We start from the raw sequence: 114,169 nt of genomic DNA on the forward strand, positions 1-114,169 counted from the left end.
TACGTTTGCTAAAGCCGAGTATTCTGCGGCGGATTTAATTCGAAAGATGCCGGAGTTGAAATGGGTTTCGCAAAATGAAGCGATAACCGTTATGCAGGAAAACAAACAGTTTTATATTTCTCTAGACGGACAAACCTGGTCTAACTACCCGGATTAATTATGCAGCCCGATTTCACGGAGCGTGAGCTTTGAAGATAGATACAAACAGGCTCAAAGCAGAATGGGTATTGTTTCTTTGTGCTCTGGGCTTCCTCAGCAGAATTCCCGTTCCTTTTGATACACATTTTTCGCAGCAAAAGCTGAACGATTCAGCGGTGTATTTTCCTGCGGTTGGATTGTTGATCGCTTTATTGTCCGGCCTGATTTTGCTCCTCAGTCAGGTGTTATTCGGGAGTCTGTTGGTATCGGTATTGTTGTCGATGCTCACTTCTCTGTTATTGACGGGGGCCTTTCATGAGGACGGTCTGGCAGATTGCGCAGATGGCTTTGGCGGCGGCTATGAGCCTGAAAGCGTGTTGCATATTATGAAGGACTCCCGGTTGGGAACCTTTGGCGCTGCCGCTCTGGTATCGGTGTTGGCGATAAAAGCAGCAAGTCTGGCAAGCCTTGGCAGCCCATGGGGCATTGTGTTGGCCCTTTGCTGGGGCCACGTGCTAAGCCGGGGTGTTGCCATCTCTGTTCAACTTGAACTTGGCTATGTTCGAGAGGATGGTAAGGCAAAGCCACTTGCGCAAGGTCTGTCGATAAAGGCTTTTTATTACTCCTTGCTTCCAATGGCTCCTCTGGTCGTTATAGGCATGTTCTCCGCGCTACTTAGTGGCTTCGGGGTCATTTTTCTGATTCTGTCCCTTATTGGGTTTAGAGGCTTTTGGATTTGGTACCTGCGCCGTCGTATAGGAGGGTACACTGGAGATACATTGGGTGCCGCGCAGCAAATATCAGAACTGCTGGTTTATCTCAGTTTTCTGGTATGAATTTCGGTTTTTGAATTAGCTAAATTGCTTCAGCAAGCGTTCAGCTTAAGCATGTTTATATAAGCACTACTTAAAACCTGGATAGCAGGGAGAAGAACAATGGATAAGAGTTTTTTAGTGGGGTTGTTGATTGGTGGTGCCACGCTGGGCAGTGCGGCGGGGATCGCTGCATATAAAAGTGGTGGTGAGTTTGAAGTGAGCCAGCAACCACTTATTGCTGAGGTTATTTCTGCCACACCGATTAAAGAAAGCTATACGGTTTCGCATCAGGAATGTTGGGATGAAGTGGTTGAGGTGCCTGTCGAGCAGCCACAAAACCCAGGTTATCAGGATGAAAATAAAGTGACTGGCACTGCGATTGGCGCGATTCTGGGCGGTATTATTGGTAATCAAGTCGGTGGTGGTTCAGGCAAGAAGCTTGCAACTATTGCTGGTGCAGTGGCGGGTGGTTATGCGGGCCGCAAAGTGCAGGAAGGTATGCAGCAGCCAGATGCCAACGCCATGCCTGAGAGCAAGGTTGAGCAGCGTTGCAAAACGGCTAATGAACAAAAAGAGCGTATTACCGGTTATCAAGTGAGTTATAAAATTGGTGAGGAAACCGGTGAAGTGGTGATGAAAGAAAAGCCGGGTGAAACGCTGCCGGTTGTAAATGGCAAAGTCGTTACCGAAACTCAGCCGCCCCAAGCTTAAGAAAAGCCCTGATTAATTTCTACGGTCGTTAAATTAATCGAGAGCTTTTTAAATCAAAAGTTTTCGAACTTTCGCCATAAAACGGTGGGCTATAAACGCCCGCCGTTTTTCTTTTGTGCCTGAGCAAAAAGTGCCGCCATGGTTCCACCAGCGGAGCCGCTGTTTCCTTTCTGTGAGCCATGATTGTTTCGTGAGGAATTCCCGCGATTGGCTCCAGCGCTGCGGCGAGGGCGGTCGCTTTGGGCGGTTTTCTCCGCTTGATAGTCGCTGGCCTGATCGCCCATACGCATAGACAGGGCAATGCGCTGTCGTTGAATATCCACATCCATCACTTTCACCTTCACAATATCTCCGGCTTTTACGACGGTGTGAGGGTCTTTGACGAAGGTGTCTGACAGCGCGGAGATATGCACCAGCCCGTCCTGGTGAACACCGATATCCACAAAGGCGCCAAAATTGGTGACATTAGTAACTGTGCCTTCCAGCACCATGTCGGCTTCAAGGTCGGATACTTTCTCGATACCTTCTTTGAACTCAGCGGTTTTAAAGTCTGGGCGCGGGTCGCGGCCGGGTTTGTCGAGCTCGCGAATAATGTCGGTGACAGTGGGTACACCAAAGCGCTCATCGGCAAAGTCGCCGGGTTTGAGGGCTTTCAAATATTGGCTGTCGCCGAGCAACTGGGTCACCTGACGGCCGCTATTTGCCACAATTTTTTCAACCACAGAATAAGATTCTGGGTGAACGGCGGAGCTATCAAGTGGATTCTCTCCGCCCATAATGCGGAGGAAGCCTGCGGCCTGTTCAAAGGTTTTGGCGCCAAAACGGCTGATTTCCAATAATTGTTCGCGGCTTTTGAAGGCGCCGTTCTGGTTGCGGAATTCCACAATATTTCCAGACAGGGTTTGGTTAAGTCCTGAAACCCGGGACAGCAGCGCTGGCGACGCGGTATTCACATCGACGCCAACCGCGTTTACACAGTCCTCGACCACGGCTTCCAAACTCTTGGACAGCATGGTTTGTGAAACGTCGTGTTGGTACTGGCCGACGCCGATGGATTTGGGGTCAATCTTCACCAGCTCAGCCAGTGGGTCTTGCAGGCGGCGGCCAATTGAGATGGCTCCGCGAATGGTCACATCAAGATCGGGGAATTCGCGGGCAGCATATTCCGAGGCGGAATAAATCGACGCGCCGGATTCATTGACGATGACGCTGGTACAGCCGAGCTCTGGTTTGCTTTTCAGCAGTGCTTTAACAAAACGTTCTGTTTCACGGCTGGCGGTGCCATTGCCGATGGCGATCAGCTTAACGTCGTGTTGCTGAATTAAATTGAGCAGAATCTTGGCGGACTCAGCGATTTGATTCTGAGGTGGATTTGGGAAGATCGCGCAGTGATCTACCACCTTGCCAGTTGCATCCAAAACAGCAACTTTTACACCGGTACGTAAACCGGGGTCGAGGCCGATGGTGGCTTTTTGGCCTGCTGGGGCCGCGAGAAGCAGATCTTTCAGGTTGCGGGCAAATACATCTATAGCGGCTTTATCCGCCAGTTCGCGTAACTGTCCAAGCAGGTCGGTTTCCAAGTGGGTATAAAGTTTGATGCGCCAGGTCCAACGCACGACTTCTTTTAGCCAGCTGTCAGCCGGACGGCCATGATCTTCGATTTCCCAATGCTTGCCGACCATAATTTCACAGGGAGAGGTGGCGCCGTCTTCTTCGCCGCTCTTGATGCTAAGACCGAGAATACCCTCGTTACGGCCACGGAACATGGCCAACGCACGGTGAGAGGGTGTGGTTTTTAAGGGCTCACAGTGCTCGAAATAATCGCGAAATTTTGCGCCTTCGTTTTCCTTGCCACTCATTACCATGCTGCTGAGGGTGCCGTTGTCCCACAGGTAGGTACGCAACCGCGCCAGCAGGTCAGCATCCTCACTGAAGCGTTCCATCAAAATGTACTTTGCGCCATCCAGTGCAGCTTTAGCGTCAGTGATTGAATGCTCGGCATTCAGATATTTTTCGGCTTCGCTGTTTGGGTCGAGGTCTGGGTTTGCTAACAAGGCGTCGGCCAGTGGTTCCAGTCCAGCTTCGATTGCGATCATGCCCTTGGTGCGGCGCTTGGGTTTATAGGGAAGATAGAGGTCTTCCAGTCGATTTTTAGTGTCGGCAGCGAGGATGTCTCTTTCCAGTTCTGGGGTCAGTTTGTCCTGCTCACGGATGCTGTTCAGAATGGTTTCGCGGCGCTCTTCCATTTCTCGGAGATAGGTTAACCGGGATTCGAGTTCGCGCATTTGGGTATCGTCCAGGCCACCAGTAACTTCTTTCCGGTAGCGGGAGATAAAGGGGACGGTGGCACCTTCGTCGAGCAGGGAGATGGCAGCGTTAACTTGGTTATCTTTGACGCCCAGTTCCTGGGCAATACGACTGGAAATTGAACTCATTGCGCTTGGGTATTCCTAATGCTTCTTTATTCGAGCGAAGCATTATGCAAAAAGATCAGGCCGTGCGGGAGCCTTGACAGACAGGTTTATTCAGACTTTGTGAGTGCTTCAAACAATGCCCGGCTTTCTTCGTAGAAATAGCGGAAATCTTCAGCGAGATAGGGGGCGACCAGCGACATTAACTGGAACACGCCCTGGTGAATCAAAACTTCGTTACTGGCTTCCTGCTGGCGAAGCTGATTGTAGTTTAGCCAGAAGGTTAAATTCAGAGCGACGTTGTCACAGAGGTGCTCAACTCCACCTTCCGAAATTTCAAGAATTTCAGCTTCAATTAATTGGTCGGCAATGGCACGAGCGGCATCGCGCTTCAGCTCCAACAATTTCAGGAAGCGTTTTTTGATGTCTGGATAGCGCTGCAGAATGTCATTGAGGTTGTGATAAAAGTAGCGGTGGTTAAACACCTGTTCAAACACAATATAAAGATAAAACCAGCTGTCTTGAGGATTCAGTACCTTATCAAGCGGTGCTTCAAGAATCTCGGTGAACTCAAGCTCGAAGCCTTTGTACAGCTCGGTAATAATTTGTTCTTTGCCGTGGAAGTGGTAGTAAAGATTGCCGGGGCTGATGTCCAGCTCATTGGCAATATCCACCGTGGTGACATTGGGCTCGCCTTCACTGTTAAACAGGTTGAGGCTGGTCAGCAAAATTTTATCGCGGGTTTTCATCCCTGTCGGTTCCCAATTATCACGGCTTTTTTTGTAGTGGGACTTGGAGTGTAGCGCATTCTTTCGTAAGCGCGGGATTTTGCATCCCTAAAAAACAAAAACGGGCTGTAAAAACAGCCCGTTTAATTAATGCTTTGCTAAAGAAGCTTATTCAGCCGCTTTTTTTGCTGGCGCTTTTTTTGCTGCGGTTTTCTTTACAGCAGTTTTCTTTACCGGTGCTTTTTTAGCAGCTGGAGCAGCGGCAGGCTTGCCGGCTTTGCTCAGCGCATCAACTTTCTTGCTCAGTGCGTCCAGTTTCTTTTCTAAACGACCCAGATCTTCAGCGCTGGCAGTGTGGCCAAAACCGAGGCTGGCACGCATTTTAGAAATGCGCTCTTCGATAGAAGTGCTGGTGCCGAGGTTGCTCACTTCACCCAGTTTTTCGCGGGCTTGTGACTCGAGGTTGCTGCCTTTGCTTACCAGTTCTTGGAACAGGCGGGGAGTTTCTTTGCTGGCTTTTTCGTAGCGCTCTTGAGCTTCGTCATAAGCGCGGCCGTAGGCACCGAGGCCGGCCAGCCAAATGTTTTTGGCCAGATCGCCAGCTTGGCTGGTGACGTCTTTAATGCTTTTTTTATCTTTGCTCATGGTGTTCTCCACAGGGCAAATCCGCCTATCCAGTGCCGATTTATGCAAACAGGATAGAGCAGCGAATTTAAAAAAAGCACGGTGACTTTTGGTACACCGTGCAAAGCATAGGTGTTTAAATCAGCCGGGGCAAAAACACCTTCCGGTATTTAAAGACCTGGGTGGTAAACGATTACGCAGCAGCTTCAGTTTCTTTGCGAGCGATCTTGGCTTTAACTTTTTCCAGACCGGCTTCCAGCTCTTCGCGCAGTTGCTTCAGGCTACCTTCGATGCCTTCGCTTTTGATGCTTTCCAGCTTGCTTTTCACTTCGTCGCGAGACTCTTTCAGTTTGGCAACGATGTCAGCTTTGCTGCTTTCGATTTTGGCTTTGCCTTCTTCCAGCTTGGCTTTGGCATCGCTTTCTACTTTCTCGCCACGAGTTACCAAGCCTTTGAAGATTTCTTCGCGCTTGGTGTAAGTGTCTTTTACTTTGCCTTCAGCTTCTTTGTATTTAGCTTCAGCAGTTTTAACCAATTCTTCGGCTTGCTCGAAAGCGTTACCGGCCAGACCCAGTTGTGCCAGGTAGAAATCTTTGGCCATGTTGCCCGCTTTTTCAAAAGTCGCTTTGATCTCGCTCATCACATCATCCTCATGTTGAGATTTTTGGTGTCCGGTGTTGGTTACCAATCTGAAAGCGAAGATACGGACAAAAATTAGAAATCACATACTAAAACTGAAAAATTGTGCATTACTGGTGCGGAAGGCCGGTGTTCGAGGTGAGAGATTTTGGGGCAGAAATAAAAAAGGCGGCCGAAGCCGCCTTGGAAATTGGAAAACTGCTTACGAGCGTGGGCCCGCTGCAGTAATGTTCTCAGAAACTTCAAATTTTTTGATGTTGTCTTGGAACAGGCGCGCCAGTTTAGCGGCTTCCTGGTCGTAGGCTTCATCGTTGCCCCAAGCTTTACGTGGGTTGATGTATTTTTCGTCAACGCCGGGAATGGCTTTGGGGATAGTCAGGTTCAGAATATCCAGCTCTTCAGTTTCAGTGCCGATCAAAGCGCCGCTTTGCGCTGCCGCAACAACCGCACGGGTTACTGGGATCGGGAAGCGTGAACCAGTACCACCAGCGGCGCCTGAGCCGCCAGTCCAGCCGGTGTTGATCAGGTATACCTGAGAGTCGAAATCTTCAATGCGCTTCATCAGCAGCTCGGCGTATTCGCCAGCAGGACGTGGCATGAATGGCGCGCCGAAACAGGTTGAGAAGGTGGGGTGAATACCCGCTTCTGCACCCAGCTCGGTTGAGCCTACGCGGGCAGTGTAACCACTCAGGAAGTGGAACGCGGCCGCTTCTTTGCTCAGGATGGAGATTGGTGGAATAACACCAGATACGTCACAGGTTAAGAAGATAACGGTCTTGGGTTCGCCAGCGGCGTTTTCAATCACGCGTTTCTCAACGTTTTCCAGTGGGTAGCAGCAGCGACCGTTTTCAGTCAGGCTGGTGTCGTCGTAATCAGCAGTGCGGCTTTGTTGATCGATTACCACGTTTTCAACGATGGCGCCAAAGCGAATCGCGTCCCAAATGATGGGTTCGTTTTTCTGGCTCAGGTTGATGGTCTTGGCGTAGCAGCCACCTTCGATATTGAATACAGAGCCTTTTGCCCAGCCGTGCTCGTCGTCACCAATCAGGTAGCAAGCAGGGTCGGCAGACAGGGTAGTTTTACCGGTGCCAGACAGACCGAAGAACAGAGTGGTTTGACCGTTTTCGTCAACGTTGGCCGAGCAGTGCATTGGCATCACGTCTTTCTCTGGCAACAGGAAGTTCTGCACAGAGAACATGGCTTTTTTCATTTCGCCGGCATAGCGCATACCCGCCAGCAGCACTTTGCGCTGAGCAAAGTTGATGATGACGCAGCCGTCAGAGTTGGTGCCGTCGCGCTCTGGATCACAGACGAAGCCTGCTACGTTCAGAATGGTCCACTCTTCTTTCGCTTTAGGGTTGTACTTGCTTGGGCGTACAAACATATTGCGGCCAAACAGACCTTGCCATGCGGTTTGAGTGTTCACAACAACGGGGATGTAGTGATCTTCGTGTGCGCCAACGTGCAGCTGCGATACAAAGCGGTCGTGCTCGGCCAGATAGTCTTCAACACGGGCCCACAGGGCATCGAATTTGTCCGCGTCGAACGGACGGTTAACGCCGCCCCAATCGATGGCATCGGCAGTTGAAGGCTCTTGCACTACATAGCGGTCAGCCGGTGAGCGGCCAGTGCGCTTGCCGGTGGTTACAACCAGGGCGCCGGTGTCTGCCAGTTGGCCTTCGCCGCGAGCCAGTGATTGCTCGATGAACTGAGCGGGGTTTAGGTTGGTGTATGTGGTGGTCTCAGCACTCATTGATATGTCCTGTCCGAAGTTCGAAAAAATGTCCCTGGAAAGCCCGATTTAGCCGGATGGAAGGAGGGATTCCTTCAGGCGGCTGCTGAAAATGGGGCGCCATTATTACAAAAAATACGGGTTTGCGCTAACCTTTCATTCGCTTTAGTTTTCACAGGCGTTGAAAGGTAAGTGGTTACTAATGTCTAGTGTGATTTTCTGGGCCGCATCCGGCGATCAGTGCTTGCACGTCAATTCCTGAAAAATAATAGCGGCGATGGCAGATTTCGCAGTGGCTTTCTATTTCACCTTGCTCTTCAAGGATGCTAGCCAACTCCGCTTTGCCCAGAGAAACCAGCGCTTTTTCTATGCGCTCTTGGCTGCAGCTACATTGAAAACGCACAGATTCGCCGGGGAATAAGCGTAGTGGTTCCTCGTGATAGAGCCGATACAGCATATCTCCAGCATCGAGTTCTAGCATTTCTTGCGGGCTGGCGGTGTTGGCCAAGGTGACCAAATGCTCCCAGTCATCGGCTTGTTGTTGTGCGCCGGGGAGTTGCTGTAAAAACAGGCCGGCGGCTTTGCCGTTATCGGCGTGCAGCCAAATACGGGTGGCGAGCTGCTCGCTTTGTTCAAAATATTTTTCCAGGCAGGCCGCGAGACTATTGCCCTCAAGGCTGACAATACCCTGATAGCGAACGCCTTTAACCGGGTCGATGGTGATGGCGAGCTGGGCATTGCCCAAGAGTTGATGAAAGTCTTCACTCATCGCCTGATTGGCATCGCGGGCAATGGCGCGGATTTCGCGCTTGGAATTGGCCTCGGCCATAATCAATGGGATTTCACCGTCGCCACGAACTTGAAGTATTAGGCTGCCTTCAAATTTTAGGGTGGCGCTAAGCAGGCCAGCGGCAACCAGAAATTCGCCCAGTAATTTGGCCACACCCGGTGGGTAGTGGTGATTGGCGAGAATTTGCTGGTAGCTTTGTTCGAGCTGCAGGTGTTCGCCGCGAATTTCGCAGTGGTCAAAAATAAAACGGTGCAGGGTGTCGCTCATTGAAATGCCGGGCTCTGAATTTGGAGCGGGGCATTATAGCAAGAGGATGGCTACTGCTGCTGTTCGCGGAAGCGGTGAATTTGTCGGCGTTGCTTTTTATTAGGACGCTCGCCATACAAAATATTTGAGGCGGGCCCCAGTGCTTTGCGCTCTGCTTTTAGGCGTTCACGCTCTTTAATGCTGTCTTCGGTTTCCCGATACAATAATTGCGCCTCTGGTGCGCCCCGCCGTTGGTCTGAAAGAGCGAGCACTTCGACTTCGCGTGTTTCCCGCTCCGTTCGCACATTTAACATGGCGCCGACCTCGACTTCTTTGCTGACTTTGCAGCGCTGGCCGTTGTACTGCACCTTGCCACCCTCTATTGCCTGCTTGGCAATGCTGCGGGTTTTGTAAAAACGGGCGGCCCATAGCCACTTATCGAGGCGTACTTTGTGTGTGTCAGACATGGTTATTGGCTTTTCGCCGGGATCGGCAGTAATTCATCAAAATGCAGAATAGCGGGATAGGGTAATTGTTCGCGCGCCTGCTGGCGGCTGTCCGGTTGGCGGATGGTAATCAAATGACGGATGCCAAATGCCCGCGCGGCATCTAATACCTGAATATTGTCGTCCACTAATAGCGTGCGCTCCGGATCGAAGTGCCAGCGTGATTGCAGGGCTTGCCAGAAATTGGGGTCTTCCTTGGGCATGGCGAGCTCGTGGGAGGTCACAATACGTTCCAGCCAATTGTTCAGGTCAAATTTTTCCAGCTTGATGTCGAGTCCGGCTTGATGGGCATTGGTGACCAGCCAGCTTTCACAGTGACTACCGCGCAGGGCTTCTAGAAACCGAAGGCTGCTTGGTAGTGGATTAATCAGGTGGGCGACTTCCCGCTTGAGCACAGGAATATCAAGCTGCAACTCTCTAGACCAATAGTCTAGGCAGTACCAGTTTAGGGAGCCCTTTTGGGCCATGATTTTGTCGAGCAGGTGGCGGGTTACGGCTTCCAGTTCGCCACCGTGTATTTCGGAATAGCGCTTGGGGAGGTGCTGGGTCCAGAAATAATTGTCGTAGTGGAGATCGAGAATGGTGCCGTCCATATCCAGCAAGACGGTGTCGATGTCATGCCAGTTAAGCATGACACCGTACCCTGCCGGATACGGCGGTCTTAACTGGCGAGGCGTGTGCGAAGAGATCCAAGGCCCACGGCGTCTTTAATTTCAATGACTTCAGCATAGTTCACATTCAGCCACCACTCAGAACGACGCAGACCGGTAGAGGTAATTTGCTGACCCGCACGGTGCGCTTGGTTGAAGATGGAGCTGTTTTGAGTTTCTGTCTGTGCCATTGCTCTAGTCTCTCTAGTTCGGCCCTTGGTGCTTTTAAAGCTAAAAGCAGAAGGGGCAATAATTTCGAATCTGGAGCTCACTATAGCGATGGCGCTCAGGTGAAAGTATACGGAAATCTGCTTATCGGGGAAAACCACTAAATGCCAGAGTGGCTGGGGGCTTGCGAGGAGTTGGGGGAAGAGTTGGCTAATATAGCGCAGATATAAAAAAGCCCGGTATAAAACCGGGCTGAAGAGCTGTGTTAGGTTTAGGCCATGCGGAAGGCGCGTACACCCGCGAGGAAGTTGGCCTTGTCGGTAGGAATCTGGCGATAGGCCAGTGCCAAGCGACCGACGGTGGAAATCAGGTTGTCCAAATCAATGTTTTTGCCGTAGCGCTGATTGTATTGGGTCAGGGGCTTGTGCAGCACCTTGCGCCATTCGTTATCAGACTCTTCGGTGTCCATATACGGATTGGCTTCTTGCTGGTTGCCGCCGGTGACCAGATCATTGCCCTGTTGCGGGGTGTGATAGGTTGCGGTGAACCAAATACACTCCTCGAGCAGACGCGGGAAGTCGTCTTGGTATTGCTGCACTTCTTCCGCCAATCGACGGAACATGCGGGTACGCTCAATTTTCATCAGCGTGGCAATAATATCGGGTTTGCCAGCAAAGTAGCGGTAAACGGTACGACGGGTTACATTGGCAACGTTGGCAATATCTTCAATTGTGGTTGCCTTAATACCCTTGGTGGTAAAGCAGTGCACAGCCGCTTGCAGCAGCATTTTTTTGCCGGTATCTAGGTCGTCAACACGGGCGCCACTGCCCCAGCGCTTATTGGTTTTCATCATTCTCACCATCTCTAAGCATTTCTTTGTCACTATGCTATCACGCTGTAACCTTGCTGGAATGTGAAATATCGCGGAAATGGGTAAGGGATTGTACCTATGTTTGGTCAATTTCAGGCCCATTTTATGTTCAGGGCAGAAATCTGATGTGTGTCATAGTGTGGCGATCAAATTTTTGTGACGGGACGGGTTGACAAGTTTTGTGTATCAAATAACCTAATGGAATATACATATATAAAAATAATTTTATGTAGTTGCGGCTATTTAGTGTGAATCCTTTAGGATTCGCCCCCTTGCAGTCCCTGCTCGGTTTAGTTGCGACATCTATAAGGAGTCATCGGCAATGCGCCCCGATAAAGCCCTACCCTTGGCACTGATCCTGCCTCTTGTCTCTGTTGCGCCTGTGCTTGAAGCGCAAGAAGAAAAAGCCACCCGCAAACGCGGTCTGACAATAGAAGAGGTCATGGTTACCGCCCAAAAACGGGAAGAGGGTGCAGATCACATACCGCTGGCGATCTCCACGTATCAAGGTGAGGACTTGCAGGCGCTCGGGGTGACAGACACCCGTGATCTGGGCAAATTAGTGCCCGGTTTTTCCTACGCCGACGGCGGCTTTAATACACCTATTTATACCCTGCGGGGGGTGGGCTTTAACGAAAACAGCCAAACCGCCAGCTCCACCGTGGGTGTTTATGTCAATGAGTTCAACCTGCCCTTTCCTATTATGAGCAAGGGCTCGAATCTCGACATTGAACGCGTTGAAGTGTTGAAAGGCCCGCAAGGCACCCTGTATGGCCGCAATACCACCGGCGGCGCTATCAACTACATTACTAAGCGGCCCACGGCTGAGTTCAGCTATGGCTTAGATCTTTCCTACAGCAGCTACGATACCCTGGAGTTTGAGGGCTTTGTCAGCGGCGGTTTGACAGATACTTTGAGCGGTCGCTTGGCGTATACCCGAATCGAATCCGGTGAGGGCTGGCAGAAAAGCAATACTCGCCATCCAGACAGCCCTAATTACAATGGCAAAACTGGCCGTGATTTGGGTGCGCCCTATGGCCGCTATGGTTACGACGAGTTAGGTCAGATTGAGAAAGACGCGTTTCGCGGAACCCTGGAGTGGGAAGCCAGCAAAAATATCCTGCTGACTTGGCATGTAGATGGCTGGAGCGACAAATCTGAACCGCAGGCCCTGCAAGTCACCGATATTGAATCGCAAAACGTTATTTTGGGTGCCGCTGCTCTACATCCAAACGTTGCCAATTATCCCACCGTGGATAAAAACACCGACGATAATACCCTCGCAGATTGGCCTAATAATGGCTTGAATTTTCGTCTGAACGACAGCTTTTACTCCACCGGCGTACGCTTGGAGTGGGGGCTGACCGAAGATGTGGATATGTTCCTGCTGGCCTCGATGGGTGAGTTTGAGGCGGATGGGAGTTTTATTCCCCAGTCGGGCGTAGATACCGAAAATACCGAGCGCAATACCTTTGCGACTACCGACTTCTATAACATCGAGCTGCGCTTTGCCGGCTCGGCCAGCTCGGACCTGTTCTGGCAGTTTGGTCTGAGTTATAGCGAAGATGACGTTCACGAGTTCCAGCGTCTGCACCACGAAAACGTCAGTATTATTTTCCCGGTGGGTCTGCCCTCTGGCTTCCCCATTCTCTCGGTGTTGCCGATCGACATCATTCCCCCCGATGGCATGGCCGGCTTGGATAACCGCTCCGGTTTTGGCGGCGACCAGCTTTCTGAAACGGCGGCGGTCTTTGGTCACGTGGAATGGAATATTGTTGACGAACTCAAACTGACGGTTGGTGCACGCTACACCGACGAGGTGCGTGACTTTAACGGCTGTTCTCAAGACGTGAACGTAGAGGACGAGCCCGGTGCAGATCAGGAGCGTCCTGGCGCGACCAATGAAGGTATCGGTCTGAACAATGCGTTTAGCGCGATCAGTGCCCTGCAATCTCCGCTGGCAGGTTATGCGCCGGGAACGGCAGAGCGTGGCGGCTGCTTTACACTGAATTCTGAAACCCGTCAGCCCGGTCGTTACTACGGCCAGTTGAAGGAAGACAATATTTCTGGCCGCGTGGCTTTGGATTGGCAGTTTGATGAAGATGCCATGGTGTATTTGTCGCTGAGTCGCGGCTATAAGTCGGGTAGCTTCCCGCTGATTAATATTTCCGACTCTTCACAGTTCGAGCCAGCCACTCAGGAGCGTCTCGATGCTATTGAGATCGGCGCCAAGCTGAAGCTGATGGACACCATGCAGCTAAATGCGGCGGTGTTTGATTACGACTATAAAGACAAGCAGTTGCGCACCAATTTTGCCGATCCGATTTTTGGCGCGCTGCCGATTCTTCGCAATGCACCAAAATCCAAAGTAGTGGGTGCCGAGTTGGATTTGAAATGGAATCCGCTAAACGGTTTGTTCCTCGCGTTCTCGGCCTCTTATCTCGATACCGAAGTGATTGAGTTTGTCAGCGGCGACAGCGACGGCAACGAGTTCGATTTTGCGGGCAAGCCCTTTAACTACAGTCCAGAGCTGGAATACGTTTTCATCGTTGACTACGTCATGCCGGTATTCGATGACTACGAATTGTCATTTGGCGCGGACTACAGCTATCGCGCTGAAACCAACTCCTCATTAGAGCAGGATCAGCGTTTCTACATTGCTGATTATGGGCTGGTGAATGCCCGCATCGGTTTTGCTCCTGCAGAAGGCCCTTGGAGTGTCAGCCTGTGGAGTCGCAACCTGACCGATGAGTATTACTACAATAATGTCACTAATCAGCTAGACACTATTGGGCGCTATACCGGTATGCCGGTAACTTACGGCTTGAGTTTTTCCTGGCGGCCCCAGTAATTGCTCCTCAAAAACCAAGATTGTTCCTCAAAAGCTTAGATTGCTCCTCAAAAATCTAGTTAGAAAACCGCAGTCTGCTGCGGTTTTTTTGTTTTGGGCGCGCCACTTTGCTGAAAATGACAATCTCGACTATTTTGTGGTCAATGAGTCGTGTCTTCACTTAGGGCACAATGGCCCATGAAAATTTCTTGCTGTAAAAATAAGATGGAGTAGGAAGAGCAATGCAAAAAAATAATTATGCATTACAGGGAATTGCAGCCGCAGCTCTAGCTGCAAGTAGTAGCGCATTTACCCCTAACGCATTAGCCGCCCCGGTATTGGAAGAGGTTGTTGTGACCGCCCAATTGCGGGAGCAAAGTCTGCAAGATGTTCCGGTTTCGGTCAGCGCCATTGGCGGTGAAAAAATGATGGAATCCGGGCTTTCAAAAATTGAAGACCTGAGTGCCTATGTACCCAACTTCACCATGTCGGAATCCGGCATCGGCACCGATATTTTTATTCGCGGTATCGGCTCGGGTGAGAATCAGGGTTTTGAACAATCGGTGGGTATGTATGTCGATGGCATTTCTTACAGCCGTGCCCAGCTAGCGCGGGCGCCGTTCCTCGATTTAGCGCGGGTTGAAGTTCTGCGCGGCCCACAAAATATTCTGCTGGGTAAAAACAGCGTGGCCGGGGCGATCAGTATTTCAACCGCAGACCCCACCGACCAGTTTGAAGGTTCTACCCAAGTGACCTATGAACCCGATGTGGGTGAGCGCATTGTCGACTTGGTGCTCAGCGGTCCAATGACCGATAGCATGGGCTACCGCTTTGCAGTGCGGGCGCGTCAGCAAGATGGCCATATTTACAACCTCGTACTAGACCGCGATGAGGCAGAACGTGAAGAGTTGACCCTGCGCGGAAAGCTCAAGTGGGATATCCGCGATGATCTGAGCGCCAGCTTTAAAGTGGAGCTGGGCAGCTTTGACGTAGACGGCCGCGCTTCAGAAATTATTACCAACTACCCCTCAACCTCGACGGTGCCGTTTTTTGCAGGTCGCACCTATGGCGAGATCATGTACGACACTCAATTTCCGGGTGCGGGTGGCGCCGGTCTAGGTGCACTGGCGGGCTTGCTGCCACAGCAAGTGCTGGATGTGCTGCAAGTGCAGGGCACTGGCGACATCATCAATATTCAGGGTGATCCGGGTGTGCTGAACAATGTCGCTGACCGTAAGCGCCACTCCAACGGTGACTACAGCTATAACGACACCCAGAATTTCACCGCTAAAGTGGACTGGTATTACGGCGATCACCTGTTCACCTCGATCACCGGTATCATGGCCTATCAGTATGAAGAGGACTGCGACTGCGACTTCACTGGCGCGCCGCTTTTCCAAGTGTTGTTTGATGAAGAGTACAAACAATTCAGCCAAGAATTCCGCTGGATTTCGCCCGCAGGTGAAAAAGTGGAATACATTGCCGGTGCGTATTTCCACAAAAGCGCGCTGGATTTCTACGATACCATCTATCTGCCTTCAGACATTATTCCCCAGTTGGTTAACGCGGCTGACCTGACCGAGGGTGGTGCGCGCGGTGATAATGACCCAGCGGCAGGCTCCAGTTCGGCATTCGAAGTGCTGGGTATCGGCGATGCGGGTAATGCGCTGCGCGGTATTCGCACTCCTCGTTACTTCACCAGTGATTCACTGATTGCCTCGGGTTTTATGCAGGCTACTTGGAACTTGGATGAGTACTGGCGTTTGACCTTGGGTGGCCGTTACACCTGGGAGAACAAAGAAGGCAGCCGGAAAATGGACTTTGCCTTTGAAGATGGCACCATCCAGCCGCTTGGCGAAGTGGACACCGCCGCTGCGGTTAGCTTTGCTGCCGAGCGTCACAGCCTTAAAGGTGAGCGTCAGGAATCGCAGTTCGCTCCGTTGCTGAATATTCAGTGGGATGTTAGCGGCGATATGATGGCGTATTTCTCTGCCAGCCGCGGTTTTAAGTCGGGCGGTTTTGATGCGCGCTCAAATGCCTCGCCCAGCGCTGACCCCACACCGATTAATCCCAACGCACCTACCGGCACCAATCAGCGGGTGTTGATCGGTAGCTTTGAATACGAAGAAGAGCAGGCCACCACCTATGAAATAGGTACCAAAATGACGCTGCTTGAAGGCGCTGCAGAATTAAACGTGGCGTTGTTCCGCACCGAATTTGAAGACCTGCAGGTGAGTATCTTCGACGGCACCTTGGGATTTAATGTCGGCAATGCGGCCAGCGCACTTTCTCAGGGTTTGGAGTTGGACGGCCGGATGGCGCTAACCGAAAACTTGGTGCTCTCAGGCGGCTTGGCCTTTTTGGATTTTGAGTTTGGCGAGCACCTGTTTGGTACTTGTAAGCAGGATGAAGCGCCAACCAATCCCAATGGCGTGAACTGTGATTACTCCGGTAAAACCAACCAGTATGTTGCGGATTACTCCGGTAACCTGTTGCTGGCTTACGAGCGTCCAATTACCAAATCGTTGATGCTGCGCGCCAATCTGGACGCGGTATTTACCGATGAGTACTACACCTCGCAGAACTTGGATGATCGGGTGAAGCAAGATGCCTATATTCAGTACAACGGCCGTTTGGCGGTGTCCTCGCTAGATGGCGACTGGGAGCTGGCACTGTTGGGTAAAAACCTGACCGATGAACTCATTATCATCTACTCTGCCGATGCGCCTACTGGCAAAACCATTACCGGGGCAACGGCTCACCACGCCTTTATCAACGCTCCGCGTACCTTTGCTCTGCAAGCTAGCTATCGCTGGTAAGGCTCTGCGATTATGCGCCCGCTGGTCGGGCGCTTAGCCAAACCTTATTGCAGAGATGCGGGTTATTCCTTGGCCGGATACGGCTTTTGCGTATAGTTTGCAGCGGCAAAAAAAACTACTTTAACTCCCGTAAGCGGCAACTAGCCGAGCAGCGATTAGGGGACGAAAAATGGTAGGCGATGCGCAACTGATTCTGGGTGTAGTAGCAGTAAGTGCAGGTATGATTTTGGCCGCTACCGGAATTGTGCTGTTTTCAGTGCAAAACCAAGTGAACTTGAACCCGGTTTGTCTTAGCCGCAAAGCGGAAGCCAGCAAGTAGTTTCGAGTTTTTATTAACTGCCTAGCACCGCAATACAATTTGGGACGGCTGTACGCGCTATTAATCAGCGCGGCACCATTGAAAGGGCTCCATGGGAGCCCTTTTTTTATGCCGGGATTTTAATCCCTATTAAAACTGGCTAATGTCTCGCACCGCGCCTTTGTCGGCGCTGGTCGCCATTTTGGCGTAGGCCTTCAGAGCGGTAGAAACCTTACGGGGCCGTGATTTAGCGGGTTGCCAGCCTGCAGCGCCTTTGGCATCCATCGCCTTGCGGCGACGATTCAGCTCGCTGTCTTCCAGCAACACATTAATGGTACGGCAGGGAATGTCGATGCGAATAATATCGCCCTGTTCGATCAATGCAATCGCGCCACCAGAGGCCGCTTCTGGCGAAACGTGACCAATGGAAAGGCCCGAGGTACCGCCAGAGAAACGGCCGTCGGTCAGCAAGGCGCAGGCTTTACCCAGACCTTTAGACTTAATGTAACTGGTGGGGTACAGCATTTCCTGCATACCGGGGCCGCCGCGCGGACCTTCGTAGCGAACAATCACCACATCACCGGCTTTAACGCGGTCGTTAAGAATATCGTCTACCGCGTCTTCCTGGCTTTCACAAATATGCGCTGGGCCTTCAAACACCAAAATGCTGTCATCCACGCCGGAAGTTTTCACTACACAGCCATCTTCGGCGATATTGCCAAACAGTACCGCTAAACCGCCTTCTTTGGAGAAGGCGTGCTCAAGGCTGCGAATACAGCCGCCTTCGCGGTCGTCATCCAGTGATGGCCAGCGGGTGTCTTGGCTAAAGGCTTCTTGGGTTGGAATACCCGCCGGGCCTGCGCTGTAAAAGGTTTTTACCGCATCGTATTCGGTCAGGGTGATATCCCACTGCTCAATTGCAGCCGCCATGGTGCTGGCGTGTACGGTAGGTACGTCGGTGTTCAACAAGCCGGCGCGATCCAGCTCGCCGAGAATACTCATAATACCGCCAGCGCGGTGTACATCTTCCATGTGATACAGCGGCGTGTTCGGCGCCACTTTGCAAAGTTGCGGTACTTTGCGCGACAGGGCATCAATGTCTTTCATGCCGAAGTCCAGCTCCGCTTCTTGAGCGGCGGCCAGCAGGTGAAGAATCGTGTTGGTTGAGCCGCCCATGGCGATATCCAGCGCCATGGCATTTTCAAAGGCCTGATAGCTGGCAATATTGCGTGGCAGAACGGTGGCGTCGTCTTGTTCGTAATACTGGCGAGTCAGTTCAACAATGCGGCGACCCGCTTCAAGAAACAGTTTTTTGCGGTCGGCGTGGGTGGCCAGCAATGAGCCGTTGCCGGGCAGGGATAAGCCCAGTGCTTCGGTCAAGCAGTTCATGGAGTTGGCGGTAAACATGCCGGAACATGAGCCGCAGGTTGGGCAGGCAGAGCGCTCGTATTCGGCAACTTTTTCGTCGCTGGCGCTGCTGTCTACCGCAATAACCATGGCGTCAACCAAGTCCAGCTTGTGCTCAGACAATTTGGTTTTGCCGGCTTCCATAGGGCCACCGGAAACAAAAATCACCGGAATATTCAGGCGCATTGCGGCCATTAACATTCCCGGCGTGATTTTGTCGCAGTTGGAAATACAGACCATGGCATCGGCGCAGTGGGCGTTTACCATGTATTCCACCGAGTCGGCGATAATGTCGCGGCTTGGCAGGCTGTAGAGCATACCGTCGTGGCCCATGGCGATACCGTCATCTACGGCAATGGTGTTGAATTCTTTGGCTACACCGCCAGCGGCTTCAATTTCCCGTGCAACTAATTGGCCTAAATCTTTTAGGTGAACGTGGCCGGGTACGAATTGAGTAAAGGAGTTCACCACCGCAATAATCGGTTTTTCAAAGTCGCCGTCTTTCATGCCTGTGGCGCGCCACAGTGCGCGGGCGCCAGCCATATTGCGGCCAGCGGTGGACGTTTTAGAGCGGTATTGGGGCATGGTGGCCTCTTCCTGCGAAGTTATTTTGAAAAGCTGGGCATTTTAGCAGGTTTGACGCTTCTGGGGAGACAGGTAAAGATAGGATAGCGGCGGCAAGTGGATTTACTCTGGCCGCGAAAGCCATAAGTAACGTGTACGAAGGAGCATAATGAACGACCTGCAGGCAATGATTATTCCCTGGCTGATTAGCTGGATTCCCAGTTTATTTGTGTTGGTACTGCTGTGGCTGGCTTGGGTTTTTACCCGCAAGGTCTTTGATGTTCAAAAAGAGCACGGCGCCGATACTCGCTACCGTGAGCAGGGTACACGCCTGCTGTTTCGGCTTGCCGGTTTGGTGCTGTTGGTGGCTACGCTGCCGATCAGCAATGAACTGCGCGGGCAATTATTTTCCCTTATCGGTTTGCTGGCATCGGCGGCCATTGCGCTCTCCTCTACTTCGCTGATGGGGAATTTAATGGCTGGCTTTATGTTGCGCACGGTCAATAGCTTTAAGGCGGGGGATTACATTGAGTTTCGGGGCGAGTTGGGTCGGGTTTCCCAGCGCGGCTTATTACATGTGGAAATTCAAAATGAAACCAGTGAATTGGTTACCGTGCCAAATTTGCTGTTGGTGCAGGAGCCCTACAACGTAGTGCGCTCCTCGGGCACGGTGGTGTCGGCCGATGTTTCGCTGGGTTATGACGTTGACCGGCGTGATATTGAAGCCGCGCTATTAAAGGCCATTGAAGATACCGAGTTGGAAAATGGCTTTGTCCAAATTCGTGAGCTGGGTGATTTCTCGGTCACCTATCGCGCCAGTGGTTTGTTAAAAGAGGCGGGCTTATTGCTCAGTACCCGCTCTAAGCTGCGCGGCCGTATGTTGGATGCGCTGCATAATGCTGGTATCGAAATTGTGTCGCCCAATTTCATGAATCAACGGGTATTAAACAGCGAGAATAAAATTATTCCGGTACGCCGTCGCCATCGTCCAGAAAAAGACAAGGCCGGTCAGGCCGAGGAAATTCTGTTCAGCAAAGCGGAGTTGGGCAGTGTTATTGAAAAGTTACAGGGCAAAATTAAATCCCTGAAAGATGATCTGGCCAATGAAGAGTACGGCGAAAAAGATCGCGAGGCGGTGAAGGAAGAATTATCGGCGGTAACCGCCGAGCTGGAGATCGCCCGCGAAGCCGTAAAGGCGGCGGAGAGTCAGGATAAGGCCAGCGAGGCTGAGGAAAAATCCTAAAACAGCTCGATCGGATCAACGTCAATTGACCAGCGCAAATCGCTGGATTTTTTGATCCGGTCGCCAGCTTGTGTTGCCAGCGAAAGCAGTTGATGCAGTTTGGCGCGATTCGGGGTTTGTAAAATCAGGCTGCAGCGAAAGCGCCCGGCGCGCCGGGTCATCGGTGCGGGCAGCGGCCCCATCATTTGAATGCCTTTGGCGTGGGGGCGCAGCGCCGAGGCCAGTTGTTGCAGAAATTCCTCCGCCCGCTGCAGCCGCACGGCATCACTTCTTAATACGGCGCAATAGCTGGCAGGCGGTTGCTGTAAGCGTTGGCGCTCGGCCAGTTGTTGCTGGGCAAAGCGCCGGTAATCCTGTTTTAGCAGGGTTTGCAGAGCCGGGTGCTCCGGGCAGTGGGTTTGAATCAATACCCGCCCTGCCAATTCCGCGCGACCTGCGCGTCCGGCCACTTGCACCAGTAATTGCGCGGAGCGTTCAACCACGCGAAAGTCTGCGCTGAACAAGCCCGCATCCATATCGACAATGCCGACTAAGGTGACATTGGGGAAGTGGTGGCCCTTGGCCAGCATTTGGGTGCCGATAATAATGCCGGCGCCGCCGCGACGAATTTCTTCCACCCGATTTTCCACGTCGCCTTGGCGGTTCATGGTGTCGCGGTCGATGCGATAAACCGGGGTGTTGGGGAATTGCTGTTGCAGCAACATTTCTAGTCTTTCGGTGCCGGGGCCTTCAAACAGCCAGTGATCATCGCCGCAATCGGGGCACTGGTAAGGCATGGCGGCGGTGGCGTCGCAGTGGTGGCATTTTAAGGTCTGGCGGCGATAGTGCACGGTTAGCCGCGCATCGCAATTGCCGCATTGGGCGATCCAGCCGCAGCCGTGGCATTGCAGGGTGGGGGCAAAGCCTCGGCGGTTAAGAAAGATCAGTGCTTGCTGTCCCTTCGCTACGGTTTGGCCAATATTTTCCAGCAGTGGGGTTGAGAGACCTTCGTGCAGATTTTGACGGCGGATATCCAATAGCTGAATTGCCGGTGGCTTGGCATCGCCAGCCCGTTGGCGTAATTGCAGCAAGGCATAGCGACCGCGTTCGACATTAAACAGGCTGTCTAGACTTGGGGTTGCGCTACCCAGTACGACCGGGCAGTGATTATCGGCGGCGCGTTTTACCGCAATATCTCTCGCCGAATAACGCCAGCCATCTTGCTGCTTGTAAGAGGGGTCGTGCTCTTCATCGACAATAATAAGCCCGAGCTTGGGTAGATCGGCCAAAATCGCGGATCGGGTGCCGAGCAGAATCGGGGTGTCGCCTTGGCGCACCGCCAGCCAATTTTTGAGTCGCTCATTATCGCTCATGCCGGAATGCAGGCTGGCAACTTGAGCGGGAAAACGGCGCTCAAAGCGCTCCAGTGTTTGCGGGGTTAGGCCGATTTCTGGCACCAAGACCAGCGCTTGTTTGCCTTGCTGAAGGGCGGCGTGAATTAAACGTAAATAGACCTCGGTTTTGCCGCTGCCGGTAATCCCTTCCAATAAAAAGCGGGAGAATTGGCCGAGCTTGGCGGTGACAGCATCAACAACATGAGACTGTTCAGCGTTCAACGTCGGCGGTGTTTCAGCGGTATTGGTTATACCCACACTCGCAACGGCCTCGACCAGATCGCGTTTAATCAATTCATTTAATAGCGGGCGCTTAAAACCCAATTCCGTCAACTGCTCTCGGTTGAGGCGGTGCTGGGGAGCCTGCACAAAAGCGTCTAGCAAGGCCAATTGCTGCTTGGCTCGGTTGGCGGGCGCTTCTTTACTCTGCCAGTCAGCGCAGAGTTGCCAGCAATCATCAGGGCTGGGCCGGGCCTCGGCGGGGCCGGGCTTGCGCAAATTCACCGGCAACATTTGCTGAAGGCAATCGCCTATCGGATGGTGGTAGTACTGAGCGGCCCATTGTCCCAGCGCTAGTTGCTGGGCGCTGAGGCTGGGCGTCTCGGCATCCAATAATTCAATAATGGGTTTGAGTTTCTGGTGCTCGGATTGAGTTTTTAGCGCGATGATCACCGCAACCAGCCGGCGATTGCCAAAAGGAACGAGCACCCGCTGGCCCGGTTGCGGGGCGTGGGTTTCTTTGCCGGTCAGTAAATAATCAAAGCTGCGCCGCAGTGGGCAGGGCACGGCAACTTCGATAATGGCTGGCTTGGAAACGGCTTGGAACATGCTGGTGGCGCAGAAAATACAAAAGCGGCAGTGTAGCGGAAATCGACCAAAGAAGGACAAGCCCGAACCCTCAAACCGGGTAATTGCAGCAAATGCCTGATGGTGCTTGCTTCTGCGGCCAATTCTGCTAAGATTCGCGGCCTGTTTTTCCGGCGGTTTTTTGATCAATTCAAAAGTGAGCCGGAGCTCAGCCCAGCACGGTGCTCGGCAAGGGATCGAGTGGCGGTGCATCCAGAGGCCCAATGAGGAATTTTTTGAAATGAAAGCTGATATCCATCCAAAATATGAGCAGATCAATGTGACCTGCAGCTGCGGCGAGAGCTTCCAAACTCGTTCGACCCTGGCTGAAGACCTGCACGTTGACGTATGTTCTGCTTGCCACCCTTTCTACACCGGTAAGCAAAAAATGCTGGACACTGGTGGCCGCGTTGACCGCTTCCGCAAGCGTTTCGGTAGCCGGGGCAGCGTTAAGGCTTAATCGCAGGCAGCACAATGTGCAGCCTTTGGCGATCTTTAAAAGTGCCCGGTCAGTTTCGATCGGGCATTTTTGTTTTCAGGTTTTTATTTCCTGCAGTTTGGCTAATCAGTGTTGGGGTGCCGGTATTTGCCCAATGCCCGCCGCCCACCGCCGGTTTGCCATCGGCGCAGCTACTGTCGGTAATTGATGGCGATACCCTGCTGTTAAGGGATCGGCGCAAAATTCGTCTGCTGGATATCAATACCCCAGAGTTGGGTCGCGATGGTCGTTCTGATGAGCGCTGGGCGCAGGCCGCTAAACAGGCGGTTGCAGACTTTCTGGGCAAAGAAAATCGGCTGATTCTCGATATATACGGCAAAGACCGCTACAACCGTCATCTTGCTGAGGTATACCGAGAAGATGGGCAGATGCTTTCTGAGCATCTGTTGCAAGCTGGCTTGGGGTGGCGCATTCTAGTACCTCCTCTCCCCCACAGCCGTGGGAGCAGCGATAAACTCTGTCTCTATCAGGCGGAGGAGCAGGCCCGGCGCCAAAAGCGTGGGCTGTGGTCGCACACTATCTTAAACAGTAAGGTAGCCACCAGCGCCAATCAGGGATTTACACTGATGCGCGGACGCGTTGAACAGGTGGCAACAAGCCAACATTCAACGTGGATTGATCTGGAAGGTGATGTGGTATTGCACATCAGCCACCGGGATTTGCACTGGTTTTCAGCGCAGGATGTGAGCCAATGGCGAGGTCAGACCGTAGAAGTGCGGGGCTGGCTCAGAAGCCGTAAGCCACCGCGTTCGGGACTGGCCAGTTTGCGAATGGATTTACGACACCCGGCAATGATTGAGTTGTTAGGTAAGCAGTTAGATAAGTAACGGCAACAATGATTGGTAAGTCAGGACAAGACAACTCGGCATGGGCCGGGTAAGAATTGTTGTTGTAGTAATAGGAATTGATGCCGCCGAATGCGGCTAAAAATAGAGAGCGTAACAATGGCTAAGGATATTAAACAGGCGGCGCTGGATTACCATGCCAAGCCCACGGCGGGAAAAATTGCCATTAGCCTGACTAAGCCGGCAGAAACACAGTACGACTTGTCATTGGCCTATAGCCCCGGTGTGGCTGAGCCAGTGCGCGAGATCGCCAAAAACCCGCAAGACGCTTACAAGTACACCAGCAAAGGTAATCTGGTTGCGGTAATCTCTAACGGTACAGCTATTCTGGGATTGGGTGATCTGGGCGCAGCAGCAAGCAAGCCGGTAATGGAAGGCAAGGCACTGCTATTTAAGCGTTTTGCCAATGTAGATTCGGTCGATATCGAAGTTAACACCAAAGATCAGCAGCAATTTATCGACACCGTCCGTCTTATTTCTGGCACATTTGGCGGTATCAATCTGGAAGATATTGCCGCGCCAGATTGTTTTGAAATTGAAAAGGCGCTGATTGAGCAGTGTGATATTCCCGTGTTTCACGACGACCAGCATGGCACAGCCATTGTGACTGCTGCGGGCATGATCAACGCGTTGGAAATCCAAAACAAAAAACTGGAAGAAGCGCGCATTGTTTGTCTCGGTGCCGGCTCGGCGGCGATTGCCTGTATGCGCTTGTTGATCAGCTTGGGTGCGAAGCACGAGAACCTGTTTATGATCGACCGCCGTGGCGTCATTTACGATGGCCGCGAAGGTGTAAACAGCTACAAGGCAGAGTTTGCCAATAACACCGGCCCGAAAACCCTAGCAGAAGCCATGCAAGACGCCGATGTCTTTGTTGGTCTGTCAGGCGCGAATTTGCTGAGCGAAACGGCGCTGGCTTCTATGGCAGATCGTCCGATTGTGTTTGCCTGCTCCAACCCTGATCCAGAAATTGAACCTGAGCTGGCCCATTCAGTGCGCAGCGATTTGATTATGGCTACCGGTCGTTCTGACTACCCTAATCAGGTAAATAATGTTTTGGGTTTCCCCTTTATTTTCCGAGGTGCTTTGGACGTGCGCGCCAAAGTAATTAACGAGGAAATGAAGATTGCCGCTGTTTACGCTTTGTGCGAACTGGCCAAGGAGCCGGTGCCGGCAGAAGTTGTTGAAGCTTGCGGCGAGGGTGAGTTGAGCTTTGGCCCAACTTATATTATTCCCAAACCGGTCGATCGCCGCTTGCTGGGCGTGGTTTCTGCCGCAGTGGCCAAAGCTGCAGTAGACACAGGTGTGGCGCAATTGCCCTACCCAGAGCATTACCCGCTGAAATAATCTCTCCCTCCCTCGGCTCTTGTCGGGGGAGACATTTCTTTCTTCAGTTCTTCACTATCTCTACATCCGTATCTGATAAGCTCAGTAGTGCGTTTACGCCCTATCTAAACCTTTATCTTTTTGATGGAGAGACTTATGCGGCTTTTGATCAGAACAAATCTGCTGCAAACCCTGAAGTCATTGGGGCTTGGCTTGTGCCTAATTTTTACCGCCGCTTCCTGTGCTATGGCGGAGCGCTTGCCGGATGGAATCATAAAGCTGGCGGATATTTCCTACGGCACAGATAAGCGCCAGGCGATTGATGTCTATCGGCCTAAAAATGCGAGTAATGCCCCCATTATTGTGATGGTGCACGGCGGCGCTTGGCGAATCGGCGATAAAGACAATCGCACGGTGGTGAACAATAAACTTGCTCGCTGGGGTAGTCGGGACTTTGTTTTTATCTCGGTGAACTACCGTCTATTACCAGATGCCGACCCCTTAATGCAGGCTGGGGATGTGGCGATGGCCTTGGCTTATATTCAGAGCCATGCGGCGCAATGGGGTGGCGACCCAAGTAAGCTGGTCTTAATGGGACATTCGGCAGGGGCGCACCTAGTGTCACTACTGGCAGTGTCTCCAGATCGAGTAATGCAGCGCGGTGGCCATAATTGGCTGGCAACAATCTCTCTTGATACGGCGGCCTTTGATATTGTGAAGGTCATGGAAAATCCTCACCCCCGTTTTTATGATCGGGCCTTCGGGAGTGATCCCAGCTATTGGCGAAGCGCTTCGCCACTTCATCAACTGAAAGATAATTCTCAGATCAATCAATTGCGTCCTATGATGATTGTCTGCTCTACCGAACGCGAAGATAAGCCCTGTGATGGTGCCGAAGTTTTTGCCAGCGAATTGCAAAATCGCAGTGTGATGAATACGGTTTTACCACTTGCCATGTCTCACAGAGAAATCAATGCCGACCTTGGGAAAAATGAGGCTTACACTAAAAGTGTCGAGGATTTTATGGCTCAATTGGACAAAACTATTTCAAAACTTCTTCAATAACATTCAATACAAATAACGACGGCCAAAACTTTATGCTTTCACTTCGAAACCTCAAGCCAGACGACTACCCCGCTATTAAACGAATCATGGATGAAGTTTATCCGGGGAAGTTAGGTGGCAGTTGGCCCAAGAAAAATTATCTGGCCATGCTGAAAGTCTTTCCTGAAGGGCAAATTTGTATTGATGACAGCGGCGAGGCGGTGGCGGCTGCGTTCTCGGTAGTGGTGGATTACGAGCAGTTTGGTGATGACCACACCTACGACCAAATTACTGGTAATGCTTACCTCACCACCCACGATCCCAATGGCGATGTGCTTTACGGTGTTGATATTTTTGTCGATCCCAGTCACCGCAATTTGCGGCTGGGGCGGCGCTTGTACGAAGCCCGTAAGGAGCTGTGCCAGAATCTGAATTTACGCGCGATTATTGCGGGCGGTCGCATTCCTAATTACGCCGAACACGCCAGCGAGCTCACGCCGCAAAAATATATCGCCTCGGTAAAGCGCAAGGAAATTTTTGACCCCATTCTCAGCTTTCAGCTGGCAAATGACTTTGAAGTAAAACGGGTATTAAAAGCCTATTTACCCGAAGATGAAGAGTCCCACGGTTACGCGACCCTGTTGGAATGGACTAATCTTTATTACGAGCCCAAAGCGCCTAAATTATTTGGTGCGAAAAAAACCACCGCGCGCATTGGCTGTGTGCAGTGGCAAATGCGCGCTTTTCACAGCGTGGATGAAGTGCTTTCGCAGGTGGAATATTTTATTGATGCCTTGGCCGATTACCGCTGCGATGTCGCCTTGTTTCCTGAGTTTTTTAACGCGCCGTTAATGGGGCTGGAAACCCATATCACCACGGTGGATTCGGTGCGTTATCTGGCCAGTTATACCGACCATATTCGCGATGAAATTTCCCGCCTTGCGGTGGCCTACAATATCAATGTGGTGGCCGGGTCGATGCCGCTAATTGAAAACGACAAGCTCTACAACGTGGCCTACCTCTGCCGCCGCGATGGTACCATTGAAGAACAATACAAATTGCACCCCACACCCCATGAGAAGCGCGACTGGATTATGGAGGGTGGTCAGAAGCTGTAATTGTTTGATACCGATTTCGGCAAAGTCGGTGTACTGATTTGCTACGACGTGGAATTCCCCGAGCTGGCGCGCTTGCTCAGCGAAAAGGAAATGCAGATTTTGCTAGTACCGTTCTGGACTGACACCAAGAATGGCTATTTGCGAGTGCGGCGCTGCGCCCAAGCCCGTGCGATTGAAAACGAATGCTATGTCGCCATCGCCGGCAATATCGGCAACCTGCCGCAGGTCGATAGCGTAGATATTCAGTACGGCCAGACGGCGGTATTTTCGCCCTCAGACTTTGCGTTTCCCCACGATGCGATTATGGCGGAAACGACGCCGAATACCGAAATGACGCTGATTGTGGATGTTGATTTGGCGAAATTGCAGGAATTGCAGAATGAAGGGTCGGTGAGAAATTATCTGGATCGTCGCCGGGATTTGTACAAAATCGTTTGGACCGGCGACGACGAGTAGCGAGCTTATTTAGATCAGTGCCATAACGCCGTTTATGGCCATCCACAACACGCAGATAACGCTGAGCAAGAACAGGGTAAAGCGCAGCATTACCACATTGCTGGTGCACTGAACCAAGCTGTGTGCAATACGCAGACCGACATAGGCCCAAGCCAGTGTCAGGTTCAAACCGCTGCCCATGCCAAGCAGGGCGAGGCTCAGGGCGGTGGCGTAAAACACGGTGGGGTGTTCCATCAGGTGATTGTAGTTATCTGCCTTCCACTGAATTTTCTTTTCCATTTTGGCACCCAGCTCTGAGGTGCGCTGCCCTTCATTGGGATCCATTTTCAGCTTAGACATCGCGGGCAGGCGGGTGCCGGCCATCCACATTAGAATCAGGTGGCTCCACACCACCAGCACCAACACCGGTAATAAAATTTCATGGGCGTGAGTCATAGTTTTTCCCCTAGGGTTTCGTTATTTTGGAGTTCTGTTATCTGGGTTTTTGCACCCCAATGCAAGCAAATTAATAAAAGGGCACGAGCCATGACGCGTAAAAATATTTTGATTACCGGTGCCAGCTCTGGCTTGGGTGAGGGCATGGCGTGGCGATTTGCCGCCAAGGGCTGCAATCTGGCCTTGTGTGCGCGGCGGCTGGATGCGTTGGAAAAACTAAAAGTCGATATTGAGCGCGCCCATCCGCAAGTTAAGGTGGCGATCAAATCGCTGGATGTCTGCGACTACGATCAAATCTCTCCCGCGTTTCACGATCTGAAAGAGCAGCTGGGCGGTCTTGATCGGGTTATTGTGAATGCCGGAATGGGCAAGGGTGCCTCTCTGGGCACCGGGTATTTTCATGCCAATCGCAAAACCGCTGAAACCAATTATGTGGCAGCGATCGCCCAGTGCGAGGCGGCCTTGGAAATTTTTCGGGCGCAAAATCACGGTCACTTGGTAACCATTTCGTCTATGAGCGCGGTGCGTGGTATGCCCGGTTCGTTCTCGGTTTACGCCTCATCTAAGGCGGCATTGCGAAATTTGAGCGAGGGCATAGCGGCGGATTTATACGGCACGCCCATCAAGGTGAGCTGTATTTTGCCGGGCTTTATCCTCACGCCGATCAACGCGGATATGAAGCGGGCGCCGCTGCGGGTAAGTTTAGAAAAGGGCTGTAATTCACTGGTAAAAGCGATTGAGCGCGAGCCCAAGGAAGCCTGTATTCCGGGCTGGCCTTGGGTGGTGGTAAATATGGTGATGAAAATCGTGCCGCTGAAAGTACTGTCGAAAATGTCGGGCTAGATTTACTGCCCGCTTGCCGGCTCGTTGGGGCTCTCATTTAAGCCAAGGCGAGCCGCTCGCTTATTCCACAACTTGCGGGCGAGCTGCTGCATATCCACGCTGGCATCGGTTTCGTCGACAATTTCTAAACCCAGCAGTGTTTCAATCAAATCTTCAATGGTGATAATCCCCAGCACCGCACCGTATTCATTGACCACCATCACCATTTGCTCACGGGAATCCACCATCCAGCGCAGTAGTCCGTCTGCGGTATGGGTTTCGGCAATGGCGGGTAATTCGCGGCCCAGTTCACTGAGCGGGCGATTCGGGGTATTTAGCGCGGCTTTTAGCAGCTCGTCTTTGCGCACAAACAGGTGAAAGTTATCGCTGTGCGAGCTGAATAAGGGGATACGAGAAAAGCGCAAATTGGGATATTTGCCAAGGGCTTCGCTGGCGGTTAGCTCGCCATTGATGGCAAACACCACCGGGCGCGGGGTCATCACATCGCGGGCAACCAGACTGCGAAACGCCATCATGCTGCTCACTTGCGCCGCTTCTTCTAAGCTGAACACCCCTTCGCGGGCGGCCAATTCGGCCAGCGCGCTGAATTCCTCACGGCTGACCGAGTGATGGTGGGCTTTACTGGCCATCATCCGGGTTAGCAGTTCCGCCAGCTTTGCCAGCGGAAACATGCTAATGAGCACTACCCGTAAAATTTGCGCGCAGGCCGGGGCCAGTTGTCGCCAATAGCGGGCGCCCAAGGTTTTGGGAATGATTTCTGAAATCACCAGAATCAGCAGGGTTAATACCGCTGAAATCACCCCGAAATAGGCTTCGCCAAATACCTTGGTGGCCTGCGCGCCTGCGCCTGCTGCACCCACGGTATGGGCAATGGTATTGAGGCTGAGAATGGCAGCCAAGGGTTTGTCGATATCGGTTTTATAGCGCGACCACAACGCCCCGCCTCGGTTGCCTTGCTGGTTCTCAGCGGCAATATATGAGGGCGTAATACTGAGTAGCACCGCCTCCAATACCGAGCATAAAAAGGAAAAGCCGAGGGCGAGACTGATATAAATAATTAATGAAAGCATGGGCCTATTATCTGGGTTTGGCGAAGCGCGGCAAGGTATACGGCAGACTTTTTCCAATGGATGTGACGGGAATTTGGATTGCCGATATGTGAAACACCGTGTATCATTATTTGGGTCCGCTTCTGGCGCGCCAGAAGTCTTCAACTCATGAATAACAATAGTGGAGTGAGAACATGTCTGAGAATGCAGCGCCGGAAGGCACTTGGAACATCACCGTAAAAGGCCCTACTGGCAAAGAAGTGACCGTGCTGGAATTACAGCGCGATGGCGATACTCTAACCGGCACCCAAACGGGTCGCGGCGTATCAACCCCAATTGAAAACGGTAAAGTGGAAGGCAATACCGTTTCTTGGACTCAGCAAGTGACCAAGCCAATGAAGCTGAATGTCACGTTTATTGGTGAGATCACCGGTAATGATATTGCGGGTAAAGTGAAGGTCGGCATGATGTCGCACAAATTCAGCGGCTCTAAAGATCTGGGTTAAACCAATCTAGAGAGCGAGCAGAAAAAAGGGGCCATTTGGCCCCTTTGTCATTTCTACAGCGCGCTTATTTCAGCTTCTTGTATTTCACGCGTTGCGGTTCGGCATTCTTGCCTTTGCGGCTGACAAAGTCCTCGTGGTACTCGGTGTAATTGCCTTCAAAGAACACCACATCACTGTCGCCTTCGTAGGCCAGAATATGCGTGGCAATCCGGTCCAGGAACCAGCGATCGTGCGAAATCACCATGGCGCAGCCGGGGAAATTAAGCAGGGCTTCTTCCAGAGCGCGCAGGGTTTCAACGTCCAGATCGTTTGACGGTTCGTCCAGCAGCAAAACGTTGCCGCCTTCTTTCAGGGTGCAGGCCAATTGCAGACGGCCCCGCTCCCCCCCGGACAGTTCGCCAACCCGCTTCTGCTGGTCGCTGCCTTTAAAGTTGAAGCGGCCAATATACGCGCGGGAGGGAATTTCATAGCCGCCGATCTGCAGAATATCGCGGCCATCGGAAACGGCTTCCCACACAGTTTGGCTGTCGTCCAGCGCATCACGCATCTGCTCAACCGACACCAGCTTAACCGTTTCACCAAGCTCAATGCTGCCTGAATCGGGTTGCTCCTTGCCGCTGAGCATCCGGAACAGGGTCGATTTACCGGCACCGTTACCGCCGATAATTCCAACAATCGCGCCCTTGGGAATCGAGAAGCTGAGATTGCTGATCAGCGCGCGGTCGCCATAACCCTTGCTGACATTATTCACCTCAATCACCTTGTCGCCCAGACGAGGTCCCGGTGGAATATAAATTTCATTAGTTTCGCTGCGGGTCTGGAATTCCTGCGACTGCATTTCTTCAAAGCGAGCCAGACGCGCCTTGCTTTTGCTCTGGCGGCCCTTGGCATTGCTGCGCACCCACTCCAGTTCCGAGGCAATGGCTTTCTTGCGCGAGGCTTCGGTTTTGGCTTCCTGCTCCAGGCGCTTCTCCTTGGCTTCCAGCCAGTCAGAATAATTGCCCTCATAGGGAATCCCGCGACCCCGGTCCAGTTCCAGAATCCAGCCTGCGGCATTGTCGAGGAAATAGCGGTCGTGGGTAATCGCCACTACCGTGCCGGGGAAGTCACACAAGAAGCGTTCCAGCCACGCCACCGATTCTGCATCCAAGTGGTTGGTGGGTTCGTCCAGCAACAACATATCCGGGGCCGACATCAGCAAACGACACAGCGCGACCCGGCGGCGCTCACCGCCAGACAGCTTGGTCACATCCGCATCCCAGGGCGGCAGGCGCAGCGCGTCGGCGGCCACTTCCAGCTTGTGATCCAGATTGTGGGCATCGGTGGCCTGAATAATGTTTTCCAACTCACCCTGGCGTTTGGCCAGCGCATCAAAATCGGCATCCGGTTCCGCGTAGGCGGCATAAATCTGATCTAGCTCGATCAGGGCGCTTTTCGCTTCGGCCACGCCATCTTCCACATTGCCGCGCACATCTTTGCTGGGATCAAGTTCCGGCTCCTGCGATAAATAGCCAATCTTGATGCCGGGCTGGGGGCGCGCCTCGCCGGAAAACTCGGTGTCCACGCCCGCCATAATCCGCAGCAAGGTTGATTTACCCGCACCGTTCAAACCCAGCACACCAATCTTGGCGCCGGGGAAGAACGACAACGAGATATCGTGGAGAATTTCGCGCTTGGGCGGCACAACTTTGCCAACGCGATTCATGGTGTAAACAAACTGGGCCATGGGAACTCCTGAAAAGAACAAATCGGCAGCGATTATACCGGGGAAGCGCCCGGTACTAAATGGCGGCGCGAGCGGCAACCCCGGTTATTTGCGGATTCCCAGCAAGGTACTCAGCGGGCTTGTTACCCCCTGCGCGCCCTGTTTCAAAACATGCGTATAAATTTCCGTGGTTTTCACATCCGTATGGCCGAGCTGCTGCTGCACCGTGCGTATATCCGCACCGGCTTGCAGCAAGTGAGTGGCAAAGGAATGCCGCAGCGTATGACAGCTGACCTGTTTTCGAATATCGGCCTGACGAGCTGCCGTTTTAACCAGTTTGTTCACATTACTCTCGTCATAATGATGCCGCCGCAACAACCCCGTGGCCGGCTCAATACTCAATCGAGAGGCGGGGAACAGATACTGCCAATTTAGCGACTTCGCTTCGCCGGGGAATTTTCTGGCCAGAGCATCGGGCATCCACACACCGCTGTAACCCGGCGCGAGCAAATCCTCCTGCAGCAACACATTCACCTGCTCAATCTGAGGCTTAAGCCTAACCGTTAACTCGGGTGCCAGCGTCACAATACGGTGCTTCATGCCCTTGCCCTGAAACACCCTCAACTGCTGAAAATCAAAATCGACATCCTTAACCCGTAAACGCACTAACTCAATGCGGCGCAGGCCAGAGCCATAAAGCATCGCAGCCATTAAATAATGCATACCATGTAAATGTGCGAGCAGCGCAGCGACCTCCTCGCGTGTTAATACCACCGGAAGCTTGGCTTGGCGCAGCGACTTTTTAAAATGAGCAAGTGGGGCCAGCTCTTGCGCAAGATACTTGGTTTTCATAAAAACCAGTGCATTCAACGCAATCGCCTGCGTGCTGGGCGATACCTGCCGCTCAACCGCAAGAAAAGTTAAAAAGCGCTCAATGTCATTGGAGCCTAAATTCTTCGGATGTTGCTTGTGACAAAAGAGTATGAAATATTTGACCCAATAAAGATAAGAACTGATGGTTCGCTTGCTGTAATTACGCACCAACATAAAGCGTTCCATATCTGAGAGAAACGGAGATCTCGTCATGCCTACTTCCTCATCCATGAAGTCGTACACATCAGTGTAGATTAGCTGCCAGAATTAAAAAGGTATTTTACCCGTTAAGTAAAACGAAACATTCGCGCTAATAAATTAACAATTAAAAAACAGGAAGTTATATGGTTACAGGAATAACCCACCCCACAAAAACAAGCCACCCGCGAAATAATATTATGAGGCCGAAGGCCTCATTAACGTGCTGTTAGGTGGCCGTAATGGAGCAGTATTTAATATGGTTTGGGATGTTATTCGCTGGCCACCTTATGCTTGAACGATTGGCAATCGACATATTTCGCTACTACATCGCAGAAAAGATCGAAATGCCAGCATGGTCTCATGAAGTGTCAGAATATATGTTCAATGAAGATAATCTTCAGAACGAAAATCGTTTTACTCGGGTGATGTGTGGCTTCTGTATTTTCACTCGAAAAAAGTACATATCTGCATTTTTACTTTTACATTGGTTGTCTCGCGTATTTGTATTAGGAGTTATAGCCTATGCTCTTCAGAAGCTGCATAAATAGCCACCTAACAAAGCCAGGCAAGCCGACCCACTTTTCACTGCGCTTCGCTCCGTTGCAAGTGGTCGGCTGCTGGCGGCGTTAAGTTTGCGCGCTGAGAAACCATGATTACCTTGAATCGCAGGCACAATAGAGAGAATAAGCAAACCGGACGACAAGTGGGCTTTCTTATATTCCTGGTTGCGTTAATGCCGCTTACAATTGCTCGGCTGAATGGGCCAGCTTGGGGCCTTCTATTGTATTTCGGGGCAAACGTACTACTTTTCATCCCGGCTATTTCTCGCGCGTACAATGGAAGATTGGCTACTCGCATATTGCAGATCATCCTAAGCGTGCTCAGCTATGGTGCTGCCACGTTTTTCTTTCTTGCTTCTGGTTCGAGCATTGACTTGGAGCTTCCACTTATACTGATAGCTGCAGTACACATATCGCTACTCACAGCCGAGTATTCCTGGAGCACAGGGTTTGGTTATAGTGAATATGATCTGGACACGAACAGCCATCCTATTAACACGTTTATTCGGCGCCTTTTCGGCAAAGAATAAACTTAACAAGAAAAGGCAAGGCGACGCCAAAAAGCGGCGCGCCTGCTTTTGGCGTTATGAGCTGAGAGCGCCATGAGAAATTTACTGGTTTTATGTCTGGTAGCGTTTTCAACGGCGGCACAGTCACTGGATATGAATTACTCCGAGGTAGTACGAATACCAATGGAATCTGCGAGTGAATTCGGTATCTCTTTAACGCAACAACGGTCTGTTGGCTTCAATCGGTTCAACTTGGTTGTTGGCGAGTCGTTTCCGTGCAGCGTTGAGAGTATATCGGTCAGTACTTTTGATGACCGTGGGTCAGTAATCTTAAGCCTTCAGTTTCCTAGTGTCGCTCCGGTTCAGTTTGATGTTCGAGATGCTTCAATCTCGAACAGCCGGATAGATTTTAATTGCCAAGTAGTAGATAAGTATGCAACCCCGTCATATTCAATGGAGCTTCAGCGCAATGGCTCATAACAAGCACAAGCAGTCGCTCTCTGCGGTCGCTGGGACGCCCAAAACGCTGCGCTTATTTGTGCGCCCCTGTTGTGGGCGTTAGATTGCTATGCGAATACTGAGAACACTTACATTATCTTTGCTCGTAAACCATGCCGTGGCCGAAAGTAAATGCCCTCATGATCAAGGCATTTATTGTCCGGATATTGAGGCGCCTCGTGTAACTGAGCTCAAAGAGGGTACGGTGCAAATCAAGTACACAGTTCTTCCAAGTGGTTCCGTCAGCGACATCGAAGTATTAGAGTCAACCGGAGATCCGAGGTGGGTTCAGGCGGTAACTGGCACTGTTCACCTCTGGAAGTACAAGAAATCTCAAAAAGAATACAAGCAGGAGTTTAAATTTAGTGCAGTCTTGGGGCCGTAGATCGCAATCTAACAAGGCGGTGTTGTCGCCTTCGGCTGGGACTGCCATTCCGCTGTCGCTCCATGCCAGCCCCAAACCGCGGCGTTATGCCTAGGAGAGGAAATGGAAGTTACGTCATTATCTGAAAACCTACTTTTTACGACGGTGCGAATAGATACGGTTTCCTCGGCTGGCGCAAAGGGATCTGGTACAGGGTTTCTCTTTTCTCACAAGTTCAATGAGAATGACTATCCATTTATCGTCACTAATAAACATGTGGTTCAAGGTGCTGATAAAGGAGGAATCACTTTCGTAAAAGGAAATGGGGAGCGGCCAAAGCTTGGGGATGCTTTCAGAGTTGACTTCGATAATTTCGAATCTCATTGGATTGGGCATCCTGACCAGCATATTGATATCGCCGTTATTCCACTAGTGCCAATTGTTGAATTCATAAACAAGCAAGGAACGGAAGTTTTCTATCGCACAGTCGCCACAGAAAATATTCCCAATGAAGAACAGCAAAAGGAATTGGATGCGTTCGAAGAAATTGTGTTTATTGGTTATCCAAATGGCATATGGGATAGTAAAAATTTCCTTCCGATTATGCGGAAAGGAACTACGGCCACACCAATCTATATTGATTACGAAAATGAAAAGAAATTCTTGATTGATGCCTCTGTTTTTGGTGGGTCGAGTGGCAGTCCGGTATTTATTTATCAATCTGGAACGTATGCCACGAAGGGAGGTCCTGCCAGAGTTGGAACTAAATTTTACTTTGTTGGCGTCGTAGCAGCAGTTTATTTCAAGACAGATGCACACGATATCGTGAGCTTGCCAATACCGACTACTATGAAAAACTATGTCATAGATAAGGAAATGATAGATTTAGGTATTGTGTTTAAGGCCGAAACCGTTGTTGGTGCAATCGAGCATGCCATCAAGAAGTTGGGGGCATAACAAACGGCTGCACCGGACAAATTTCCGCTGTCACCTTTTTTGCGCTTCGCAGCAAAAAAGCCGCCATCAAAAATTTGCTCGGTGAGCCGGGCGTTATGTGAGTTTTGAGAGCCATGCCTAATATCGGATTTCTAGTTGGAGAGGCATTTAGGAAGTCTAGTGAAGTTCGATGCCCCCGATGCGGGCTGAAATTTCACACAGACAACGAAGAATGTCCTCATTGTTCTGAGCTGAGTGATTTAGAGGCCAAAGAGTTTGGGGAAAGATATCAATCATCAGTGTCGGCTGAATCGGCGAAACTAGGGAAAGTGTTTTTTGTGTTGTTTGTTGCTTTGGCAGGAGTTTTTGCATGTCTAATGTACTTCACATAACAAGGCCAGGCAGTGCGACCCATTTTTCGTTGCGCTTCGCTCCACTACAAATGGCCGCATGCTGGCGGCGTTATCTACTATGAGTAGGTATCTGGTTTCTTTCGCTTTGATGGTAATTTCAGTGGTATCACATGCCGAGCTGGTAGATTGTGTGCACTGCCAAGGCGTGTTCGAAACAGACATCGAAGGGGCAAAGGAGTTTGGGATAATCGTGAAGGTAGAATCCCTGAATTCGCCACCAATATCACGAGTTGAAATTTCCGAGCACAACCGTTTCCAATGTAGCGTTGGAAATATTGATTTCTCCGTAGGCGAGGCAAATCCAGAGTTGGGGCCGGATATAGTTGCTAGCTATGAATCTATCTCTGGTTTTCGAGGGGCTACGATTAAGAATCGCCATATCACAGGAGCACGAATTGATTTGGTAATGGACTGGTCTGGAACAGCACTTGCAAATCATTGGAGCAAAGATGCGCGTGAAACAATCTTATCTATATTTCTCAATCCACGCAGATAACAAGGCCAGGCAAGCCGACCCAATTTCACTGCGCTTTGCTCCGTTCCAATTGGCCGGTTGCTGGCGACGTTAGTGATTAAGATGTCGCAAATGTATTACAGGCTGTATCAGGCGTTCAGGGCAATATTGACTTTGATGATCTGTTTGTTCCTGCTGCGTTCAGCAGGTGTTGCAAATTGGTCACAGTGGTCAAATCAACTGTTAGAGATTGGAGTGATGCTTTTATTCTTTGGGGCATCAATCGTGTTTGGGTTTCTTTCTGGTAAGGCATTTAGCTACCACGTCGCGTGTGTGCCAGAGGGAGAGCCTGAATCGTTTCAGCGTTCGTTTGCCGCAGCAACTGGTGCTTTCGTTGTAATAGTTGCCATTGGGGTTGTTGTGTATGCGTTGTTCAATCACTAACAAGGGCGCGCAGTTAGCCGCTGAAAAGCGCGGCGGGACAGCCAAAACTCCGCACTTTTTTGTGCAATCGCTCCGCCCATTGTTGCACAAAAACGCGCTCCATTTTGTCTGCCCCTGGCGCCGGCGTTAAGTTTGCGCGCTGAGAAACCATGATTACCTTGAATCGCAGGCACAATAGAGAGAATAAGCAAACCGGACGACAAGTGGGCTTTCTTATATTCCTGGTTGCGTTAATGCCGCTTACAATTGCTCGGCTGAATGGGCCAGCTTGGGGCCTTCTATTGTATTTCGGGGCAAACGTACTACTTTTCATCCCGGCTATTTCTCGCGCGTACAATGGAAGATTGGCTACTCGCATATTGCAGATCATCCTAAGCGTGCTCAGCTATGGTGCTGCCACGTTTTTCTTTCTTGCTTCTGGTTCGAGCATTGACTTGGAGCTTCCACTTATACTGATAGCTGCAGTACACATATCGCTACTCACAGCCGAGTATTCCTGGAGCACAGGGTTTGGTTATAGTGAATATGATCTGGACACGAACAGCCATCCTATTAACACGTTTATTCGGCGCCTTTTCGGCAAAGAATAAACTTAACAAGAAAAGGCAAGGCGACGCCAAAAAGCGGCGCGCCTGCTTTTGGCGTTAAATGGTCCGGCGGATAGCTGAGTAAATTCTATGGCGCTCTCAATCGAAAAAAAGTTTGAATGGGCGATAAAGGGGATATTGGGGTGCATTGGTATTCTCTTGTTAGTAAGTTCAACAAACACTCGATATTGGGAAATCGCGCTAGGCATATATTTTTATTCGCTAGGAGTGAGGGGCTTTGCCGAAGCAGTTTTAGGCTATCACACATTTTTTCGCGGAGTGGTGGCAACTGAAGGGTCAGACAAGAATCGTCTGACTATAATATGCGGGAATACCTTGGGCCTAGCCATAGGCGGCATGATGATGCATCAACCAGTTTTATGATTTATTACTTGGTAAGTTCATTTAACAAACACGCGCAGTTAGCCGCTGAAAAGCGCGGCCGGACAGCCAAAACGCTGCCCTTTTTTGTCTGCCCCTGGCGTGGGCGTTAAGTTTAAAAACAAACTAAGGAGCAACAATGAAAGTATTAAAATTAGGATTTTTTCTCTTCTCACTAAGCATTTCGCAATTTGCAGTTTCGGATGCAGATTCAGAAAGAGAGGCGGAGATACTATTAACGTCCATGGGGATGGAAGAAGCCATGACTCAAACAATGTCTCAAATGGTTGATTTCCAATTACAGCAAAACCCCACGTTAGCGCCGTTTAAGTCAGTAATTATAAAATTTTTTGCCAAGCATATGAGTTGGGCTAGCCTAAAGTCAGAATTTGTAAAAATTTACTCTGAGGCATTCTCTGCAAAAGAGCTTCGTGAAATTAATGAATTTTATGCAACTGAAACAGGAAGAAAGACCATCCAATTAATGCCTTCATTGTCTGCACAAGGCGGTCAAATTGGAGCTGATCGAGTACAAGAAAATATTGGTGAATTGCAGGCAATGATAAAAGCAGAGTCAGAGCGGCTTCAAAAACTCAGTGTTCAATAAACTTAACAAGGCCATCAAAAAGCGCTCCACTTCGTTACGCTGGACCTCCTTACACTGCGCTCCAGTCGGCCCTTTATGTCGGCGTTATGCGGCCAAACGACTAACCATAAGGTATGAATAGAAGTTCATGAGAATAAAAAAGCCATTATCTAGACTGTTTGGAAATAAGGTTGTCAGGTTAACTACTGATTTAGTAATCCTTGCGGCATCTGGATACTTAATGCTTAAGAAAGCATTGGGGTTTTCAATATCTGGATGGCTTCTATCAAATGCATTTCACCAGCCGTTGGTTACAGCTTATGTGTACTTCTCTGCGGGACTCTTAATTGCAGCTATTTTATCGAAGGTGGCAATTTTTTACTTAGACTATTTTCCTGCAAATAACCACTATTCAGTGGAACCTGACGAAATATCTGACTGTCTTTATCGTATGAATACGGAGATTTGCAGTCACTTAGATAAATGTTCTAGCGGAGAAATTGCAGATATTAAAGTGCTTCACGAGCAGCATGGATACAAATTAAACTTGGCGCTAATTATAGGTTCTTTAGCGGAGCACATAAGAAAATCAATAACTAGTATAAAAATTAAAAACAAAGATTTGTTTATATCGATATATTCCCACGATCCAGCTAACGGAAACTTAGATTATGTCCTGCACTATGACCCGAAAAGAGACTTGATCGAGAGCAAGGTTATCGATCTTGGCTCAGATAAGTTCGAAAAATATGAAAGTGTAAAGTGCATGAAATCAACGAACGAAACAGCATATGTTCTTAATGGAAAAGCGAATTATGCAAAAGGCGGCTCTAAACGCCATAAATCTATACAGCACTATTTAGGCTGCAAACTTTCATCGGGAAATAGAATTTATGGTTTTCTCAACATAGAGTTCCACAATAACTCTCTGTTTTCTGATGAGTCAGAAATGCAAGATTTCATGGAAGAACATATATATCCATTTAAACTGTTGCTGGAATATCAATTTTTAAAGAAAGAGTTTTTTGCAAGTCTGAAAGATTTTGAATACAACTGGAGGGCAGCATGAGAGATTCTTCATTTAGCAGAAATTCTAAGCTCTTTAATGATGTTGAGTCGGTAAAGAGGACTATCCGCAATGAAATTCATGACAAATGCCGGAATATATCGCAAAGCCCATCCGTAAGTAGTAGCGAGCGGCAAGATCCTCGCATAACAAGGCAAGGCAGGCCGACACGGTAAAGCTGCGCGGCTGCTTGCGGCGTTAGGGCTGATCGTAGTGTCCACCAATAGCGAAGATATAAATGGATTTCTCATCGAAACGATATATAAAACGGTCTTTCTGCGAGATTCGTTTTGACCAAAGGCCGGAGAGATTGTGCTTTAGTGGTTCAGGCTTGCCTAGACCGGATGAAGGATCATCAGACAGCAGCATTTCCTTGAGTAATTTACAGAGTGCCTTGTGCAGCCGCTTGTCCTTTTCTCGCATGCTTTCATACGCTTCCCAGGTATTGCCCTCAAATACCAGCGATCTCATTCATCTGCTCTTCAGTCGGTTTGTAGCCTTGCCCGCGGGTGTGGGTCGCAAGGGAATCGGCAATTTGTTGCATGAGGTTCTTACTCTGGAGTACGTGCAGGGTTTCCTGCTCTCGCTCCCAGTCGTCGGCGCTCATTACAACAAAAGCCTCACCAGCTCGCCGAGTCACTTTGAGCGGTTCATGCCGGCTAACTACTTGTTCCACAACGCTTTTAAGGTTATCTCTAAATTTGTTTACGCTGATTGTGTCCATAAGGCCACCTTTGTGTACGGAAATGCCGTACAACTATATGCCAAAAGCCCTAACAAGGCCAAGTACAGCGACAGCTTTTTCGTTGCGCCTTCGGCTCTACTACAAAGCTGCGCGTTTTGGCGGCGTTAGGTGTATCTCAGGCCTCGACTAGGCCGAGATGTTTTACGAAAGGTTTAAAGTCTTTATCTGAAAAAAGAAGAGGGAGTTTCTGCTCTATGCAAAATGTCGCGATAATTACATCTGCAGTCTTGCGGATGGTGATTCCTTTTTTACGGAGCGCACGATAATTTTCAGCACATTTTTCAGGCATCCCTTCGCCGAACAACTCAAGCCTGCCCAGGGTCATCAACGTCTGCTTGGTCAGTCGATATTCGCTGTCATTCCGGATGCCTTGAAGGATTTCCAGAAAAATCAAATCGCCCATAGCAACAGTGCCGGCGACAATTCCGGCATCCAAACTATCCGTATGCCGGCTTTGCACTCCATTAAGGTAGTCAATCCAGACGCTGGTATCGACCAGGATCACTTACCGCCTCGCATCTCATCTAGGTCACCTTCCCATTTTACTCGGCCGCGCAGCTTGCGAATTTCCTGTTGCTGGCTTCGTAAAACAAGTAGCTTAAGTCCTTGTTCTACTACTTCTTTTTTAGTGCTGTACCCGGATGCCTTGAGGGCTGCTTCCATCAAGTTGTCGTCTATAACTATATTGGTTCTCATAAATCACCTAGTCGTGTGTATATGTAACCTTTTTATACACACTCTAGCATGGGGGAAAAAACATAACAATCCGCAGCAATCGCTCCCGTTGGTCGCTGGGACAGCCAAAACGCTACGCTTATTTGGCCGCCCTTGTGTGGGGCGTTATGGGTTTTAGAGGTGTTGCTCCACATCCATGCTGTTGTGGAGAATGCGGATCACAACAATCTTGGATTCAGTGCCAGCCCGGTAAAAAATGATATGACTACCTTGGCTAAACTTTTTGTACCCAGGCTTTATGTCTTCTGCATCGCGGCCAATATCCGGCTGTCGGGCAAGGAGTCTGAAAGCATCGTCAAGTTGCTTGAGGTATTTGTCGCGCTGACGTATTCCCCACTTTTCCGTGGAAAAGCGGCCAATTTCAATTATGTCTTTTCGGGCGGCAGAGGTGAGCAAGAATGGAGGCATTAGTGGGCTTCGTTATCCAGTTCTGCAATAACACTTTCAAGCGAATACTCTGCTATCCCGCTTTGCTCGCCTTCATCCAAGAGGCGTCGCAATCTTTCAAGTTTGCTCTCCGTCTCTTCAAGCAAGCGCAAGCCTGCTCGTACCACTTCGCTCGCGGATCCATAGCGGCCATTTTGAAGCTGGGCAGCAATGAACTCGTCAAAGTGGGGGCCAAGGGTAATACTGGTATTTCTGGCCATGGGGTGTCTCCTGTACCAAATATTGGTATATTTTGCCAAAGCACCCATAACAAGGCAAGGCAGGTCGAGGCGGTAAAACTGCGTGTCTGCTTGCGGCGTTATACGTAAAGAGATAGAACTGAACTATGGCGAATAATTGGAATATTCCGGCAGAACTCGAAAAGGAAGTCCGAGAAAGAGACAAAGTTTGTGTCTATTGCCGCAAAGAATTCCTGGAGCCCTTAGAAGTTACCCAAAAGGCTTTGGCTGGTCACTTGGGTGTTTCAGTACAGCGCATTAATGAAATTGTGCGAGGTAAACGCGGAATTACACCTGACACTGCTTGGCTACTTTCAGAATTGTTAAATACTACCCCTGAATTTTGGCTCAACCTACAGTCCGCGCATGACCTTTCCGCACACCGCCCTGAGTATCATGTTCAGCCTCTTATCGCACTGGGCGCATAACAAAAACTGGCAGTCGGACAGCCAAAGCACCGCGCCATTTTGTCTTCTGCTGCGGTAGGCGTCGGGTATGCCGGTATCGAACGGGTTGCCGGCTTCAGCATCATTCATAGTAAGTGAAATCATGCCTCCAATATTAATATCAATATCTCTGCTTGTTTGTAGCAATGTGTTTATGACGTTTGCTTGGTACGCGCATCTAAAGGAGCTGAATAATAAGCCCTGGATTATTGCCGCATTGGTCAGTTGGGGAATTGCGCTACTGGAGTACCTGTTTCAAGTGCCTGCCAACCGCATAGGATACACGGCACTCACTATTGGCCAGCTTAAAATTATGCAAGAGGTGATTGCCTTATCCGTGTTTGTGCCATTTTCGGTCATGTATCTCAAAGAACCGCTGAAGCTGGATTATTTGTGGGCGGGTCTTTGCCTAGTGGGTGCCGTCTTTTTTATGTTTAGAAGCAAGTTTGCCTAAGCCAATTGGTTTGTTTTTGTAGACGAAATTGAAGCTGGTGCTCAAGAAGGTATGCAGGGCTTCCCGCTGGTGATTATACCGGGGTAACGCGATATAAAATCATCGTCGTGGGTGTGAAAGCCGATACAGTGAGCAAGAGATATGATTCGTAGAATTTTGCAGTGGCTGGGAATAAGAAAAGAATTCGGCTGGTATCAGCCGGAAGATCCTACGCCAAGAGAGCAGTGCCCTTGCTGTGACTATATTTCGCTAGCGGAGAGAAATCGCTATCTGATTTGTCCCATTTGTTTCTGGGAGGATGAGGGCCAAGATTTGCACGCGCCGGATGAATATTCCGGGCCTAATCACATGAGCTTGCGAGAAGGGCGGGAGAATTTTTTAGCGTTTGGCGCTTGCTCGCGGGATATGCTTGAGCATGTTTTGCTGCCGGAAGATCGCGGAGATTATCGCTATATAAAACGCAGCTTAGACTCGCAATGTGAAGATGAAAAAAATCGGTAAATAGCGTAGTCTTGCGCCTATGGTTTGCTGGAAAAAGTAAACCAAAGACGCTTAGGAATAGCGTCTATTCTTTGCTGTGCTGTTCGCGATGAAAGGGAATTTTGAGAGGCGCACTGTTCTTGTTTTCTTTCTCCCCGCCGCTCGGCAAAAAATGATCTTCACTCGCCGCAGTGTTCTATTGCCTTTTTAAAACGCCAAGGATTGGCGAGCTGAAATACACTTAATCTACAAGGAATGTATATGAAAAATTATAGTGCAGAATTTATTGGCACATTTTGGTTGGTTCTCGGCGGTTGTGGTAGCGCCGTGCTGGCGGCGGCATTTCCGGAGCTTGGCATTGGGCTGCTGGGTGTGTCGCTGGCATTTGGTTTAACGGTGCTGACCATGGCCTTTGCTATTGGCCATATTTCTGGTTGCCACCTGAATCCCTCCGTGTCTATTGGGCTTTGTGTTGGCGGGCGTTTTCCGGCAAAGGAATTGCTGCCGTATATTATTGCCCAGGTTCTGGGCGGTATTGCCGCAGCAGGTGTTTTGTATCTGATTGCCAGTGGCAAGGCGGGCTTTGAGCTTTCCGCCGGTTTTGCTTCAAATGGTTATGGTGAGCATTCGCCCGGTGCTTATAGTTTACAGGCGGCGTTGATAACAGAAATTGTGATGACGATGATGTTTTTGTTCGTCATTCTGGGGGCCACTGATAAGCGCGCACCGCAGGGTTTGGCTCCTATTGCGATTGGCCTATGTTTGACCCTGATTCATTTGATTTCGATTCCGGTCACCAATACCTCGGTGAATCCCGCTCGCAGCACGGCTGTGGCATTGTTTGTTGGCGATTGGGCTGTTGCGCAGCTTTGGCTGTTTTGGGTAGCGCCAATTGTCGGCGGTATACTGGGCGCCGTGGTCTATCGCGTTATTGGCAGCGAGAAAGCCGCTTAAGCGAAACAACGTACTGAGCAAAAGGGCTGGTGATATGACGGTTTTGCCGGAGCACTGTCGAGTCGACATCACTAGCCCTTTCTTTCGCTGTGAAATGGATAAAGAAATATTTTTACAGAGACTGGCAGATTTGCCTGATTGCATGAGAGTAAGCGAGTGTGCCGGTATTTTTCAGCTGCAATTTTCTCGGCCCATCAATGCGGAAATTGAGTCTTTATTGCAGAATATTTGTGATTATTGGGCGACAGTCTGGATCGTTCATGTAAGTTGATTCTGAATTTTATACGAGAAAATTTGAACAATGACCCCCGGTATTAACGCCGCTAAAAAAGCAAAAATATCCTACAACGTTCACCAATATGAGCATGATGCGGCACACAGTTCTTACGGTTTGGAAGCCGCTGAGAAAATGAATGTGGCACCCGAGCGGGTATTTAAAACTCTGGTGGTGAATTTGGATGGCAAGGGTATGGCCGTGGGTGTGGTGCCAGTGTCGTCCATGTTGAATATGAAGGCGATTGCCAAGGCAGCTGGTGTGAAAAAAGCCGCCATGGCAGAGGCCGCTGAGGTTGAAAAATCCACCGGCTATGTTCTTGGTGGGGTTAGTCCACTTGGCCAAAAAAAACGTTTACCAACGGTGATAGATGCTTCCGCAAAAAACTTTGAGACGATTTTTGTAAGCGCCGGTCGGCGCGGCTTGGAGATAGAATTAAGTCCGCAAGACTTGGCCGCATTAACGGCAGCCAGTTTTTCCGATATTGCCAGCCAGTCGTAAATAGATTTACAGGCTTGCGAGTAATTGTTTTATTTCAGCCACGCTTTGATTGGCTCCAGCATCAGATAGCAAGATGGTGTAGTGGTTGCTGTCTTCAATATCGGTCATTGAAAATCCCTGAATCTGCTTTCCCGCTTTAATAAGGCTTTTTAATGGGTAAAGCGGTTTATCATTTTGCAGCCCGCGTTCGGCCCGTAAAAATCGTACCGGCCCTTTAAGTTTTTTTAGCGACTGCGGAATTACGTTTTCAAAAAGCTGGGTTTTCACATCTTCTAGTAACGCGGCTTTATTGGTTGAAGGGCGGAAACCTTGATCGGTTGGGTAGAGGTCGTAGTCGAGGTAGGCTTCTACATAGTGTGACCAATGATCTTTCAGTGCGGCTTGGTCGCGCCAAAAATCACGATAAATTTCTTTGCTGGCAAAGTGCATGTCGAGCCGATCGAGTGCCGGGCCAAGGACCTTGCGCACGATTTTTTCTATCAGCCATTCACCAATTAAGGGAATTCGATGAATCGGCAGGCTGGGCATAATAGGCAGGCCGCCATCTACCATTAAAATACTGCGGCAACGCTCGGGAAACTCCGCGCCCATCACGGCGGCCACAAAGCCGCCCATAGAATGGCCAAGCACAATATCCGCTTGTGCTACGCCGAAGTGATCCAGCGCCGCGATCATATCCTGCGCATGGCGCAACATTCCCCAAGGGCCGCTGATATTGCGACTATTTCCTCGGCCGCGAAGGTCTGGCGCAATTAATTGGTATTCGGTGCCAAGCGCATCGGCCAGCGCAAGAAACTCACGGTGGGAGGCGGTAATACCGTGGATGGCTAAAATAACCGGCCCAGCTCTGCCCCATTTCGCCACGGCAAGTTCGCCGCCGGGAACCTTGATAGACGTTAATTGATACTCGTTATTCGGTTGCTTCATTGAGTTAATCCAAGTGATTATTTTGTGCGCACATCAATCAAGGCGCTGCGGCGAATTTTGCCGGCTTCATTTCTAGGTAAGGCAGCGACGAATTCAAAGCTGCGCGGCACTTTGTAACGCACCAACTGTTGTTCACAGAGTTGGCCAATAATCTCTGCACTTAGCTGTTCATCGTCGGTTTCAATAACGGCATGAACACGTCGGCCCAAATCTTCGTCTGGGAGTCCAATCACCGCGACATCTTTTACCGCTGGGTGAGAGGAAATCACCGATTCCACTTCAGCCGGGTAGATATTCGCGCCGCCGCTAATGATGAGGTCGGTACGGCGGTCGGCAAGATACAAATAGCCTTCATCATCGACTCGACCGAGATCGCCGACACTTCGAAAACCGTCGCCGTATTCGCTCAGCGGCTTAGCACCGAGATATTGATACTGGGGGCTGCCATCGCCAAAGCGGGTATAAATTTCGCCAACTTCGCCGGTAGGGCAGGGCTGGCCATCTTCGCCAATAATAACAATGTCGGTCATAAAGCCTCGGCCAACACTGCCGCGATGCGTCAGCCAGTCGGTGCCGGAAATTGTGGTGATGCCGGTAATTTCGGTCGCTGCCAACAACTCCCACACGCGCTCATTACCAATGGCATCCATCCAGCCGAGCTTTGCCCAATCCGGGCAGGGAGCGGCGAGATGCCAAAGGCAGCGAATGCTACTCAAGTTGCGCTGTTCAAAACCTTCGCTTCGCAACATGCGCTGCATCATGGTCGGCACCATATTCAAAATGGTGGGTTGGTATTGCTCAATAAAATCGAGCGCTTGTTCCGCATTAAAACGTTCATTCAGGGCGATGGCCGCCCCTTGAAACAGCGAAATTTGTGAAAAGAAAAAGGCCTGATTGTGATACAGCGGGCCGGGGGAATACACCAGATCGCCGGGCCGGTAATCCAGCACACTGGCAAGAGGGTGGCCCTGCCAGGGAAACTGAAACGCGCCGGGTGAAACAATAAGTTTGGGTTTGCCGGTTGAGCCGCCAGAGGCAATGGCCTTGGTGGGTTGTGGAACGGCGTCTTCAAGTGCCGTACTCGGGTAATTTTCTAAATCGGCCATTTGCTTGCAGCTGATGCCGTCGAGTTCTTCGGCATCGCTGATAATCACCGCCGGAGCGGCGAGTTCTATCAGCGCGTCACGTTCATTTTGTGGCAGCCGATCATTGACTGGCGTAGGGCAAGCGCCGAGCTTAAATGCGGCGAGGGTGGCGACAATATGCTCGGCGCAATTGGGCAGGTTAATTGCGACTTTATCCGCTTTATTAACGCCTTGTTCTTTGAGCAAATGGGCGAGTTTATTGGACCAGTCATCCAGTGTTTTTCGACTGTATTGCTCAATCGTTTTATCTTGCTTGATCAGATAAAGCGCAATGCTGTTGGGTTCTTGTCTGGCAAATTCAGCCAGCGCTGCGCCGGGTGTCCAGAGATTATTTTGGCTAGTGGACATATCAGAAATCCTTTTTGAATTGCAGATAGGCCAGTCGTGGCTGACGTTGACTGCCGACGATGACGCCTTCAAATACATCGCCGTAGCGGATGTGGGTGGGGGTGTTGTCTAAGTTTTCTACCACCAATCTCAGCGACCATTCGCGTTCAATATCACGCAGGCCAATATCGGCTTTATAGCGTTCAAAAGCAGCTTGGCGTTTGGCTTCATCCAAATCCACGTCGAGCAATTGATCGTCTTCAAACTCCATTAATACCCCGGCGGTGAGTGCGAGCCCGCCAAGAAATTCCAGCGGCTTATTCACCCGCAGCGCAAGCGAGCCAGAGTATTTGGGCGCAAAAGGAAATGACTTGCCGGACTGGTTACAGCGCGGATTATCTGGGTCGCCATCATCGGGGTCGGTTTGGCCGACCGGGCACTCGCCATCTAAAAATTTCACAAATTCGGTGTCGAGTAATCCCAGGCTGGCGTTTACGGTCAGCCAGCTATTGGCCAGCCATAAAAAGTCAGCTTCCAAGCCTTGGGAGTAGGCCTCTTCGGCATTCACAACGCGGGAGGTTCCGAGGCCAATCGTGCCCGGTGGGTTTTCGCGGATCAGCACTTGAAAGTCTTCGGCGGATTGGCGAAACAGCGAAATATTCAGGTTTGCGGTGTTGTCGAATAACCAGATTTTAAAGTCGAGGCCGATGTTTTTGGCAATCTCTTCATCGAATACCAAGTCGTCGGATTCAAAGCCGATATCGTTAGTGCCCTCGCGGAAGGCAAAGGCGTTAAAGCCACCGCCTTTAAAACCGCGTTCGGCATGGAGGAAGATCGACAGTGCATCATTGGGCTGCCAGTTCAGCGAGATTTTAGGTTGGAGATTGCTTTCCTCGCGTTCGCGGTGGGCGGTAAATTCCTGTGCGCCGACTAAGCTCAGTACGGCATTTGGCGGTGGCGTAGTGAAGTGTACATTCCAATCGCCTTCTTTTTTCTCTTGGGTGTAACGCGCGCCCAACTCAATGCCCCAGGTTTCGGTGAACTGCCATTTGGCGTGACCGTAAAGCGATTGCGCGGTAGCGGTCTGCTCAAAAAACTGGTTCATTTGCTCGCTGCCCTCACCAATGCCGTTGAGTGGTAGAGCGCCGAGCAGTGCATCGATGAGTGGATTGGAGGGCACGCCATTGGCATCCAATGCGGCGGCTTGCAGCAAGTCGATGAACGGGCCGCTGTTCAGTCGGAAATTAAATTCGCTGTCTAGAATTTGGCGCTTGCTCCATGTTGCGCCAAACAATACATCGGAGCTGCCCTGCTTACCTAAGCCAAAAAAGCCCTCGTAAGTGGGAGCGGTAAAGCGCAGCTCGCCGTAGCTCATTGGCGAGTGATCACCGCCAGAACCGTTTAATGCCTCTGCGGGCGTAAAGTCGGTATCCAGTGATAGCTCCTGATCCATAATGGCGTGAGCGGCGATAAAGGTGGCAGACCAATCCGCAAGCGGGATTTCCCAGAGCAGGCGATAGCGGTCGATGGTGATGTCGCGGTAATCGGGCAAATCAATTGAGGTCACCCAGTTGCCGGGAGTCACATCTGCTTTAGGGTCATAGCGGCGCAGAGCGGCGGTAAAATTTGGGCCTGCAGAAACGGTCTCCAGTGCGGCGCCGCCGTCATACAGCTCAAAGTGCTCAATGCCCAGCTCCAATCGGGTGCCGATAATATCTTCAAATTCAAAGGTCGCTCTCAGGCCGGAACGCTCTCGAGATTTGAGCCGAGGGTCTGCTTCTGGATTCACCTCGGCGGTGGTGTTTTTAATAAAGCCGTCGCGCTCGTCATACAAGCCGGCAATTCGAAAATTGAAACCGGAAACAATCGGGCCGCCAAACGCGGCTTCTAAGCGATGTCGATCCAGCTCGCCGTTTTCCAGAGTTAAGCTACCTTCGTATTCGGTGGTGGGCTTGTTGGAAATAACGTGAATCAAGCCAGCGGTGGTGTTTTTGCCAAAGCTGGTGCCCTGTGGGCCGCGCAAAACTTCCATGCGCTGAATATCAAACAGCGCGGCAAGAAAGTAGGGAATGCGGGTGTGCGGAATGCCATCAATGGCCATGCCTACCGGCGGCTCAAAACTTTTATTGTTGTTATTAAAAGTGAAGCCGCGCACCCGAGGTGCGGCAAAAAAACCAGCCGCATCAATCGAGGCGTTAGGTACCAATTGCAACGCTTCGGTTATATCGGTAACGCCCTGTTCTTTTAGAAAGTCGCCGGTGAGGGCGGTCATCGAAATAGGTACATCGTGCACCGACTGCTCCCGCTTTTGCGCGGTCACAATCACCTCTTCCAATACCCGTTTACCCGATGCAGCTGGCGTTTGGGCTTCGGCGTCAAAGCTCAATGCCAAGCCGCCGATCAATAAGGTTTTAGAGGTCAGATTTATTATTTTTTTCATGGTGAGTCACTCTTATTATTTTGCGCCCAAAATTCGCAGGGCGTATTCCACATAACTGTCGGCAATGGTTTCTGGTGACAGCCCCAACTCAGGGCTGTACCAATTCGCCACCCGAATACCCATCCCGCCCAATACCGCAGAGGCTAGCCACTCGTGCGGAACAGAGAACACGCCCTGCGTAACACCGTTGCTAATGATGCCGCTCAGCAGTGCTTCCGATTGTTTGCGAATTGCCATAATTTGCGGCGTGAGCTGGGCAGAAAGCGAATGCAGCTCGGTATTTACCACCGTGGCCAGCATCGGATAGCTGGAGTGCATTTCCACATGGCCACGCATAAACGCGCTGATTTGTGAGATGGGATCTTTGTCGGCACCGTTGATGGCGGCCTGCAATGTCGCCAAGTGATTTTCATGGCCGATGCGCAGCAGATCGAACAGCATCTCTTCTTTAGACGCGTAATGGGAGTAAATGGAGGCGGGCTTCATGCCGAGATTGCTGGCGATATCGCGCATTGAAGCACCGGCAAATCCCCGCTCGGCAAATAGCCGGAGCGCTTCGCTTAATACCGCGAGTTTGGCAGGGCTTTGCTCGGTATCGGGGGGCAGATTGACATCGGTCGCGGCAAGGCGCCGTTGGATCGGTTGAGACACAGGGGAATCTCCGTGGATTTTTTATTCGTTATTGCAGAGCAAAATAGCTAACTAACGATCGTTAGTCAATGGCCGTAAAGATAGTAAGTCTGCGTTGCTTTGACTTAGAGCATCGCGATGCTAGTGCCTTGAGATAGCTGCGCTGGTACCTCGAGTTAGCTGTGCTAGACTCGCGCGGCATATATTCAGCCAGCTAATTACCCGGACGTTTGCTTTCAAGGAGTGAATGATGAGTTTTCCTATCTCCCACTATTCCAGTGGCCGCGACAATAATTTCAATTTGTTGCGGTTTATTGCCGCCACCTTGGTCTTGGTTAGCCACAGCTTTCCCTTGGCGGGTGGCGAGGGCACGGCTGAGCCTTTGGCCAGTTTGGTGGGTATGACACTGGGTGGTTTATCGGTAGATATTTTCTTTGTCAGCAGCGGTTTTTTAGTCGCGGGCAGTTTCTTGTCTCAGCAGAGCGTTAAGTCTTTTGCATGGGCCCGTGTTTTGCGCATCTATCCAGCACTTTTTATTGCCATGCTTTTTTGTGTTTTTGCCGTCGGTTTGGTGTTTACCGATTTGAGTGCCGGTGAATATTTGGCGAATAAGCAGATCTATAAATTCCTTATCGAAAATAGCTTGTTGGTCGGAGGGATTGAATATGATCTACCGGGGGTGTTTCTCAACAATCCTTATCCTGTGGCGGTAAACGGCTCGCTTTGGACGCTGCCGGTTGAAGTGAAAATGTATATCTTCTTGGCGCTAATCTTTTCTGCTGTATTTTTTTTAGAGCGCCGGTTCTCACTAGGCATTTTAAAAGTCGCGTTGCCCATTATTGTTGCTATCTCATTTGCCATTGATGTGTTAGCCCACTTTGAATTTGCCGACATTGATGGCAACCGCTTATTCACCTTGTTTTTCTTTGGATCCGCACTTTATGTTTGGCGTGATCGAGTAGTGCTGTCATTCCCAATTTTTATCGTGGCTGTTTTGGCGGTGGTGTTGAGTGGGAATAGCCAGAGCCTGTTCATGGTTTTTTATACTTTGCTATTGCCCTATATCGTTTTATTTCTGGCGTATGTGCCGGGTGGAATAGTTCGCCGCTTTAATGAATTGGGTGACTATTCTTACGGCGTGTATATTTATGCCTTTCCTGTCCAGCAATCTGTTGCGGCCGCTTTCCCCAGTATTTCAATTTTGGGAATGACGCTGATTTCCTTCGTGTTCACATTGATACTTGCGGTTTTGTCTTGGCGCTTTATTGAAAAGCGGGCACTGAAGCTGAAAACCAAACGGGCAGCGCCTGAGTTAAGGGCGAGTCGTGCCGTTCAAGCTTAGGCGGGCTGTTGCTCCTGCAATTGCAGGATGGGCTGAGCTGTACTTGGCGCGATAGGGTGGTAAGCCAAAACAAATCTGCGACGGAGACAATAAAAAATGCAGCTTGGTTTTAGCACAATGAATACCATGGCCGACCCCGATCCCCGCGACCTGGCTAGAATGGTTGAGCAGGCGGGTTTTGAATCGCTGTGGATGGGTGAGCACAGCCATATCCCGCGCTGCCGCACAACGGCCTATCCCGGTGGTGGCGAATTACCGGAGCCGTACAAGAAAATGCGCGATCCCTATATCGCGCTAATGGCGGCGGCAACGGCAACTACTACGCTCAAGTTGGGAACCGGTATTTCCCTGCTGATGGAGCGGGAAATTATTTCTCAGGCAAAAACCATTTCCACGCTGGACCAGTTATGCGGTGGCCGTCTTTTGCTTGGCGTGGGTGTGGGTTGGAATAAGGAAGAATTCGAGAACAGCAACACCGCCATTCCCTGGAATAAGCGTTATCGAGGGTTGGAAGAAGTGGTGTCGGCCACGCGCCGTATGTTTTCAGATGAGGCACCGGAATTCCACGGTGAGTTTATCGATTTCGACCCGATCTGGTTTGAGCCAAAGCCAATACAGGCCGGTGGGCCGCCGGTGTTGATGGGGGCGATGGGACCAAAGGGAATAGAACATGCGGCCCGTTGGGCAGATGGCTGGATGCCGGCGGATATTGCGCTGTTAAATATCGAAGAAGATATTGCGCGGTTTAAAGCGCAGGTAGCGAGTTTTGGCCGCGATCCGGAACAAGTTGATATTACGGTGGTGGCAATGAGCGAAATTAATCGCGACTTGCTGCTAAGATACCGCGACGCTGGCGTCGGCCGAACTATCATTGGTGTGGGTGTAGATAATTGGGATCGCCCCGAGGTGATTGAGCCTTTGATTGAGCTTGGCGCCAGCATGATTGATGAATTGAAATAAAAGGATAACAAGATGCAAATCGCAAAATTGCTGACTCTGCTGTTTTATGTCGTGGCTGTGGTGGCTTGGCAAACGTCATTATTTGGTGATGCTTCGCCGTATATTTATTACACGGCGCTGGCCTTTCCCGCTTTCCATATTTTGGAAATCCCCGTGGCCTACAAATACCTTGATCGTCACCCCGGTGGCATGGCGCAAAGTATTCTGCTGACCGTGGTGTTTGGCGTGGGTCACTGGCTGCCGCTAAAAAAAGAAGCTGATCGCGCTCTGGCATAAGCCTGTGGCGAGGGGGCAATCGCGTCGCTCTCGCCAGTTTTGCTCCCTCCCTTCCGGTAATCCGCCTTCAAGGCAAAAATCATCCCGCCCGGCGGGCATTTATTGTACAATGCGCGCCTTTTCTAGCCTGTAGAGCCTTGCGGGAGCAGCCCATGTTTAACAAAGAAATGACTATTGCCGGTTTCGACGACGAAATCTGGTCTGCCATTCAAGAAGAGGAAACGCGTCAGGAAGAGCATATCGAACTGATCGCCTCTGAAAACTACACCAGCCCACGCGTTATGCAAGCTCAGGGCACGGTACTGACCAACAAGTATGCCGAAGGTTATCCCGGCAAGCGTTACTACGGCGGCTGCGAATACGTAGATAAAGCGGAAGAGCTGGCCATTGAGCGCGCAAAAGCCCTGTTCGGCGCTGATTACGCTAACGTGCAGCCACACTCAGGTTCGCAAGCTAACGCAGCGGTTTACCAAGCGCTGGTTCTGCCCGGTGAAACTGTACTGGGTATGAGTTTGGATGCTGGTGGTCACTTGACCCACGGTGCCAAGCCCAACTTTTCAGGCAAAACCTACAATGCCGTTCAGTATGGTTTGAACACCGCAACTGGCGAAATTGATTACGAGCAAGTTGAAGCGCTGGCCCTTGAGCACAAGCCTAAAATGATTGTGGCGGGTTTTTCTGCCTACTCCGGTATTGTTGATTGGCAGCGTTTCCGCGATATCGCAGACAAAGTGGGCGCTTACTTAATGGTAGACATGGCCCACGTTGCGGGTCTGATTGCCGCGGGCGTATACCCTAACCCGGTACCGGTAGCAGACGTGGTTACCACCACTACCCACAAAACCCTGCGTGGCCCTCGCGGCGGTTTGATTTTGGCTAAAGCCAATGAAGAGATCGAAAAGAAACTGAACTCCGCGGTATTCCCCGGCGGTCAGGGTGGCCCGTTGATGCACGTGATTGCGGCCAAGGCAGTAAGCTTTAAAGAAGCGCAAAGCCCAGAATTCGTGACCTATCAGAAGCAAGTTGTTGCCAATGCGCAGGCCATGGCAAAAACCTTTATCGAGCGCGGCATTAACATTGTTTCTGGTGGTACTCACAATCACCTGATGCTGGTTGATCTGATCAACAAGCCTTACACCGGTAAAGATGCAGACGCGGCTCTCGGCGCAGCCAACATCACCGTAAATAAAAACGCGGTGCCAAACGATCCTCGCTCACCCTTTATTACCAGTGGTTTGCGCGTGGGTACCCCGGCGGTAACCACCCGTGGTTTTAAAGAAGCCGAGTGTGTCGAGCTGGCTGGCTGGATGTGCGACGTGCTGGAAGCGCTGGAAGCGGGTGATGCTTCTGCCAAGATTGAAGAAGTGAAAGCCAAGGTGCTGGAGATCTGTAAACGCTTCCCCGTTTACGCCTAAGCACGTCTTTTCTGTTGCGCAGAAATTCTTCTGTGTAACAGCCTGATCGATCACAGCCGCTTAGCCGGTTGTGATCATCCCCTCCCTCCTCCCTCCAAAAAAATGTTCATACTCCTTGCCCAATAGAGTGCATAATTCATCCGATCGGATTATTTTTGGTGCTAAAAATAATTCTTAATTTCGCAACTCCCTGCGCAAAATCGGGTCATAAATAAGTTTTTCCGATTCGAGTTGCACGACACTCCCCCCCTGTATACGATAGGCCTATTTGGCTCTAAGTGGTAAACGTTCTTATTTACTTTCCACCAAGAGCTTAGCTGTAACATAGGTGACCAGAATGGCATGCTAGCCTGCCGCTGGATCAAATTAAAAAATACTTGAATGATCAAGAGATTGGCCCATTTTGGTTGCCAAATTATAGGGAAGAATATGTCCTCGAAATTGCACTGGGCGATTTTGCCTGTGTTGTTCAGCCCGTTATTACAAGCGGATCAAAATTCCTTCGGCGGTAGCGTCGATTCCATGCGCGGTGCGTTTGAGTCCTTTGCCAGCGAAAAGCGTAAAAGCTGGCAGGAGTCCGTGGATGAAATGCGTGCCAAGCAAGAAGCTTTTGAGGCTGAGCTGGCAAAACAGTGGGGTTCTGAAACCGAGGTTAGTGACCGCAAGACCTGGGTGGAATACACCAAGGATCGCCGCGTTAAGAAAACCGTAGATTTTGAGAACAATCAGATTCGCATCAGTGTTATTGGCGACTTAGATCAAACGGAAATGAAGGCGCTGGTTGCAGAGCAACTTGCAGACATGCTCGAAACGCGCAGCAGCGAGGCAAATCAGGAATACCCCGTTGTTACCGATATGCAAAATCTGGCGGACAGACAGGTTTTCATCAAAGATCAGCAGCCGGTACTCGCCGAACTCAAGGCAATAAATAACGAGCAGTCCAATACCAAGTTGGCGGCCTTATTGGCCAAGACCGCCAAGTTTGAGTCCAAAGACCTTGATGCAGAAAAGCCAGCTAAAACGGTCGTTACTGCGCCCCGAGCTGAAGACAAAGCGCCAGAAGTTAAAACGACGGAAGCTAAAAAGCCTGAAGTTAAAAAGCCCGTTGAGAAAGCGCCTGAGCCAATTGCCGCAAAAACCACGGTTGTTGCTAAGAAATCTGAGCCAGCTCAACAGGCAAAACCTGAGCGCCGCGCTACGGTTGCGATTATCGACCTTTCCAAAAAATGGCCGCTTGAGCGCGCTAAAAAATACCGTGCCGATGTTGAGCGCTTTAGCGAAAAAATGGGCATCGAGCGCAGCTTGGCCTACGCGATTATCTACACCGAGAGTAGCTTCAACCCGGTGGCCGTTTCCGGTATTCCCGCCTATGGCTTGATGCAAGTGGTGCCAACCAGTGCCGGCCGCGATGTGACCAAAGTGCACTTTGGTAAAGAAGAAGTCTTGAGCCCAGAGTATTTATTCACGCCAGATAAAAATATCGAGGTGGGCACCGGTTATCTGAATATTCTCGACAAGCGCTATCTGCGCAAAATCACCGATCCTACCAGTCGCAAATACTGCACCATCGCCGCTTATAACACAGGCGCGGGTAATGTGGCCAAGGCCTTTACCGGCAAGATGAATATCTCCGCAGCGGCGCAGGTCATTAACGCCATGACGCCCCAGCAGGTTTACGACACGCTGGTTGCCAAACTGCCTTATGAAGAAACCCAGCGTTACATGGGTAAGGTAACCAAAATCGAAAAGCAGTTTATTGGGCTGTAAATCGTGGATAAATTTGAACAACACAATTTAAAAATAAATGCGCTGGCCAATCGCATGCCCACGTGGCTGCTGTCGATTGTTTTGCTATTTGTGGGTCTGGGTAATTTCACCGATTCGGTCGCGCTGATTCAGGAGGTGGTCGAGTCCATTTCCAGCCGTGTTAGTAATAGCGTTGAATACGAGCGGGTGGAAAAAGTCCGCACCGGCCTGAACCTTGATTACCTGCAGGAATATATTGGTGAGCCGCAAGTGCTGCGTGAGCTGGGCGATGATATTCAGGTTAAACATTACATCGACGAAAAATACACCATCACCCTGTACACCAAAAATAACCGGGTTTCTGCTTACCTGATAAGCACGCGTGAAAGCGGTTTTGAACCTAAGTTAACTGGCTTATCGGATACTCGTTTAGGCGAAGAAGTGTTTTCTTCAATCGTGCCTGCGGCAGACTTTGTGGCCGTAGAGGTGTCGCGCAATTTGAGTTTCTATCTGGAAAGTAGCGAGATTAATTTTGGTGGTGGCTATTTCTTAAAGTCGTATTTTGGTTGGTTGAGTCATGCCGCCATGATGGGCCATAGCCAGCAGGTGGATGCGGTCGCCAAATTGAAAAGCCTCTACGATCAACAGGTCATGGGCGAGGCGGATACCGGTGCGCTGGAAATGATTCGCGGCACGGTTTATCCCAATGTGTTTGGCTTTGGTGAGTTACCTATCGAGGTGATTCAGCAGGGTTTGCTCACGCAGGCGGAGCAACAGTATTTTGATTAAGCCAAAGTTTTTGTGTCGCTCCTCTCTTGTTGTGGCAATGGCTGCGTTGGCTGCCTGTGGTGGACAGCCCCATAAAAAAGAAAGCGGCCTTGTAAATCAATTTGCTCAGGGCAATTACCTTGAAGCGCACGCGCTGCTGGAAAACAGCGTTCGCGATGAAGACGCCTTTTTATTGCTGGTGCAGAGTGCCGTTGTTGATGCCCAGCAGGGCAACTTTAAATCCAGTAATGAGAAATTAGAGCGCGCCAAGCGACGTTCTGACGAGCTTTATACCCGCACTGTTAGCGAGGCGGCCAAAGCGAGTTTATCCAGCGAAACCGCCTTGCAATACCGGCCCACGCCGCTGGAGCAAAGTTTCCTCAGCTATAAAAAAGCGACTAATTATCTCAACGAAGAAGCCGGTGAATGGGCGCAACAAAATCAAGATGCAGCACTGGTTGAGCTTCGCTATTTGGAAACCCTGCAATACGAAAAGCGCTTCTTGGATAACATGGGTATCCCCGGTCGCGGTAAGCCTGATCTAGCCAATTTTATTCTCGATAGTCTCGGCAAGCGCGCCGGTGACATGCCGGCATTTGATGTCGATAGCCCCTGGGTTTACGCCATAAGTGCGCTGGTTTATGACCGTGCGGGTGAAAACGAAGATGCGCTTCGTGCCTTTGAGCGCGCACTTGAGCAAAGTGAAGGCCTGTCCGATGAGTTGCGCGCTTTGTTGCAGGCGGAGGCGACTCGAGTACTTAAAAAAGTGACTTCGGATCTCGCTACAGCCGAAAGCTATGGCGTGAGTCAGTGGTTGGAGCTGGCGGATATTGATTGGGCAGAGCAAGAAGTAAGCGAGTCAAGCTGGCTATTGCTAGAGCAAGGTGCGGTAGGTGAATTGCAAAGCCTAGAGATTTTGCTAACCACAGATTCCGTACAGCGCCGTATTATTTTGCGCCCGATATTGAAGGGCTCCGAGGCAGCGAAACTTAATCAGGCCGCTGAATTTGCCGCCCTGTCTAAGCTCTACAGCAGCGAATATAAAGACGCGATTATTCTCAATCTTGATGAGAATTGGAAAACCGCCGAGTCCTTAGGATTGACCGATGTGGTTGGCGGTGGTGTGCGCATATTCGTACCTTTCTATACAGCGGAAACCACATCTGCTGCAGATCTCACTATTGATGGACAGCCGGTAGAGGGAATTGCGCTGGCAGATTTCACAAGCTTTCTGCGTAGTTATTACAGCGAGAATCTGCGGCGGGAATTCGAAGAGGCGGTGCTGCGTGAAATGAGCAAGAACGCCACTTATAAATCGCTTACCGCAGGCATCAAACTGCCGTTCTCGGTCGGCGGCGCTTTGGCAACCTTTACTGCGGCGGCGGATTTACGTCAGTGCTCTCTGATCCCCGGACGAATTCAGCTTTTTAATATCTCGGATTGGCAGGCTGGAAAGACAATTAGCTATCAGGGTCAAACACTCACGCTCAGTGGCGAAAATCACATTCATACCGTGCGAGTAGGACAGTAATATGCCGGCAACATTATGGAAGAAATTTAGCCTCGCCCTCGTGCTGTTGACCTTGGTGGGTTGTGGCGGCGCGCAGGTTAAACGCGTAGAAGACGGCAAAGCCACCGAGCTAACGGATAAGTGGAGCCCGCAGGATTCTCAAATTGTGGCAGAAGCCATGATCACCGACATGCTGAGTTTTCCGTGGATCGAGCAAGCCGATCGCAAACCGGCGGTAACCGTGCAGTATGTGCGTAACCGTTCTCATGAGCAGATTCCCGTAGATTCATTTGTTAACTCCATCAAGCGTGAATTACTGCGCAGCGGCAAAGTTGATTTCGTAGTTTCTGGTGATGAGCGTGAGCGCGTGCGCGACGAAAAGCTCGACCAGGAAATGAATGCCAGTATGGAAACGGCGGTGGATTTGGGTGAAGAAACCGCCGCCAACTTTGCCCTGTCCGGCATGATCACGTCCTTTGTCGATCAGCTTCAGGGCAAACGTGCGGTGACCTATCAAGTCGATTTGAAATTGATCGATTTAGAAAGCAATCGCGAAGTCTGGAACGGGCAAAAACAAATTCGCAAAGTCTCCAGTAAGTCGGCATTTAGCTTATGAGATTTTCTTTTGTAAGACGCCGCGTTTTGCCATTACTTCTGCTCGGCGGATTGACGTTGAGCGCACCACTGGCCAGCTATGCCGATATGCCGTCTTGGGCAATGAATCCGCCAAAAGAAACAGGCCTTGTGTATGGCGTGGGTGTGTCGCAGCTTACTGAAAATAGAGCGGAATCCATTGACAACGTGCGCGCCTCTGCGCGTTCAGAAATCGCCAAGAGTCTAAAGTTTTCACTGAATTCAAAACTCACCGTGCGCACTGAATCTGCAAACGGAAAAAGCAGTAGTGAATTATTAAATCACATCGATGTGCGCGTACCAGAAACCGCGCTCAGTGATGTTGAGATTCGAGAAATCAAATTCGACGACGCTAACGCAACTATTTATGCGCTTGCGGTACTGGATAAAGAAGCGGCTTCGGTGCGACTGAATCAAGAACTGGCTACCCAGCGTGAAAAGCTTTTGGGTTTGCCAGAAGCGAACACGGCTGATGTGGTTTCCAAGCTGCGTTTGTCGCGCACCTTTATTGAAAACTATCTCGCCTATCAGGCTTTGCAAGATCAACAGCTACAGCTTCAAGGTGCTAGCAGCCCTGTTAATACGCAATTAAAGCAGCGCTATGTTGCTGCGGTTTCATTTGTTGAGTCGCTCTCGGTTTATATCCCAAAGCAAGAAGCCATGAGCGGTAGCGCGCGTAACACTTTAATCGCCATGCTTAAAAAAGCGGGTTTTGCCACAAATGATTCAGCCTCGGATGCGGACTTTACTCTCGTGTCTTCCGTAGAGGATTTATCGCAAGAAAATGGCAAGGCCTGGTATTGCCGCTCCAGCTTCGGTCTGCGTTTTGAGGCAAATGGCAAAGCGGTGGCCTCGGGCGATGGCGATGCCAAGGCCGTTTCCGGCAATGAAGAATTAGCCTGTATCAAAGCGCAGAAAAAAGCGATGCACCAGTCTTTGAATCAGGCAACCAGCATGTTTTGGGAAAAATTGGATTCACTTTTTTAACTTTTTAAGGGGTAGGGTTAATGAAAGCTAAGTCAGGCTTAATAGCAACACTCGCTGCCGGAGTATTATCCGCGGCATCGGGTGCAAGCTTTGCCGAAGAAGATCAACGCGCCAGTTTTGAAGATGGCAACTACAACTACTTGGGTGGCTTCGCTGTGGGCTACAAATACCAAGAGATGGAAGCCAGCACTATTCGCAACGCCTATGTAAAAACAGTGGGTCTGAATATTATTTCTCTGGAGTGGTTCCCCGAGCAGGCGAGCTGGATGCAAAACATTAGCTGGATGGCGGCGGTACGCCCCAAGCTAGCCTATGAATTCACACCCGGTGACTCTGCCGATCAAGACGAAATTGCCAAAGCATCTGACTCTGAAAAAGAAGGCTGGACCCGCTTTGTGGCCGACCTCGATGTAGACGTTGTGCGCCTATTCAAGGGCACCGATGAGCCCTCCGGCGGTTATATGACCTTCGATTACGAAGTGCAAAGCTTCTTGGTCACCGTGCAGGCAACCCAAGACTACTATTACCGCGATGATAATAGCGCCAAGCTGCTGACCGCAGGCGATAAGCTCGACGTTAATACCACCTTTACCGATTGGGCAATCGGCTATGAAATGGGCGATGAAAAAGGCCATGTCGGCATGGGTTATTTCAGCGTGGATTATGAAAAGCCCATTTCTTCTGACGTAAATACCCCGATTGAAACGATCTACAAGGCTAACTTTGAAGCTGATGGCCTGTTTTTTTTGGTGGGCGGTGAAATTGGCGGCGTCAGCATGGATTTGCGCTATGACTTCACCTTTGACGCTACCGCCGAAGTTGATAATGGCACGTCGTTAACCCGCTCGTCGTTTGGTTATGACGAATCCATCGAGTACAACGCTTACACCTTGAACGCCAGCTACGACTTAATGAATACCCGCTTCAAGTTGCCAGTGGTTGTGGGCATGAATTATATCCAGCGCGAATTTAGTAATTTCACCGGCGGTGGAACAATCAATGATGACAAGATCTTTGGTCTTTCTGTTATCGGCAGCTTTTCACTTTAAGGGGGCATGACATGAAATCTGCAGTAAAAATTCTTTCCAGTGTTATTGCCGCCAGCTTCCTGCAAGCCTGTGTGTTTGACGAGGCGGGAACAGAGTATGTGCAGCCGGATAGTAATACTTCTCCGGTAGTAACTCTTAATTATGATGATGAGTATGCGATAAATAATTATTTATCTTTTGCAGATAACAGTGCCGATATTACTGTGCAATTGGGTAGTGTGGAGTTTACTTTGCCATCTCGCTCAGAGATGCAATTGCGTGGTTTTGGCGGTTTGGAATACGACGTGGTTTGGAAAACGTCGGTTGTAGAAGATAGCCGAGGCATTAAGACTCTGCGCATGGGTTATTACCAATATAATCCGAATGCAAATGACTTGAATCCACCACAGTTCCATTCATTGGCCAAGGATGTAAAAGGTAATATTTATCTGACTGAATTTGTTGAACAGTTGAAGTCAGATTTGGGCGTGTTTCCTGACCGCTTTGCTTCACCACAATTACTTTTCCCAAAACAAGTCGAAGTAGGTGATCGCTGGGTCACGGGCGGTAGTTTGGTGCCTTTCTACTATGATTTTTCCACAGGTTCTGGTTGGACAGCGGAACTGGTTTCCGATAATGCCACTGCGCCGATAAGTGGTGTAGAAAACTGTATTGTCATTAAGTATTACAAGCGCGGCCCCGCCTACTATATGTACCTGAAAAGTGGAGAGGGCATTGTTGAGTGGGTAAATAGTTGGGAAGAAGCAGATGATGGCACTTTAACGCCCATTGATGGCTTTAGCATTGGTCAGGGCGGGCCCGGCACAACGGAGTTGCCGTATAAAGGGTATGGCTGGAATTCCGCAGAGGAAGATAGCGTTGGTGGTCAATTCTATTTATATGGCTTGATTGCTGCTGGGAAAAGAGTGGATCCCGATCCGGAAAAGTCATTTCCTGGGGAAGAAGTCAATGTTAATAAAGGCGATACAAGCCCAATCAATGATACAGACTACGGCTTTTACCGCATGGCTGAAACCGTAGATGGGGTAGATGGTTTGCCTCGCTTGTTAGATTTGCGCCTGCCGCTAGAAAGGAATGAAGAGCGAATTGATTTCTCAGATGCCAAATGGGATGCCTTAGGTGGGCACTACTATCGTCCGTATGTGAGTATTAATCTGTATGGGCAAACCTATTATGCCGATTATTCAACTGACGATGGTGATCCTGATACAAAAGATGGCTTCGTTTTATACAAGTTGAATGATGAGCCCATTGGCCCTAAAGCAGTAACTTTTATGGGTCAAGGTGTCCTTAAAAAGCTTGGTGATGTCGGCGGAGAGGCTCCTGATCAAATTAAGTTTACCGGACGCTTTGATGGTCAGTATTTCAATGCGAATAAAGATGGTTTGACCGATGAGCTACTCCCTTTCGGATTGACTGCAGAAAATTGTCCAGAAGGGTTTGATCCTAATCCCGCATCAGGAAAGCCATTTTGTTTGCCGGCTGCTCGAGCAGGTCAGAAGTACCGTGTTTATGCGAATTATTTAGTTAGAAGTCAGCCGTACAAAGAAGAATATTATACATCGGTTTCATTGCCGCAAAGTTTTTACGATTCTGTAACGATCTATTGCAGCAAGCTTATTGAGCAAAATAAATGTGATGCTAATGATTTTATTATTGAATTCATAGTCCCTGAAGACTACGAGGGAGAGCCAATCGATTTTATATTGGTGGGCAATGACTTGGATGATGATGAAAAGGATTATGTCACTTCACTCACCTTTTACTTGCCAGTAGAGAAAAAAGCGGCCGGAGGTCAAAAACCTGTTGCAAGGCTTTATGATAATTATGGTGAAGTAATTAACGGTACCCTAGTCCTTGCTCATGATCCTGAAACAAATACTGAGGTTAAGCATTTTAAATTAGATGTTGTTAATGCTTTGGCATCTGCTGACCCTGATGGCGGGCCAATTATGAAATACAGTTGGGACTTCGATGACGTTAAGGGACTCATCGGAGATACTGCGCCTTTGGGAACTTATACCTATTATGAAAATGGTGAGTATACAATTTCATTAACTGTTACCGATGATGAAGGTGATACGGACACAACTTATCGCAAAGTAGTTATTAGTGATAAAGGCACAATCAGTGTCAAAAATATTGCTAATGATTTTGCAAGCGGTTGGTTTGATGTTTATATTTTTAAAGAGGGTGAAGAAAACGGCTTCTCAAGGTTTGTCTTCTTGGATAAAAATGAAGAAGAGGAATTCGAGGTGGAAGGAGGATTCTTTTATGATGTCTTTATTGTTGACGACGCTGAAACCAAGTGCCAAACCACAGTTGAAGTTCTAAACGGAATAGACACTCCATTGGAGGTTGATCTAGATGATGGTCAATGTGAGTTTAATTAAAGAGGTGAGAATATGAAAAACAAACTGATGATTTTAGCAGCCGCTTCTGTTCTCGCGGCCTGTGGCAGCACTCCCGAACAACCTGCTCAGCAAGAGCCGGCCAGCCTGTCTGGTCTGCCTTCTTGGGTATTAAACCCCTATGTGGAAGACGGCTTTGCCAGTACCCAGTGCGTGCCCTTCTCTGGCAATATGTCGATTGACCGTCAGTTGACGCTGGCCAATGCCCGTACCGATTTGGCACAGCAGTTGGAAGTTAAAGTTGCGGCAATGGATGAAACCTTCCGCGAGCGTACCGATGTAACCGGCGGTGTGGCTACTGGCGCAACTTTCTCATCGACGTCTAAGCAATTCACGGAGCAAGCGCTGTATGGCACTCGCCCAGAGAAAGTCGATTTTGTTGAAATCAACGGCACCAATAACCTTTGCTCAATGGTGACTATGGGCCGCGAAAAAACCTTGGGCCTGTTTGAAAATATTCTGGATGCCTCAGCCCGTCAGGTTGATCCAGACACCAAAGCGGTACTGCAGCAGCAGTTCCGTGGTGAGCAAGGTCAGGCGCGTTTGGAAGCAGAAAGAAACCGCTAAAATAGCGGCGAAAGTTATGAGCGTTAGATAGATATGATTGGGTTAATCCTTCGATTTTTATTGCTGTCCGTTTTGCTTGGCTCGAGTGTGGGTCACGCTGCAAGCCGGATAGCTTTAGTGATTGGCAATAGCGACTATCAATATGTGCCGCGTTTGCCTAATCCGGTCGGGGATGCCCAGTCTATTTCTGGAGCGCTGACGGATCTTGGTTTTGCTGTTACATCGCTTACTAACTCCAGTCGCAGGGAGTTGGGTCGCAAAGTACTTGAATTCGCCCGAAAAGCCGATGGTGCGGATGTAGCTCTGGTTTTCTATGCGGGGCATGGTATCCAGATTAACGGGGTCAATTATTTGGTTCCCGTTGATGCGAGATTGCAGGATGATCTCGCGGTAGGTGAAGAGGCCTATAAGCTGGATGACTTGCTGGATGCGATGGGTTCTGCCAAAACGCGTTTGGTTTTTATGGATGCCTGTAGGGATAATCCATTTGCAAATCAGATGAAGCGCTATTCGGCGACAAGAAGCGTTGGGCGAGGTTTGGCCCGTGTGCGGAGTAATGTCAGCGGTTCGTTGATTGCTTTTGCTACTGATCCCGACAATGTTGCGCTGGATGGGAGTGGCAGAAACAGCCCATTCACACAGGCGTTGTTAAAGGTTCTTCCCCAGTCTGGCGTGGAGATTCGTTTAGCGATGGGGCGTGTTCGTGCAGAAGTTGCGCGTCTTACCCAGAATAAGCAGATCCCTTGGGTGAGTGAGTCTCTATTTGGGGAGTTATACCTCGGGGGAGAGCAGGGCGTGGAGCCGAGCGGCGTAATGCATGCTGCTTATGTTGCAACTGACGCTTCAAAAGCCACCCGATTTGCCGTGATTACTGAAATTGATACGAATTTTGGCTATTTAGTTGTTAAGCCCATCGATGGCGCTGAGCTGTCTGCCGGAGACGTTTTATTTGTTGAAGGTGGTTCATCGAGAAACAGATATACCGTTCAACGTGGATATGGTGGCATGTATTCCGTTACCGGTGAGCTGTCGGGTTTAGAGGTGGGTGGAAAGTTATACGGTAACTAATATTTCACGCTTTATTTGCACTGTTATTTAGCAAAAAAAGCTGAGATACTCAGATTGCGCTAGCTCGGGGGCTGATGGACTTTTGCTCCTTTTTTGCGCTTCTCTCTTCTAAAAAAAGGATCAAAGGAGATCTATAAATGAAAGCGAAATTTTCACTTGCGGTGGCTGCAGCAGCATTATTAGTTTCTGGTTGTGCTAGCCAGTATAGCCGTATGGATACATTGAGTGCTCCAGCTGTTGGTGCGGGCGAAGCTGATTTTAGAATTTTGGCACGTACTGAAGGTTCTGCAGAATGTCAAAAGATTCTGTTCTTCGAAGTAGGTGAATCACCTTGTGGCGGTGGCATTATGTCTATGCTGACTGGTGGTGCTAATCAAGTAACTCCAGTAGAGCAAAAAGCAATGACTCGTGCTATTGACTCGATTCCAACTGCGGACGCTATGCTGGCGCCACGTTACTCCATCGAGCAGACTTCTTTCCCACTGCTGTTTACTAAGAAGCGCGTAACAGTATCTGGTAAGGCTGTTGAGTACACTAAAGCTCGCTAAGGTTTAGTTGGTTTTATCATAGACGTCTTATTGGTAAAGACATGAAGATAACTAATTGGCTGGCTGTTTTGTCGGTTTCTGTAATGACCGGGTGTGGAATACTCCCTTCGGTAATTGAGATGGATGATTCAGTGGTCAAGTTATTGCCTGAGCCGGTGGCTCGAAACTATTTGGATAATTATTCAGATAGTAAAGATGCCGCTAGTGCTCAGTTGCATGCTTGCCGTTTCACTGGCACATCCCTGAATGATATGCCTTATGAAAAAGTGAAATTCAGGGTCTACGATAGAACATCCAATGTAATGACAAAATTTGGCGGGTATAAGTACACGCTTGAAACTAATATTGGCTGTGTTTTGGCAGCGAATGATTGGGACGCGTTAAATCGGCTTATTTCGGCTATGACGTCATTGGGTGCAAAAAACCCACCCGGCATTGGTTATCTCTAAGTACTTAGATTTTGAATAGTAAGCGCGATTGACCTTAAGGTTGATCGCGCTTTTTTGTTTTTGGTTCTTTCAAATTGCTCGCAATGCCAGCGTGCGGGCTTCTTGTGATACAATCCGCGGGTTTTTACTCGTGTAAATGAGCCCATGCGCTGTCCTTTCTGCAGTTTTGACGACACCAAAGTGATTGATTCTCGGCTGGTTGCTGAGGGCGGTCAGGTGCGTCGTCGCCGTGAGTGCCTGTCGTGCAGTGAGCGTTTCACCACCTATGAAACCGCTGAGCTGCTCATGCCAAAAATCATCAAAACCACGGGCACCCGTGAGCCATTTGATGAAGATAAATTGCGCTCCGGTATTATGAAAGCGCTGGAAAAGCGCCCGGTCAGTGTTGAGGCCATCGAGGCTGAGATCAGTGCATTAACCCGCCGTTTACAAGCTACCGGTGAGCGCGAAGTACCCAGCCGAGTGGTGGGTGAGCTGGTGATGGAAGCTCTGCAAGCGCTGGATCATGTCGCCTATGTGCGCTTTGCCAGTGTCTATCGCAGCTTTCAGGATCTGGATGAATTCCGCGCCGAAATTGACCGCTTGGCGGCAGAGCCGGAACAGAAAAAAATGGTGGATGCCGCGCTGGCAAACAGTGTGGGCACGCTGCCAGAAAAATGATTTCTCAAGCCGATCAGCAGTGGATGATTCATGCCATCCAACTTGCGAAAGGTGGGCTTTATAGCACCAGTCCTAATCCCCGAGTGGGTTGTGTATTGGTGCGAGACGGTAAATTGCTGGCCGAAGGTTGGCATGTGCGTGCCGGTGAGGGTCACGCCGAGGTGAATGCGCTGGCGGCGCTTGCCGCATCTGGCGAGACCGCGCTGGGTGCAACCGCCTATGTCACCTTGGAGCCCTGTAGCCATCAAGGTAAAACCCCGCCCTGTGCCGAGGCCTTGGTAAAAGCGCAGGTTGCAAGAGTGGTGGTGGGGATGCAAGACCCCAATCCGCTGGTGGCGGGTAAAGGTCTGGCGCGATTAAAAGGCGCGGGCATCGATGTGGTTTGCGGTGTTCAGGAAGCGGCAGCGCGGGAATTAAATCCCGGATTTATTCGCCGTATGGAAGGCGGTCGGCCTTGGCTAACGGTAAAGTCTGCCATGAGCTTAGATGGCCGAACGGCGATGGCTTCCGGTGAGAGTCAGTGGATTACCGGCCCGGAAGCGCGGGCCGATGTGCAGCGCTTGCGCGCCAGAAGTTGCGCAATTGTCACTGGGGTAGAAACCGTATTACAGGACGATGCGGCGTTGACCGTGCGTCCACACAGTTTTGCAGAAGACACTTCCGGTTTTTGGCGTCAGCCATTGCGGGTGGTGCTGGATACGCAGTTGCGAACCCCGCTAACTGCAACGTTATTGCAAGGCGGTGGTGCGGTATTGATTTCCACGGTGAGCCAAGATCAGAGCAAGCGTCAGGCATTACAAAATGCCGCCGCCGTACCCGTGGATTTTATTGAGTTGCCGCAGATCGATTCCGGCCTGGATATGTCGGCGCTCATGGATGAACTCGCTGCCCGAGGCTGCAATGAAGTGTTGATTGAGGCCGGGGCGGCATTAGTGGGTTCTGCTCTGGCCGCAAATTTGGTGGACGAGTGGGTCGTGTATATGGCGCCCTGTGTGTTGGGCAGCGCAGCCCGGCCACTGGCAAATTTGCCCTTGCAAGCCATGGCCGAAAAACGCGAATTGAATATTGTCGATGTGCGCGCAGTCGGTTCGGACTGGCGCTTTACGGTTAAACCGAAATCGGCAAATGTGGAGAAAGACTAGCCTGTGTTTACTGGCATTATCGAAGCCCTTGGCGAAATTGCCGCGCTGGAACCCTGCGGTGGTGATTTGCGTTTGTATATTCGCAGTGGCGACTTGCCGCTGGATGGCGTGAAGCTGGGCGACAGTATTGCTACCAATGGCGTGTGTTTAACGGCAGTGGCATTGCCGGGTGATGGTTTCTGGGCAGACGTTTCTCGAGAAACACTCAACCACAGTGGTTTTGCTCAGGCGCGAGTGGGGCAAAAAGTGAATCTGGAGCGCGCCATGGCGGCCAATGGTCGTTTCGATGGCCATATTGTTAGCGGTCATGTCGATGGCGTGGGCGTGGTGCTGGATGCGCAAAAAGATGCGCGCTCACTGCGCTTGCGTATTGATGCGGGCCAAGACTTGGCGCGTTATATCGCCGCTAAAGGCTCCATCTGTGTAGATGGCGTTAGCCTCACGGTAAACCGGGTTGAAGGCAGTGTGTTTGAGCTGAATATTGTGCCGCACACCGCTGAGCAAACCATTATTCCTGAGTATGCTGCGGGCACTCGGGTGAATCTGGAAGTCGATGTCGTTGCGCGGTATCTTGAGCGCCTGTTACAGGCGGGTGCACTTGGCTCGAGCGGTGGCTTGAGCCTCGCCAAGCTCGCAGAAAACGGCTTTGTAAAAAACAGTTTTAAAGGCAGATAGTCATGTCCGAAAGTGTTGGTTTAAGCAAAATTGAAGATCTGATTCAGGATATTCGCCTCGGTAAAATGGTGATCCTGATGGATGACGAAGATCGCGAAAATGAAGGCGATCTGGTTATGGCGGCGGAATGTGTGCGCCCCCAAGATATTAATTTTATGGCGACTTATGGCCGTGGTCTGATCTGTATGCCCATGACCCGTGAGCGCTGTACCCAGCTGAATCTGCCCTTGATGGTAGACCGCAATGCCAGCGGTTTTGGCACCAAGTTCACCATTTCCATTGAGGCGGCCAAGGGCGTTTCTACCGGTATTTCAGCGGCGGACCGCGCGCATACCGTGCGCACGGCGGCAGCGCGTAATGCAGTGGCGGCCGATATTGTGCAGCCCGGCCATATCTTCCCGCTGATGTCTGAGCCGGGCGGTGTATTGAACCGCGCAGGCCACACTGAGGCGGCTTGTGATTTGGCGCGTTTGGCTGGCTTTGAACCCACCGGCGTGATCTGCGAAATCATGAACGAAGACGGCACCATGGCGCGCCGTGGTGATCTGGAAAAATTTGCCGCTCAGCACGATATCAAGATGGGCACCATTGCCGATCTGATTCACTACCAAGTGTTGAACGAGCGCACCGTTGAGCGCATTAGCAGCGGCCCAATTGCGACCGATTTTGGCGAGTTTATTCTGCATGTTTACCGCGACGCAGTTGCGGGCGAGCTGCATTTCGCCATGCAAAAAGGCGAGATCAATGCCGAGCAGCCCACGCTGGCGCGGGTGCATCTCGGTTCCACCATGCGCGATCTGCTGCACACGCAGCCGCCCGGCAGCACCAGCGGTTGGAATGTACACAACTGCCTGAAAGCCATTGCTGAAAAAGGCGGCGTGATGGTGTTGTTGGCTAATAAAGAAAAGCCACAGGATATTTTGTTTGATCTGGATATCGCCAAGGGCGATAAAGAACCTCTGCAAGGGGATAGCAGCCAGTATCAAACCACCTTCTTTAATATTGGTTTGGGCTCACAGATTCTGCGCGATGTCGGCTGCGGAAAACTGCGTTTGATGGGTGCGCCTGTGAAGTATAATGCGATCTCCGGCTTTGACCTTGAAGTGGTCGATTTTGTTAACGCCGACGATTTGTAAGTAAGCAGATTTTTTATCTGCATTGTGAAAAGGAAAGAATATGAAAACGATTGAAGGCTTGTTTACAAATGTTGAAGGCAAGTTTGCCATTGTTGTTGGACGTTGGAATGCCTTCGTCGTAGAAAGCCTGCTGGACGGTGCCTTGGATGCGCTGCGTCGCCACGGTGTTAGCGAAGACGATATCACCATCGTGCGTGCCCCCGGCGCGTTTGAGATTCCGCTGGTTTGCCAGAAAGTGGCTGCCACCAAAAAATTCGATGCCATTATCGCGCTGGGCGCGGTAATTCGCGGCGGTACTCCACACTTTGAATATGTGGCTGGCGAGTGCACCAAGGGCTTGGCGCAGGTCTCTATGCAGCACGATATTCCGGTGTCGTTTGGTGTGTTGACCGTAGATAGCATCGAGCAGGCTGTTGAACGTGCCGGCACCAAGGCGGGCAATAAAGGCGAAGAAGCCGCGATGTCTGCCATTGAAATGGTTAATCTACTGAAACAGATTTAACCCTTTAAGGTATTAAATCTAGCAATAACCGAATCCTCGAATCGGCGAGGATATTGGATAAATTAACGCCGCGACTATGAGCTCGCGGCGGTTCTTTTTTTGAGAGTCTACCGTGGCAAAACCCAGTAATTCAGAACAACAGGCCCGCAATCAGCTTACGGCGAGTCGTCGCAAAGCGCGGCACTATGCAATGCAGGCGCTGTATCAGTGGCAAATGGCCGGTCAGGCTCTGTCGGAAATCGAAGCCCAGTTCCGGGTCGATTACGATATGGCCCATGTTGATCTGGCGTTTTTCAGCGAGTTGTTGCACGAAATTCCCGCCCAGCTCACTGAGGTGCAAGAGGTGTTTGAAGCGCATCTCGACCGCAAACTGGATGATCTCGATCCCATCGAATTGACCCTGCTACGCATGGGCACCTTTGAACTGATGTCACGCCTCGATGTGCCCTATAAAGTGGTCATCAACGAAACCGTCAATCTGGCCAAGCGCTTTGGTGCCACCGAGAGCTTCCGCTATATCAACGGTATTCTGGATAAGGTTGCCGCCAGCACCCGCGAGCTAGAAGTCAGTGCGGAAAAGGGCAGCGGTAAGTCCTGATCGCAGCCGATGAGTGACGCGTCGCCGGGTGAATTTGATCTGATCCAGCGCTTTTTTAAAGCGCGCTTTGCCGAGTTTGCGGCAAACTCAAACTCGGTCGACTTGGGCATTGGCGACGACTGCGCGGTGTTAAATCTTCCCACAGATCATCAACTGGTGACCTCGGTTGATAGCCTTAACGAATCCGTTCATTTTCCTGTAAATGCGCATCCCGCCAAATTGGCGCGCCGGGCTTTGGCTACGGCGATCAGCGATCTGGCTGCCATGGGTGCCAGTCCGCTCGGCTTCACCCTGTGCTTAAGTGCGCCGCAGCTTTCAGAAAGCTGGTTGCAGGATTTTTCGGAAGGTTTGTTCAGCGCCGCTGAGGCATTTTCGATTCCCTTGATCGGTGGCGATACCACTAGGGGTCAGCAGCTAAGCCTGAGTTTTCAAGTTCTGGGCAGCGTCGCAGCTGGGCAGGCATTGCGCAGAGTTGGCGCTAAACCCGGCGACAAAATTTATGTCTCGGGCAGCTTGGGTGATGCTCGCGCTGCCCTTGATTACCTGCAAGAAAATACCGCCGACAATCATTTTCTCGAGCGCTATTGGTCGCCGATTCCGCGCTTGAGTTTGGGTAAATCACTCCTTGGTATCGCTTCTTCCGCCATTGATATTTCAGATGGCTTACTTGCGGACTTAGGCCATATTCTTGCGGCCAGTGGGGTTGGGGCGAAGCTCGACTTGGCGGCATTGCCAATGTCTTCGGCATTGCTTGAAACGTATTCCCGCGGTGATGCCGAACGCTATGCGTTAACGGGTGGCGATGACTACGAGTTGTGTTTTACGGTTGCTCCGCAAAAAGAAATACAACTTCAACAGAGTGCGCAACAAAGCGGTGTTACAGTAACTTGTATTGGCGAAATTGACGTTGAGCTGGGTTTACATGGATTAGATAAACAACAGCTTGAGTTATTAGAAAGCGCTGGCTATGAGCACTTTTGAACCGCTTAACTCGACTTTTTTAAAATAAGAGCCAAAGGTAAATGAAAAAAATTCCGCCGGCATTGCTGGCCAATCCAATTCATCTTTTGTCGGTCGGTTTCGGTAGTGGTCTGTCGCCCAAAGCGCCGGGAACCTTTGGCACCTTAGCTGCGTTGCCGTTTTGGTGCGCGCTGCAACTGCTGTCGCCGTTGCCGTATTTACTCGTGGTGATTGTCGCCTTTGTTTTAGGCGTATATCTGTGTGGCAAAACCGCCGATGCGCTGGATGTGCACGACCACGGAGGCATTGTTTGGGATGAATTTGTCGGCCTGTGGATTGCCCTGTTTGCACTGCCCTTTGAATGGCCGTGGATTGTGTTGGGCTTTGTCTTGTTCCGCCTGTTTGATATTTGGAAACCGTGGCCCATTCGGGTGTTGGATGCCAAAGTGCATGGCGGCCTGGGCATTATGATTGATGATGTAGTGGCTGGCGTATACGCCTTGGCGCTGTTGCAATGGTTGCGCTGGTATTTGCTGGTATAAAAGTTTTTAAGCGGCTTAAAAGCTAGGAGAATTAAGCATGGTCTCGATTGGAACGCCCTTTAGTTCTGTCGCTAAAAAAGTATTGTTGTGTGGCTCGGGCGAACTCGGTAAAGAGGTGGTCATTGAGCTGCAGCGTCTTGGCTGCGAAGTGATTGCCTGCGACCGTTACGCCAATGCGCCGGCGATGCAGGTCGCTGACCGCAGCTACACCTTTTCCATGTTAGATGGCGCTGAATTGCGCCGGATCATCGAGTTGGAACAGCCCGATCTGGTTGTGCCAGAAATTGAAGCGATCGCCACGGATACACTGGTTGAACTGGAATCCGAGGGCGTAACCGTAGTGCCTACCGCTAAGGCCGCCCAGCTGACCATGAACCGCGAAGGAATTCGTCGCCTTGCGGCAGAGACTTTGGGTATACCAACTTCGCCGTATCAATTTGTCGATACTTTTGAAGATTTTGCCGCTGCGGTAACCGAGATTGGTATGCCCTGTGTGGTTAAGCCGATCATGTCTTCCTCGGGCAAAGGCCAAAGCGTAGTGCGCAGCGAGGCGGATATTGAGCGCTCTTGGCAGTACGCGCAGGAAGGCGGTCGCGCTGGTGCTGGCCGAGTGATTGTTGAAGGCTTTGTTGATTTTGATTACGAAATTACGCTGCTTACGGTTCGCCACCGCGACGGAACCAGTTTTTGCGAGCCTATTGGCCATCGTCAAGAAGACGGCGATTATCAGGAGTCATGGCAGCCGCAGCCGATGGCGGCAATGGCGCTGGCGCGCTCCCGTGAAATTGCCGAGCAAGTGACCAGTGCCTTGGGTGGCTGGGGTCTGTTTGGCGTGGAGTTGTTTATCAAGGGTGAGGAAGTCTGGTTCAGCGAAGTATCGCCGCGCCCACACGACACCGGTTTGGTCACCCTAATCTCGCAAGACTTGTCTGAATTTGCGCTGCACGCCCGTGCGATTTTAGGCTTGCCGATTCCCAATATTCATCAACATGGGCCGTCGGCGTCCTCGGTGATTTTGGTCGAGGGCCAGTCTAGTCAGGCTGAGTTTGGCAATCTGGAAGAAGCGTTGGCCCAGCCGGATACCCAACTGCGCTTATTCGGCAAGCCGGAAGTGGTGGGTAAGCGCCGCATGGGTGTGGGCTTGGCAAGAGGCGCAGATATTGATGAAGCCAAGGCCAAAGCGATTGCCGTTTCCAGTGCGGTCACCGTTAAACTTTGAGGTGAATTGATGATCCAAGAGGGTCATCATGGCTTAATCTAGTTGTGCTTTATTGTGGATTTTGAAAATTGGATAAGGGTGCTGTTATGAAAAAATTACTTTGTGTGTTGGCTATTGCAGGTTTGGCTGCTTGTGCGGAAAGTGATTTGCACAATGCCATGGAAAACATGGGCGACTCTCTGAAAGTCTATGCCAAAAGTGAGTCCGCCGCTGAAATGGAAACATCACTGGATCAGATTCTGGCATCGCTGAAAATTGCCCGTGAGCAACAAGTCGCGCCGGAAGATCAGGCCATGTTCGACGAAGGTTTGGAAAAAGTGCAGGCGATTATGGATGATGCCAAAGCCAGCTTGGCAACCGGCAATATCGCTCTGGCCAAATCCGGTCTGGCTGAGCTGAAAAAGACCATCGAAAAATACCACGATGAATTGGGCGTGGAATAAGATTTCGGTAAGCGACTGAATTGCTAACCCGTCGTCTCTCACCTGTCCAAGCGGATGGCCTGCTGGTGTCTGTCACCATGCTGGCCGCCTGCGGCTGGATATTTTCCCGCGAAGCGGTTGCCGGTTTTTTGCCGCTGACCTTTATGGGGCTGCGCTTTACCGGCGCGGGTCTTATTTTGATTCTGCTGAGCTGGAATAGCCTAAAAAAGCTGACTTATGAACAGTGGGTCGCCGCCGTGCGGGTCGGTCTATTGTTCAGCGTAGCGATGGTGTTCTGGATTACCGGCCTGCGTTTAACCACTCACCTTGGCGTGGGCTCGTTTCTGTGTAGTCTCGGCTTGGTAATGGTGCCGGTAGTTGGCCTGTTTTTTGGCGAACGGCAGGGCTTGGCGGCATATCTATCCCTGCCGGTGGCCTTGGCGGGTTTGGCTTGTTTATCACTGGATAGTGAATTTCATTTAGGCCTGCCAGAAATCTGCTTTTTGATTTCGGCGGCCATATTCGCACTGATGTATGTGCTGAATAGTCACGCCGCAGCCAAAACCCCGGCTCTGCCTCTTACTGCGGTACAGCTTTCGATTACCGGTGTGTTGATGATGCTGGCTGCGCTGATTTTTGAACCGCTGTCTTTGTCACAGCCGCCCGCCATGTGGGGCTGGTTGCTGGGCAGTTTGTTGGTCGCTACCTGTATGCGGTTTGTACTGCAAACCTACGCCATGGGTATGAGTTCGCCCAGCCATAGCGCCATCATTATGAATCTTGAGCCAGTATGGACCGCCTTGCTGGCGGCAATGTGGTTTGGTGAGCGCATGAGCGGTTTGCAATTTACCGGCTGCGGGCTGATCTTTAGCGCCCTGCTGGTGAATCGCTGGCCGATGGTTCGCCAGTGGTTGCGCCAGCAGCGCAAAGCGGCGAGCTGATTCGCTTTCCTATCATTAGGTCTACAGCCCTGTTGACTTGTTTTTGAGCGGCGCTGGGCCTACACTGCCCAAGTCTTGTCGGGGCGCCGTTTACAGAGAACTCCTTTCTCTGGGCTGAGATCGCATGTGTGAGTCCCGTTGTACCTGATCTGGATAATGCCAGCGTAGGGAACAAGGTCTTACGGGCGTATTCCGCACACACTACCCGCAATCCCTTTTTCCCGCGCCGGCTCTGAATAAGAGGCGAGGGGAAATGTCTGAATATCCATTATTAAGAGAAACCGCACAGGTTGATGCCGCGGCTGTTGAGCCACTGCCGGCATCCAGCAAAATTTATATCACGGGCAGTCGCCCCGATATTCAGGTGCCGATGCGTGAGATTAAGCTCACCGCCACGCCGGTACAGGACAAAGACGGCAGCACCCGTCTTGAGCCAAACCCGCCGGTTCGGGTTTACGATACCTCCGGTGCCTACACCGACCCCAAAGCCAATATTGATATTCGCAAAGGGCTAGAGCCTATTCGCGAGCAGTGGATTATCGACCGTGCCGACACTGAAGTGCTGGCTGGCGATAGCTCAGAATACACCCGCAAGCGCGCCGCCGATTTGAGCCTTGAAGCGCTGCGTTTTGATCTCAAGCGCAAACCGCGCAAAGCGCTGCCCGGCAAAAATGTGACCCAACTGCACTATGCGCGTCAGGGCATTATCACCCCGGAAATGGAATACATTGCCATTCGTGAAAATATGGCCCGAGCGCAATTGGCTGAGGCCGCTGCCGAGCTTTCCATGCAGCATCCCGGACAGGATTTTGGTGCCAATATTCCTAAAGAAATTACCCCGGAATTTGTGCGCGATGAAATTGCCCGTGGTCGCGCAATCATCCCTGCCAATATCAACCACACCGAGTTGGAGCCCATGATTATCGGCCGCAACTTTTTGGTGAAGATCAACGGCAATATCGGTAACTCGGCGCTGGGTTCTTCTATTGAAGAAGAAGTGGCCAAACTGACGTGGGGTATTCGCTGGGGTGCGGATACCATGATGGATTTGTCTACCGGTAAAAACATTCATGAAACCCGCGAGTGGATTGTGCGCAATTCACCAGTGCCAGTGGGCACGGTGCCGATTTATCAGGCGCTGGAAAAAGTGGACGGTATTGCCGAAGACCTGACTTGGGAAATTTTCCGCGACACCCTGATTGAACAAGCCGAGCAGGGCGTGGATTACTTCACCATTCACGCCGGGGTATTGCTGCGCTATGTGCCGCTGACCGCCAAGCGTATGACCGGTATTGTTTCGCGTGGTGGTTCAATTATGGCCAAGTGGTGTCTGGCCCACCATAAAGAAAACTTCCTCTACACCCATTTCGACGATATCTGCGAAATTATGAAGGCCTACGATGTGTCCTTCTCGCTGGGCGATGGTCTGCGCCCCGGCTCAGTAGCTGACGCCAACGATGAGGCGCAATTTGGTGAGCTGCGCACTCTGGGTGAGTTGACCAAAAAAGCTTGGGCCCACGATGTGCAAGTCATGATTGAAGGCCCCGGTCATGTGCCTATGCAAATGATCAAAGAGAATATGGAAGAGCAGCTCAAGCACTGCGATGAAGCGCCTTTCTACACGCTTGGACCACTGACCACGGATATCGCACCGGGTTATGACCACATCACTTCCGGCATTGGTGCGGCGCAAATAGGTTGGTATGGCTGTGCCATGCTGTGCTACGTAACGCCGAAAGAACACCTTGGTTTGCCGAATAAAGACGATGTTAAAACCGGCATTATCACTTACAAAATTGCGGCCCACGCGGCGGACTTGGCCAAGGGCCACCCCGGTGCGCAACTGCGCGATAACGCCTTGAGTAAAGCGCGTTTTGAATTCCGCTGGGAGGATCAATTTAATCTGGGTCTCGACCCCGATACCGCCCGCGCTTTCCACGATGAAACCCTGCCAAAAGAGTCTGCCAAGGTGGCGCATTTCTGCAGTATGTGTGGCCCCAAGTTCTGCTCTATGAAAATTACGCAGGACGTGCGTGATTACGCTAACCAGCTCGAACAAAACGAGCAGGAAATGCAGAAAAAATCGGCGGAGTTTAAAGAGCAGGGCAGCGAGATTTACTCAAAGGTATAAGCTCGCATGTCAAACCTTGCCATTGTTGGTGCCGGCCTGCTCGGTCGCTTGCTCGCCTGGAAATTGTTGCAACAGGGCCACTCTGTGACCCTGTTCGACAAGGGCAGTCGCCACGCGGAGTTAAGCGCCGCCAAGGTGGCTGCGGCGATGTTGGCTCCGTACACGGAGGTGGCAACCGCCGAGCGCAAGGTTTTTGAATACGGCCTCATGGCGCTGGAGTGGTGGCCTGAACAAATTGCCGCCTTGCAAGAACAGTCCGGCATGACCGTCGATTTTGGTTTGGCAGGCAGTGTGGTTGTCGCCCATGCGCAGGATCAAAGTAGCCTCACCCATTTTCAGCAGCAATTGCGTGCCAAGGTGCCGGACTATTTTAATCGGGTCGAACAATGCGATTCGGCAAGGTTAGAAGAGCTGGAGTCGGAACTGTGCGCTCGTTTTAAATCGGCGCTGTACTTGCCCGATGAGGGCTATCTGGACAATACCCAGTTACTTAAGGTTCTCGAACTTGCGATTACCCAGCTGGATGGGCAATGGTCTGAATTTACAGATATTACCGAGCTGGTATCTGGCAGCGACTCTGGAAAAGTCATTGCCGGTGAGCAAAGCTGGGAATTTGATTGGGTGATCGATACCCGAGGTATTGGCGCTAAGTCCGAGCTTGCCGGTTTGCGCGGCGTGCGTGGTGAGGTGTTGTGGGTGCATGCGCCGGAGGTGAATTTATCGCGCCCGGTTCGCTTGATGCATCCGCGTTACAAGCTTTATGTTTCGCCGCGCGCGAATAATCGCTACGTGATTGGTGCAACCGAAATTGAAAGCGAGTCGATGGCGCCGATCTCGGTGCGCTCAAGTTTGGAACTGCAATCGGCGTTATACAGCTTGCACAGCGGTTTTGCAGAAGCGCATATCGAACATGCTTATACCCATTGCCGCCCCACCATGCCGGATAATTTACCTGTCGTGAAGATGGAAGAAAAACTGCTGCGCGTGAATGGCCTTTATCGCCACGGCTATTTGCTCAGTCCCTTTGTGGTGGAGTCGGCATTGGCCTGCCTTGTTGAGCATGGTTTGAATAGCGCTACGCCGGTACTAAGAGCGGGTGGCGTGTAGGAAAAAGAATGATTTCAGTCAGCGTAAATAACGAAGCGAAACAGTGCGCCAATGACCAGCCCTTAAAAGGCTTGTTGGGAACATGGGGCTTTGACGACGAAAAAGTGGCAGTCGCCGTGAATGAAGAATTTGTGCCGCGTTCGCAGTACAGCGCATTTACCTTGAGTGACGGTGATCGCGTTGATGTACTCGCGCCGGTTCAGGGGGGCTGATAGATGAGTGCGACCTTATCTTCAGATACGTGGACGCTTTACGGTCAAACCTTCAATAGCCGCTTTCTTATTGGCAGCGCGCTGTATCCTTCGCCAGAAGTGATGAAGTCGGCCATTACCGCCTCGGGTTCTGAAATTATTACCGTAAGTTTGCGCCGCCAAGCGCCGGAGCAAGGTGGCGGCAATGCGTTTTGGGAACAATTACGCAGCTTGAATAAAGCCTTATTGCCGAATACCGCGGGCTGTCACTCGGTAAAAGAAGCGGTGACACTGGCGCAAATGAGCCGCGAAATATTCGAAACCGACTGGTTAAAGCTGGAAGTGGTCGGCGATGATTACAATTTACAGCCCGACCCAATTGCCACTGTGGAAGCGGCAGAAAAACTGATTAAGCTGGGTTTTAAAGTGTTCCCCTATTGCACCGATGACCTGGTGATTTGCCAACGGCTGCGCGATGTCGGCTGTGAAGTGTTAATGCCTTGGGGTTCACCTATTGGCACCGGGCGCGGCTTAATGAATCCCTATAATTTACAGGCGATTCGTGAGCGTATTCCCGAGCTGCCGCTGATTGTGGATGCGGGCATTGGTAAACCTTCCCATGCGGTGCAGGCGATGGAGTTGGGTTATGACGGCATATTGCTTAACACCGCCGTGGCCCAAGCCAATGAGCCGGTGATGATGGCGGAAGCATTTCGCGATGCTTTGTCTGCCGGTCGCAAAGCCTATCTTGCCGGGGCAATGCCCGAGCGCCAAACCGCCGCGCCTTCCACACCAACCCTGGGTATGCCGTTCTGGCATCAGCAATAAAAAAGGCCGGATAAAAATCCGGCCTCTCGTTTACTCGCGTTTAGCGCAGGTTTTACATCACATACTTCTTTCGCAATTGGGCAAGGTCGTCGGCACTCACGCCAATGGCCTGTTCCAGATAGGCTTCCACCGAACCCCAGCGGCTGTCGATTTCTTCCAGCGCGAAAGCCAGATACGGCGTGCCGTCTTCGGTGTACAGCGGGTTGGGCTGCTGGCTGGCACCGGCTTTTTTGTAGTGCAGCATCATTTTGGCAAAACTATTGGTTTTAGCGGCTTCTTCCAGCTCCACATCGCCCATTTCATTCACGGGGCGGCGGTACTGGGTGGAGAGCAGGTAGTCTTCCAAAATGGTTTGGCGCGGTACACCCAATACGCTCAGAATCATCGCGGAAGAAAAACCGGTGCGGTCTTGGCCGGCTGAACAGTTCACCACTACTGGCCCTTCGGTTTTCAGTAGTTCTGCAAAGTAGAGCTTCAGTTGTGGTTGGAGTTGCTCGGGGAAGTGGCGGTAAAGTTTGCCCATCATTTCCCGAGAGTCGACGGGGCCGGTTGCCGCTTTAGCCGCATTGCCCATCATGCTCATCATGCTGTAGCTATGTTGAACATAGTCGATATCGCTATTGGTTTTCACCCAGCGGTTGGGGTACAGCTCCAGCTCGTCGTCTGAGCGCAGATCGACCACGGCACTGAAGTTCAGTTGGTTAAGCGCGGCAATATCTTGATCGCTCAGGCTGGTCATGGCGCCAGAGCGAAACAACATGCCGCGACGCACGGTTTGGCCGTCTTCGGTTTTATAGCCGCCCATATCGCGGAAGTTGGAGCTGCCTTCCAGCTTCATTACACGCTCGTCGCTGGCAACCAGTGCGGCGTTGTATTCCTTAACCTCTGCTTGGCTAGGTGTGTTGCTGCAAGCGCTTAAGCCGCCGCTCAAAGTTAGGCCCAGACCGACAGCCAGTGTCAGGCTGCGAAGGGTACCGGCAAAGCCGGCACCTGATTTTGTAAATGTATTCATCATGGTTCTAATCCTATTTTGTCTGTTCTTTTAGAAGCTGATCCGGGCGCCCATCAAGTAGCGACGGCCATAGCTCTCTGATTGGTTTACGGTACCGTTGGCGGCGTAGCGCAAATCGGTTTCGTCGGTCAGGTTATTGGCGTTGAAGTAGATCGACATCGTAGCGCCGTTCAAGTCGAATGGCAGCTCGTAGCTCACGGTCAGGTCAACACGCTTCTGCTCGCCCCACACTTCGTCTGGACTTTCGATGGGAGAAATCCACTCGTCGCGGTACTGGTAGTTCAGGCGCGTGGACAGGCCAAAGTTTTCATAGAAGACCGACACGTTGTAGATCATGTCTGAGGTGCCGGGCAGGTCGTATTTGGTGCCGTCCAGACCTTTAAATTCGCTATTGAGCAAGGTCATATTGGCGCTGATACCAAAGCCATCCAGAACCGGAACCAGATCGGCGGCGTGGCCGACAAAGTTCAGTTCGACACCACTCATTTCGCCGTCTTTGCCGTTGACCTTACCGATGTAAGTCCACTGCTCACCCTTGGCGCTGGGGTCGTAAAGGCCGCCATCAATGGTTGAAGTGTCGGCATAGATTACGTTGTCGATCTGGCGGTAGAAGGCGCCTACCGAGGCGATGCTGGCTGGAGCGAAATACCATTCCAGTGCGGTATCAATGCCCACGGCTTCTTCAGCTTCCAGCGTAGGATTACCGCCGCGAACTTCTTTGGTAGTGATGTCGGCAGAGGCCGCTGCGCGCCACTCGTCGTAGGTGGGGCGGTTCAGGCCGCTGGAGGCCGAGACACGCAGTTTTACATCATCGCGCAAATCAATATTGAGGTGAGCGCTAGGCAGAACATTGGTGAAGCTGTCGTCTACGCTAACAGGATTGCCGTTTACATCGCGGCCTTCGCTGCTGTAGTCGGTTTGCTCAACGCGAACACCGGTAACCAAATTACCCCAAGAGAATTGAGTCGTGGTCATGGCGTAAGCCGCCAAAATCTCTTCTTCCAGCTTAACAATGTTTGCTGCACTGGGTTGTGGCGTAGTCAGGCCGGCTTGATCCCAAGCGGCGCGCAGGCCTTTGTTGTCGTAGTAAGTACCGCCAATGGTGTTGGTGGTATTGGATTCCCACTGCTCGCCAGTGTTGTAGCTGTCGATATTAATGGAACCGGGGAAGAGGCCCATAGCTGGTGTGGCAACAAAGCCATCGGCCTTGCGCTGATCTAATTGAATACCGGTTTTGAATACGGCGTCTTGGCCGAATAATTCGATATTGCGGTCGGCATCGAGCTTGAATTTGTCGGCGTCAATATCCAGCTTCTGGGCGTAAACCAGGCCCAGAGTTTGCGCGTAGCTTATGGTAGACAGGTCGCGATCCAGCGTCAGCTTGGGGTCTTCGATATCGCTCATATCATAGCTGGCAACAACACTGCCGCCGACGCTATAAGGGATAGGTAGCAGCGAGTTGTTTTCTGTTTCGGTGGTGTTATAGCGGGCTTGCAGTGCCCACTCAGCCACTTGGAAATCGGCACCCAGGGTATTGCTGAAGGTGGAGTTTTCGTACTTGCCGTATTCCAGCATGCGGTTAACGCTGGCCGCTTGGTTTGAGGCGGTAGTGCCGGAAACGGGTGTATCAAAAGCGAACACAAACTGGTTGCGCTCTTCTTTATCAACAAACTCGCTGTACAGAGTGCTGAAGAAGGCGCGCTGCAGAGGACCTTCGCCACGGTATTCAAAGGTACCGCCGTGGGCGCTGTCTTCACGGGTAATTTTGTAGCTGCGGAAGTCCAGTTCGTTCACGACCAGATCGCCATTGGCATCGTGTTCTAAATCGTATTCACGGTTGTCGGTGATTTGTTCGCGGCTGTTTTCAGAGGCAAACAAAACCACGCCGAAATTGTCATTTGACCATGAGCCGCGCAGGCCGAATTTGTCGATGTCGCCATCGCCCATTTGCTGCTCACCCAAGCCGATGTCGCCAGAGAAAGAGAAGCCTTCCTGTGCGAATGGGCTGAAGGTGTGAATGTTGATGAAGCCGGCAACGGACTCGCCGGGCATGCTCGGCAGAATGGCTTTATTGGCTTCAATGCGGCTGGTGATTACTGAAGGGAAGCTGTCGAAGCGGGGCACGCGGCCGTTCTCGGCGCCGGGTACATCAATGCCGTCAAAGGCGATGCTGGTGTAACGGAATGGCGCACCGCGCAGGTTGATGTAGCGGGCTTGGCCTTGATCGCGCTCAATTGCCAAACCGGGCAGGCGGCCCAGTGAGTCGGCCAGGTTTTGGTCGGGGAAGCGACCGATGGTGTCGGCAGAAATAATATCGACATAGTTGTCGGCAAATTGCTTGGCTTCAAATGCGGCCTGTTGGCTGTCTTTGATTGGCTTGCCAACTACCGTCACGATTTCTAACTTGGTTTCTTGAGTTGCTAGTGGTGCCGCGTTTTCTTCAGCGTGGCTGGCACCACTGACTAGAGCAATTGCCGCGCACAATAATGTGGGACGAAAGCGAAAGGGGTTCATGTTGGGTCTCCGGTTTGGTTTTGGTTTGGCCCTATGGCCTGATTTTTTGCGCTTGAATGGCTGCCGTTGTCTCCCGGCTTATGGCGCTGTTTCGCGGGGCCCATTCTTGGATTTTTATGTGACTACGCAGTGAAAAAGATGTCTCTAAACCGCTTGGGGATGTCTAAAAGCCCGTGTTTTCTGGGCATTAGCTGGAAATATGAATTTTTTCTGCGGGGGTCGCCAGACGGTACTTGGAGCGGGCGGTGCGCGCATCTCGCTCCATATCGAACAGATAGGGCGCGGCCAGTTTTTCTCCCAAGGTGGCAACCAGTACCTCTTTTATCTTGCTGCGGTTTTGGTCGAGGGTTTTGGCGCGCAGGCCTTTTTCCTGTAAATCGTTAATCGCCTTCTGGTGGCCATTGTGATTCGCCATTAGCGCCATCAAATCGCCAGCGGCGGGAAAGTCGGGCTTGTTTGAAGGCGGGTTTACAAACCAGCCATCGGCTTCATCACGCGCCAGCCGTTTGCCGGCGTACCACAAGTAATAAAAGTAGGGGGTGGCGGGCAGTTTTATTTCGGTGCCGTGAATCCACAGGCGCTGCTCGTCGGGGGCGAAGCGCAGCGTTGCTTCCGATTCGGCAATGGCCAGGGCTTGTGATAATTGTTCGGGGTAGAGTCGTAAACCACATTGCAGCCAGTCGAGAGCATCTGGAGCACTGAGCTGACGGCCAGACACGCTGCGCAGGGCATCCACCGGATCGGTTTTGCTGTCTTCCAGTAATAGCGACAGGGCCGCCTGTTGGGACGGGTCGTAAAGTTGTTGCTGCTTGAGCAAGGCCAGCGCTTGTCGGTGGCCGCTATGCGCGGCAAGCCGATTAAAAATATGCCGTTGCTCAGCCCGCATGGGTGGTAAAACCAGAGTTACCAAAATCAGTGCCAGCACACTTAACAGCGTGGGCACGCCGGCGGCGGTGGCCCAATTAATGTTGCAGTCTAGTTGCAGGCCCAATGATTCCTGCTGATCACCAGAGGGCCAATCCAACTGAATATTGCGTTTAGTGGTTTGGTGTTGAGTGCTTATTTGAAAGTAAGGTCGGCCGCGCAGTTGTTGAACTTGTGCGCGACAGCTTGTTATTGGCGACAAGATTCCACTGGCCGGTAAATGGTTTAAGTCCCTATTAATGTGCTGAACTAAAAAATTGTTGAGGTCGTCCAGCTCATACAGATTTACGCTGGCTTCAACAATTGCTTCCGGCAGGCGCGGTGAAAGTTGTTGCTTAAGATCGGTGGCCAGCATATTTAAGCTCTGCCAAATACTGAGCACCACTAATAATAAAACCGCTGGCAGCAGCGCGAGCCCGGTAAGTAGAGGGCGTTTAAAACGGTGGGTTTTCACGGGCAACTGCCCTCAAAGGTCGGCGTTGAATGACCTTGTTCAAACAAGCTATCGAATAGGCGAAGGGTTTTACTCAGCTCGCAGGCAAGGCCGGGGTGAAACTGGTTGCGCTGTAAATACCACGTGCCGGAGGGCACATTTTTGTCCATCAATGTGAAATACAGTTTGCGATCCGTGGCGGCCTGCATACTGTCACCGCCGCTGGTAACAAGGTCGATATCGCCTCTATAAAAGGCGTCCATCAATGCTTTGGGACCGGGGTAAAAACGCTTTTGCTCGCTGTTCAGTTCTATGCCCGCTGCGGCGAGTGCCGCCATTGGCCGCAGATAGAAGCTCATGCTTTGGTGGTCTTCCGAAAACCCAATACGTTTGTCAGCCAAATATTCTGGGGTGATTTCCGGGGCCTGCTTATAGCTTGCCCAATACATGGTGTAGCGCGGTGAATCGACAATGGGCAGATAGTAGGTTTGGGCTTCTGGCGTTAAACCGGCAACGATATGGCGGCGATTCCAAAACAACTGATATTGGCCATTGAGTAGATGTTCAATTTGGAGAAAGGCGCGGGGATGCCAGCTAATCGCCACCTCGCCGTAGTATTGGCCAAGTACCGGATTTGCGCATAAGCGGTCGGCGAACTCTTTCGCCTTTAGCGCCGTTAGGGTCAAAACATTGAATGTTGCATCGGCCTCGCCGCCGGTCTGGCAGCGGTAACTCTGATAATTGCTCAGTGTGATGGGGGCGAACTGCTGGCGAGACAATAGCAGTGATCCGGCAATTGGCAGGCTGCTTAGCGTGGCAATCACCAGTGCATAGATCCAGAGATTCGGGCTGAGGATTGGAAGCTTTAGCATGATACAACTTGGGTGAAAAACCGGCGGGTCAAAAAACGCAGGCAGTGTAGGCGCTTCCTATGACAACTGTATGACGTGACCTGTCACACATTTTGGCTTTTGTAAACTTTGAACTGCTCACGGTTTTCATCGTGAGCATCCGCTACACTCTCGCTATAACATAATCATTAAGTTTCAAAAGGTGGAATCAAATGCGTTTTCTTGTGAATGGCGTTTTGGCAGGAATTGTGTCGCTAGGTTTGAGTGCCTGTGGTGGCGGGGGTGGTGGCGAGTCAAGTTTGGCCGCATCCAGCGATGAGCCGGCCAGCTTCAGTTCGCAGGGCGTGGGTGAGCCCATTGATGGCCAGTACATTGTGCTTTTCAATAAATTATCCACGCCAGACCTACTCGGGCTAGGGTTGACCGAGCAGGTGCAGGCCATTCTGGAAGGCGTTGGCGGCAATGTTTTAGGTGTGTTTGAACACGCTATTACCGGGGTGGTTGCACAGTTGAGCCCGGAAGCTGCGGCGCTGCTGGCCGCGAATCCTTTGGTTGATTTGGTAGAGCAAGACCGCGTGGCCGGCTTGCGTGCTACCCAAAATAATGCGCCTTGGGGTTTGGATCGAATCGATCAGACGAATCTGCCGCTGGATGGCAGTTACCGCTATAACGGAACCGGTGCGGGATCGCATATATATGTGTTGGATACCGGCATTAATAGTACGCACAGTGAATTTGCTGGGCGGGTGGGCACCAGCCGTAACTTTGTTTCTTCTGGGTTGTTGTTTGGTTCGGTCGATGCAGCGGATTATGAAGACTGTAATGGTCACGGCAGCCATGTGGCCGGTATTGCGGCGGGGTCTACTTACGGTGTCGCCAAAGGCGCCACGGTGCATGGTTTGCGGGTGATGGGCTGTAATGGCAGCGGCTCAACCTCAACCATTATTGCCGGTTTGGACTGGTTGGTGGCGAATCATCAAACGCCTGCCGTGGCCAATATGAGTATCGGTGGGGGCAATAGCACGGCGCTGGATCAGGCGGTTCGCAACGCCGTCAATGCCGGTATTACCGTGGTGGTTGCTGCCGGTAATGATAATGCCGATGCCTGTACCGGCTCACCTAACCGGGTAGCTGAGGCGATTACCGTGGGTGCAACCACGAATACCGACAGCCGTGCCTCTTACTCTAATCATGGTTCTTGCGTAGATATTATGGCGCCGGGTTCATCCATTGTTTCAGCGTGGTATACCGGAAATAATGCGACCGCGAACGCCAGCGGTACTTCTATGGCGGCGCCAGCCGTAGCGGGTGTTGCGGCGGTATTTTTGGGTGGCCAGCAAGTGTCTCCTGCCGATGTTTTCGACGGCGTGTTGGCCGCCGGTACCAGTGGTAAATTGAGCGCATTGAGTGGCTCGCCAAATCTTTTATTGCAAGTGGCAGAGGGTGAGCCCGGAGCGCCACTGGCCAGCTTTACCCAAGATTGCGCGGACTTAAGCTGTAGTTTTGATGCCTCGGCTGCGAGCGCGGGTGCGGGCATTGCCAGTTATGCGTGGAACTTTGGCGACGGGCAGTCCGCTTCGGGTGCTGTGGTGAGTCATAACTATGCCGATTACGGCAGCTATAACGTCACGCTTACCATCACTGATTTCGACGGTGCGCAGGACGGCGAGCAACAAGTGGTGATTTTAACGGCGCCGAGTGCGGGGCCTTGTCCTGAGTGTGAGCAGTCCAGCGGAACCTTGAATAATGGCGGGCAAGTTTATGTGCCGGGTTCTGCGGGTTTTGCCAGCAATGGCGGCCAATTCCGCGCATATTTAGAGGGCGCTTCTGGTACTGACTTTGATCTGTATCTGGAAAAACTCGGTGGTTTCATTTTTCAGTCGTGGAGTTCAGTCGCCAGCTCGGCAACCGATTCAGCCAGTGAGGAAATTAGTTATACCGGTTCGGCGGGGCAATATCGCTGGCGGGTGAAATCTTACAGCGGCAGTGGCGAGTATTTGCTCTACACCGATAATCCATAAAACAAAACGAATCTAATTAGGGGAGCTTGGCTCCCTTTTTTATGGGCCTGTTTTTCTGGTTCTATCTTTTACTGGTTCTATGCTTTGACTTTTGTGGTTCTCAATAGCGTTAACGGCACGCTTTAACATAGGTGTAACTTTTGGTCGCTAATATGCGCGGTCTTAGATCAATCTGGGCGCAGTCTTAGGTCAATTTAGGCCAATCCTCGCATCACCTTGCCGTTGAGCAAGCTCGCTATTTAGGTAATACCATGAAGAAAACCAATCTCGCACTGTTGCTGTGTCTATTATTTAGCACGGTTATTGTGACCGGCTGTGGTGGCAGCAGCTCTAAAAGTAGCACCATTGTTGATAATGGCGATGGCGGCGATGGCGGCGATGGCGGCGATGGCGGCGATGGCGGCGATGGCGGCGATGGCGGCGATGGCGGCGATGGCGGCGATGGCGGCGATGGTGGTGACGGTGGTGATATTCCTGAGCCTAAACCAACGGTGCTTTGCGAAGGTAGCGAAGTGGTTCCCGAGCGCCTGTTCCTGCAGCAGCTCGCTTCTGACCGGGTCATTATTAAATGGCGTGGCAATATTGATGGCGGCGATGAAGCCACGGCGGTTTGTGTGGGCACCTACTCAGACGCGCTGCCCTTGGGCAGCCTGACCGCAGCGGTTGTTACTGAAACGGGACACAGCGAAGCGCTGGTGACAGGGCTGAAACCGGATACAACTTATTACTATTCTGTTGGCGGCGCGCCGACTGCGAATGCCGAACACTATTTCCGCACAGCGCCGCTGGCCAATGAATTACCAAGTGACGGCAATACCCGCATCTGGATTTTGGGTGATCCGGGTTCGGCGGGTTCTCCGCTTGCCGATGACACTGCGCAGGTCGCAGTGCGCGAAGGTTACTACCAGTGGATTAGTGATAACGGCGGCGAAGAAACCGATATTCTGCTGACCCTTGGCGACAACGCGTATTTTGACGGTACCGACCAGCAAAATCAGGTTGCTCTATTTGATATATATCCCAAGACCTTAGCGAAAGCGGCAATTTGGAGCACCATTGGTAACCATGAGATGGGCAGCTTTGGCACCTCATTGTCGCCCACGGTGAATCTCTATACCCCCATCACCGGTTTGCCAGATTTGCCACCCGATTCGCCCATGCCCTACCTGAATATTTTCTCCTTCCCGACCAATGGTGAAGTGGGTGGCGTGCCTAGTGGCACCGAGCAGTACTACGCCTTTGATTACGGCAATGTGCATATTATTAGTCTGGATTCGCAGGTAACGGCGCGTAATGCCGACAACCAGGCGGCGATGAAGGACTGGCTGATTTCAGATTTGGAGAGCAATACCAAGGATTGGACGATTGTTATTTTCCACCATCCGCCGTACTCCAAAGCCAGCCACGACTCGGACTCAAATCAGCTTGGCGTTGACCAGCCTATCTTTGAAATGCGGGAAAACTTTAATCCGATTTTTGAAGATTACCGGGTGGATTTGGTGTACTCCGGTCACAGCCATTCCTACGAACGCTCCTACTATATTCGCGGCCACTACGGCTTGTCTGACACTTTTGATGCCGCCGAGATGGCTGAGCTGAATAGCGATGGCACCCCCAAGACCGGTCGCGACGATCAGGCTTACGGCCAAATTACTCAAAGCGGTATGGATGACAAAGTGGTCTACTCCACTGCTGGCAGCTCTGGCCAAACGGGTGGCTTGGCTGATGACGCTCCCCATGAAGCGCATTTCTTCACCGAAGATCTGCTGGGTTCGGTCGTGGTCGATGTGAAGAAAGATGAGTTGATAGTGCGCTTTATCGATGATAACGGCGCTGCGCTCGACTACTTTACGATCACTCGTTAAGGGCGTCTAAGAATGTTTTACCGCCCCAGTTTTCTGGCGGGTTTGTTACTGGTCTTGGCGCCCTTTAATCAAGCGATTGCGGGCGCGGATACCTCGGAAGCCGTTGAATACCTGAATTTACGCATATTAACCTCGCCTGCCGATGCGGCTTTGTACGCGCGGCGTGCAGGGTTGTTCGCGGATAAAAAAAATTGGCCAGAAGCCTTTGCCGATCTTCAGCGCTTGAGCGACTTGGGTGAAGAGCAGCGAGCGACCTATTTGCGCGGCGAATTTCACGCCCGGCAAGGGCAATGGCATAGTGCAATTCGCGAATTTGATAGGGTAATAAAGCGCGACTCGCGCAATATTCCGGCGCTATTGCAGCGTGCCAAAGCGCATGATGCCGTAGGTCGTGCCAAGCCCGCCTTGGCGGATTACCAGCGCGTGCTGCGCTTGTTTCCCAATGCGGAATACGGAGCTTATCGTCGCACCGCTGAATTATTGCTTGAATTAAAAGGCATTGATCCCGCGCTGGATTTTCTAGACGCCAGAATGAAAACGGTTGGGGTCATTCCTCAGCTGCAGAATCTGGCAATAACAATGACGAAACAGGCCAAGCGCTACCCGGAGGCGATGGCCCGCCTTGAGTCTTTAAGCGTCCACTATAAAAGTTCGCCCTACTGGAATGTAGACATGGCGGAAGTGCTGCTGCTGAATAAAAATTCCGAGCAGGCCAAATATCACCTTCAAATTGCCGAGCACTTATTAGAGGCTCGTCAGCAAACCAAGGCCAGTCAGCGCCTTGCCGCGCAGATTGGTCAGTTAAAACAACAATATCAAATCTGATTACGTTTCTTCTTAAGTCACCATACCTTTGCCATTCGACTAAGGTCTCAAGCGCGTTTCTAGCTATTGATGTTATCTGTGATAACATTGCGCCCATTTACCCCGGCCGGTATCTAAGCTTGGCTGGGGCCGGGTTCAAAATAACGCTAGGAGAAGTGGTTTTGTCAGATAAAAACACCGTTAAGTCGGGTGCTATTCACCCATTTCACTTTTTAAAAACTGCCATGGCGATTGCCATTGGTACCGCAAGCTTCTCTGCTTACGCCGCTCCGGCGTTGGAAGAAGTAGTGGTCACGGCGCAAAAGCGCACGGAAAGCACACAGGATATTCCGGTAGCCGTTACCGGCCTTTCTGGCGACTCGCTGGAAAAAATGGGCTTTGATAATGCCAATGATATTGGTGCGCAAGTGCCCAATATGCAGGTCAGTGGTGCTTACGGTGAAGTGCAGCCGATCTTCTCGATTCGCGGCGTGAGCATGTCGGATTACAGCTCCAACCAAGCCAGCCCTATTGGTGTGTATGTTGATGAAGCCTATCTCGGCCCCACCTATTCACACGGTGCCAGCTTCTTTGACGTAGAGCGTTTGGAAGTACTGCGCGGCCCACAGGGTACGCTGTACGGTAAAAACACCACCGGCGGTGCAATCAACATTATTACTCGCACTCCCGGTTTTGAAGACGACGCCACAAATTATATTCGCGCGGGTGCGGGCAGCTTTAATGAAACCAGCTTGGAAGCGGGTGCAGAAAGCGAGCTGATCGAAGGCGTTTTGGCGGCGCGTGTTTCCGGTAAATTAAAGAAAGACGACGGCTGGATGGAAATTCGCGGCCAGAGTAATGATGGTGCCGCAACCGATTTTCGCGGTGGCCGCTTGGTGTTGAACTGGTTGATTAACGATCGTATGGATGCCGTATTGCGCTTAACCTCGGCGGAAAACGACGGCACCAGCACACCGCCAAAAGGCGAGGGTCGCACCACTACACTCGATGGCGAAAATATCGACTACACCGGTTACTCGCGTCCGTCTACTCTCGGTTTCCACGAAGTGGAATCCAATGCTTCGGGCGCCTTAACCACCGGCACCGATATGGGCGTACTGACCTTCAACTACAATGCCGATAGCTTCACCATTACCTCGGTGACGTCCTATTTGGATGCGGATTACTACCAAGAGCAAGACGTTGATGGCGGCTCAAAAAGCCTGTTAGAAATTACCTGGGCATCCGATTCGCAAAGCTATAGCCAAGATTTGCGCTTCACCTCTAACTTCGACGGCATGTTCAATATTATCGCCGGCGTGTACTACGGCTTCGAAGACCTGTACATGCAGAATGCCTACCGCATTTTTGGCGACCTGCCAGATCCCCGCGTGGTACTGGCAAAGCCAGCGACCATTGGTGATGCACCTTACCTGCTCGACGTGGGTGAAATCATCCATCGCCTGAATACCGAAAAAGAAAGCGCGGCGGTGTATACCCAAATGCGTTTTGATTTCAGTGCCGACTTCGGCATGGATATCGGCCTGCGTTACACCGAAGACACCAACCGCCTGACCTACCTGAACCTGTCGCGCTACACCGACGACGGTCAGCCAGTGGGCACTTGGGTGCCGGGCAACCCAACCGGTGTCGATAATGGTTGGGTACGCCTGTCGCTAACTCCACAATCCCTGCTGGATCTGCTCGCCAATCCGGCGCAGTTGGCGGCAGTTGCCAATGCCGGTTATACCCACGGGCCATTCACCACTGATTCTGCTCCGCAATTGGATTCCACCGAGCGTGAATTCACCGGTAAAGTGGGTGTGGACTACCGTATTAACGACGAGTGGATGGTGTACGCCAGCGCCAGTCGTGGTTACCGTGCTGGCAGCTTCAACGGTGGTATTTACTACGTTGAGCGGACACTGGATGGCGGCGCTTATGCGGCTCCAGAATATATCGACGCGTTTGAAGTGGGCTTCAAAGCCGACTTGCTGGGCGACAGTATGCGTCTGAACGCCGCAGCGTTTATGTACGACTACACCGACCAACAGTTCATCAACGTAGTGGGTATTTCTAACTTCCTGGAAAATGCCGGTGCATCGAGCATTGTTGGTGTGGAAGCTGAACTGTGGGCGCGCCTGACCGAACGCCTGACTATTCAGATGGCGGTGGGTGTTCTTGAAACCGAGTTTGAAGAACTGACACTGGCGAACACGGAAACACTGGATGATCCAAACGATCAAGTTGATCTTTCTGGTAATGAACTGATTTCAGCGCCCAAGCTGAACTTTAATACCTCGATTGACTACGACGTGTTGGTCACCAACTCTGGCACCTTAACGGCTAACGTCAATGCCAACTTCCAAGACGACCAGTGGTACAGCGCCTACAACGACCAATACGGCTACGGCGGTATTCGCCAAGACGCTTACTGGCTGTATAACGGCCGCCTAGGTTGGTACGCCAATGATGGCAGCTATAGCGTTTCCATCTGGGGTAAAAACCTGCTGGATGAGGAATACCATGTGTATGCCTTGAACCTGCAGGCGAACTTTGGCTTTGATGAGTATATTGCCGGGCAGCCACGCACTTATGGTTTAGAGGTTTCCTACAACTTCTAAGTCCTGATTAATGCGTGGGCTCGCAATCTAAGCTAGGGGTTCCTTAAAAAGGAACCCCTTTTTTATGCAAGAAAATGCAGTAAGTATTGTTTGTTGTTGGGGCGGCTTACAGCGGAACGCTTGCAGAAATAAGCAGCTCCAAGGCATACATATCTTCCCAGCGAATATCATCCGTGCGCAGTTTTACGGTGAAATATTGGCTTTTCACACCCAGTCCTACCGCCTTCGCCACAAAATCATAATCGGCTTGCCAGTTCAGTTTGCCGGCCTTGCCATCAATACCCAAACGGGGAAAACCTTTGCCGTCGTAGGTAAATAATTCTGCGCGACATGAAATTTTTGTCGTGCTGCTGCAAGGCTGCGAAGCGCTAAATTGAAAGCGTCTTGGCAGGTGCTGTATTTCGCTTCGGTTGCTCTCAATGCCCTGCACGGTAGGAATGGAATTCAAGCGGCCATTAGCATCATAGGAAATAGTATTGGTGGTGGCCACGGCGCGGGTGTAGGTGAGATCCTTATAGTGAATCCAAGAGAGAATATCTCGGGCTTCTACTTGCAGAAGTACATCACCGGCCTGCCATTGATAGTCGAGGTCTAAGGACAGCCCGTGCCCGTCAACGGATTCTTCCGGGCGATCAAGCAGTGAATCCCGACTATAGGAATAATCCACTTTCAGGTCGGCTTCATAACCATTGCTCAAGGTAGTTAACTGACCGCGCAGAGCACCTTGCGTGGTTTCCGATGGCTGCAAATAATTGCCGCGAATTTTAAGGCGATGTTGCTTTGCAAGATCAAAGGTATAGCCGAGGCCCAAGCCGCGAGCGCGCATATGGTTGGGTCGCAAATCGACATTAAAGGTGCGGCCTTGCGGCACCGGTAAATCATTTTTATCGAGATAGGCCAGCTCGGCGGTATCGCTATTAAAATTTAATAAATAGTCGTAGCGCAGAAAAACACTGTATTCCCACTGATTGTCGCGGTAGCCAATTTCAACTTGATTGTGGGTAAAGGCAATATCGCCTTCTTTAACGGCGGGGCCTTCTAAGTCATCCAGCAATTGCGCAATCGGTGCGATCTCACTGAAAGACTGGCTTTCCAGTTCGCTGTAAATTTCACCTGCATTGGCGGTTGAAAATGTGCCCGCTAAAAGCAGTCCAAAAACATAGGGTGTCGGTTTCATCATCGTTTCAATATGAGCATAAAAAAGGGAGGCGTGTGCCTCCCTTGGGTTTATGGTTTAACTGAGATTACAGAGCGGATTCGAAGGTTTCGTCGGTATAACGAACAATTCCTTCTTCATCAACGGTGGCGTATTGTTCGCCGCCGTGACTGATTTTTCCGGTAACCGTGCCGTTATCTTCTTCGTCATAGGTTTCGGTCAATACCAGCTTCACACCGTTGTGGTTTGTAACCGTAAAGGAGCGGCTAATAATGCGGGTGGTTTCATTCTCGTCTTCAGTCGTGGTTTCCGTGGTGGTATCTTTTTCACTATCGAAATCCAAGCTTAGTGAGTTGCCGTTATAGGAAAGGTCGATATCCAAAGTGCCATCTTCAAGGCCGGTACGCATGCCCGAAAGTTTTACTTCGGCGTCATCGTCAACACCATCAAGATTCAAGGTGAAGATCAGACTGACAGAAGCTGACACAAATTTGGACTCGGTCTCTTCAGAACACTCGGAGGTTTCAGCGTCATCCTTGCCGTCCCAATTGTCCGTTTCTGTGTAAGTGCACTCTTCGTAAAAATTAGATGCACTCAAAGACAGAGTGGCAAGCAGGGAATCGCTAGCATTTGAGAATTCACCCGAAAGCACAATGCTCAAATCATTTGCGGTGAGGTTATGCTTAATAACGTCATCAATGCCCGTGGTTTGCCAACCATCGTCTTCTACCTCGCTGGCAACGTGCTGGTCATTTGTTGACTCGTCGTAAACAAATTTAGCGTCGCCTAGGCTAATTTCGAATGAGCCAACAAATTTGGCGTCGCCGTTTGTAAGAGATGCTTCAAGCTTCGCTTTGAGATCAGTGGCAGTGACATCGCCTTTTTGAATACGGCCGTGTTCGTCATCGTTTTCATAGTACTCATAGTCCTCGTTGTAGACGAGTGAACCACTCAGTACAGAGTTTTCAGTGATTTCGAATGAGGTATCGCCCGCAGTTGATGAGCCGAATAGAGCAAAATCAATATTTGCAGTGGATTGTGCGGTGTAAGACGTGCCGTCCTCTTGGTCGTCAGGTAGATTATCTCCTTGATCATCAATATCAAGCACACTTTGATTGTGCGCGGTTAGTGAGAGCGTGACCTCTACCGGCTCGGTAGTGGGTTCAGCGGCAACAGCCTTCTGACCTACTGGTTCACTATCTGAAACTTCAGGGTCAGAGCTAGTTATAACCTCATACTCATCTACTGAAGTGAACGAAACCTTGGCATCAGCGATTTCAAGCTTAAGTTCTTCAGTATCTTTGTTGAAGTTGACCACAACGGTTAGCCCGGTGTTTTGGTCTAGGTACTCATAATCTTCGAGTGACTGGGGTTCGTCACCTTTGTTTTCTTCCAAGAAGGCAACGGCTTCGCCCAATGCTTCCATACCTAGCGCCAATACAAATGTAGTGGCCTCGGCTTCACCATCAATCGTATCGCTAACGAGCTGAGCTTCGTCTGCGAAGTTGTCCTGACCTTTCGTAGTGGAAATATTGGCATTGGCCAGATTACGGATTTGACGAACAAATGCCTTGGTGGCGGGGAGGCCTGTTAGCTCAATATCAGTAGGTGCTTCACCTTGACTTGGAGTGGTGTCTTCAGAGTTTTCTGCTACGGTCTTTTCAGCACCGATATCTGATCCCGATTGTTTTAGTGCAGAACCCTCTCCGGCATTGACTTCCTCGTTGTCATCTACCTTGTCGAGAATTTGGTCAGCTGCGGCAAAAATTTCAGCAAGCGTTAGGTTGGCATCAGGAGAGCCACCGTCATTTTTTGCTAGACCAATGTCAGAAAATTGCTCTGTGAAATTGCTTAATGCGTCTTCAACGGTGCCGGTGCCTTTACCGGCTTGAACAACGGCAGCCGCTTTTAAGTTGTAGCTCAAAGTGTCTGCGTCTGCTGCATTTACTGATTCTGGGTCAGTCAAGTCGACTATGCCTTGGCTAATAATGCTGCCGCCAGGAATACCGAGGGCGTTGGCGACTTTGCCATTGGATATACTTGCTGCCGAAGAGGGGTCTATATCTTCTTCGTGAACGCTTTTAGCTGCTAGGGCAGCGGCCGCATTTGTTAATGGTGTTACGTTAACGGAAACACCTTCGCCCTTTGTTGCTTTTGGCAGCACTGCAGACATAGAGAAGGTGTCTTTATCAAGGGGGTAATCCTGGCCAAAGGCATAGGTGGTAGTGCCTATGTCGCAGTTCACCAAGTCGCAGACCATGACTGTGCCATCTGCAGCGGTGATTTCAATATAAATCGCGTCGCCTTCTTGGTAGTTGCTATTCAGCGTTAGGGTGTACTTGCCTTTAGAGTCGGTAGTGGTTTCTGTTGCTACCATGGTGCCTTTATCAATGGTGCCGTCATCTTTCACTGCGAAAGCATAGGCGTTAACAATACCGCCCTTGATAATCCCTTTATTAGTACCACCGCCAACGGTAGTGCTAGCAGAAGAGCCGCCACCGCCACCGCCGCCACCACAGGCAGCCAAGGTTGCGCTTACAGCTAAAGGTAATAATAGTTTTTTGAAATGGTTTGAGTTACTGGTCATCACTCTTCTCCTTGAAGATGCTAATTTCTCAATAATGACGAATGTCAGAAGGCTTTTTTAATTGTTTTTTTCGGCTCTATATTTGAGGCGATTTTCGAGACTATACCTGGCCCAAAAAAATCACAAGGATTTTGTGAAGCGGTTCCGCTTTACCGGTAGGGGTAATTTCGGTTCGTCAGTTCCTTGTTGCAAAGCTATACTGCAAGCAAAACAAGGCTAACGACTTTTATGGCGACACATTCCAAACCTATTGCGTGGACTATTGCTGGCTCAGATTCCGGCGGTGGTGCAGGTATTCAAGCCGATCTGGCGACATTTCACGATTTTCATATCCACGGTTGTACGGTAATCACCGCGATAACCGCGCAGAACAGTTTTGCGGTGGGTCATATTTCCGGTACGCCCCGGCGCACGCTGGCGGCGCAGATCAATGCGCTAGACAGTGATATGCCCGCTGATGCGATCAAGCTGGGTATGTTGGGCGCAGCGGATATTGTGGAGATGGTGGCCAAGTATCTGGAGGATTACAGCGGTTTTGTGGTCTGTGATCCGGTCATGGTGGCGACCAGTGGCGGCGAGTTATTAGACGATTCGGCGCTTGAAATTTTGGTCGAAAAAATTCTCCCCCGCGCGGATTTGCTGACCCCGAATCTGCACGAGGCGGAAAAGCTATTAAACCGAAATATCGGCGGCTTACACGCGATGGAGCGAGCGGCGGCGGATATTGTTGCCCTCGGTGCGCGCTCAGTACTGCTGACGGGCGGTCACTTTCCCACGCTGGATAAGCAGCGCTTGGATTATTGGACCGATGGTGAGCAGGGCTTTTGGCTTAGCGGCCCGGATATTAAAACAGTAAATACCCACGGCACCGGTTGCACTTTGTCGGCGGCGATTGCGGCGGCGATTGCCAAGGGCTACTCCCTGTCGGATGCGATGGTGTTGGCCAAGTCTTATGTCAGCAAAGGTTTGCGCTTGGCGGTGCAGATTGGAGGCGGGCCGGGGCCTGTGGCACATTACGGTTGGCCGGATCAGCTTTACGATTTGCCCAGTCTGTTTTGGCGTATGCCAGAGGCGGGACAGAAATTTAGTTTTCCGTCTTGCGATGGCGAGCTGGGTTTATACCCGGTGGTGGACAGCGCCGATTGGATTGAGCGGTTGTTGAAGTGCGGTGTAAAAACCATTCAGTTGCGTGCAAAAAATCTTGAGGGCGAGGCGTTAACGACGGAGATTCGTCGAGCGGTAGCCTTGGGTAAGCAATATAAGGCCCGCGTGTTTATCAATGACTTCTGGCAGCAGGCGATTGCCGAAGGCGCTTACGGCGTGCACCTCGGTCAGGAAGATTTGGATAGCGCGGATCTTGCGGCGATTGCTGAGGCCGGGTTGCGTTTGGGAGTGAGTACCCACAGTTATTATGAAGTGGCTCGCGCCCACGGCATTAGCCCCAGCTATATTGCGATTGGGCCAGTCTTCCCCACTACCAGTAAAGATATGCCTTGGGAGCCGCAGGGCATTCGTCACCTGCAACGCTGGGTGAATCTGCTCGGTGAAAAATACACACTGACCGCGATTGGCGGCATTGATGTTAAACGCGCCAAGGATGTACTTGCGACCGGCGTGGGCAGTTGCGCAATGATTAGCGCGATTACTCAGGCTGATGATCCGGAAGCGGTGGTGGCCGAGTTGATGGCCATGCATGGTGATTGCGGGCGGCTGTGAAAGCGGTCGCCTAATGTAAGCGGCTGGCAATTAGCCGGTTAAGGCTCACCCCGGCTTCCGCCGCTTGAATCGCCAAATTACGATGGGTTTCAGGTGGAACTCGCACCATAAACTTGCCGCTGTATTGCTTGCTCGAAATGGGTTCTGGAATGGATTCACCTTGAGCGTTTAAATCCAGAAGCGTTTCTTTTACCAGCTTGCGAATGCCCGCTAAGGCTTTTTCTGGGCTGTTTTCAAGCCAACTCAAACTGCTAAATTCTGCGCATAGACCAACGTATTCCTGATCGTCTTCAGACCAAGTTACGCGGTACGTGTAACGATCAATTGTTTTTGCCATGTTCAGCCTCTAATCGTGTGATGGCTTCTATCACCTGCTTAACTTGATAAGCTTTTGCTTTGCCGCGACTGTTTTGAATATTTACCCTTGGATCACCGGGCCATGGTGTTTTGTAAACGCGATGGCTAGAGCCTGATTGCCGAGCTTGGCCAAAAAAGGCATCGCAGACTCGACATAGCTCGTTAAAGCGAATGCCTTTGGGGTTGGCTCGCATCCTTGCGAGAATATCTTCAGTAGAAGCCATAGCTGGATAGTATCGTTATTGATACTACATGGGAAGTCTGTTTTTAAAATTGAAGAGGTCATATTGATAAAAAAGGGGCGATAGCTGAGCTATCACCCCTTGGTTTTTTCCCTGCTGCGGTTTAGGCAACAAGATCAAAGCGGTCGGCGTTCATTACCTTGGTCCAGGCTTTAACAAAGTCGCGAACAAACTTGGCTTTGTTATCGTCTTGGGCGTAAACCTCCGCGTAAGCCCGCAAAATCGAGTTGGAGCCAAACACCAGATCGGCGCGGGTGGCGGTGTATTTCACGGCGCCGCTGTTGCGATCACAAATCTCGTAGAGATTGCGGCCGGCGGGTTTCCAGCTGTAGGCCATATCGGTCAGTGTGACAAAGAAGTCGTTGCTCAGTGCGCCGACATTGTCAGTGAACACCCCGTGCGCTGTGCCGCCGTGGTTGGTGCCCATGACTCGCATGCCGCCGACCAGCACGGTCATTTCCGGCGCGGTAAGACCGAGCAGTTGGGCGCGATCCAGCATCAACTCTTCAGCGCTAACGACATAATCGCGTTTCAGCCAGTTGCGGAAGCCATCGGCGACCGGTTCCAACACGTCGAAAGATTCGGTGTCAGTTTGGGCTTCGGTGGCGTCTCCACGACCGGGCGCGAAGGGCACATCTACCGCAACGCCAGCGGCTTTGGCGGCTTGCTCCACGCCAACATTGCCGGCCAGAACAATGATGTCGGCTACGCTGGCACCCACATCGGTAGCAATACCTTCGAGTACCGCTAATACCTTGTTCAAGCGGGCGGGTTCATTGCCTTCCCAGTCCTTTTGCGGTGCCAGACGAATGCGCGCTCCGTTGGCGCCGCCGCGATTGTCTGAACCACGGAAGGTGCGGGCGCTATCCCAGGCGGTGCTCACCATTTCCGCCACGCTTAAACCGCTTGCGGCGATTTTGGCTTTGGCAGCGGCGACATCAAAGTTGGCATTGCCAGCCGGAACCGGGTCTTGCCAAATCAGTTCTTCCGCGGGTACTTCGGGGCCAATGTAGCGGGCTTTGGGGCCCATATCGCGGTGGGTCAGTTTGAACCAGGCGCGGGCAAAGGTTTCAGAGAAGTAAGCGGGGTCGGCCGCGAAACGCTCGGAAATTTTGCGGTATTCCGGATCCATCTTCATGGCCATATCGGCATCGGTCATGATTGGGTTGTAGCGGATACTGGGGTCTTCCACGTCGACCGGTTTGTCTTCTTCGGCAATGTTTATCGGCTCCCACTGCCATGCGCCGGCTGGAGATTTCTTCAGCTCCCAATCGTATTTCAACAGCAGATCAAAGTAGCCGTTATCCCACTGGATTGGGTTGGTGGTCCACGCGCCTTCAATGCCACTGGTCACCGTGTCACGACCAATACCGCGTTTGCTGTGATTCATCCAGCCCATGCCTTGCTCTTCAATGCCCGCTGCTTCGGGTTCTGGGCCGAGCAGTGCGGCATCGCCATTGCCGTGCGCTTTGCCCACGGTGTGGCCGCCGGCGGTGAGCGCTACGGTTTCTTCATCGTTCATCGCCATGCGAGCAAAGGTCACGCGCACGTCTTGGGCGGTTTTCAGCGGATCGGGGTTGCCGTCTACCCCCTCTGGGTTTACATAGATCAAGCCCATCATTACCGCTGCCAGCGGGTTGTCGAGATCGCGCTCGCCAGAATAGCGGCTGTTTTCATTGTTGGTCGGTGCCAGCCATTCTTTTTCAGAACCCCAGTAAACGTCTTGTTCGGGGTGCCAGATATCCTCGCGGCCAAAACCGAAACCAAAGGTTTTCAGACCCATAGATTCGTAGGCGACATTGCCCGCCAAAATAATCAGGTCGGCCCAGCTCAGTTTATTGCCGTATTTCTTTTTGATTGGCCACAACAGGCGACGAGCCTTATCCAGGTTGGCGTTGTCGGGCCATGAGTTCAGCGGGGCAAAACGCTGGTTGCCAGTGCCGGCACCGCCGCGACCATCCGCCACGCGGTAGGAACCTGCGGCGTGCCATGCCATACGAATCATCAGGCCGCCGTAGTGGCCCCAGTCGGCTGGCCACCAGTCTTGGCTGTCGGTCATCAGCGCGGTTAAGTCTTTTTTGAGTTCGGCGTAGTCGAGTTTTTTGACTTCGTCGCGGTAATTGAAGTCTTCGCCCAGCGGGTCAGTTTTGCGGTCGTGCTGGTGCAGAATGTCCAGATTCAGTGAGTTAGGCCACCAATCCATATTGGCATTGCCGGTGGCGGTGTTGCCACCGTGCATTACCGGGCATTTTCCTGAAGATTGCTTATCCATGTCTTACCCCTGTCGCGTTGTCGTTTGAATGAGGCGGCGGGCCGCCGCATAACTCGTGTTGCAGGTTCTAACTTAAGCCGAAAATATAATTAGTTAAAATCGATTGATATTATTTTATTTATTGGTTGTACCTATGTTTTGAGTTGGGCATGACTGACGAGAGTCATCCGATAAAACTTAACATGACTCTAAATTTTGAACTGTATTTATGACGTTTGTAGATTGAATTTGTTCAAAATTCGCCAGCTCGGCAGTGTGCTGGTAAAATGCGCGACCGATTTTTTCTGGAGACGTCAGTGGCGCTGCAATTTATCGAAACTTCAAAGCTGCCCACCCCTTGGGGGGTGTTTGATATCCATGGCTTTGAGGACGCTGAAACCGGCAAGGAACACATTGTGTTAACCCTTGGCGATGTGACTGATGGTCTGCCGGTACTGGCGCGTATTCATTCCGAGTGTTTGACCGGTGATGCGCTGTTCAGCATGCGCTGCGATTGTGGCTCTCAGTTGCAGGCGGCCCTGCAGCGAATTTCAGAAGAAGGTCGGGGTGCCCTGTTTTATCTGCGTCAGGAAGGCCGTGGCATTGGTCTGATCAATAAAATCCGCGCCTATAAATTGCAGGATGAAGGTGCCGACACCGTTGAGGCCAATGAGCGCTTAGGTTTTGGTGCCGATATGCGCGACTACAGCCTGCTCAAGGTGATGTGTGAGCATTTGAATATCACCCAGGTTAAGTTAATGACCAATAATCCTCGCAAGATTGCCGCCATGGAGTCGCAGGGTGTTGAAGTGGTAGAGCGCCTGCCCTTGCAGACCGGCCAAAATCCCCATAATGCGAAATATCTCGCCACCAAGTCAGGTAAGCTAGGCCACCTTTTTTGAGTTCATGCTCGTTTTGAGTTCATGGTCGTTTTGATTTCGTGACCGTCATCAAGAAATCAGTCGTCACAAAAGAATTGCTGCGGTAATTGCCTATTGAGCAATAGCCGCTAGGCGGCGATGCTGGTTAGCCAATAGCCAGCGCTTCATTGCCATGTCTGCCGTTCACCTTCAATCACATTCTGATTCTCAGGCCCAGCTGCTGAAACGCATCGCGGAAAGTATTCGCGATGGCAGTTTAGAGCTGCCCAGCCTGCCGGATATTGCCATTGAAGTGCGTATGGCAATCGGCAAGCCCGATTTGGATATTCGCAAGCTGGCCAATTTGGTTCAGCAAGATCCGGGGCTGACCGCGTATCTGATGAAAATCAGTCACAGCGTCATTTATAGTCGTGGCAATCCGGTGCCTAATTTACAGAAAGCGATTAGTCGCCTAGGGCTAGAGGCCACCCGTGAACTCACCATGGGCTATGCGCTGAATGCCTTGTTCCGAATTAATGACCCCTATACCAAGCGCCTATTGAGAGATTGCTGGCAGCGCAGTGTACATACCGCCGCACTGGCGCATGTTATTGCGCGCCATTGCGGATTTGATCCTGAGCGGGCGATGCTGGCGGGGCTTTTGCAAGATATTGGCGCTCTGCCGATTTTGAGCAACCTTAAAGATTACCCAGAATTGCGCGAAGATGGCGCCGCGATTGCGCGTTTACTACGCGAATTTACCGGCAAGATTAATGGCCTGATTTTGCACAAGTGGGAGTTTGATCACGAGCTGACGCTTACCGCGCTGAACCGGGAAAACTGGCTGCGTAAAACCGATAAGCCAGCGGATTTGACCGATTTGATTCTGGTGGCGCGCTATCACACCTATCTGGGTGAGGGGCAGATCAAGGGTTTGCCAAAGCTGTTTGCCATGTCGGCGTTTGAACGTTTGGGCCTAAAAGAGGCTGATCCGACCTTGGGGCTGACGTTCTTGAAAGAAGCGGAAGATGAAGTGACCGCGCTGAGAGAAACCCTGCGCGGTTAAGTCTTAGGGAATCTCAGTTTACTGAGCTAATTCGATTATTCGGATCAAGCTTTAGTAGGCGCTGGCTGATTTGCTGTTCAATGCCTGCGCTATCTAATCCCACTGCGGCCAATAAATCACCGTGCTTGCCGTGATCGATAAAGCGATCTGGTAAACCCAGTTGCAATACCGGCATTACCACACCCTGTTGATTCAGGTATTCCACCACGGCGCTGCCCGCGCCACCGGCAATGCAGTTTTCTTCCAGTGTGACTAGCAGGCTGTGATTTGCTGCAAGCTCATCAATTAAATCCGTATCCAGCGGTTTCACAAACCGCATATCGGCAACGGTGGCATTGAGCGATTCGGCCGCATTTAGTGCCGAGCTCAGCAGGGTGCCAAAGCTGAGAATGGCTACATTCGCGCCCTGACGTTTAACCAAACCTTTGCCGATAGGCAGTTCGGTCATGGTGCATTCTATGGTAGCGCCAGTGCCGGTGCCGCGCGGATAGCGAATGGCCGCTGGGCCGGCATATTGATAGCCGGTATGTAGCATTTGCCGGCATTCATTTTCATCCGACGGTGCCATCACCAGCATATTGGGAATGCAGCGCAGGAAGCTAAGATCAAAGGCCCCGGCGTGGGTGGGGCCATCTTCGCCGACCAGACCGGCGCGGTCGATGCCAAAGGTGACATCCAAATTTTGCAGGGCGACATCGTGGATTAGCTGATCGTAGCCGCGCTGTAAAAAGGTGGAGTAAATCGCAACCACCGGTTTCAGGCCGTCACAGGCCATACCTGCGGCCAGCGTAACCGCATGTTGTTCGGCAATGGCGACATCGTAAAAGCGGCTCTCAAAGCGCTTGGCAAATTCCACCATGCCAGAACCTTCGCACATGGCGGGGGTAATGCCGACCAGGCGTTTATCGTCACGCGCTTCATCGCACAACCACTGACCAAAGACATCTTGGTACTTGGGTAATTTGGGTTTTGCAGCAGGTTTGGCTTTTTCGGTTTTGGGCTCGATTTTGGAAATGGCGTGGAAACCGACCGGGTCTTCTTCAGCGGGTGTAAAGCCTTTGCCCTTGGTGGTCATAATATGCAGCATTTGCGGGCCTTCCAGCTCGCGCATGTTCTGCAAGGTCGGGATCAAAACATCGAGATCGTGGCCGTCGATGGGGCCGATATAGTTAAAGCCGAGTTCTTCAAACAGGGTGGCTGGCGACACCATGCCCTTCATATATTCTTCAATCCGCGCCACGATTTCGGTGGCCGGGCGGGGCAGGTGGCTCAACACATTTTTACCGCTGCTGCGGAATTGGTTATAGGCCTTGGATGCCCAGATTTTTGAAAAATAGGTGTTCAGGCCGCCGGTGTTTTTCGAGATCGACATTTGATTGTCGTTCAATACCACCAGCATATTGGCGCGGGTGTGCACGGCATGGGTGATGGCTTCAAAGGCCATGCCCGCAGTCATGGCGCCATCGCCAATCACGGCAACGGTGCGGCGTTTCAATTTCTGTTGGCGGGCGGCAATGGCCATGCCGAGGGCGGCACTGATACTGGTGCTGGAGTGGCCTACGCCAAAGGTATCGTATTCACTTTCTTCCCGCTTGGGGAAGCCAGCCAAACCATGTTCCTGACGCATGCTGTCCATGCGCTCGCGGCGGCCGGTAAGAATTTTATGGGGATAGCATTGGTGGCCAACATCCCAAACCAAGCGGTCATCCGGGGTGTTATAGATGTAGTGCAGGGCGATAGTCAGTTCGACAACGCCAAGACCCGCGCCAAAATGGCCGCCGGTCTGGCCCACGGTATACAGCAAAAACTCCCGCAGTTCGCGCGCCAAAAAGGGCAATTGCTCGGGTTCGAGCTGGCGTAACTGGTCCGGCGTGTCGATGCGGTCTAGCAGCGGGGTGGCCGGGCGTTGATTGGGAATTGTCTGGAACATCCGTGAACAAACCTGAGCTTTTCAAGCGAGCGGTGAATTGTATACGAATTGTTAGGTCGCGGGCTAACAAAGCATTTTCGGTAATCTTTGCCTGTTAGGGCGGTTGATGTGGTACATCTAGAGAAATTTTTGTAGGAGAGCGGGGAAAATGGCGGAAACTCGAATTGAACGCGACAGCATGGGCGAATTGGCGGTGCCAGTGAATGCGCTGTACGGCGCTCAGACGCAACGAGCGGTAGATAATTTTGCCATTAGCGGTCGCGCCATGCCGCTGAGCTTTATTCGCGCTTTATTGAAAATTAAAAAAGCGGCGGCGCAGGCCAATGCCGAGTTAAATTGCCTGTCCGCCGATATGGCGGACGCCATTGCCGCTAGCTGCGATGAGTTGCTGAATGATGCCCATTTGCTGAACCACTTTCCGGTGGATGTGTTTCAAACCGGCTCGGGCACCAGCAGTAATATGAACGCCAATGAGGTGATCGCCAATCTGGCCAGCAAGCGCTTAGGGAGCGTGGTGGGCGCTAATGACCATGTGAATTTTGGCCAGAGCAGCAACGATGTCATTCCCACCGCGATTCATGTCAGTGCGGTGCTGGAGTTGAAGAATCACTTAATACCCGCGCTTGAGCACCTAGCGTCAGTAATAGAGGTGAAGGCGCGCAGTCTCAGTGCTTACTGCAAAACCGGGCGCACCCATTTAATGGATGCGATGCCGGTTACTTTGGAGCAAGTGCTGGAAGGCTGGTCGGTACAGATCAAACAAAACGTGGCTCGCCTGCGTAATGCTCAAATGCAAATGGCGGGTTTGCCTCAGGGTGGCACCGCCGTGGGCACAGGAATAAACACCGAGCCGGAATTCGCCGACCGCTTTTGTGCGCAATTAAGCCAAACAGCCGGCGTCGCGTTTCGGCGCGGCGATAATTTCTTTGCCTTAATTGGCGGTCAAGACAATGCCGTGGCCCTGTCCGGCCAGCTGAAAACCACCGCCGTCAGCCTAATGAAAATTGCCAATGATTTGCGCTGGATGAATTCCGGGCCGTTGTCTGGTTTGGGTGAAATCAGTTTGCAAGCGTTGCAGCCCGGCTCGTCGATCATGCCGGGTAAGGTCAATCCAGTGATTCCTGAGGCAGTGGCGATGGTCGCTGCACAGGTTATGGGTAATGACGCAACGATCGCTGTTGCGGGGCAATCCGGCAATTTTGAATTGAATGTGATGTTGCCGGTAATCGCGGCAAATTTGCTCGACAGCATTTCTCTGCTTAGTAATGCGGCAACGGCGCTGGCAGATAAGGCAATTGCGGATTTCACCGTGAATGACGCGCGCTTGAAAGAAAGTTTGGCGGCAAACCCGATTTTGGTAACGGCGTTGAATCCGATTATTGGTTACGCCAAGGCGGCGGAGATAGCCAAGCTGGCTTATAAAGAAGGGCGACCAATTATCGATGTGGCCGAGGAGCAAACGGATATTTCCCGTGCAGAATTGGAGCAATTACTAGACCCAATCAAGTTAACCAAAGGGGGGATTTAACCCAAAGCAAAGCCTTGGGGCGCCGGCGACGCGGAAGGATAAGTCCAATATATTTTACAAATGATAATCATTTGCATTAATGATTGAGCGAGAGTAGTATCAAGTTCAACCTTTCAATAAGCGAGAACTGATCAAAATGCGCTCTTTCCTGTCAGTTTTACATTAAGGCTACCCAGGTGGCTTACCTTATCTTGTTCTTGGCCTTAGCGCCGCTATGGATGCCGTGGTTATTGCTGGCTTGGATTGATCGCTTTTGTGAGCGGCCACCTAAAAACTATGCCTGTCGTGCGGGGCAGGCGCTTGCCACTAAAAGATGATGTAAAATGCGCCTCTTTCTTACAACGACAATATATCTAGAGGAGCAATCCCGTGTCTTCTGCCTCACGTCCCTTTAAAGTTCTCGGCGTTCAGCAAATCGCCGTGGGCGGTCTCGATAAACAAAAACTGCGTACATTCTGGGTAGATACCCTCGGTCTGAGCTTTTCTCACTCTTACACCAGCGAGAAAGAAAACGTCGATGAGGATATTTGCGAAGCCGGTGAAGGCCCACTGAAAGTTGAAGTGGATTTGATGCAGCCGATTGATCCCGAGAAAAAGCCGCGCGTAAACGACCCTGCGCTAAACCACGTTGGCCTGTGGATTGATGATCTGCCTGCGGCGGTAGAGTGGCTGACGGCCCAAGGCGTGCGTTTCACCCCCGGCGGTATTCGTCCCGGTGCGGCTGGCCACGACATCACTTTTATTCACCCCAAGGGCAATGAAGAATTCCCGATTTGCAGCGAAGGTGTATTAGTTGAGTTGGTACAGGCTCCCAAAGAAGTGATTGAGGCTTACGCAACGCTGGCTAAAGCGGGTTTGTAAAACTGACCTTCTTGCAAATAACGGCTTCCTGCAAAAATAGGCCTAGCTTTACCCGACTCCCCGCATTAGCGGGGAGTTTTGTTTCTGGATAAGAAAATTCTAATTTATTAACAGAATACAAATGATAACGCGTTGTGTTAAGTTTTGTATATTGTTGATATTAAAGGAAAAATTTGAAATTGAAGTGGAGCTGCATTAAAATCTCGGCATCTTGATTCGCGCCGTGCTGGCGAATTTTTGAAAGTGTAAAAATTGGAAACAAGGAGCTTGAAATGAAAGGCGACGCCAAGGTCATCGAGGTGCTGAATAGCATTCTCACCCTCGAACTGACTTCGATTAATCAGTACTTTCTGCATGCGCGAATGTTCCGCAATTGGGGCTTGGAAGCCCTGAATGAGAAAAGCTACAAAAAGTCCATCAAAGACATGAAACAGGCCGACGAGTTGATCGAGCGGATTCTGTTTTTGGAAGGTCTGCCCAATCTGCAAAAGCTCGACAAAATCCGTATCGGCGAGCACACCGCTGAAATGCTGAAGTGCGATATGAAATTTGAGCTGGAACAAGTCGACAAGCTTAAAGAAGCCATTGCTCTTTGCGAAACCAAGCAAGACTACGTGAGCCGCGATTTACTGGAAGAAATTCTGGAAGATGAAGAAGCGCATATCGATTGGATTGAGACGCAGGAATACCTGATTAAACATTCTGGTATCGAAAATTACCTGCAGTCACAAATGTAAAAAGGGAGACCGAATCATGAATGGCGATAAAAACGTTATTGCAGCGCTGAATGGTCTGTTGAGCTACGAGCTGGCGGCAATGGACCAATATTTTATTCACGCCCGCATGTACGACGATTGGGGTTTGAAAAAATTATTTGAGCGTATCGATCACGAATTTGATGATGAGAAGGGCCATGCGGCGGCCCTGATTGAGCGCATTCTGTTTTTGGAAGGTACACCAGATATGGTGACCCGCGAGCCGATTAACATTGGTAAAACCGTACCGGCAATGTTGCAGAGCGATCTGGATGTGGAGATTGCGGTGGCTAATGCGCTGAAGGATGCGATTGCTCTGTGCGAGAGCGTGAAAGACTACGTGACTCGGGAAATTCTTGAAAAGCTGCTGGACGACACTGAAGTCGATCACGCGTGGTGGCTGGAGAAACAGTTGGGACTGATCGACAAAATTGGTCTGCCAAACTATCTGCAATCCCAGATGGAAACGGTCTGAGTCGATAACGCTGGGGAAAGTCCACCAGCTAAAAACTAAATGCCGCAATCGCGGCATTTTTTTCGTCTGCTGTTTCTGCTGTTGTTTCTGTAGAGAGGCTTAAATCTAGCTGCGCCTCGAAATAATAAAAGCGGATAATTCCCGCAGTGTCCACGCGGAATCTGCTAGCTCTTCGAGCGCGCCCAAGGCCTGTTGGTGCAATTGCTGGGCAAGGTCTTTGGCACCGTCCAAGCCAAGCAAGCGAGGAAAGGTCGGTTTGTTCAAGGCCTGATCGGCCCCTTGTTGCTTGCCCAGTTCCTCGGTGCTGCTTTCTATATCAATAATATCGTCCTGCACTTGAAAGGACAGGCCGATGGCTTGTGCATAGGTATCCAGTTTGGCGAGTTGCTCCGTGTTTGCGCCTGCGGCCAGTGCGCCTAATGCCACTGAAGCACGAATCAGCGCCCCGGTTTTCAGTTGGTGCATGGTTTGTAATTGAGTCAAATCTAACTCAGTGTTTACCGCGCCCAGATCAATGGCTTGGCCGCCGACCATGCCTCGGTTGCCTGCGGCGGCGGCAAGAGTACCAATCATTTTAAGGGCGTTGTCAGCAGAGCAATGCTCAAGCTGGGTTAGCAATTCAAAGGCGCGGGTTTGCAATCCATCGCCAACCAGAATGGCGGTCGGTTCATCAAAGGCGATATGGCAGGTGGGTTTGCCGCGCCGCAAATCGTCGTCGTCCATGGCGGGTAAATCATCGTGCACAAGGGAATAGGCGTGAATCATTTCCAGTGCGGCGGCGATTTTATCGAGGTCCGCATAGAGGGCGTCGTCGTGCCCAATTGCTTGAGCGGCGGCGTAAACCAGCCCCGCGCGAATGCGTTTGCCGCCATTGGTTAGACTGTACTCGGCGGCGCTGAATAATTTTCCCAATGCGACGCTGGCATCACTGTCGCAGAATTCGCTATTAGGCTGGCCTAATAATTCAACAAGGGTTTGGCTTAATTGCTGACGGCAGGCGTCGAGAAAGGCACTCAGATCCGATTGGGGAAACATGGCATTCATAGTGGATTGGTGGCGTCCTGATTCTCGTTCGCCAGCAAGATTTGTACTTTTTGCTCTGCTTCAGATAGCGCCTGTTGGCAGTTTTTACTCAGCTCCATGCCCTGTTCAAACGCTTTCAGTGAATCTTCCAGATTGAGCTCCCCTGATTCCATGCGCTGCACAAGCTGCTCAAGTTCAGCCAGCGTAGCTTCAAAGTCGATGGCTTTAGTCTTGGCCATAAAAAGTCCCCCCGTTTTTTTGTGTCTAGTTTACCTGAATTCAACATTCTCGGCGTAATTCGGGGCGGCGGTTTGGTCAGGCGCAGTGGCTGGGGTATGCTGCGCAGGGTTTTTACAGCAAGACAGAATAGGCTTCTCAATGAGAAAACAATTTAGCGCATTGGCTTTGGCTTTGATGGTGGCGCCGGCGCTGGCCGAAGATTGCCATTACCCCGACACCGATCAAGGCACGGCGCCGGCATGGGTGTGCGGCCATATTGAGCGGGATGATGTGTATTTCACCGCCATGGTCGAGCGCTCAAGACTGCCTTCCATTTCCTTGCAGAGCCGTTTGGCGGGTCGTGAGGCGATGGCTGCCGTAACAGCATTATTGATGGAAGATGCGCGAACGTCTTTGATGGCTGAGTTGCCAGAAGGCACTGAGTTGCGCCTTCCCGATGCGGATGACATTGAGCGCTTGGCGCGCTTTGAAGGTATTCGTATTTTAGAAAAGAGTAAAAGCCCGCGTCGCTCTCTGTTTGTGCTGGCCGGTGTTGAGCAGGAAAATGTTGAGCGTCTAAAGCAGCAGGCGCGGGTTGAACTTCTGCAGGAAAACCGGGTGGAATTGCAGGCGACTATCGGCCAGTCAGAATTTGATGCGCTGTTAAGCACTGCTCGCACAAGCAAGGAAAAATAATGAGAACAGAAACTGCGTTAATCACGGGTGCCTCAGACGGTATTGGTCGGGAGTATGCTCGTCAGCTTCAGGCGCGTTGTAAAACCTTGATATTGCTTGGTCGCAGTGAAACCAAGCTGGCGGCGGTGGAAGCCGAATTGCAGGCAATGGCGGGTGATGAATTGTCTGTGCACTGCTTTGCGCTAGATTTGGCTGGCACGATTGGGCAAACCCGGTTGATGGAAGTTATTCGGCAAAAAGGCCCGGTTTCAATTTTGATCAATAACGCCGGATTTGCACTGCAAGAAAAAGTGGCGGAATGCGATCTTGATGGTCAGCTAAATATGATTAGCCTGCACTGCGATGCCAGTCTTATCGCCTGTCGCGCTGCACTGCCTTTTATGCGTGAAGCGGGACGCGGACAAATTATTAATGTCGCCTCACTCGCCGCGTTTTTGCCGATGCCAGAAGTCGCTGTGTATGCGGCGACCAAGGCGTTTTTATTGTCGCTCTCCCAAAGTATTGCGATCGAAGAAAAGCGCTACGGCATAAAAGTGCAATGCTTATGTCCCGGTTATACCCGCACCGGATTCCACGATCGCGATCAGCTCGCTAATTTTGATGCCGGAGTTATTCCTGAAGAGGCGTGGTCCAGCGTTGAGGCGGTGGTGGCGCAAAGCTTGGCCGAAATGGATGGAGAAGGGCGTTTGGCTGTTGTGCCCGGAGACGCAAATCAACAAGTTGCCCGTGGCGGCTTGGCAAACCTGCGGGAATTGATTTAAGTTGAGTGGCGTTAATTTTGTTCTTTCCGAATTGTGAGCGCGCCCTCGCGATCGAGCTCATAGCTTTCTAAGTCCTCCGCCATAAATAATTGCCCGGTATAGCTTTGCCGGGCCTCCGCTCTTAAATCTTCCACGCTGTGTTCGATATGTTCGCCGCTGCCGAGTCGGTAGCGTTGACTAATATGGGTAAGAATCAGATTAGGTAGTTCGGCCTGAGCGGCAGCTTTGGCCACCATGGCAGCGGTGCTGTGCATATACTGCGAGCCAACACGGGCTAATACGTCTTCAGTAAAGGTGGCTTCGTGAACCAGTAGTTGGCATTGAGGTAGAGCTGACGCCAGCAATTCGGGTTGGTCGTTATCGCCGCCAATAATCAGTTGCCGAGGTGCCCATGCGGGGTGACGAACATCGTCTGCACGTATCAGGCTGCCATCTTCTAATCGTTGATCTTGCCCTTTTTGCAGGCGATTCCACATGGGGCCGCGCGGCACACCTAGCTTATCAAGTTGGCTTTCTTCAAGGTGATAGGGTGGGTGTTCGCGGCAGTGATAGGCGTAACTGGGTACGCGGTGAGAAAGGGCGATGGCGCTGACATCCAGATATTTATCGCGGTAGAAAAAGCCCGGCTGATCACTGCGCACAAAGTTAAGTTCAAAGCGCAGGTTGTTGACGTCAGTGTGCATAAAGGTGGTGCGTACAAACTGCTCAATTCCATCGGGTGCACAAATGGTCAGTGGCGCGGTGCGGCCGTGCATATTGGCGCTGGCGATCAGGCCGGGTAAGCCGTAGCAATGGTCGCCGTGAACATGGCTGATAAAAATAGCCTGCAAGCGCGCTGCGGAATAGCGGGTGTTGAGCAGTTGTTGTTGGCTGCCTTCGCCGCAGTCAAACAGATACCAATCGCGACTGTCTTCAATGGCTAGGCACAGGCCGGTGACGTTGCGGTAGGGTGTCGGCGCTCCGGCGCTGGTGCCGAGAAAAGTTAGGCGCATAACCGTTAATCCTTAAAAACCTCACTGGATCAGCTTCGACAATTGCGGCAGCGCTGTCAATTTCGGCTGCGGTTCTCATCCGTTTGAGGGGCGGGGTTGAGTGGGCTGAGCTTCTATTATTCCTCGCTATTCATACGGCATCATCGAGCAGGTGCTGCTGAACGTATCAATCAGCGTTTTAAGACAATAATAAATAAACCGTGGGGTTCCAATGAAATTTGCCTATCACCATAGTATGTGTCCGCCGGAAGAATATGTCGCCCTTGCACAGGAAGCCGAATCGCTAGGATTTGACACCATCACCATGCCGGATTCGATCTGCTACCCCAAAGAGGCCAGCTCGAAATATCCCTATAACGACGATGGCAGCCGTGAGTTTTTAGATGGCGTGCCTTTTATTGAGCCGTTTATTCTCACGGCTTATTTGGCGGCCAAAACCGAGAAGATTAAGTTTTCCACTTCGGTGCATAAAACCGCCGTGCACGAGCCGGCGCTGATTGCCAAGAGCATTGCCAGCTTGGCGGTGATGACCGGCAATCGCTTTATGTATGGCGTGGGCATTAGCCCCTGGGCCGAAGATTTTGAAATTACCAATACACCTTGGGAAAAGCGCGGTAAGCGTTTGGACGAGATGATGGAAATCATCAACGGCGCCATGAGCGGCGAGTACTTTGGCTATGACGGCGAGATCTTTCAGATTCCGCCATTCAAAATTTGTCCCGCTCCCTCTGAGCGTCCCTTGCTATTAGTCGGCGGTCATTCCAAACCGGCACTGCGCCGCGCGGCGCGCTTGGGAGACGGCTGGATTGGTGCCGGTGGCGATTACGATTCCATCAAGGCGATGATTGAGGAAATTAATGGCTATCGCCGTGAGTATGGGCGTGACCATCTGCCCTTTGAGTTTCAGGCTATGACTGCCGAGGCCTACAGCCCAGATGGGATTAAGCGACTGGAAGATTTGGGTGTTACCGAAGTGTTGGTTGCCTTCCGAGATGTTTACGCCTCAGAGCCCGATAAGCCGCTGCCTGAAAAAATGGGCATGATGCGCTGGTATTCCGATGAGGTGATTGCCAAAAGTCGCTAATAGACAAGCGGCTTTTTTAGATGGGGCGTAATTGCTCGATTAATCTAAATAAATAACTGGCGTGATCTTCGCGCTCGGTCAGTGGCAGCATCAATAAATTGCGTGCTAGCCCCACGACTAAATCAAACATGACCAAGGTCAGATCGGCGGCGCTGATGTCGTTGCGGATATGACCCTCGCGCTGTAAGCGCTCAATCATATCGCCGATGATGGTTCTGAAATCGACAAACTTGTCACGCTCGGCCTTGAGCGAGGCTTTATGGGTCATGGCAAAGGTGTGCAAATTAGTCCGTACCCGCCACTCCAAATCGGATTCGGCGTCCAGCGGCAGGCCAGCGCGGATGACCGGAAGAAAGGTGTCGAGGGTGAAATCTTCGGCGAGGGCGGCCTGCATGCGGGCATCGATCCGCTGATCGGCCCAGCGAAAGGCGGCGATCACAATTTCTTCTTTATTGTGGAAGTAGTGAGATAGCACGCCGATCGAACAGCCAAGCTCCTTGGCCAGTGCGCGGGTAGTGAGTCCTTCCATACCTTCCCGCGAAATCAGTTTAGCGGCGGCTTCAGCGACCTCAATGCGGCGGTGGTCGTGGTCTACTTTTCTCAACAATCGTGTCCAATTAGGGTGCGGCGAAAGCAAGGATATACCCATTCGGATGAGATGACGAATATTTCATTTCGAACGCTTGATATGTTTTGGGCTCGCTTCTATGATGGGCGTCCAATAATTATTAAATGCCCTGGAGGCCTGGAATGGCTACCGCACTCACACACGACTATCGCGAACATAAAGATAATCACGACCTGAAACATATCCCCGGCACCTTTGGGCCGCCGATTATTGGTCATACTTTTCCACTGGTGCGCGATCTGTACGGCACCATTGAAAAGCAGTACCGCACTTTTGGCCCGGTTTCCCGCTTTGGATTGGCGGGCTTCAAGGGCGTGCTGC

Annotated in this window: 109 protein-coding genes, 1 pseudogene and 1 riboswitch (2 of these 111 only partly in view); of the genes and pseudogenes, 70 read left to right on the top strand and 40 right to left on the bottom strand. The window is 51.2% G+C overall.

All coding sequences use genetic code 11. The annotated features are described in order from the left end of the window. The 3 genes from bcsG to IB286_RS01620 form a co-directional block, all read left to right on the top strand. On the top strand, nt 1-157 hold the 3' end of the coding sequence (gene bcsG / locus IB286_RS01610) for a cellulose biosynthesis protein BcsG (protein ID WP_190761908.1). Its footprint begins 1,469 nt before the window's first position; the window shows 157 of its 1,626 coding nt (coding positions 1,470-1,626); its start codon lies off the left edge, out of view; the stop codon is at nt 155-157. A 31-nt stretch (nt 158-188) separates the two neighbouring features. Beyond that, nucleotides 189-974, top strand: a complete 786-nt coding sequence (locus IB286_RS01615; protein ID WP_223826044.1) for an adenosylcobinamide-GDP ribazoletransferase — start codon at nt 189-191, stop codon at nt 972-974. A gap of 99 nt (nt 975-1,073) precedes the next feature. Further along, nucleotides 1,074-1,664 (top strand): glycine zipper 2TM domain-containing protein, encoded by a 591-nt coding sequence (locus IB286_RS01620; RefSeq protein ID WP_190761909.1) that lies wholly within the window; start codon nt 1,074-1,076, stop codon nt 1,662-1,664. Between the two features lie 89 nt (nt 1,665-1,753). Here the strand turns inward: IB286_RS01620 and IB286_RS01625 are convergent, their stop codons facing one another. The 10 genes from IB286_RS01625 to IB286_RS01670 all read right to left on the bottom strand — a co-directional run bounded on the left by IB286_RS01625 (nt 1,754) and on the right by IB286_RS01670 (nt 11,011). Further along, nucleotides 1,754-4,099 carry a Tex family protein gene (locus IB286_RS01625; RefSeq protein ID WP_190761910.1) on the bottom strand — a complete coding sequence of 782 codons (2,346 nt, stop codon included), beginning with the start codon at nt 4,097-4,099 and terminating at the stop codon, nt 1,754-1,756. Nucleotides 4,100-4,185: 86 nt separating this feature from the next. Further along, on the bottom strand, nt 4,186-4,824 hold the full coding sequence (locus tag IB286_RS01630) for a TetR/AcrR family transcriptional regulator (protein WP_190761911.1): 639 nt from the start codon (nt 4,822-4,824) through the stop codon (nt 4,186-4,188). Nucleotides 4,825-4,971: 147 nt separating this feature from the next. Then, nucleotides 4,972-5,448, bottom strand: a complete 477-nt coding sequence (locus tag IB286_RS01635; RefSeq protein WP_190761912.1) for a phasin family protein — start codon at nt 5,446-5,448, stop codon at nt 4,972-4,974. 172 nt (nt 5,449-5,620) lie between these two features. Then, the gene (locus IB286_RS01640) at nt 5,621-6,067 is read right to left on the bottom strand and encodes a hypothetical protein (protein WP_190761913.1); all 447 of its coding nucleotides are present in this window, start codon (nt 6,065-6,067) and stop codon (nt 5,621-5,623) included. 201 nt (nt 6,068-6,268) lie between these two features. Beyond that, nucleotides 6,269-7,819 (bottom strand): phosphoenolpyruvate carboxykinase, encoded by a 1,551-nt coding sequence (locus tag IB286_RS01645; protein WP_190761914.1) that lies wholly within the window; start codon nt 7,817-7,819, stop codon nt 6,269-6,271. 178 nt (nt 7,820-7,997) lie between these two features. Next, on the bottom strand, nt 7,998-8,855 hold the full coding sequence (gene hslO, locus IB286_RS01650; protein ID WP_190761915.1) for an Hsp33 family molecular chaperone HslO: 858 nt from the start codon (nt 8,853-8,855) through the stop codon (nt 7,998-8,000). Nucleotides 8,856-8,905: 50 nt separating this feature from the next. Further along, the gene (locus IB286_RS01655; protein WP_190761916.1) at nt 8,906-9,301 is read right to left on the bottom strand and encodes an RNA-binding S4 domain-containing protein; all 396 of its coding nucleotides are present in this window, start codon (nt 9,299-9,301) and stop codon (nt 8,906-8,908) included. A 2-nt stretch (nt 9,302-9,303) separates the two neighbouring features. Continuing rightward, nucleotides 9,304-9,972 carry a GMP/IMP nucleotidase gene (yrfG, locus tag IB286_RS01660; RefSeq protein ID WP_190761917.1) on the bottom strand — a complete coding sequence of 223 codons (669 nt, stop codon included), beginning with the start codon at nt 9,970-9,972 and terminating at the stop codon, nt 9,304-9,306. 29 nt (nt 9,973-10,001) lie between these two features. Further along, complete coding sequence (locus IB286_RS01665) at nt 10,002-10,181, bottom strand: hypothetical protein (RefSeq protein ID WP_190761918.1); 180 nt, start codon at nt 10,179-10,181, stop codon at nt 10,002-10,004. A gap of 248 nt (nt 10,182-10,429) precedes the next feature. Then, nucleotides 10,430-11,011 (bottom strand): TetR/AcrR family transcriptional regulator, encoded by a 582-nt coding sequence (locus IB286_RS01670; protein WP_190761919.1) that lies wholly within the window; start codon nt 11,009-11,011, stop codon nt 10,430-10,432. Nucleotides 11,012-11,351: 340 nt separating this feature from the next. Between IB286_RS01670 and IB286_RS01675 the strand changes: the two genes are divergently transcribed. From IB286_RS01675 to IB286_RS01685, 3 genes are all read left to right on the top strand, one after another. Continuing rightward, nucleotides 11,352-13,880 (top strand): TonB-dependent receptor, encoded by a 2,529-nt coding sequence (locus tag IB286_RS01675; RefSeq protein ID WP_190761920.1) that lies wholly within the window; start codon nt 11,352-11,354, stop codon nt 13,878-13,880. 221 nt (nt 13,881-14,101) lie between these two features. Continuing rightward, the gene (locus IB286_RS01680; RefSeq protein WP_190761921.1) at nt 14,102-16,678 is read left to right on the top strand and encodes a TonB-dependent receptor; all 2,577 of its coding nucleotides are present in this window, start codon (nt 14,102-14,104) and stop codon (nt 16,676-16,678) included. 169 nt (nt 16,679-16,847) lie between these two features. Then, nucleotides 16,848-16,997 carry a hypothetical protein gene (locus IB286_RS01685; protein WP_190761922.1) on the top strand — a complete coding sequence of 50 codons (150 nt, stop codon included), beginning with the start codon at nt 16,848-16,850 and terminating at the stop codon, nt 16,995-16,997. 129 nt (nt 16,998-17,126) lie between these two features. Here the strand turns inward: IB286_RS01685 and ilvD are convergent, their stop codons facing one another. Beyond that, nucleotides 17,127-18,968, bottom strand: coding sequence for a dihydroxy-acid dehydratase (gene ilvD / locus IB286_RS01690; RefSeq protein ID WP_190761923.1), 1,842 nt, complete (start codon nt 18,966-18,968; stop codon nt 17,127-17,129). A gap of 148 nt (nt 18,969-19,116) precedes the next feature. Between ilvD and IB286_RS01695 the strand changes: the two genes are divergently transcribed. Beyond that, complete coding sequence (locus tag IB286_RS01695; protein WP_190761924.1) at nt 19,117-20,190, top strand: mechanosensitive ion channel family protein; 1,074 nt, start codon at nt 19,117-19,119, stop codon at nt 20,188-20,190. Here the strand turns inward: IB286_RS01695 and IB286_RS01700 are convergent. Beyond that, on the bottom strand, nt 20,187-22,391 hold the full coding sequence (locus IB286_RS01700; RefSeq protein WP_190761925.1) for a primosomal protein N': 2,205 nt from the start codon (nt 22,389-22,391) through the stop codon (nt 20,187-20,189). The two genes, IB286_RS01695 and IB286_RS01700, sit on opposite strands and share 4 nt — an antisense overlap. 259 nt (nt 22,392-22,650) lie before the next feature. On the opposite strand from IB286_RS01700, the gene rpmE reads away from it, so the two are divergent. From rpmE to IB286_RS01725, 5 genes and pseudogenes are all read left to right on the top strand, one after another. Continuing rightward, nucleotides 22,651-22,869 carry a 50S ribosomal protein L31 gene (gene rpmE / locus IB286_RS01705; protein ID WP_190761926.1) on the top strand — a complete coding sequence of 73 codons (219 nt, stop codon included), beginning with the start codon at nt 22,651-22,653 and terminating at the stop codon, nt 22,867-22,869. Nucleotides 22,870-22,883: 14 nt separating this feature from the next. Beyond that, nucleotides 22,884-23,735, top strand: coding sequence for a thermonuclease family protein (locus IB286_RS01710; protein ID WP_190761927.1), 852 nt, complete (start codon nt 22,884-22,886; stop codon nt 23,733-23,735). 117 nt (nt 23,736-23,852) lie between these two features. Continuing rightward, complete coding sequence (locus IB286_RS01715) at nt 23,853-25,100, top strand: malic enzyme-like NAD(P)-binding protein (protein ID WP_190761928.1); 1,248 nt, start codon at nt 23,853-23,855, stop codon at nt 25,098-25,100. 135 nt (nt 25,101-25,235) lie between these two features. Next, entirely contained in the window at nt 25,236-26,144 is a 909-nt protein-coding gene (locus IB286_RS01720) for an alpha/beta hydrolase (RefSeq protein WP_190761929.1), read from the top strand. A gap of 146 nt (nt 26,145-26,290) precedes the next feature. After that, nucleotides 26,291-27,697: pseudogene (locus IB286_RS01725) on the top strand (bifunctional GNAT family N-acetyltransferase/carbon-nitrogen hydrolase family protein). A 9-nt stretch (nt 27,698-27,706) separates the two neighbouring features. Here IB286_RS01725 and IB286_RS01730 read toward each other — a convergent pair. Beyond that, nucleotides 27,707-28,132 (bottom strand): MAPEG family protein, encoded by a 426-nt coding sequence (locus IB286_RS01730; RefSeq protein ID WP_190761930.1) that lies wholly within the window; start codon nt 28,130-28,132, stop codon nt 27,707-27,709. Nucleotides 28,133-28,222: 90 nt separating this feature from the next. On the opposite strand from IB286_RS01730, the gene IB286_RS01735 reads away from it, so the two are divergent. After that, a complete protein-coding gene (locus IB286_RS01735) occupies nt 28,223-28,975 on the top strand; it encodes an SDR family oxidoreductase (protein WP_190761931.1) in 753 nt (250 codons plus the stop codon). Between the two features lie 2 nt (nt 28,976-28,977). Here IB286_RS01735 and IB286_RS01740 read toward each other — a convergent pair whose 3' ends face one another. Continuing rightward, complete coding sequence (locus IB286_RS01740; protein WP_190761932.1) at nt 28,978-30,045, bottom strand: CNNM domain-containing protein; 1,068 nt, start codon at nt 30,043-30,045, stop codon at nt 28,978-28,980. A 173-nt stretch (nt 30,046-30,218) separates the two neighbouring features. On the opposite strand from IB286_RS01740, the gene IB286_RS01745 reads away from it, so the two are divergent. After that, complete coding sequence (locus IB286_RS01745) at nt 30,219-30,530, top strand: hypothetical protein (protein ID WP_190761933.1); 312 nt, start codon at nt 30,219-30,221, stop codon at nt 30,528-30,530. 64 nt (nt 30,531-30,594) lie between these two features. Here IB286_RS01745 and ettA read toward each other — a convergent pair whose 3' ends face one another. Together ettA and IB286_RS01755 are read right to left on the bottom strand one after the other, a co-directional pair. Then, a complete protein-coding gene (ettA, locus tag IB286_RS01750; protein WP_190761934.1) occupies nt 30,595-32,256 on the bottom strand; it encodes an energy-dependent translational throttle protein EttA in 1,662 nt (553 codons plus the stop codon). 84 nt (nt 32,257-32,340) lie between these two features. Continuing rightward, entirely contained in the window at nt 32,341-33,321 is a 981-nt protein-coding gene (locus IB286_RS01755) for an integron integrase (protein ID WP_190761935.1), read from the bottom strand. 1,625 nt (nt 33,322-34,946) lie between these two features. On the opposite strand from IB286_RS01755, the gene IB286_RS15770 reads away from it, so the two are divergent. The 6 genes from IB286_RS15770 (at nt 34,947) to IB286_RS01785 (ending at nt 40,110) form a co-directional block, all read left to right on the top strand. Then, nucleotides 34,947-35,261, top strand: coding sequence for an energy transducer TonB (locus tag IB286_RS15770; RefSeq protein ID WP_223826045.1), 315 nt, complete (start codon nt 34,947-34,949; stop codon nt 35,259-35,261). A 102-nt stretch (nt 35,262-35,363) separates the two neighbouring features. After that, entirely contained in the window at nt 35,364-36,197 is an 834-nt protein-coding gene (locus IB286_RS01765; protein ID WP_190761937.1) for a S1 family peptidase, read from the top strand. A 450-nt stretch (nt 36,198-36,647) separates the two neighbouring features. After that, nucleotides 36,648-37,085, top strand: coding sequence for a hypothetical protein (locus tag IB286_RS01770; protein WP_190761938.1), 438 nt, complete (start codon nt 36,648-36,650; stop codon nt 37,083-37,085). A gap of 72 nt (nt 37,086-37,157) precedes the next feature. Continuing rightward, nucleotides 37,158-37,487, top strand: coding sequence for a hypothetical protein (locus IB286_RS01775; protein ID WP_190761939.1), 330 nt, complete (start codon nt 37,158-37,160; stop codon nt 37,485-37,487). 1,107 nt (nt 37,488-38,594) lie between these two features. Further along, nucleotides 38,595-39,062 carry a DUF2059 domain-containing protein gene (locus tag IB286_RS01780; RefSeq protein WP_190761940.1) on the top strand — a complete coding sequence of 156 codons (468 nt, stop codon included), beginning with the start codon at nt 38,595-38,597 and terminating at the stop codon, nt 39,060-39,062. A gap of 127 nt (nt 39,063-39,189) precedes the next feature. Continuing rightward, on the top strand, nt 39,190-40,110 hold the full coding sequence (locus IB286_RS01785) for a hypothetical protein (protein ID WP_190761941.1): 921 nt from the start codon (nt 39,190-39,192) through the stop codon (nt 40,108-40,110). A gap of 195 nt (nt 40,111-40,305) precedes the next feature. On the opposite strand, the gene IB286_RS01790 is transcribed toward IB286_RS01785, so the two are convergent. From IB286_RS01790 to IB286_RS01815, 6 genes are all read right to left on the bottom strand, one after another. After that, the gene (locus tag IB286_RS01790) at nt 40,306-40,578 is read right to left on the bottom strand and encodes a Txe/YoeB family addiction module toxin (protein WP_190761942.1); all 273 of its coding nucleotides are present in this window, start codon (nt 40,576-40,578) and stop codon (nt 40,306-40,308) included. Continuing rightward, nucleotides 40,559-40,831, bottom strand: a complete 273-nt coding sequence (locus IB286_RS01795) for a type II toxin-antitoxin system Phd/YefM family antitoxin (protein ID WP_190761943.1) — start codon at nt 40,829-40,831, stop codon at nt 40,559-40,561. The genes IB286_RS01790 and IB286_RS01795 overlap by 20 nt, the downstream gene beginning before the upstream one ends. A gap of 136 nt (nt 40,832-40,967) precedes the next feature. Then, nucleotides 40,968-41,357, bottom strand: coding sequence for a type II toxin-antitoxin system VapC family toxin (gene vapC, locus IB286_RS01800; RefSeq protein WP_190761944.1), 390 nt, complete (start codon nt 41,355-41,357; stop codon nt 40,968-40,970). Next, nucleotides 41,354-41,548, bottom strand: coding sequence for a type II toxin-antitoxin system VapB family antitoxin (locus IB286_RS01805; RefSeq protein WP_190761945.1), 195 nt, complete (start codon nt 41,546-41,548; stop codon nt 41,354-41,356). The genes vapC and IB286_RS01805 overlap by 4 nt, the downstream gene beginning before the upstream one ends. A gap of 153 nt (nt 41,549-41,701) precedes the next feature. Continuing rightward, nucleotides 41,702-41,995 (bottom strand): type II toxin-antitoxin system RelE/ParE family toxin, encoded by a 294-nt coding sequence (locus IB286_RS01810; RefSeq protein ID WP_190761946.1) that lies wholly within the window; start codon nt 41,993-41,995, stop codon nt 41,702-41,704. After that, nucleotides 41,995-42,234 (bottom strand): type II toxin-antitoxin system ParD family antitoxin, encoded by a 240-nt coding sequence (locus IB286_RS01815; RefSeq protein ID WP_190761947.1) that lies wholly within the window; start codon nt 42,232-42,234, stop codon nt 41,995-41,997. Before IB286_RS01815 ends, IB286_RS01810 begins: the two co-directional genes overlap by 1 nt. A gap of 125 nt (nt 42,235-42,359) precedes the next feature. Between IB286_RS01815 and IB286_RS01820 the strand changes: the two genes are divergently transcribed. The 5 genes from IB286_RS01820 to ybaK all read left to right on the top strand — a co-directional run bounded on the left by IB286_RS01820 (nt 42,360) and on the right by ybaK (nt 45,361). Then, nucleotides 42,360-42,680 (top strand): HigA family addiction module antitoxin, encoded by a 321-nt coding sequence (locus tag IB286_RS01820; RefSeq protein ID WP_190761948.1) that lies wholly within the window; start codon nt 42,360-42,362, stop codon nt 42,678-42,680. A gap of 121 nt (nt 42,681-42,801) precedes the next feature. Beyond that, a complete protein-coding gene (locus tag IB286_RS01825) occupies nt 42,802-43,152 on the top strand; it encodes a DMT family protein (RefSeq protein ID WP_190762685.1) in 351 nt (116 codons plus the stop codon). Nucleotides 43,153-43,293: 141 nt separating this feature from the next. After that, entirely contained in the window at nt 43,294-43,653 is a 360-nt protein-coding gene (locus IB286_RS01830) for a CPCC family cysteine-rich protein (protein ID WP_190761949.1), read from the top strand. Between the two features lie 240 nt (nt 43,654-43,893). Next, the gene (gene aqpZ, locus IB286_RS01835; protein WP_190761950.1) at nt 43,894-44,586 is read left to right on the top strand and encodes an aquaporin Z; all 693 of its coding nucleotides are present in this window, start codon (nt 43,894-43,896) and stop codon (nt 44,584-44,586) included. 301 nt (nt 44,587-44,887) lie between these two features. After that, the gene (gene ybaK, locus IB286_RS01840; RefSeq protein ID WP_190761951.1) at nt 44,888-45,361 is read left to right on the top strand and encodes a Cys-tRNA(Pro) deacylase; all 474 of its coding nucleotides are present in this window, start codon (nt 44,888-44,890) and stop codon (nt 45,359-45,361) included. Between the two features lie 6 nt (nt 45,362-45,367). Here ybaK and IB286_RS01845 read toward each other — a convergent pair whose 3' ends face one another. The 4 genes from IB286_RS01845 to IB286_RS01860 are packed head-to-tail and all read right to left on the bottom strand — an operon-like array spanning nt 45,368 to nt 50,851. Continuing rightward, nucleotides 45,368-46,288 carry an alpha/beta fold hydrolase gene (locus IB286_RS01845; protein WP_190761952.1) on the bottom strand — a complete coding sequence of 307 codons (921 nt, stop codon included), beginning with the start codon at nt 46,286-46,288 and terminating at the stop codon, nt 45,368-45,370. 17 nt (nt 46,289-46,305) lie between these two features. Then, nucleotides 46,306-47,781, bottom strand: a complete 1,476-nt coding sequence (locus tag IB286_RS01850) for an AMP-binding protein (RefSeq protein WP_190761953.1) — start codon at nt 47,779-47,781, stop codon at nt 46,306-46,308. 1 nt (nt 47,782) lies between these two features. Beyond that, complete coding sequence (locus IB286_RS01855; protein WP_190761954.1) at nt 47,783-50,200, bottom strand: TonB-dependent receptor; 2,418 nt, start codon at nt 50,198-50,200, stop codon at nt 47,783-47,785. A gap of 15 nt (nt 50,201-50,215) precedes the next feature. Then, entirely contained in the window at nt 50,216-50,851 is a 636-nt protein-coding gene (locus IB286_RS01860; protein WP_190761955.1) for a TetR/AcrR family transcriptional regulator, read from the bottom strand. A 229-nt stretch (nt 50,852-51,080) separates the two neighbouring features. On the opposite strand from IB286_RS01860, the gene IB286_RS01865 reads away from it, so the two are divergent. From IB286_RS01865 to IB286_RS02010, 30 genes are all read left to right on the top strand, one after another. Beyond that, a complete protein-coding gene (locus IB286_RS01865) occupies nt 51,081-52,172 on the top strand; it encodes an acyltransferase family protein (RefSeq protein WP_190761956.1) in 1,092 nt (363 codons plus the stop codon). A gap of 96 nt (nt 52,173-52,268) precedes the next feature. Beyond that, nucleotides 52,269-53,132 (top strand): TIGR03619 family F420-dependent LLM class oxidoreductase, encoded by an 864-nt coding sequence (locus IB286_RS01870; RefSeq protein ID WP_190761957.1) that lies wholly within the window; start codon nt 52,269-52,271, stop codon nt 53,130-53,132. Between the two features lie 12 nt (nt 53,133-53,144). After that, on the top strand, nt 53,145-53,408 hold the full coding sequence (locus tag IB286_RS01875; protein ID WP_190761958.1) for a hypothetical protein: 264 nt from the start codon (nt 53,145-53,147) through the stop codon (nt 53,406-53,408). A gap of 152 nt (nt 53,409-53,560) precedes the next feature. After that, nucleotides 53,561-54,823 (top strand): serine hydroxymethyltransferase, encoded by a 1,263-nt coding sequence (gene glyA / locus IB286_RS01880; RefSeq protein ID WP_190761959.1) that lies wholly within the window; start codon nt 53,561-53,563, stop codon nt 54,821-54,823. 429 nt (nt 54,824-55,252) lie between these two features. After that, a complete protein-coding gene (locus tag IB286_RS01885; protein ID WP_190761960.1) occupies nt 55,253-56,590 on the top strand; it encodes a murein transglycosylase domain-containing protein in 1,338 nt (445 codons plus the stop codon). A gap of 3 nt (nt 56,591-56,593) precedes the next feature. Beyond that, a complete protein-coding gene (locus tag IB286_RS01890; protein WP_190761961.1) occupies nt 56,594-57,358 on the top strand; it encodes an ETEC_3214 domain-containing protein in 765 nt (254 codons plus the stop codon). A 37-nt stretch (nt 57,359-57,395) separates the two neighbouring features. After that, nucleotides 57,396-58,868 carry a hypothetical protein gene (locus IB286_RS01895; protein WP_190761962.1) on the top strand — a complete coding sequence of 491 codons (1,473 nt, stop codon included), beginning with the start codon at nt 57,396-57,398 and terminating at the stop codon, nt 58,866-58,868. 1 nt (nt 58,869) lies between these two features. Next, a complete protein-coding gene (locus IB286_RS01900; protein ID WP_190761963.1) occupies nt 58,870-59,463 on the top strand; it encodes a penicillin-binding protein activator LpoB in 594 nt (197 codons plus the stop codon). Beyond that, a complete protein-coding gene (locus IB286_RS01905) occupies nt 59,460-60,467 on the top strand; it encodes a hypothetical protein (protein WP_190761964.1) in 1,008 nt (335 codons plus the stop codon). Before IB286_RS01900 ends, IB286_RS01905 begins: the two co-directional genes overlap by 4 nt. A gap of 20 nt (nt 60,468-60,487) precedes the next feature. Beyond that, nucleotides 60,488-61,516 (top strand): hypothetical protein, encoded by a 1,029-nt coding sequence (locus IB286_RS01910; protein WP_190761965.1) that lies wholly within the window; start codon nt 60,488-60,490, stop codon nt 61,514-61,516. Nucleotides 61,517-61,527: 11 nt separating this feature from the next. Further along, nucleotides 61,528-63,909: a PKD domain-containing protein gene (locus tag IB286_RS01915; protein WP_190761966.1), complete on the top strand. Its 2,382-nt coding sequence runs from the start codon at nt 61,528-61,530 to the stop codon at nt 63,907-63,909. A 12-nt stretch (nt 63,910-63,921) separates the two neighbouring features. Then, nucleotides 63,922-64,494 carry a hypothetical protein gene (locus tag IB286_RS01920; protein ID WP_190761967.1) on the top strand — a complete coding sequence of 191 codons (573 nt, stop codon included), beginning with the start codon at nt 63,922-63,924 and terminating at the stop codon, nt 64,492-64,494. 117 nt (nt 64,495-64,611) lie between these two features. Beyond that, complete coding sequence (locus IB286_RS01925) at nt 64,612-65,562, top strand: caspase family protein (RefSeq protein WP_190761968.1); 951 nt, start codon at nt 64,612-64,614, stop codon at nt 65,560-65,562. 137 nt (nt 65,563-65,699) lie between these two features. Then, nucleotides 65,700-66,110, top strand: coding sequence for a hypothetical protein (locus IB286_RS01930; RefSeq protein ID WP_190761969.1), 411 nt, complete (start codon nt 65,700-65,702; stop codon nt 66,108-66,110). Nucleotides 66,111-66,151: 41 nt separating this feature from the next. After that, nucleotides 66,152-66,559, top strand: coding sequence for a hypothetical protein (locus IB286_RS01935; RefSeq protein WP_190761970.1), 408 nt, complete (start codon nt 66,152-66,154; stop codon nt 66,557-66,559). 144 nt (nt 66,560-66,703) lie between these two features. Then, entirely contained in the window at nt 66,704-67,219 is a 516-nt protein-coding gene (gene nrdR / locus IB286_RS01940; RefSeq protein WP_190761971.1) for a transcriptional regulator NrdR, read from the top strand. Further along, nucleotides 67,216-68,361 (top strand): bifunctional diaminohydroxyphosphoribosylaminopyrimidine deaminase/5-amino-6-(5-phosphoribosylamino)uracil reductase RibD, encoded by a 1,146-nt coding sequence (ribD, locus tag IB286_RS01945; protein WP_223826047.1) that lies wholly within the window; start codon nt 67,216-67,218, stop codon nt 68,359-68,361. The genes nrdR and ribD overlap by 4 nt, the downstream gene beginning before the upstream one ends. A gap of 3 nt (nt 68,362-68,364) precedes the next feature. Next, on the top strand, nt 68,365-69,036 hold the full coding sequence (locus IB286_RS01950; protein ID WP_190761972.1) for a riboflavin synthase: 672 nt from the start codon (nt 68,365-68,367) through the stop codon (nt 69,034-69,036). A gap of 2 nt (nt 69,037-69,038) precedes the next feature. Then, nucleotides 69,039-70,172 (top strand): bifunctional 3,4-dihydroxy-2-butanone-4-phosphate synthase/GTP cyclohydrolase II, encoded by a 1,134-nt coding sequence (gene ribBA, locus IB286_RS01955; protein WP_190761973.1) that lies wholly within the window; start codon nt 69,039-69,041, stop codon nt 70,170-70,172. A 40-nt stretch (nt 70,173-70,212) separates the two neighbouring features. Then, nucleotides 70,213-70,674, top strand: coding sequence for a 6,7-dimethyl-8-ribityllumazine synthase (ribH, locus tag IB286_RS01960; RefSeq protein ID WP_190761974.1), 462 nt, complete (start codon nt 70,213-70,215; stop codon nt 70,672-70,674). A gap of 112 nt (nt 70,675-70,786) precedes the next feature. Continuing rightward, a complete protein-coding gene (gene nusB, locus IB286_RS01965; protein ID WP_190761975.1) occupies nt 70,787-71,272 on the top strand; it encodes a transcription antitermination factor NusB in 486 nt (161 codons plus the stop codon). A gap of 9 nt (nt 71,273-71,281) precedes the next feature. Next, nucleotides 71,282-72,253 (top strand): thiamine-phosphate kinase, encoded by a 972-nt coding sequence (gene thiL, locus IB286_RS01970; RefSeq protein WP_190761976.1) that lies wholly within the window; start codon nt 71,282-71,284, stop codon nt 72,251-72,253. Between the two features lie 41 nt (nt 72,254-72,294). Continuing rightward, on the top strand, nt 72,295-72,774 hold the full coding sequence (locus IB286_RS01975) for a phosphatidylglycerophosphatase A family protein (protein WP_190761977.1): 480 nt from the start codon (nt 72,295-72,297) through the stop codon (nt 72,772-72,774). A 37-nt stretch (nt 72,775-72,811) separates the two neighbouring features. Then, nucleotides 72,812-73,993, top strand: a complete 1,182-nt coding sequence (gene purT, locus IB286_RS01980; RefSeq protein WP_190761978.1) for a formate-dependent phosphoribosylglycinamide formyltransferase — start codon at nt 72,812-72,814, stop codon at nt 73,991-73,993. A gap of 86 nt (nt 73,994-74,079) precedes the next feature. After that, on the top strand, nt 74,080-74,436 hold the full coding sequence (locus IB286_RS01985; RefSeq protein WP_190761979.1) for a cytochrome b562: 357 nt from the start codon (nt 74,080-74,082) through the stop codon (nt 74,434-74,436). A gap of 20 nt (nt 74,437-74,456) precedes the next feature. Continuing rightward, nucleotides 74,457-75,356: a DMT family transporter gene (locus IB286_RS01990; protein ID WP_223826048.1), complete on the top strand. Its 900-nt coding sequence runs from the start codon at nt 74,457-74,459 to the stop codon at nt 75,354-75,356. Nucleotides 75,357-75,425: 69 nt separating this feature from the next. Beyond that, a riboswitch (TPP riboswitch) is annotated at nt 75,426-75,544 on the top strand. Nucleotides 75,545-75,609: 65 nt separating this feature from the next. After that, entirely contained in the window at nt 75,610-77,487 is a 1,878-nt protein-coding gene (gene thiC / locus IB286_RS01995; RefSeq protein WP_190761980.1) for a phosphomethylpyrimidine synthase ThiC, read from the top strand. A 6-nt stretch (nt 77,488-77,493) separates the two neighbouring features. After that, complete coding sequence (gene thiO / locus IB286_RS02000) at nt 77,494-78,594, top strand: glycine oxidase ThiO (protein ID WP_190761981.1); 1,101 nt, start codon at nt 77,494-77,496, stop codon at nt 78,592-78,594. Between the two features lie 8 nt (nt 78,595-78,602). Further along, on the top strand, nt 78,603-78,806 hold the full coding sequence (thiS, locus tag IB286_RS02005; RefSeq protein ID WP_190761982.1) for a sulfur carrier protein ThiS: 204 nt from the start codon (nt 78,603-78,605) through the stop codon (nt 78,804-78,806). 3 nt (nt 78,807-78,809) lie between these two features. Then, nucleotides 78,810-79,613, top strand: a complete 804-nt coding sequence (locus tag IB286_RS02010) for a thiazole synthase (RefSeq protein WP_190761983.1) — start codon at nt 78,810-78,812, stop codon at nt 79,611-79,613. Nucleotides 79,614-79,665: 52 nt separating this feature from the next. Here IB286_RS02010 and IB286_RS02015 read toward each other — a convergent pair whose 3' ends face one another. From IB286_RS02015 to IB286_RS02030, 4 genes are all read right to left on the bottom strand, one after another. Continuing rightward, entirely contained in the window at nt 79,666-80,628 is a 963-nt protein-coding gene (locus IB286_RS02015; RefSeq protein ID WP_190761984.1) for a tyrosine-protein phosphatase, read from the bottom strand. A gap of 27 nt (nt 80,629-80,655) precedes the next feature. Continuing rightward, a complete protein-coding gene (locus tag IB286_RS02020; protein ID WP_190761985.1) occupies nt 80,656-83,139 on the bottom strand; it encodes a TonB-dependent receptor in 2,484 nt (827 codons plus the stop codon). Nucleotides 83,140-83,326: 187 nt separating this feature from the next. Then, nucleotides 83,327-84,517, bottom strand: coding sequence for a hypothetical protein (locus tag IB286_RS02025; RefSeq protein WP_190761986.1), 1,191 nt, complete (start codon nt 84,515-84,517; stop codon nt 83,327-83,329). Continuing rightward, the gene (locus tag IB286_RS02030) at nt 84,514-85,368 is read right to left on the bottom strand and encodes a substrate-binding domain-containing protein (RefSeq protein WP_190761987.1); all 855 of its coding nucleotides are present in this window, start codon (nt 85,366-85,368) and stop codon (nt 84,514-84,516) included. Before IB286_RS02030 ends, IB286_RS02025 begins: the two co-directional genes overlap by 4 nt. Before the next feature lie 191 nt (nt 85,369-85,559). Here IB286_RS02030 and IB286_RS02035 point away from each other — a divergent pair, with 191 nt between their 5' ends. The 4 genes from IB286_RS02035 to IB286_RS02050 all read left to right on the top strand — a co-directional run bounded on the left by IB286_RS02035 (nt 85,560) and on the right by IB286_RS02050 (nt 92,661). After that, on the top strand, nt 85,560-87,368 hold the full coding sequence (locus IB286_RS02035; protein WP_190761988.1) for a S8 family serine peptidase: 1,809 nt from the start codon (nt 85,560-85,562) through the stop codon (nt 87,366-87,368). A gap of 251 nt (nt 87,369-87,619) precedes the next feature. Further along, nucleotides 87,620-89,233 (top strand): metallophosphoesterase, encoded by a 1,614-nt coding sequence (locus tag IB286_RS02040; RefSeq protein WP_190761989.1) that lies wholly within the window; start codon nt 87,620-87,622, stop codon nt 89,231-89,233. Between the two features lie 12 nt (nt 89,234-89,245). Further along, nucleotides 89,246-90,058 carry a tetratricopeptide repeat protein gene (locus IB286_RS02045; RefSeq protein WP_190761990.1) on the top strand — a complete coding sequence of 271 codons (813 nt, stop codon included), beginning with the start codon at nt 89,246-89,248 and terminating at the stop codon, nt 90,056-90,058. 161 nt (nt 90,059-90,219) lie between these two features. Further along, on the top strand, nt 90,220-92,661 hold the full coding sequence (locus IB286_RS02050; protein WP_223826049.1) for a TonB-dependent receptor: 2,442 nt from the start codon (nt 90,220-90,222) through the stop codon (nt 92,659-92,661). Nucleotides 92,662-92,767: 106 nt separating this feature from the next. On the opposite strand, the gene IB286_RS02055 is transcribed toward IB286_RS02050, so the two are convergent. Together IB286_RS02055 and IB286_RS02060 are read right to left on the bottom strand one after the other, a co-directional pair. Beyond that, nucleotides 92,768-93,838 carry a hypothetical protein gene (locus IB286_RS02055; protein ID WP_190761991.1) on the bottom strand — a complete coding sequence of 357 codons (1,071 nt, stop codon included), beginning with the start codon at nt 93,836-93,838 and terminating at the stop codon, nt 92,768-92,770. A gap of 67 nt (nt 93,839-93,905) precedes the next feature. Then, nucleotides 93,906-96,404 (bottom strand): hypothetical protein, encoded by a 2,499-nt coding sequence (locus IB286_RS02060; RefSeq protein ID WP_190761992.1) that lies wholly within the window; start codon nt 96,402-96,404, stop codon nt 93,906-93,908. Between the two features lie 228 nt (nt 96,405-96,632). Between IB286_RS02060 and thiD the strand changes: the two genes are divergently transcribed. Beyond that, on the top strand, nt 96,633-98,120 hold the full coding sequence (gene thiD / locus IB286_RS02065) for a bifunctional hydroxymethylpyrimidine kinase/phosphomethylpyrimidine kinase (protein ID WP_190761993.1): 1,488 nt from the start codon (nt 96,633-96,635) through the stop codon (nt 98,118-98,120). A gap of 10 nt (nt 98,121-98,130) precedes the next feature. Here the strand turns inward: thiD and IB286_RS02070 are convergent, their stop codons facing one another. The 3 genes from IB286_RS02070 to katG all read right to left on the bottom strand — a co-directional run bounded on the left by IB286_RS02070 (nt 98,131) and on the right by katG (nt 100,991). Beyond that, a complete protein-coding gene (locus IB286_RS02070) occupies nt 98,131-98,457 on the bottom strand; it encodes a type II toxin-antitoxin system HicB family antitoxin (RefSeq protein ID WP_190761994.1) in 327 nt (108 codons plus the stop codon). Further along, nucleotides 98,441-98,701, bottom strand: a complete 261-nt coding sequence (locus IB286_RS02075) for a toxin HicA (RefSeq protein ID WP_190761995.1) — start codon at nt 98,699-98,701, stop codon at nt 98,441-98,443. Before IB286_RS02075 ends, IB286_RS02070 begins: the two co-directional genes overlap by 17 nt. 121 nt (nt 98,702-98,822) lie before the next feature. Beyond that, the gene (katG, locus tag IB286_RS02080; protein ID WP_190761996.1) at nt 98,823-100,991 is read right to left on the bottom strand and encodes a catalase/peroxidase HPI; all 2,169 of its coding nucleotides are present in this window, start codon (nt 100,989-100,991) and stop codon (nt 98,823-98,825) included. Between the two features lie 266 nt (nt 100,992-101,257). On the opposite strand from katG, the gene ribA reads away from it, so the two are divergent. Next, on the top strand, nt 101,258-101,872 hold the full coding sequence (gene ribA / locus IB286_RS02085) for a GTP cyclohydrolase II (protein WP_223826050.1): 615 nt from the start codon (nt 101,258-101,260) through the stop codon (nt 101,870-101,872). Between the two features lie 151 nt (nt 101,873-102,023). Beyond that, complete coding sequence (locus IB286_RS02090; protein WP_190761998.1) at nt 102,024-102,896, top strand: HDOD domain-containing protein; 873 nt, start codon at nt 102,024-102,026, stop codon at nt 102,894-102,896. Nucleotides 102,897-102,909: 13 nt separating this feature from the next. On the opposite strand, the gene dxs is transcribed toward IB286_RS02090, so the two are convergent. Further along, nucleotides 102,910-104,826, bottom strand: coding sequence for a 1-deoxy-D-xylulose-5-phosphate synthase (gene dxs / locus IB286_RS02095; RefSeq protein ID WP_190761999.1), 1,917 nt, complete (start codon nt 104,824-104,826; stop codon nt 102,910-102,912). Between the two features lie 148 nt (nt 104,827-104,974). On the opposite strand from dxs, the gene IB286_RS02100 reads away from it, so the two are divergent. The 4 genes from IB286_RS02100 (at nt 104,975) to bfr (IB286_RS02115) (ending at nt 108,445) form a co-directional block, all read left to right on the top strand. Continuing rightward, entirely contained in the window at nt 104,975-106,354 is a 1,380-nt protein-coding gene (locus IB286_RS02100; RefSeq protein ID WP_190762000.1) for a class II fumarate hydratase, read from the top strand. A gap of 369 nt (nt 106,355-106,723) precedes the next feature. Continuing rightward, on the top strand, nt 106,724-107,215 hold the full coding sequence (locus IB286_RS02105) for a VOC family protein (RefSeq protein WP_190762001.1): 492 nt from the start codon (nt 106,724-106,726) through the stop codon (nt 107,213-107,215). A 272-nt stretch (nt 107,216-107,487) separates the two neighbouring features. Beyond that, a complete protein-coding gene (bfr, locus tag IB286_RS02110) occupies nt 107,488-107,952 on the top strand; it encodes a bacterioferritin (RefSeq protein ID WP_190762002.1) in 465 nt (154 codons plus the stop codon). Nucleotides 107,953-107,968: 16 nt separating this feature from the next. Then, a complete protein-coding gene (bfr, locus tag IB286_RS02115) occupies nt 107,969-108,445 on the top strand; it encodes a bacterioferritin (RefSeq protein WP_190762003.1) in 477 nt (158 codons plus the stop codon). Nucleotides 108,446-108,550: 105 nt separating this feature from the next. Here the strand turns inward: bfr (IB286_RS02115) and IB286_RS02120 are convergent, their stop codons facing one another. Next, nucleotides 108,551-109,489, bottom strand: coding sequence for a polyprenyl synthetase family protein (locus IB286_RS02120; RefSeq protein ID WP_317889677.1), 939 nt, complete (start codon nt 109,487-109,489; stop codon nt 108,551-108,553). Beyond that, nucleotides 109,486-109,707, bottom strand: coding sequence for an exodeoxyribonuclease VII small subunit (locus IB286_RS02125; protein WP_190762004.1), 222 nt, complete (start codon nt 109,705-109,707; stop codon nt 109,486-109,488). Before IB286_RS02125 ends, IB286_RS02120 begins: the two co-directional genes overlap by 4 nt. Before the next feature lie 139 nt (nt 109,708-109,846). On the opposite strand from IB286_RS02125, the gene IB286_RS02130 reads away from it, so the two are divergent. Next, entirely contained in the window at nt 109,847-110,383 is a 537-nt protein-coding gene (locus IB286_RS02130) for a hypothetical protein (protein WP_190762005.1), read from the top strand. Beyond that, on the top strand, nt 110,383-111,144 hold the full coding sequence (locus IB286_RS02135) for an SDR family NAD(P)-dependent oxidoreductase (protein ID WP_190762006.1): 762 nt from the start codon (nt 110,383-110,385) through the stop codon (nt 111,142-111,144). The genes IB286_RS02130 and IB286_RS02135 overlap by 1 nt, the downstream gene beginning before the upstream one ends. Nucleotides 111,145-111,155: 11 nt before the next feature. Here IB286_RS02135 and IB286_RS02140 read toward each other — a convergent pair whose 3' ends face one another. Beyond that, complete coding sequence (locus tag IB286_RS02140; protein ID WP_190762007.1) at nt 111,156-112,136, bottom strand: ribonuclease Z; 981 nt, start codon at nt 112,134-112,136, stop codon at nt 111,156-111,158. A 211-nt stretch (nt 112,137-112,347) separates the two neighbouring features. Between IB286_RS02140 and IB286_RS02145 the strand changes: the two genes are divergently transcribed. After that, nucleotides 112,348-113,220: a TIGR03619 family F420-dependent LLM class oxidoreductase gene (locus IB286_RS02145; RefSeq protein WP_190762008.1), complete on the top strand. Its 873-nt coding sequence runs from the start codon at nt 112,348-112,350 to the stop codon at nt 113,218-113,220. Nucleotides 113,221-113,236: 16 nt separating this feature from the next. Here IB286_RS02145 and IB286_RS02150 read toward each other — a convergent pair whose 3' ends face one another. Continuing rightward, nucleotides 113,237-113,824: a TetR/AcrR family transcriptional regulator gene (locus IB286_RS02150; protein ID WP_190762009.1), complete on the bottom strand. Its 588-nt coding sequence runs from the start codon at nt 113,822-113,824 to the stop codon at nt 113,237-113,239. A gap of 146 nt (nt 113,825-113,970) precedes the next feature. Here IB286_RS02150 and IB286_RS02155 point away from each other — a divergent pair, with 146 nt between their 5' ends. Continuing rightward, nucleotides 113,971-114,169: the beginning of a cytochrome P450 gene (locus IB286_RS02155; protein WP_190762010.1), read on the top strand. The gene runs 1,163 nt beyond the window's last position; only the first 199 of its 1,362 coding nucleotides appear in the window; the start codon lies at nt 113,971-113,973; the stop codon falls past the right edge of the window.

The organism is Spongiibacter pelagi, from assembly GCF_014705705.1.
Lineage (GTDB): Bacteria > Pseudomonadota > Gammaproteobacteria > Pseudomonadales > Spongiibacteraceae > Spongiibacter > Spongiibacter pelagi.

Excerpts from the sequence above, each read along its gene's own strand:
- dxs (WP_190761999.1), bottom strand. The coding sequence starts at position 104,826 with ATGTTCCAGACAATTCCCAATCAACGCCCGGCCACCCCGCTGCTAGAC.
- ettA (WP_190761934.1), bottom strand. The coding sequence starts at position 32,256 with ATGGCCCAGTTTGTTTACACCATGAATCGCGTTGGCAAAGTTGTGCCG.
- IB286_RS02130 (WP_190762005.1), top strand. The coding sequence starts at position 109,847 with ATGAGAAAACAATTTAGCGCATTGGCTTTGGCTTTGATGGTGGCGCCG.
- IB286_RS01645 (WP_190761914.1), bottom strand. The coding sequence starts at position 7,819 with ATGAGTGCTGAGACCACCACATACACCAACCTAAACCCCGCTCAGTTC.
- IB286_RS02030 (WP_190761987.1), bottom strand. The coding sequence starts at position 85,368 with ATGCTAAAGCTTCCAATCCTCAGCCCGAATCTCTGGATCTATGCACTG.
- yrfG (WP_190761917.1), bottom strand. The coding sequence starts at position 9,972 with ATGCTTAACTGGCATGACATCGACACCGTCTTGCTGGATATGGACGGC.
- ribBA (WP_190761973.1), top strand. The coding sequence starts at position 69,039 with ATGTCCGAAAGTGTTGGTTTAAGCAAAATTGAAGATCTGATTCAGGAT.
- IB286_RS01665 (WP_190761918.1), bottom strand. The coding sequence starts at position 10,181 with ATGGCACAGACAGAAACTCAAAACAGCTCCATCTTCAACCAAGCGCAC.
- IB286_RS01915 (WP_190761966.1), top strand. The coding sequence starts at position 61,528 with ATGAAATCTGCAGTAAAAATTCTTTCCAGTGTTATTGCCGCCAGCTTC.
- thiD (WP_190761993.1), top strand. The coding sequence starts at position 96,633 with ATGGCGACACATTCCAAACCTATTGCGTGGACTATTGCTGGCTCAGAT.
- IB286_RS01770 (WP_190761938.1), top strand. The coding sequence starts at position 36,648 with ATGAGTAGGTATCTGGTTTCTTTCGCTTTGATGGTAATTTCAGTGGTA.
- IB286_RS01730 (WP_190761930.1), bottom strand. The coding sequence starts at position 28,132 with ATGACTCACGCCCATGAAATTTTATTACCGGTGTTGGTGCTGGTGGTG.
- IB286_RS02075 (WP_190761995.1), bottom strand. The coding sequence starts at position 98,701 with ATGGCTTCTACTGAAGATATTCTCGCAAGGATGCGAGCCAACCCCAAA.
- IB286_RS01900 (WP_190761963.1), top strand. The coding sequence starts at position 58,870 with ATGCCGGCAACATTATGGAAGAAATTTAGCCTCGCCCTCGTGCTGTTG.
- IB286_RS02040 (WP_190761989.1), top strand. The coding sequence starts at position 87,620 with ATGAAGAAAACCAATCTCGCACTGTTGCTGTGTCTATTATTTAGCACG.
- IB286_RS02125 (WP_190762004.1), bottom strand. The coding sequence starts at position 109,707 with ATGGCCAAGACTAAAGCCATCGACTTTGAAGCTACGCTGGCTGAACTT.
- ribD (WP_223826047.1), top strand. The coding sequence starts at position 67,216 with ATGATTTCTCAAGCCGATCAGCAGTGGATGATTCATGCCATCCAACTT.
- IB286_RS01905 (WP_190761964.1), top strand. The coding sequence starts at position 59,460 with ATGAGATTTTCTTTTGTAAGACGCCGCGTTTTGCCATTACTTCTGCTC.
- thiO (WP_190761981.1), top strand. The coding sequence starts at position 77,494 with ATGTCAAACCTTGCCATTGTTGGTGCCGGCCTGCTCGGTCGCTTGCTC.
- IB286_RS01795 (WP_190761943.1), bottom strand. The coding sequence starts at position 40,831 with ATGGACACAATCAGCGTAAACAAATTTAGAGATAACCTTAAAAGCGTT.
- IB286_RS01790 (WP_190761942.1), bottom strand. The coding sequence starts at position 40,578 with ATGAGATCGCTGGTATTTGAGGGCAATACCTGGGAAGCGTATGAAAGC.
- IB286_RS01850 (WP_190761953.1), bottom strand. The coding sequence starts at position 47,781 with ATGTCCACTAGCCAAAATAATCTCTGGACACCCGGCGCAGCGCTGGCT.
- IB286_RS01885 (WP_190761960.1), top strand. The coding sequence starts at position 55,253 with ATGTCCTCGAAATTGCACTGGGCGATTTTGCCTGTGTTGTTCAGCCCG.
- IB286_RS01975 (WP_190761977.1), top strand. The coding sequence starts at position 72,295 with ATGAAAAAAATTCCGCCGGCATTGCTGGCCAATCCAATTCATCTTTTG.
- IB286_RS01855 (WP_190761954.1), bottom strand. The coding sequence starts at position 50,200 with ATGAAAAAAATAATAAATCTGACCTCTAAAACCTTATTGATCGGCGGC.
- IB286_RS01810 (WP_190761946.1), bottom strand. The coding sequence starts at position 41,995 with ATGCCTCCATTCTTGCTCACCTCTGCCGCCCGAAAAGACATAATTGAA.
- IB286_RS01825 (WP_190762685.1), top strand. The coding sequence starts at position 42,802 with ATGCCTCCAATATTAATATCAATATCTCTGCTTGTTTGTAGCAATGTG.
- thiC (WP_190761980.1), top strand. The coding sequence starts at position 75,610 with ATGTCTGAATATCCATTATTAAGAGAAACCGCACAGGTTGATGCCGCG.
- nrdR (WP_190761971.1), top strand. The coding sequence starts at position 66,704 with ATGCGCTGTCCTTTCTGCAGTTTTGACGACACCAAAGTGATTGATTCT.
- IB286_RS02140 (WP_190762007.1), bottom strand. The coding sequence starts at position 112,136 with ATGCGCCTAACTTTTCTCGGCACCAGCGCCGGAGCGCCGACACCCTAC.
- ilvD (WP_190761923.1), bottom strand. The coding sequence starts at position 18,968 with ATGCCCCAATACCGCTCTAAAACGTCCACCGCTGGCCGCAATATGGCT.
- IB286_RS01820 (WP_190761948.1), top strand. The coding sequence starts at position 42,360 with ATGGCGAATAATTGGAATATTCCGGCAGAACTCGAAAAGGAAGTCCGA.
- IB286_RS01985 (WP_190761979.1), top strand. The coding sequence starts at position 74,080 with ATGAAAAAATTACTTTGTGTGTTGGCTATTGCAGGTTTGGCTGCTTGT.
- IB286_RS01920 (WP_190761967.1), top strand. The coding sequence starts at position 63,922 with ATGAAAAACAAACTGATGATTTTAGCAGCCGCTTCTGTTCTCGCGGCC.
- IB286_RS02020 (WP_190761985.1), bottom strand. The coding sequence starts at position 83,139 with ATGAACCCCTTTCGCTTTCGTCCCACATTATTGTGCGCGGCAATTGCT.
- IB286_RS01830 (WP_190761949.1), top strand. The coding sequence starts at position 43,294 with ATGATTCGTAGAATTTTGCAGTGGCTGGGAATAAGAAAAGAATTCGGC.
- IB286_RS02010 (WP_190761983.1), top strand. The coding sequence starts at position 78,810 with ATGAGTGCGACCTTATCTTCAGATACGTGGACGCTTTACGGTCAAACC.
- IB286_RS01765 (WP_190761937.1), top strand. The coding sequence starts at position 35,364 with ATGGAAGTTACGTCATTATCTGAAAACCTACTTTTTACGACGGTGCGA.
- IB286_RS01740 (WP_190761932.1), bottom strand. The coding sequence starts at position 30,045 with ATGCTTTCATTAATTATTTATATCAGTCTCGCCCTCGGCTTTTCCTTT.
- IB286_RS01640 (WP_190761913.1), bottom strand. The coding sequence starts at position 6,067 with ATGAGCGAGATCAAAGCGACTTTTGAAAAAGCGGGCAACATGGCCAAA.
- IB286_RS01685 (WP_190761922.1), top strand. The coding sequence starts at position 16,848 with ATGGTAGGCGATGCGCAACTGATTCTGGGTGTAGTAGCAGTAAGTGCA.
- hslO (WP_190761915.1), bottom strand. The coding sequence starts at position 8,855 with ATGAGCGACACCCTGCACCGTTTTATTTTTGACCACTGCGAAATTCGC.
- IB286_RS01635 (WP_190761912.1), bottom strand. The coding sequence starts at position 5,448 with ATGAGCAAAGATAAAAAAAGCATTAAAGACGTCACCAGCCAAGCTGGC.
- IB286_RS01710 (WP_190761927.1), top strand. The coding sequence starts at position 22,884 with ATGTGCAGCCTTTGGCGATCTTTAAAAGTGCCCGGTCAGTTTCGATCG.
- thiL (WP_190761976.1), top strand. The coding sequence starts at position 71,282 with ATGAGTGACGCGTCGCCGGGTGAATTTGATCTGATCCAGCGCTTTTTT.
- IB286_RS02035 (WP_190761988.1), top strand. The coding sequence starts at position 85,560 with ATGCGTTTTCTTGTGAATGGCGTTTTGGCAGGAATTGTGTCGCTAGGT.
- IB286_RS01745 (WP_190761933.1), top strand. The coding sequence starts at position 30,219 with ATGTCTGAGAATGCAGCGCCGGAAGGCACTTGGAACATCACCGTAAAA.
- IB286_RS01735 (WP_190761931.1), top strand. The coding sequence starts at position 28,223 with ATGACGCGTAAAAATATTTTGATTACCGGTGCCAGCTCTGGCTTGGGT.
- IB286_RS01815 (WP_190761947.1), bottom strand. The coding sequence starts at position 42,234 with ATGGCCAGAAATACCAGTATTACCCTTGGCCCCCACTTTGACGAGTTC.
- IB286_RS02055 (WP_190761991.1), bottom strand. The coding sequence starts at position 93,838 with ATGAAACCGACACCCTATGTTTTTGGACTGCTTTTAGCGGGCACATTT.
- IB286_RS02060 (WP_190761992.1), bottom strand. The coding sequence starts at position 96,404 with ATGACCAGTAACTCAAACCATTTCAAAAAACTATTATTACCTTTAGCT.
- IB286_RS01670 (WP_190761919.1), bottom strand. The coding sequence starts at position 11,011 with ATGATGAAAACCAATAAGCGCTGGGGCAGTGGCGCCCGTGTTGACGAC.
- ribA (WP_223826050.1), top strand. The coding sequence starts at position 101,258 with ATGCGCGACCGATTTTTTCTGGAGACGTCAGTGGCGCTGCAATTTATC.
- katG (WP_190761996.1), bottom strand. The coding sequence starts at position 100,991 with ATGGATAAGCAATCTTCAGGAAAATGCCCGGTAATGCACGGTGGCAAC.
- glyA (WP_190761959.1), top strand. The coding sequence starts at position 53,561 with ATGTTTAACAAAGAAATGACTATTGCCGGTTTCGACGACGAAATCTGG.
- purT (WP_190761978.1), top strand. The coding sequence starts at position 72,812 with ATGGTCTCGATTGGAACGCCCTTTAGTTCTGTCGCTAAAAAAGTATTG.
- IB286_RS01875 (WP_190761958.1), top strand. The coding sequence starts at position 53,145 with ATGCAAATCGCAAAATTGCTGACTCTGCTGTTTTATGTCGTGGCTGTG.
- IB286_RS01865 (WP_190761956.1), top strand. The coding sequence starts at position 51,081 with ATGAGTTTTCCTATCTCCCACTATTCCAGTGGCCGCGACAATAATTTC.
- IB286_RS01655 (WP_190761916.1), bottom strand. The coding sequence starts at position 9,301 with ATGTCTGACACACACAAAGTACGCCTCGATAAGTGGCTATGGGCCGCC.
- IB286_RS01680 (WP_190761921.1), top strand. The coding sequence starts at position 14,102 with ATGCAAAAAAATAATTATGCATTACAGGGAATTGCAGCCGCAGCTCTA.
- IB286_RS02100 (WP_190762000.1), top strand. The coding sequence starts at position 104,975 with ATGGCGGAAACTCGAATTGAACGCGACAGCATGGGCGAATTGGCGGTG.
- IB286_RS01930 (WP_190761969.1), top strand. The coding sequence starts at position 65,700 with ATGAAAGCGAAATTTTCACTTGCGGTGGCTGCAGCAGCATTATTAGTT.
- IB286_RS01675 (WP_190761920.1), top strand. The coding sequence starts at position 11,352 with ATGCGCCCCGATAAAGCCCTACCCTTGGCACTGATCCTGCCTCTTGTC.
- IB286_RS02145 (WP_190762008.1), top strand. The coding sequence starts at position 112,348 with ATGAAATTTGCCTATCACCATAGTATGTGTCCGCCGGAAGAATATGTC.
- IB286_RS02135 (WP_190762006.1), top strand. The coding sequence starts at position 110,383 with ATGAGAACAGAAACTGCGTTAATCACGGGTGCCTCAGACGGTATTGGT.
- ybaK (WP_190761951.1), top strand. The coding sequence starts at position 44,888 with ATGACCCCCGGTATTAACGCCGCTAAAAAAGCAAAAATATCCTACAAC.
- IB286_RS01910 (WP_190761965.1), top strand. The coding sequence starts at position 60,488 with ATGAAAGCTAAGTCAGGCTTAATAGCAACACTCGCTGCCGGAGTATTA.
- IB286_RS01780 (WP_190761940.1), top strand. The coding sequence starts at position 38,595 with ATGAAAGTATTAAAATTAGGATTTTTTCTCTTCTCACTAAGCATTTCG.
- IB286_RS02090 (WP_190761998.1), top strand. The coding sequence starts at position 102,024 with ATGTCTGCCGTTCACCTTCAATCACATTCTGATTCTCAGGCCCAGCTG.
- IB286_RS01935 (WP_190761970.1), top strand. The coding sequence starts at position 66,152 with ATGAAGATAACTAATTGGCTGGCTGTTTTGTCGGTTTCTGTAATGACC.
- IB286_RS01785 (WP_190761941.1), top strand. The coding sequence starts at position 39,190 with ATGAGAATAAAAAAGCCATTATCTAGACTGTTTGGAAATAAGGTTGTC.
- bfr (WP_190762003.1), top strand. The coding sequence starts at position 107,969 with ATGAATGGCGATAAAAACGTTATTGCAGCGCTGAATGGTCTGTTGAGC.
- IB286_RS02015 (WP_190761984.1), bottom strand. The coding sequence starts at position 80,628 with ATGATGAATACATTTACAAAATCAGGTGCCGGCTTTGCCGGTACCCTT.
- thiS (WP_190761982.1), top strand. The coding sequence starts at position 78,603 with ATGATTTCAGTCAGCGTAAATAACGAAGCGAAACAGTGCGCCAATGAC.
- IB286_RS01630 (WP_190761911.1), bottom strand. The coding sequence starts at position 4,824 with ATGAAAACCCGCGATAAAATTTTGCTGACCAGCCTCAACCTGTTTAAC.
- IB286_RS01870 (WP_190761957.1), top strand. The coding sequence starts at position 52,269 with ATGCAGCTTGGTTTTAGCACAATGAATACCATGGCCGACCCCGATCCC.
- IB286_RS02070 (WP_190761994.1), bottom strand. The coding sequence starts at position 98,457 with ATGGCAAAAACAATTGATCGTTACACGTACCGCGTAACTTGGTCTGAA.
- IB286_RS02045 (WP_190761990.1), top strand. The coding sequence starts at position 89,246 with ATGTTTTACCGCCCCAGTTTTCTGGCGGGTTTGTTACTGGTCTTGGCG.
- IB286_RS01720 (WP_190761929.1), top strand. The coding sequence starts at position 25,236 with ATGCGGCTTTTGATCAGAACAAATCTGCTGCAAACCCTGAAGTCATTG.
- IB286_RS01695 (WP_190761924.1), top strand. The coding sequence starts at position 19,117 with ATGAACGACCTGCAGGCAATGATTATTCCCTGGCTGATTAGCTGGATT.
- IB286_RS01620 (WP_190761909.1), top strand. The coding sequence starts at position 1,074 with ATGGATAAGAGTTTTTTAGTGGGGTTGTTGATTGGTGGTGCCACGCTG.
- bfr (WP_190762002.1), top strand. The coding sequence starts at position 107,488 with ATGAAAGGCGACGCCAAGGTCATCGAGGTGCTGAATAGCATTCTCACC.
- IB286_RS01715 (WP_190761928.1), top strand. The coding sequence starts at position 23,853 with ATGGCTAAGGATATTAAACAGGCGGCGCTGGATTACCATGCCAAGCCC.
- IB286_RS15770 (WP_223826045.1), top strand. The coding sequence starts at position 34,947 with ATGCGAATACTGAGAACACTTACATTATCTTTGCTCGTAAACCATGCC.
- IB286_RS01755 (WP_190761935.1), bottom strand. The coding sequence starts at position 33,321 with ATGACGAGATCTCCGTTTCTCTCAGATATGGAACGCTTTATGTTGGTG.
- IB286_RS01895 (WP_190761962.1), top strand. The coding sequence starts at position 57,396 with ATGGCTGCGTTGGCTGCCTGTGGTGGACAGCCCCATAAAAAAGAAAGC.
- ribH (WP_190761974.1), top strand. The coding sequence starts at position 70,213 with ATGAAAACGATTGAAGGCTTGTTTACAAATGTTGAAGGCAAGTTTGCC.
- rpmE (WP_190761926.1), top strand. The coding sequence starts at position 22,651 with ATGAAAGCTGATATCCATCCAAAATATGAGCAGATCAATGTGACCTGC.
- IB286_RS01805 (WP_190761945.1), bottom strand. The coding sequence starts at position 41,548 with ATGAGAACCAATATAGTTATAGACGACAACTTGATGGAAGCAGCCCTC.
- IB286_RS02120 (WP_317889677.1), bottom strand. The coding sequence starts at position 109,489 with ATGAATGCCATGTTTCCCCAATCGGATCTGAGTGCCTTTCTCGACGCC.
- IB286_RS01625 (WP_190761910.1), bottom strand. The coding sequence starts at position 4,099 with ATGAGTTCAATTTCCAGTCGTATTGCCCAGGAACTGGGCGTCAAAGAT.
- aqpZ (WP_190761950.1), top strand. The coding sequence starts at position 43,894 with ATGAAAAATTATAGTGCAGAATTTATTGGCACATTTTGGTTGGTTCTC.
- IB286_RS01700 (WP_190761925.1), bottom strand. The coding sequence starts at position 22,391 with ATGTTCCAAGCCGTTTCCAAGCCAGCCATTATCGAAGTTGCCGTGCCC.
- IB286_RS01845 (WP_190761952.1), bottom strand. The coding sequence starts at position 46,288 with ATGAAGCAACCGAATAACGAGTATCAATTAACGTCTATCAAGGTTCCC.